General features: G+C 71.1%; 106 protein-coding genes, 1 pseudogene and 1 riboswitch (2 of these 108 running past the window's edge). Of the genes and pseudogenes, 53 read left to right on the top strand and 54 right to left on the bottom strand.

Translation table 11 applies throughout. The annotated features are described in order from the left end of the window. Positions 1–1139 carry the 5' portion of a PucR family transcriptional regulator ligand-binding domain-containing protein gene (locus ACFFR3_RS25435; protein WP_379483962.1) on the bottom strand. It extends 463 nt beyond the left edge of the window, so the window shows 1139 of its 1602 coding nt (coding positions 1–1139); its start codon is at positions 1137–1139; its stop codon lies beyond the left edge, outside the window. Between the two features lie 130 nt (positions 1140–1269). Between ACFFR3_RS25435 and ACFFR3_RS25440 the strand changes: the two genes are divergently transcribed. The 8 genes from ACFFR3_RS25440 (at position 1270) to ACFFR3_RS25475 (ending at position 11371) form a co-directional block, all read left to right on the top strand. Next, positions 1270–2124: an oxamate carbamoyltransferase subunit AllH family protein gene (locus tag ACFFR3_RS25440; RefSeq protein WP_379483963.1), complete on the top strand. Its 855-nt coding sequence runs from the start codon at positions 1270–1272 to the stop codon at positions 2122–2124. After that, positions 2121–3464 (top strand): AllF/FdrA family protein, encoded by a 1344-nt coding sequence (locus ACFFR3_RS25445; RefSeq protein WP_379483964.1) that lies wholly within the window; start codon positions 2121–2123, stop codon positions 3462–3464. Before ACFFR3_RS25440 ends, ACFFR3_RS25445 begins: the two co-directional genes overlap by 4 nt. A 55-nt stretch (positions 3465–3519) precedes the next feature. After that, complete coding sequence (locus tag ACFFR3_RS25450) at positions 3520–4920, top strand: YlbE family protein (protein ID WP_345387188.1); 1401 nt, start codon at positions 3520–3522, stop codon at positions 4918–4920. A gap of 256 nt (positions 4921–5176) precedes the next feature. After that, positions 5177–7261, top strand: a complete 2085-nt coding sequence (locus ACFFR3_RS25455) for a serine/threonine-protein kinase (RefSeq protein ID WP_379483965.1) — start codon at positions 5177–5179, stop codon at positions 7259–7261. A 40-nt stretch (positions 7262–7301) separates the two neighbouring features. Beyond that, on the top strand, positions 7302–7874 hold the full coding sequence (locus tag ACFFR3_RS25460) for a TetR/AcrR family transcriptional regulator (RefSeq protein ID WP_364363930.1): 573 nt from the start codon (positions 7302–7304) through the stop codon (positions 7872–7874). 52 nt (positions 7875–7926) lie between these two features. Next, positions 7927–9123 (top strand): Cmx/CmrA family chloramphenicol efflux MFS transporter, encoded by a 1197-nt coding sequence (locus ACFFR3_RS25465; protein WP_345387192.1) that lies wholly within the window; start codon positions 7927–7929, stop codon positions 9121–9123. Next, positions 9120–9938: an MOSC domain-containing protein gene (locus ACFFR3_RS25470; RefSeq protein WP_379483966.1), complete on the top strand. Its 819-nt coding sequence runs from the start codon at positions 9120–9122 to the stop codon at positions 9936–9938. The genes ACFFR3_RS25465 and ACFFR3_RS25470 overlap by 4 nt, the downstream gene beginning before the upstream one ends. 149 nt (positions 9939–10087) lie before the next feature. Then, the gene (locus ACFFR3_RS25475; RefSeq protein WP_364363924.1) at positions 10088–11371 is read left to right on the top strand and encodes an MFS transporter; all 1284 of its coding nucleotides are present in this window, start codon (positions 10088–10090) and stop codon (positions 11369–11371) included. Here ACFFR3_RS25475 and ACFFR3_RS25480 read toward each other — a convergent pair. The 3 genes from ACFFR3_RS25480 to ACFFR3_RS25490 all read right to left on the bottom strand — a co-directional run bounded on the left by ACFFR3_RS25480 (position 11328) and on the right by ACFFR3_RS25490 (position 15953). Next, entirely contained in the window at positions 11328–12749 is a 1422-nt protein-coding gene (locus ACFFR3_RS25480) for a serine hydrolase domain-containing protein (RefSeq protein WP_364363921.1), read from the bottom strand. The two genes, ACFFR3_RS25475 and ACFFR3_RS25480, sit on opposite strands and share 44 nt — an antisense overlap. Positions 12750–12848: 99 nt before the next feature. After that, positions 12849–14417 (bottom strand): bifunctional 3'-5' exonuclease/DNA polymerase, encoded by a 1569-nt coding sequence (locus ACFFR3_RS25485; RefSeq protein WP_379483967.1) that lies wholly within the window; start codon positions 14415–14417, stop codon positions 12849–12851. A 30-nt stretch (positions 14418–14447) separates the two neighbouring features. Further along, positions 14448–15953: a metallophosphoesterase family protein gene (locus ACFFR3_RS25490; protein ID WP_345387204.1), complete on the bottom strand. Its 1506-nt coding sequence runs from the start codon at positions 15951–15953 to the stop codon at positions 14448–14450. Positions 15954–16150: 197 nt separating this feature from the next. Here ACFFR3_RS25490 and ACFFR3_RS25495 point away from each other — a divergent pair, with 197 nt between their 5' ends. After that, on the top strand, positions 16151–16501 hold the full coding sequence (locus ACFFR3_RS25495; RefSeq protein WP_345387206.1) for a hypothetical protein: 351 nt from the start codon (positions 16151–16153) through the stop codon (positions 16499–16501). Positions 16502–16517: 16 nt separating this feature from the next. Here the strand turns inward: ACFFR3_RS25495 and ACFFR3_RS25500 are convergent, their stop codons facing one another. Then, complete coding sequence (locus tag ACFFR3_RS25500) at positions 16518–18092, bottom strand: FAD-binding oxidoreductase (RefSeq protein WP_379484088.1); 1575 nt, start codon at positions 18090–18092, stop codon at positions 16518–16520. A gap of 31 nt (positions 18093–18123) precedes the next feature. On the opposite strand from ACFFR3_RS25500, the gene ACFFR3_RS25505 reads away from it, so the two are divergent. The 5 genes from ACFFR3_RS25505 (at position 18124) to ACFFR3_RS25525 (ending at position 22580) form a co-directional block, all read left to right on the top strand. After that, positions 18124–18633, top strand: coding sequence for a TetR/AcrR family transcriptional regulator (locus ACFFR3_RS25505; RefSeq protein WP_364363914.1), 510 nt, complete (start codon positions 18124–18126; stop codon positions 18631–18633). Beyond that, positions 18626–20125, top strand: coding sequence for a glycerol-3-phosphate dehydrogenase/oxidase (locus ACFFR3_RS25510; RefSeq protein ID WP_379483968.1), 1500 nt, complete (start codon positions 18626–18628; stop codon positions 20123–20125). Before ACFFR3_RS25505 ends, ACFFR3_RS25510 begins: the two co-directional genes overlap by 8 nt. 125 nt (positions 20126–20250) lie before the next feature. Beyond that, positions 20251–21096, top strand: a complete 846-nt coding sequence (locus ACFFR3_RS25515) for a sucrase ferredoxin (RefSeq protein ID WP_364363908.1) — start codon at positions 20251–20253, stop codon at positions 21094–21096. Positions 21097–21196: 100 nt separating this feature from the next. Further along, positions 21197–21508: a WhiB family transcriptional regulator gene (locus tag ACFFR3_RS25520; RefSeq protein WP_080036407.1), complete on the top strand. Its 312-nt coding sequence runs from the start codon at positions 21197–21199 to the stop codon at positions 21506–21508. 418 nt (positions 21509–21926) lie between these two features. Then, entirely contained in the window at positions 21927–22580 is a 654-nt protein-coding gene (locus tag ACFFR3_RS25525) for a hypothetical protein (RefSeq protein ID WP_345387212.1), read from the top strand. Positions 22581–22609: 29 nt separating this feature from the next. On the opposite strand, the gene ACFFR3_RS25530 is transcribed toward ACFFR3_RS25525, so the two are convergent. Together ACFFR3_RS25530 and ACFFR3_RS25535 are read right to left on the bottom strand one after the other, a co-directional pair. Then, entirely contained in the window at positions 22610–22843 is a 234-nt protein-coding gene (locus ACFFR3_RS25530; RefSeq protein ID WP_345387214.1) for a DUF397 domain-containing protein, read from the bottom strand. A 133-nt stretch (positions 22844–22976) separates the two neighbouring features. After that, positions 22977–23801 carry a Sco1979 family transcriptional regulator gene (locus tag ACFFR3_RS25535; protein WP_345387216.1) on the bottom strand — a complete coding sequence of 275 codons (825 nt, stop codon included), beginning with the start codon at positions 23799–23801 and terminating at the stop codon, positions 22977–22979. Positions 23802–23989: 188 nt separating this feature from the next. Here ACFFR3_RS25535 and ACFFR3_RS25540 point away from each other — a divergent pair, with 188 nt between their 5' ends. Beyond that, on the top strand, positions 23990–24463 hold the full coding sequence (locus ACFFR3_RS25540) for an ATP-binding protein (protein ID WP_345387218.1): 474 nt from the start codon (positions 23990–23992) through the stop codon (positions 24461–24463). Here ACFFR3_RS25540 and ACFFR3_RS25545 read toward each other — a convergent pair. Together ACFFR3_RS25545 and rsgA are read right to left on the bottom strand one after the other, a co-directional pair. Further along, a complete protein-coding gene (locus ACFFR3_RS25545; protein ID WP_345387220.1) occupies positions 24428–25084 on the bottom strand; it encodes a phosphoribosyltransferase in 657 nt (218 codons plus the stop codon). The genes ACFFR3_RS25540 and ACFFR3_RS25545 overlap by 36 nt on opposite strands. A gap of 142 nt (positions 25085–25226) precedes the next feature. Beyond that, entirely contained in the window at positions 25227–26324 is a 1098-nt protein-coding gene (gene rsgA, locus ACFFR3_RS25550) for a ribosome small subunit-dependent GTPase A (protein WP_345387222.1), read from the bottom strand. A 244-nt stretch (positions 26325–26568) separates the two neighbouring features. Here rsgA and ACFFR3_RS25555 point away from each other — a divergent pair, with 244 nt between their 5' ends. Together ACFFR3_RS25555 and ACFFR3_RS25560 are read left to right on the top strand one after the other, a co-directional pair. Next, a complete protein-coding gene (locus ACFFR3_RS25555) occupies positions 26569–27165 on the top strand; it encodes a sigma-70 family RNA polymerase sigma factor (protein ID WP_446686056.1) in 597 nt (198 codons plus the stop codon). Continuing rightward, the gene (locus ACFFR3_RS25560; RefSeq protein ID WP_364363895.1) at positions 27162–27893 is read left to right on the top strand and encodes an anti-sigma factor family protein; all 732 of its coding nucleotides are present in this window, start codon (positions 27162–27164) and stop codon (positions 27891–27893) included. The genes ACFFR3_RS25555 and ACFFR3_RS25560 overlap by 4 nt, the downstream gene beginning before the upstream one ends. A 125-nt stretch (positions 27894–28018) precedes the next feature. Here the strand turns inward: ACFFR3_RS25560 and glyA are convergent, their stop codons facing one another. The 5 genes from glyA to ACFFR3_RS25585 form a co-directional block, all read right to left on the bottom strand. Further along, complete coding sequence (gene glyA / locus ACFFR3_RS25565) at positions 28019–29269, bottom strand: serine hydroxymethyltransferase (protein ID WP_364363893.1); 1251 nt, start codon at positions 29267–29269, stop codon at positions 28019–28021. Between the two features lie 24 nt (positions 29270–29293). Next, positions 29294–29376, bottom strand: a riboswitch (ZMP/ZTP riboswitch). A gap of 208 nt (positions 29377–29584) precedes the next feature. Next, positions 29585–30964 (bottom strand): serine/threonine-protein kinase, encoded by a 1380-nt coding sequence (locus ACFFR3_RS25570; RefSeq protein WP_345387228.1) that lies wholly within the window; start codon positions 30962–30964, stop codon positions 29585–29587. 39 nt (positions 30965–31003) lie between these two features. Continuing rightward, positions 31004–31936, bottom strand: coding sequence for a YihY/virulence factor BrkB family protein (locus ACFFR3_RS25575; RefSeq protein ID WP_345387230.1), 933 nt, complete (start codon positions 31934–31936; stop codon positions 31004–31006). A gap of 91 nt (positions 31937–32027) precedes the next feature. Beyond that, positions 32028–32402, bottom strand: a complete 375-nt coding sequence (locus ACFFR3_RS25580) for a YccF domain-containing protein (RefSeq protein ID WP_364363888.1) — start codon at positions 32400–32402, stop codon at positions 32028–32030. A gap of 52 nt (positions 32403–32454) precedes the next feature. Next, positions 32455–33216 (bottom strand): TIGR03084 family metal-binding protein, encoded by a 762-nt coding sequence (locus tag ACFFR3_RS25585; RefSeq protein WP_345387234.1) that lies wholly within the window; start codon positions 33214–33216, stop codon positions 32455–32457. Positions 33217–33234: 18 nt separating this feature from the next. Between ACFFR3_RS25585 and ACFFR3_RS25590 the strand changes: the two genes are divergently transcribed. From ACFFR3_RS25590 to ACFFR3_RS25610, 5 genes are all read left to right on the top strand, one after another. Further along, positions 33235–33396 (top strand): hypothetical protein, encoded by a 162-nt coding sequence (locus ACFFR3_RS25590; RefSeq protein ID WP_345387236.1) that lies wholly within the window; start codon positions 33235–33237, stop codon positions 33394–33396. Between the two features lie 96 nt (positions 33397–33492). Continuing rightward, positions 33493–33576 carry a putative leader peptide gene (locus ACFFR3_RS25595; RefSeq protein ID WP_311132608.1) on the top strand — a complete coding sequence of 28 codons (84 nt, stop codon included), beginning with the start codon at positions 33493–33495 and terminating at the stop codon, positions 33574–33576. Positions 33577–33685: 109 nt separating this feature from the next. Next, positions 33686–35374, top strand: coding sequence for a nitrite/sulfite reductase (locus ACFFR3_RS25600; RefSeq protein WP_364363879.1), 1689 nt, complete (start codon positions 33686–33688; stop codon positions 35372–35374). A 205-nt stretch (positions 35375–35579) separates the two neighbouring features. Then, the gene (locus ACFFR3_RS25605; protein ID WP_345387240.1) at positions 35580–36308 is read left to right on the top strand and encodes a phosphoadenylyl-sulfate reductase; all 729 of its coding nucleotides are present in this window, start codon (positions 35580–35582) and stop codon (positions 36306–36308) included. 23 nt (positions 36309–36331) lie between these two features. Then, positions 36332–37066, top strand: coding sequence for a sirohydrochlorin chelatase (locus ACFFR3_RS25610; protein WP_379483969.1), 735 nt, complete (start codon positions 36332–36334; stop codon positions 37064–37066). A 296-nt stretch (positions 37067–37362) separates the two neighbouring features. Here ACFFR3_RS25610 and ACFFR3_RS25615 read toward each other — a convergent pair whose 3' ends face one another. After that, positions 37363–38079: a DUF1707 domain-containing protein gene (locus tag ACFFR3_RS25615; RefSeq protein ID WP_345387242.1), complete on the bottom strand. Its 717-nt coding sequence runs from the start codon at positions 38077–38079 to the stop codon at positions 37363–37365. Between the two features lie 183 nt (positions 38080–38262). On the opposite strand from ACFFR3_RS25615, the gene ACFFR3_RS25620 reads away from it, so the two are divergent. Next, positions 38263–39603: an ankyrin repeat domain-containing protein gene (locus tag ACFFR3_RS25620; RefSeq protein WP_345387244.1), complete on the top strand. Its 1341-nt coding sequence runs from the start codon at positions 38263–38265 to the stop codon at positions 39601–39603. Between the two features lie 114 nt (positions 39604–39717). Here the strand turns inward: ACFFR3_RS25620 and ACFFR3_RS25625 are convergent, their stop codons facing one another. The 5 genes from ACFFR3_RS25625 to ACFFR3_RS25645 all read right to left on the bottom strand — a co-directional run bounded on the left by ACFFR3_RS25625 (position 39718) and on the right by ACFFR3_RS25645 (position 42987). Beyond that, the gene (locus tag ACFFR3_RS25625) at positions 39718–40296 is read right to left on the bottom strand and encodes an HD domain-containing protein (protein WP_355427713.1); all 579 of its coding nucleotides are present in this window, start codon (positions 40294–40296) and stop codon (positions 39718–39720) included. A 192-nt stretch (positions 40297–40488) separates the two neighbouring features. After that, positions 40489–41025, bottom strand: a complete 537-nt coding sequence (locus tag ACFFR3_RS25630; protein WP_379483970.1) for a hypothetical protein — start codon at positions 41023–41025, stop codon at positions 40489–40491. 359 nt (positions 41026–41384) lie between these two features. Next, a complete protein-coding gene (locus ACFFR3_RS25635; protein WP_379483971.1) occupies positions 41385–42275 on the bottom strand; it encodes a maleylpyruvate isomerase family mycothiol-dependent enzyme in 891 nt (296 codons plus the stop codon). Beyond that, complete coding sequence (locus tag ACFFR3_RS25640; protein ID WP_345387248.1) at positions 42275–42430, bottom strand: hypothetical protein; 156 nt, start codon at positions 42428–42430, stop codon at positions 42275–42277. Before ACFFR3_RS25640 ends, ACFFR3_RS25635 begins: the two co-directional genes overlap by 1 nt. Further along, a complete protein-coding gene (locus ACFFR3_RS25645; RefSeq protein WP_345387250.1) occupies positions 42430–42987 on the bottom strand; it encodes a sigma-70 family RNA polymerase sigma factor in 558 nt (185 codons plus the stop codon). The genes ACFFR3_RS25640 and ACFFR3_RS25645 overlap by 1 nt, the downstream gene beginning before the upstream one ends. Before the next feature lie 174 nt (positions 42988–43161). Here ACFFR3_RS25645 and ACFFR3_RS25650 point away from each other — a divergent pair, with 174 nt between their 5' ends. Together ACFFR3_RS25650 and glgX are read left to right on the top strand one after the other, a co-directional pair. After that, entirely contained in the window at positions 43162–43587 is a 426-nt protein-coding gene (locus tag ACFFR3_RS25650) for an OsmC family protein (protein WP_345387252.1), read from the top strand. 77 nt (positions 43588–43664) lie between these two features. Further along, positions 43665–45797: a glycogen debranching protein GlgX gene (gene glgX, locus ACFFR3_RS25655; RefSeq protein ID WP_364363860.1), complete on the top strand. Its 2133-nt coding sequence runs from the start codon at positions 43665–43667 to the stop codon at positions 45795–45797. Positions 45798–45851: 54 nt separating this feature from the next. Here the strand turns inward: glgX and ACFFR3_RS25660 are convergent, their stop codons facing one another. After that, the gene (locus ACFFR3_RS25660) at positions 45852–46247 is read right to left on the bottom strand and encodes a hypothetical protein (protein ID WP_345387254.1); all 396 of its coding nucleotides are present in this window, start codon (positions 46245–46247) and stop codon (positions 45852–45854) included. Between the two features lie 136 nt (positions 46248–46383). Between ACFFR3_RS25660 and ACFFR3_RS25665 the strand changes: the two genes are divergently transcribed. From ACFFR3_RS25665 to ACFFR3_RS25675, 3 genes are read left to right on the top strand one after another with little or no spacing between them, the layout of a single operon-like run. After that, on the top strand, positions 46384–47109 hold the full coding sequence (locus ACFFR3_RS25665; RefSeq protein ID WP_345387256.1) for a pyrimidine reductase family protein: 726 nt from the start codon (positions 46384–46386) through the stop codon (positions 47107–47109). Further along, the gene (locus ACFFR3_RS25670; protein WP_345387258.1) at positions 47102–48460 is read left to right on the top strand and encodes an ATP-dependent DNA ligase; all 1359 of its coding nucleotides are present in this window, start codon (positions 47102–47104) and stop codon (positions 48458–48460) included. Before ACFFR3_RS25665 ends, ACFFR3_RS25670 begins: the two co-directional genes overlap by 8 nt. Positions 48461–48485: 25 nt before the next feature. Further along, on the top strand, positions 48486–48845 hold the full coding sequence (locus tag ACFFR3_RS25675; protein ID WP_379483972.1) for a hypothetical protein: 360 nt from the start codon (positions 48486–48488) through the stop codon (positions 48843–48845). Between the two features lie 446 nt (positions 48846–49291). Here ACFFR3_RS25675 and pgeF read toward each other — a convergent pair whose 3' ends face one another. Further along, positions 49292–49999, bottom strand: a complete 708-nt coding sequence (gene pgeF / locus ACFFR3_RS25680; protein ID WP_364363850.1) for a peptidoglycan editing factor PgeF — start codon at positions 49997–49999, stop codon at positions 49292–49294. Positions 50000–50082: 83 nt separating this feature from the next. Here pgeF and ACFFR3_RS25685 point away from each other — a divergent pair, with 83 nt between their 5' ends. Continuing rightward, positions 50083–51486 carry an MFS transporter gene (locus ACFFR3_RS25685; protein WP_364363847.1) on the top strand — a complete coding sequence of 468 codons (1404 nt, stop codon included), beginning with the start codon at positions 50083–50085 and terminating at the stop codon, positions 51484–51486. On the opposite strand, the gene ACFFR3_RS25690 is transcribed toward ACFFR3_RS25685, so the two are convergent. Next, positions 51476–52549, bottom strand: coding sequence for a class I SAM-dependent methyltransferase (locus ACFFR3_RS25690; protein WP_379483973.1), 1074 nt, complete (start codon positions 52547–52549; stop codon positions 51476–51478). The genes ACFFR3_RS25685 and ACFFR3_RS25690 overlap by 11 nt on opposite strands. Positions 52550–52675: 126 nt before the next feature. Between ACFFR3_RS25690 and ACFFR3_RS25695 the strand changes: the two genes are divergently transcribed. Continuing rightward, on the top strand, positions 52676–54109 hold the full coding sequence (locus tag ACFFR3_RS25695) for an aldehyde dehydrogenase family protein (RefSeq protein ID WP_379483974.1): 1434 nt from the start codon (positions 52676–52678) through the stop codon (positions 54107–54109). A gap of 19 nt (positions 54110–54128) precedes the next feature. Next, positions 54129–55004 (top strand): tetratricopeptide repeat protein, encoded by an 876-nt coding sequence (locus ACFFR3_RS25700; protein WP_379483975.1) that lies wholly within the window; start codon positions 54129–54131, stop codon positions 55002–55004. Between the two features lie 46 nt (positions 55005–55050). Here the strand turns inward: ACFFR3_RS25700 and ACFFR3_RS25705 are convergent, their stop codons facing one another. After that, positions 55051–55452, bottom strand: a complete 402-nt coding sequence (locus ACFFR3_RS25705; RefSeq protein ID WP_345387270.1) for an RNHCP domain-containing protein — start codon at positions 55450–55452, stop codon at positions 55051–55053. Between the two features lies 1 nt (position 55453). Further along, positions 55454–55792 (bottom strand): RNHCP domain-containing protein, encoded by a 339-nt coding sequence (locus ACFFR3_RS25710; protein ID WP_364363835.1) that lies wholly within the window; start codon positions 55790–55792, stop codon positions 55454–55456. A 349-nt stretch (positions 55793–56141) separates the two neighbouring features. Between ACFFR3_RS25710 and ACFFR3_RS25715 the strand changes: the two genes are divergently transcribed. Together ACFFR3_RS25715 and ACFFR3_RS25720 are read left to right on the top strand one after the other, a co-directional pair. Beyond that, positions 56142–56327, top strand: coding sequence for a hypothetical protein (locus ACFFR3_RS25715; RefSeq protein WP_345387274.1), 186 nt, complete (start codon positions 56142–56144; stop codon positions 56325–56327). Between the two features lie 6 nt (positions 56328–56333). Then, positions 56334–57146 (top strand): MBL fold metallo-hydrolase, encoded by an 813-nt coding sequence (locus tag ACFFR3_RS25720; protein WP_345387276.1) that lies wholly within the window; start codon positions 56334–56336, stop codon positions 57144–57146. 25 nt (positions 57147–57171) lie between these two features. Here the strand turns inward: ACFFR3_RS25720 and ligD are convergent, their stop codons facing one another. Together ligD and ACFFR3_RS25730 are read right to left on the bottom strand one after the other, a co-directional pair. Further along, positions 57172–58173 (bottom strand): non-homologous end-joining DNA ligase, encoded by a 1002-nt coding sequence (ligD, locus tag ACFFR3_RS25725; RefSeq protein ID WP_379483976.1) that lies wholly within the window; start codon positions 58171–58173, stop codon positions 57172–57174. Positions 58174–58322: 149 nt separating this feature from the next. Beyond that, positions 58323–58648, bottom strand: a pseudogene (locus ACFFR3_RS25730) (sigma factor-like helix-turn-helix DNA-binding protein); the annotation flags it as partial. Between the two features lie 376 nt (positions 58649–59024). Here ACFFR3_RS25730 and msrB point away from each other — a divergent pair. Beyond that, positions 59025–59426 carry a peptide-methionine (R)-S-oxide reductase MsrB gene (gene msrB / locus ACFFR3_RS25735; protein WP_345387280.1) on the top strand — a complete coding sequence of 134 codons (402 nt, stop codon included), beginning with the start codon at positions 59025–59027 and terminating at the stop codon, positions 59424–59426. Positions 59427–59607: 181 nt separating this feature from the next. On the opposite strand, the gene ACFFR3_RS25740 is transcribed toward msrB, so the two are convergent. The 4 genes from ACFFR3_RS25740 to hemE form a co-directional block, all read right to left on the bottom strand. Further along, positions 59608–60396: a hypothetical protein gene (locus tag ACFFR3_RS25740; RefSeq protein WP_379483977.1), complete on the bottom strand. Its 789-nt coding sequence runs from the start codon at positions 60394–60396 to the stop codon at positions 59608–59610. Between the two features lie 180 nt (positions 60397–60576). Further along, complete coding sequence (hemQ, locus tag ACFFR3_RS25745) at positions 60577–61278, bottom strand: hydrogen peroxide-dependent heme synthase (RefSeq protein ID WP_355427777.1); 702 nt, start codon at positions 61276–61278, stop codon at positions 60577–60579. 5 nt (positions 61279–61283) lie between these two features. Continuing rightward, entirely contained in the window at positions 61284–62687 is a 1404-nt protein-coding gene (hemG, locus tag ACFFR3_RS25750; protein WP_345409291.1) for a protoporphyrinogen oxidase, read from the bottom strand. A gap of 109 nt (positions 62688–62796) precedes the next feature. Continuing rightward, entirely contained in the window at positions 62797–63816 is a 1020-nt protein-coding gene (hemE, locus tag ACFFR3_RS25755; protein ID WP_364363823.1) for a uroporphyrinogen decarboxylase, read from the bottom strand. A 598-nt stretch (positions 63817–64414) separates the two neighbouring features. Here hemE and ACFFR3_RS25760 point away from each other — a divergent pair. From ACFFR3_RS25760 to ACFFR3_RS25780, 5 genes are all read left to right on the top strand, one after another. Continuing rightward, positions 64415–65011: a DUF3000 domain-containing protein gene (locus ACFFR3_RS25760; protein WP_345387286.1), complete on the top strand. Its 597-nt coding sequence runs from the start codon at positions 64415–64417 to the stop codon at positions 65009–65011. A 45-nt stretch (positions 65012–65056) separates the two neighbouring features. After that, on the top strand, positions 65057–66283 hold the full coding sequence (locus ACFFR3_RS25765) for an HRDC domain-containing protein (RefSeq protein WP_345387288.1): 1227 nt from the start codon (positions 65057–65059) through the stop codon (positions 66281–66283). Positions 66284–66423: 140 nt separating this feature from the next. Then, entirely contained in the window at positions 66424–67569 is a 1146-nt protein-coding gene (locus ACFFR3_RS25770; protein WP_345387290.1) for a Gfo/Idh/MocA family protein, read from the top strand. Further along, positions 67566–68732 carry a dihydrodipicolinate synthase family protein gene (locus ACFFR3_RS25775; RefSeq protein ID WP_345387292.1) on the top strand — a complete coding sequence of 389 codons (1167 nt, stop codon included), beginning with the start codon at positions 67566–67568 and terminating at the stop codon, positions 68730–68732. The genes ACFFR3_RS25770 and ACFFR3_RS25775 overlap by 4 nt, the downstream gene beginning before the upstream one ends. Continuing rightward, positions 68729–69592 (top strand): sugar phosphate isomerase/epimerase family protein, encoded by an 864-nt coding sequence (locus ACFFR3_RS25780; RefSeq protein WP_345387294.1) that lies wholly within the window; start codon positions 68729–68731, stop codon positions 69590–69592. The genes ACFFR3_RS25775 and ACFFR3_RS25780 overlap by 4 nt, the downstream gene beginning before the upstream one ends. A gap of 3 nt (positions 69593–69595) precedes the next feature. Here the strand turns inward: ACFFR3_RS25780 and ACFFR3_RS25785 are convergent, their stop codons facing one another. The 6 genes from ACFFR3_RS25785 to ACFFR3_RS25810 form a co-directional block, all read right to left on the bottom strand. Beyond that, complete coding sequence (locus ACFFR3_RS25785; protein ID WP_364363817.1) at positions 69596–72163, bottom strand: PEP/pyruvate-binding domain-containing protein; 2568 nt, start codon at positions 72161–72163, stop codon at positions 69596–69598. 75 nt (positions 72164–72238) lie between these two features. Next, positions 72239–73159 carry an alkaline phosphatase family protein gene (locus ACFFR3_RS25790; protein WP_359531133.1) on the bottom strand — a complete coding sequence of 307 codons (921 nt, stop codon included), beginning with the start codon at positions 73157–73159 and terminating at the stop codon, positions 72239–72241. Between the two features lie 49 nt (positions 73160–73208). Beyond that, a complete protein-coding gene (locus tag ACFFR3_RS25795) occupies positions 73209–73982 on the bottom strand; it encodes a sugar phosphate isomerase/epimerase family protein (RefSeq protein WP_359531130.1) in 774 nt (257 codons plus the stop codon). Further along, the gene (locus ACFFR3_RS25800) at positions 73979–74971 is read right to left on the bottom strand and encodes a LacI family DNA-binding transcriptional regulator (protein ID WP_364363811.1); all 993 of its coding nucleotides are present in this window, start codon (positions 74969–74971) and stop codon (positions 73979–73981) included. Before ACFFR3_RS25800 ends, ACFFR3_RS25795 begins: the two co-directional genes overlap by 4 nt. Before the next feature lie 164 nt (positions 74972–75135). Next, entirely contained in the window at positions 75136–76431 is a 1296-nt protein-coding gene (locus ACFFR3_RS25805) for a hypothetical protein (protein WP_364363808.1), read from the bottom strand. Positions 76432–76672: 241 nt separating this feature from the next. Continuing rightward, positions 76673–78058, bottom strand: a complete 1386-nt coding sequence (locus ACFFR3_RS25810; protein ID WP_379483978.1) for an LCP family protein — start codon at positions 78056–78058, stop codon at positions 76673–76675. Between the two features lie 355 nt (positions 78059–78413). On the opposite strand from ACFFR3_RS25810, the gene ACFFR3_RS25815 reads away from it, so the two are divergent. The 4 genes from ACFFR3_RS25815 (at position 78414) to ACFFR3_RS25830 (ending at position 82933) form a co-directional block, all read left to right on the top strand. Further along, complete coding sequence (locus tag ACFFR3_RS25815; RefSeq protein WP_345387306.1) at positions 78414–79142, top strand: hypothetical protein; 729 nt, start codon at positions 78414–78416, stop codon at positions 79140–79142. 62 nt (positions 79143–79204) lie between these two features. After that, the gene (locus ACFFR3_RS25820) at positions 79205–80368 is read left to right on the top strand and encodes a thiolase family protein (RefSeq protein ID WP_345409294.1); all 1164 of its coding nucleotides are present in this window, start codon (positions 79205–79207) and stop codon (positions 80366–80368) included. Next, a complete protein-coding gene (locus ACFFR3_RS25825; protein ID WP_364363799.1) occupies positions 80365–82458 on the top strand; it encodes a 3-hydroxyacyl-CoA dehydrogenase NAD-binding domain-containing protein in 2094 nt (697 codons plus the stop codon). Before ACFFR3_RS25820 ends, ACFFR3_RS25825 begins: the two co-directional genes overlap by 4 nt. 91 nt (positions 82459–82549) lie before the next feature. Beyond that, a complete protein-coding gene (locus ACFFR3_RS25830; RefSeq protein ID WP_364363796.1) occupies positions 82550–82933 on the top strand; it encodes an SSI family serine proteinase inhibitor in 384 nt (127 codons plus the stop codon). 25 nt (positions 82934–82958) lie between these two features. Here the strand turns inward: ACFFR3_RS25830 and ACFFR3_RS25835 are convergent, their stop codons facing one another. Then, positions 82959–84434, bottom strand: a complete 1476-nt coding sequence (locus ACFFR3_RS25835; RefSeq protein WP_379483979.1) for an amino acid permease — start codon at positions 84432–84434, stop codon at positions 82959–82961. Positions 84435–84577: 143 nt separating this feature from the next. After that, a complete protein-coding gene (dxs, locus tag ACFFR3_RS25840; protein ID WP_345409296.1) occupies positions 84578–86458 on the bottom strand; it encodes a 1-deoxy-D-xylulose-5-phosphate synthase in 1881 nt (626 codons plus the stop codon). A 132-nt stretch (positions 86459–86590) separates the two neighbouring features. Between dxs and ACFFR3_RS25845 the strand changes: the two genes are divergently transcribed. From ACFFR3_RS25845 to ACFFR3_RS25855, 3 genes are read left to right on the top strand one after another with little or no spacing between them, the layout of a single operon-like run. Further along, complete coding sequence (locus ACFFR3_RS25845; RefSeq protein WP_364363790.1) at positions 86591–87481, top strand: neutral zinc metallopeptidase; 891 nt, start codon at positions 86591–86593, stop codon at positions 87479–87481. A gap of 52 nt (positions 87482–87533) precedes the next feature. Then, on the top strand, positions 87534–88343 hold the full coding sequence (locus tag ACFFR3_RS25850; protein ID WP_364363787.1) for a neutral zinc metallopeptidase: 810 nt from the start codon (positions 87534–87536) through the stop codon (positions 88341–88343). A 31-nt stretch (positions 88344–88374) separates the two neighbouring features. Next, complete coding sequence (locus ACFFR3_RS25855) at positions 88375–89124, top strand: neutral zinc metallopeptidase (RefSeq protein ID WP_379483980.1); 750 nt, start codon at positions 88375–88377, stop codon at positions 89122–89124. A 442-nt stretch (positions 89125–89566) separates the two neighbouring features. On the opposite strand, the gene ACFFR3_RS25860 is transcribed toward ACFFR3_RS25855, so the two are convergent. From ACFFR3_RS25860 to ACFFR3_RS25875, 4 genes are read right to left on the bottom strand one after another with little or no spacing between them, the layout of a single operon-like run. After that, a complete protein-coding gene (locus ACFFR3_RS25860; RefSeq protein WP_345387317.1) occupies positions 89567–90772 on the bottom strand; it encodes an ROK family transcriptional regulator in 1206 nt (401 codons plus the stop codon). Between the two features lie 35 nt (positions 90773–90807). Further along, positions 90808–92070 (bottom strand): sugar ABC transporter permease, encoded by a 1263-nt coding sequence (locus ACFFR3_RS25865; protein WP_345387319.1) that lies wholly within the window; start codon positions 92068–92070, stop codon positions 90808–90810. Continuing rightward, positions 92067–92831 (bottom strand): ATP-binding cassette domain-containing protein, encoded by a 765-nt coding sequence (locus tag ACFFR3_RS25870; RefSeq protein ID WP_355422023.1) that lies wholly within the window; start codon positions 92829–92831, stop codon positions 92067–92069. Before ACFFR3_RS25870 ends, ACFFR3_RS25865 begins: the two co-directional genes overlap by 4 nt. A gap of 57 nt (positions 92832–92888) precedes the next feature. Then, entirely contained in the window at positions 92889–94007 is a 1119-nt protein-coding gene (locus ACFFR3_RS25875; protein ID WP_364363779.1) for a sugar ABC transporter substrate-binding protein, read from the bottom strand. Positions 94008–94300: 293 nt separating this feature from the next. Here ACFFR3_RS25875 and ACFFR3_RS25880 point away from each other — a divergent pair, with 293 nt between their 5' ends. Continuing rightward, entirely contained in the window at positions 94301–95344 is a 1044-nt protein-coding gene (locus tag ACFFR3_RS25880) for a DUF8094 domain-containing protein (RefSeq protein ID WP_345387323.1), read from the top strand. An 86-nt stretch (positions 95345–95430) separates the two neighbouring features. Here ACFFR3_RS25880 and ACFFR3_RS25885 read toward each other — a convergent pair whose 3' ends face one another. Continuing rightward, entirely contained in the window at positions 95431–96150 is a 720-nt protein-coding gene (locus ACFFR3_RS25885; RefSeq protein ID WP_364363776.1) for a sulfite exporter TauE/SafE family protein, read from the bottom strand. Between the two features lie 208 nt (positions 96151–96358). Between ACFFR3_RS25885 and ACFFR3_RS25890 the strand changes: the two genes are divergently transcribed. The 3 genes from ACFFR3_RS25890 to ACFFR3_RS25900 all read left to right on the top strand — a co-directional run bounded on the left by ACFFR3_RS25890 (position 96359) and on the right by ACFFR3_RS25900 (position 97733). Next, positions 96359–96604 carry a hypothetical protein gene (locus ACFFR3_RS25890; RefSeq protein WP_355422033.1) on the top strand — a complete coding sequence of 82 codons (246 nt, stop codon included), beginning with the start codon at positions 96359–96361 and terminating at the stop codon, positions 96602–96604. Further along, positions 96576–96899, top strand: a complete 324-nt coding sequence (locus ACFFR3_RS25895; RefSeq protein WP_345387327.1) for a type II toxin-antitoxin system PemK/MazF family toxin — start codon at positions 96576–96578, stop codon at positions 96897–96899. The genes ACFFR3_RS25890 and ACFFR3_RS25895 overlap by 29 nt, the downstream gene beginning before the upstream one ends. 96 nt (positions 96900–96995) lie before the next feature. Continuing rightward, complete coding sequence (locus ACFFR3_RS25900) at positions 96996–97733, top strand: neutral zinc metallopeptidase (protein WP_379483981.1); 738 nt, start codon at positions 96996–96998, stop codon at positions 97731–97733. Positions 97734–98195: 462 nt separating this feature from the next. On the opposite strand, the gene acnA is transcribed toward ACFFR3_RS25900, so the two are convergent. Next, positions 98196–100928 (bottom strand): aconitate hydratase AcnA, encoded by a 2733-nt coding sequence (gene acnA / locus ACFFR3_RS25905; protein ID WP_364363769.1) that lies wholly within the window; start codon positions 100926–100928, stop codon positions 98196–98198. 143 nt (positions 100929–101071) lie between these two features. Then, the gene (locus ACFFR3_RS25910; RefSeq protein WP_364363766.1) at positions 101072–101800 is read right to left on the bottom strand and encodes a metal-dependent hydrolase; all 729 of its coding nucleotides are present in this window, start codon (positions 101798–101800) and stop codon (positions 101072–101074) included. Between the two features lie 410 nt (positions 101801–102210). Here ACFFR3_RS25910 and ACFFR3_RS25915 point away from each other — a divergent pair, with 410 nt between their 5' ends. From ACFFR3_RS25915 to ACFFR3_RS25925, 3 genes are all read left to right on the top strand, one after another. Beyond that, positions 102211–102954: a PadR family transcriptional regulator gene (locus ACFFR3_RS25915; protein ID WP_379483982.1), complete on the top strand. Its 744-nt coding sequence runs from the start codon at positions 102211–102213 to the stop codon at positions 102952–102954. A 4-nt stretch (positions 102955–102958) separates the two neighbouring features. Next, positions 102959–103519, top strand: coding sequence for a DUF1707 SHOCT-like domain-containing protein (locus ACFFR3_RS25920; RefSeq protein ID WP_345387337.1), 561 nt, complete (start codon positions 102959–102961; stop codon positions 103517–103519). An 89-nt stretch (positions 103520–103608) separates the two neighbouring features. After that, complete coding sequence (locus ACFFR3_RS25925; RefSeq protein WP_364556806.1) at positions 103609–104289, top strand: DUF6879 family protein; 681 nt, start codon at positions 103609–103611, stop codon at positions 104287–104289. On the opposite strand, the gene ACFFR3_RS25930 is transcribed toward ACFFR3_RS25925, so the two are convergent. From ACFFR3_RS25930 to ACFFR3_RS25965, 8 genes are all read right to left on the bottom strand, one after another. Beyond that, positions 104286–105170 (bottom strand): ABC transporter ATP-binding protein, encoded by an 885-nt coding sequence (locus ACFFR3_RS25930; RefSeq protein ID WP_364363757.1) that lies wholly within the window; start codon positions 105168–105170, stop codon positions 104286–104288. The two genes, ACFFR3_RS25925 and ACFFR3_RS25930, sit on opposite strands and share 4 nt — an antisense overlap. Beyond that, positions 105170–106111 (bottom strand): ABC transporter ATP-binding protein, encoded by a 942-nt coding sequence (locus ACFFR3_RS25935; protein ID WP_345387341.1) that lies wholly within the window; start codon positions 106109–106111, stop codon positions 105170–105172. The genes ACFFR3_RS25930 and ACFFR3_RS25935 overlap by 1 nt, the downstream gene beginning before the upstream one ends. Next, positions 106108–106992 carry an ABC transporter permease gene (locus ACFFR3_RS25940; RefSeq protein ID WP_379483983.1) on the bottom strand — a complete coding sequence of 295 codons (885 nt, stop codon included), beginning with the start codon at positions 106990–106992 and terminating at the stop codon, positions 106108–106110. Before ACFFR3_RS25940 ends, ACFFR3_RS25935 begins: the two co-directional genes overlap by 4 nt. Beyond that, complete coding sequence (locus tag ACFFR3_RS25945) at positions 106989–107984, bottom strand: ABC transporter permease (protein ID WP_364363749.1); 996 nt, start codon at positions 107982–107984, stop codon at positions 106989–106991. Before ACFFR3_RS25945 ends, ACFFR3_RS25940 begins: the two co-directional genes overlap by 4 nt. Positions 107985–108067: 83 nt before the next feature. Further along, positions 108068–109825 (bottom strand): ABC transporter substrate-binding protein, encoded by a 1758-nt coding sequence (locus tag ACFFR3_RS25950; RefSeq protein WP_364363746.1) that lies wholly within the window; start codon positions 109823–109825, stop codon positions 108068–108070. 465 nt (positions 109826–110290) lie between these two features. Beyond that, the gene (locus ACFFR3_RS25955; RefSeq protein ID WP_345387349.1) at positions 110291–110890 is read right to left on the bottom strand and encodes a response regulator transcription factor; all 600 of its coding nucleotides are present in this window, start codon (positions 110888–110890) and stop codon (positions 110291–110293) included. Then, positions 110887–111999 (bottom strand): sensor histidine kinase, encoded by a 1113-nt coding sequence (locus ACFFR3_RS25960; protein ID WP_364363743.1) that lies wholly within the window; start codon positions 111997–111999, stop codon positions 110887–110889. Before ACFFR3_RS25960 ends, ACFFR3_RS25955 begins: the two co-directional genes overlap by 4 nt. Continuing rightward, positions 111996–113048, bottom strand: partial view of a sensor histidine kinase gene (locus ACFFR3_RS25965; RefSeq protein WP_345387353.1) — the 3' portion only. It continues 63 nt past the right edge of the window; the window shows 1053 of its 1116 coding nt (coding positions 64–1116); the start codon falls outside the window, past its right edge — the gene reads right to left on this strand; its stop codon occupies positions 111996–111998. The genes ACFFR3_RS25960 and ACFFR3_RS25965 overlap by 4 nt, the downstream gene beginning before the upstream one ends.

The raw sequence follows: 113048 nt of genomic DNA on the forward strand, positions 1-113048 counted from the left end.
GCGGAGGCGGCGTCCTTGGCGACTCGGGCGGCGTCGAGCGAGGCGTCCACGACGGCCACGACCTCGTGGGAGAACCCGGCGACCGCGCCCTGCGGGTCGTGCCGCCTGATGGCGGCGGTCCAGCAGGCGACGAGCCGGTCCTGGGCGCTGCGCTCGTCGCCGTCGGGGTCGAGCTCGGCGACGAGCACGGTGACGGGCCTGGCGAGGTTCCAGCCGAAGGCGCGCGCCCTTGAGGTGACCCGCTCGGCGGTGCCGGCCCGTCCGGTGAGCACGTCGCGCAGGAAGTCGGCGCGGTATTTGCTCTCGACGGCGTTGACCGCCTCCTGCCGGGTGACGACGAGCGCGGCGACGGTGGCGGCGCGTTCGAGTATGCCGACGTCGCTGTCCCTGATCGCGCCCGACGGGCTGTAGGCCACGATACGGCCGTGGTGGTGCCCGCCGGCCAGCACGGGCACGGCCGCGAACGAGCGCACCAGGCCGGGCGAAGGTGATGCGGGCGGGCCCTCGTGGGCGATCGACTCGCGCAGGACGGCCACGTGCTCGGCCGGCCCGGCGGTGGCGAGGACGCGGCCCGTGCCGTCGACGGCCGCCACCGACACGTCGAGCAGCTGGGCCACCTCGGCGGTGACCTCGTTGAGCCCGCCCCCGGCCAGCACGACCTGGACGAGCGCCCGGTGCGCCTCCTCGGCGCGGGCGAGCACGGCGGCCTGCCGGTTGAGTATGTCGGTCAGCACCTGGTTGAGGATGTCGTCGAAGCCGACGTCGTTGGGCAGCAGGATGAGCGGGAAGCCGAGCCGGTCGGCCTGCTCGACCATCTCGTCGGGCAGCTCGTCGACGTAGCGGCCGAGCTTGATGGCCAGCGCGGCCAGCCCCCGCTCGTCGAGGTCGGCGACCAGCCGGCCGAGCGACTGGGGCGTGTTGCGCAGCGGGTAGCCGGTGGTCAGCAGCAGCTCGTGCGGTTTGACCCAGGCGAGGATGTCGGGCACTTCCATGACGTTGAGCCGCTGCACGATGCGGCCGAGCCCGCTCTCCCCCGCGATCAGCCGCGCGCCGGCGAGGGTGGACACGCCGAGCACCTCTCCGACGGACACGCCGTGGATGATCGTGCCGGTGCTGGCGAGACGGACGGGGGGCTCCATAGAGCGATTGTGACCCCGGCGACCGTCTGTCAGGAAGAGCCAACCATCGCGCTGACTGTTGGCAAATTTACCCGTACGGAGGGTTCGTCGGCCGTTCTACGGTCAGGTCCAAGGTCGGTTGGGAGGTCCGGTGACCGTCAGTACTCATGCGCGGCGTACCCGCGTGCACGTCACGGGTGCGGCCAGCACGGCGGTGCGCGCGTTGCTGGAGGCACAGCGGCGTCCGGCGCGGGTGCTCGCGGCGTTCCCTCAGGGCGTGTATCTGGAGGTCAGGACCGAGGTGGAGCCGTCGGTGATCGCGGTGATCACCGGCGAGGCCACCCGGCTGCCCAACTCCGTGCTACTGGCCGCCCCGCTGCCGCACCTCACGGTGGGTGACGACGCGGCGGTGGGTGACCGGGCGATCGAGCTGGGCCCGCTGAGCCTGACCGTACGCCGGTGGTGGGATCCCGCGCCGCCGCTCGGCGCGGTGGACAGGGACCTGCTGGCGCGGGCCGTGGACGAGCTGACCGAGCCGCCCGGCGCTGGGCTGTCCGGTGACGCCTCGGTGGAGTTGCTCGCGGACAGTTGCGCGAAGGGGTGGCTGCTGGGCGCCGTGACGGCGGCCGAGCGGCTGGTCGGGCTGGGCCCAGGGCTCACGCCGAGCGGGGACGACGTGCTGGCTGGGCTGCTGGTGGCGCTGCGGCATCTCGGCAGGGCCGCCGGCGCGGGGCGGGCCGTGTGGCTGGCCGACTGGCTGGCGGCGACCGTGACGTACGACGCCCGCACCCGGACGACGCCGATCTCCGCGACCCTCCTGCACTGCGCGGCCAGGGGCGAGGCCAGCCCCGAGGTGCTCGGCGTGCTGCGCGGCCTGGCCGGGCGCCAGGCGCTGGCCCCGGCGCTGCGCCGCCTGCACCGGCTCGGCCACACCTCGGGCAGCGACCTCGCCCAGGGCGTCGCGATCGGCGCGCGTACGGTCCTGTCGCTGGGGGCGGCCGGATGAGCGAGCCGCTGGTGCTGGCGCGGCGGGGGGCGTACCACGACTCGGTGACGCTCATGCGGGTCAGCCGGGCGCTGTCGGAGCTGCCCGGCGTGACGGCCGCGATGGTCGCGATGGGCACCGATCTCAACGTCTCGATCCTGCGCGACATGGGTTTCGACGTGCCGGCGGCGGGGCCGTCCGACCTGCTGATCGCGGTACGCGCCGCGGACGCGGACGCGGCTGTGGCGGAGGCTGATCGGCTGCTCGCGGGCACGCACGGGGCCGAGTCCTCGGCGGCGGAGCAGCCGCCGCTGACCACCCGTTCGGCCGCCGCCCGCGACGCGGCGAACCTGGTGCTGGTCTCGACGCCCGGCGAGTACGCCTTCTTCGAGGCCCTGGACGCCGTCGAGGCCGGCCTGCCCGTCATGATCTTCAGCGACGGCGTCACGGTCGCGCAGGAGCGGCGGCTGAAGGAGCTGGCCGAGGCGAAGGACGTGCTGGTCATGGGCCCCGACTGCGGCACCGCCGCGATCGGCGGCGCCGGGCTCGGCTTCGCGAACGTGCTGTCGCCCGGCCCGGTCGGCGTGGTGGCCGCGTCGGGCACGGGGGCGCAGCAGGTGACGTCGCTGCTCGACTGGGCGGGCGTGGGGGTCAGCCACGTGCTCGGGGTGGGCGGAAGGGACCTGTCGGCCGAGGTGGGCGGCCTGTCCACGCGGCGCGCCCTGCGCATGCTGGACGACGACCCGGCCAGCGAGCTGATCGTGCTGGTCTCCAAGCCGCCGTCCCCCGGGGTGGCGCGCGAGGTGGCGGCAGAACGCCTGCGCACCCCCGTGGTGCACGCCCTGCTCGGCACGTCCGGCGGCGATCTGACCACGGCGGCCGAGCAGGTGCTGCGGGTGCTCGGCAGGGCCGTCCCCGAGTGGCCGTCCTGGCCGGCCGCGCCCGGCTCGCGTCCGGCCGCCAAAGCGCTCAAGGGCCTGTACGCCGGCGGCACGCTGTGCGCCGAGTCCGCCCTGCTGGCCGGTTCAGGCGACTTCGTGGACTTCGGCGACGACACCTACACCAGGGGCCGCGCCCACCCGATGATCGACCCGGCCCTGCGCGTCGAGGCCCTGTCCCGGGCCGTGGAGACGGACGTGGTGCTCATGGACGTCGTGCTCGGCCACGGCGCCGACCCCGACCCGGCCGCCGCGCTGGCCCCCGCGATCGCCCGTACGCCGGCCACGGTGGTCGTCGCCCTGGTCGGCACCGAGGGCGACCCGCAGGACCTGCACCGGCAGGCCGCCGCGTTCCGCGAGGCGGGCGCGTCGGTCTTCGTCTCCAACGCCCAGGCCGCCCGCCACGCCAGGAGCCTGATGTGACCGGGCGGGAGTTCGCTCTGATCGCCCAGGCCGTTCGCCCTGCCAGGAGCCCGATGTGACCGCTCAGCCCGAGACCGTGCCCGGCCTGCTCGACGGGCCGCCCCGCGTGATCACCGTCGGGGCCGGGCTGCTCGACGAGGCGCTGCGGGAGCAGGCCGTGGCGACGGTCCCGGTCGCCTGGCGCCCGCCGCTGCCCGGCACCGAGCAGGCGCTGGCCCGGGTGCTGGCCGATCCGCGCAGGCAGGAGGCCAACGCGGTGGCCGTCGGCCGGCTGACGGCGGCCAGGCCGCACCTGGCAGGCGTGCGGCGGGCCTCGGAGATCCTCGAACCCGGCGTGTTCCTGCACGCGGGCCCGCCCATCACGTGGGAGCGGGCGTCGGGCCCGATGCGCGGCGCGCTGATCGGCGCGATGCTGCTGGAGAGCCTGGCCGCCGACGAGGAGGACGCCGCCGACCGGCTGGCGGCGGGCGCGGTCGAGCTGCGCCCCTGCCACGAGCACGGGGCGGTGGGCCCGATGGCGGGCGTGGTGAGCCCGTCGATGTGGCTGTTCGAGGTGCACGACGCCGAGCACGGCGGCACCGCGTACTGCTCGCTGAACGAGGGCCTGGGCAAGGTGCTGCGGTACGGCGCGTACGGGCCCGAGGTGCTCGACCGGCTGCGCTGGATGGACCAGGTGCTCGGCCCGGCGCTGGCGGGGGCGCTGGAGCGTACGGGGCCGATCGACCTGCGCGCGCTGATCGCGCAGGCCCTGCAGATGGGCGACGAGCTGCACAACCGCAACCGCGCGGCCACCTCGCTGCTGCTGCGCGAGCTGGCTCCCGCGATCGTGGAGGCGGCGCCGGGCGACGCGGCGCAGGTGCTGCGCTTCATCAACGGCAACGACCACTTCTTCCTGAACGCGGGCATGGCCGCGGCCAAGGTCAGCACCGACGCGGCGCGCGACGTGCCTGGCTCGTCGCTGGTGGTGGCGATGGCGCGCAACGGCACCGATTTCGGGGTGCAGGTGTCGGGGCTGGGCGGGCGCTGGTTCACCGGGCCCGCCGGGGTGCCGCACGGGCTCTATCTGGGCGCGTACGGGCCGGACGACGCGAACCCGGACATCGGCGACTCGACGATCACGGAGACGTCGGGGCTCGGCGGTTTCGCGATGGCGGCGGCGCCGGCGATCGTGCGGTTCGTGGGCGGCGAGGTGGCGGACGCGGTGCGGGCCACCCGGTCGATGTACGAGATCACGCTGGCCGAGCATCCCGCCTACCAGATTCCCGGCCTCGGCTTCCGCGGCACGCCGGTGGGGATCGATGTGGCGCTGGTGGCGCGGACGGGGCTGCTGCCGGTGGTCAACACGGGGATCGCGGGCCGGGTCGCGGGCACCGGTCAGGTCGGTGCCGGCCTGGTGGAGCCGCCGGTGGAGGCGTTCACGAGCGCCCTCCAAGCCCTGTCCGTTTTGGGTAAGTGATCCATTTTAATCCCTATATATCTGCACGTCAGGATTGTTGTCAGACAATGTCACCTTCCCTTGTGCATTCCCCGCCGATATCGTGACGATCCTCCATAATCTGCAAGTAGCGTGAGAACGCACGTGACGGATGAGGCGAGATGGGGGCGGGAACATGGCAGCCGACCGCTTGCTCAGCGGACCCGGCCCAGAGGGGGGTGCCGCGGGGGGCTCTTCGCAGAGCCAGGGGCGCCTGATCGGCAGACGCTACCGGCTGATGTCGCCCGTGGGCAGGGGCGGCATGGGCATGGTGTGGCACGCGCACGACGTGCTGCTCGACCGTGACGTGGCGGTCAAGGAGCTGATCCTGCCGTACGGGCTGGACGACGCGGGCAAGCAGGTGGCGCACCGGCGCATGCTGCGCGAGGCCAGGTCTGCCGGGCGGCTGACACACCCGGGCATCGTGACCGTGCACGACGTGGTCGAGGAGGACGGCCGGCCCTGGATCGTGATGGAGCTGGTCCGCGCGTGGTCGCTGGAGCAGGCCGTACGCCAGAGCGGCCCGCTGCCGGTGGTCCAGGCGGCCGAGATCGGCATCCGCGTGCTCGACGCGCTCAGGCACGCGCACGCGCACGGCATCCTGCACCGCGACATCAAGCCCGGCAACGTGCTGCTGACCTCGGACCGAGTGGTGCTGACCGACTTCGGCATCGCCGCCATAGAGGGCGACGTGACGATCACGCAGACCGGGCTGCTGATGGGCTCGCCGGCGTACATCCCGCCCGAGCGCCTGTCCGGCCAGCTGATCGGGCAGGCCGCCGACCTGTGGTCGTTCGGCGCCACCCTGTACGCCGCCGTCGAGGGGCGGCCCCCGTACGAGGGGCCCGACCCGGTGGCGGTGCTCGGCTCGGTGCTGACCCAGGAGCCGATCAGGCCGCAGCGGGCCGGCTCGCTGCTGCCGGTGATCGAGGGCCTGCTGCACAAGAACCCGAACGAGCGGCTGACCTCCGAGCAGGTCATGGAGATGCTGGAGGCGGTGCTGCGGGCGCACGGCGCGCCCAGGCCGCGCACCCCCGAGACGCTGCCGAGCCCGACCGACTCGACGCCCGCCAACCTGCTGCCGCCGCTGGAGCCGCCGTCGGGGCCGATGCCGTCGCGCATCGTGGAGACGCCGTCGGGGCCGGTGCGGGTGCCGTACGACCCGATCACGAGCCCGTCGGGCGGCCATTCGATGCCGTACGAGGGCATGTCGAGCCCTTCGGGCAGCCACCGCACCGACCAGCTGCCCCCACTCCCCCGCGCCGACGAACCGGCCGGCGGCGCCTCTGGCCCGTACGACTCGCTGGCGAGCACCTCGGGCCCGTACGACTCGTTCGCGAGTTCGTCAGGCCCGTACGACTCCCTGGCCGGTTCGTCCGGCCCCTACGACTCCCTGGCCAGCTCGTCGAACCCGTACGACGCGCTGCGCAGCTCGTCCGGCCCGCAGCCGCCCTTCGGCGCGCCGCCTCCCGGCCGCGGCATCGACGACGACCTGGACACCGGCACGGGCCCCAGGCCGCAGCCGATCCTCCCCCTCACCACCGACAGCCGCACCTCGGCCGCCACCCCGTGGCCCCTGGCCACCCCCGACGACCTGCGCGAGCAGTCGCGCAGCCTGTCCAGGGACGTCGGCAGGGGCAGCCTGACCTCGCTGCCTCCTGCGGGGCCGCGTACCGGGAAGAGCCGGCGCAGGCCGGAGGAGGACGAGGGGCCGTGGGTGCGCGGCGGCCGCCCGACGCCGCTGACGATCGTCAGCGCGCTGGTGGCGGTGGCCGTCGTGGCGGGCGCGGTGGTGCTCATCCTGACCAGCGGCTCAGGCGAGACGCCGCCGGCCGCCGCGCCGTCACCGGCGAGCGCCGCGGCCGAGCAGGCGAGCGAGCCTTCGCCGGTGCCGAGCGGGTTCGAGGAGCTGACGGGGCCCGGGTTCACCGCCGCCCTGCCGAAGGGCTGGAAGCTCGCGGTCGCGGGCGACGTGGCGACGTTCAACGGGCCGAAGGACTCGAACATGCGGATCGTGGTCGAGAAGGCCGCACCGCAGGACGACGGCGGGCTGGCCGAGCTGGGCGAGCAGGAGGCCCAGGGCGGCAGGGAGAACTACATCCAGGTACGGCTGCAGGCCGTGAAGTACCGGGGCACGCAGGCGGCCGACTGGGAGTACACCTACACCACGCCCAACGGCATCCCCATGCACGCCCTGACCAGGTACGCCGCGCTCGGCGGCACGTCCGCGTACAAGATCGTCTTCGACCTGCCCGACCTGCACTGGGACGACCAGGCGGAGACGAGGAAGGTGTTCCTGGACACGTTCCAGCCGAACGCCTGACGTATTGCATCGGTCGTTCCAAAACGGTAGCGTGCCGGTCATGGCACGGCCGAGGAAGTTCGAGGAGGACAGGGCGGTCGAGGCGGCCATGCGCGCGTTCTGGGACGCGGGCTACGAGGCCACCTCGACGCAGGACCTGTGCGCCGCGACCGGCCTCGGCCGCAGCAGCATCTACAACACGTTCGCGAGCAAGCACGACCTGTTCGAGCGGGCGCTGCGCCACTACATGGACGTGCACAACGGCTCGCTCGCCGAGCTGATGGACGCCGACCTGCCCATCAAGGAGAAGGTCAGGACCGTCCTGTGGTGGGCGGTCGAGCCCGATCCTGAAGAACCGGCCGGCTGCATGGTGGTCAACGCCAGCATCGAGCTGGCGCCCCACGACTCGGTGATCGCCGAGGTGCTCCGCCGCGACGAGGCGAAACGCATCGAGCTGCTGAGGACCGGCATCGAGGCCGCGCGCATCCGGGGCGAGCTCGGCCCTGAGCACGACCCGCTGGCCCTGGCCAGGTTCGTCGCCGCCACGGTCAACGGCCTGCGGGTGGCCGAGCGAGGCGGCGCGGACCGGGGGGCGCTCGAGTCGATCGCGAACGTCGCGCTGACCGTCTTCTGATCTCTTCATGCCCGCATTTTGTACTGATCAATCTAAAACAAGGAGGCCCGCCATGCCCTTGGCGGTCTACATCCTCGGCCTGTCGATCTTCGCGCAGGGCACGTCGGAGCTGATGCTGGCCGGGCTGCTGCCCGGCATGGCCGCCGACCTCGGCGTGTCCATCCCCGACGCGGGCCTGCTGATCTCCGCGTTCGCCCTGGGCATGCTGGTGGGCGCGCCCCTGCTGGCCGTCGCGACGATCCGGCTGCCCCGGCGTACGGTGTTGCTGTCGTTCCTGGCGATCTTCGCGTTGTCGCACGTGGCGGGCGCGCTGACGGCCGACTATGCCGTGTTGTTCGCCACCCGCGTGGTGGGCGCCTTCGTGTACGCGGGCTTCTGGGCCGTGGCCGCCGCCACCGCGATCGGCCTGGTGCCCGTCAACGCCCGCGCCAAGGCGATGAGCGTGCTGGCGGGCGGTCTCACCGTGGCCACCATCCTCGGCCTGGCCGCCGGCACGGTGATCGGCCAGCACCTGGGCTGGCGGGCGGCGTTCTGGGCGGTCGCCGGGCTGTCGGCGCTGTCGGCGATCGGCGTGCTCGCCACCATCCCCGGCGGCCGTCCCAAGACGGAGGGCGCGCCGAGCGTGACCACCGAGCTGCGGGCGATCGCCAGGCCGCGGCTGTGGCTCGCGTACGGCGTCACCGCGCTGACCACGGGCGCGCTGCTCGCCACCTTCAGCTACCTGAGCCCGCTGCTGACCGGCGTCACCGGCATCGACGAGCCCTGGGTGCCCGCCGTCCTCGCCCTGTACGGCGCCGGCTCCCTCATCGGCATCACCATCGGCGGCAGGATCGGCGACGCCCGGCCGTTCCCGCTGCTGTTCACCGGCGTCGTCGGTCTCGTGCTGACCTCGGCCGCCCTCGCCCTGTCGGCCGAGGTCGCCGTGCTGGCCATCCCGCTGATCTTCCTGCTCGGCGCGTTCGGCTTCGGCACCAACCCGGCGCTGAACGCCCGCCCCTTCGCCCTCGCCAAGAACGCCCCGACGCTGGCCGCCGCCTTCAACGTGGCCGCCTTCAACGTCGGCATCACGGTCGGCCCCTGGGTGGGCGGCCTGATGATCAGTGCCGATCTCGGCTACGCCTCCGTGGCCTGGACCGGCGTCGCGATCGGGGTCGTCGCGCTGGCCGCCGCTGCGCTGTCGGCGGCCCTGGAGCGCGGCGGAAATCCCCTTCGGAAAACCCACGAAGTGGAGATACGGTCTGCCGCATGAAGCTGGCGAGCATCTCGTACTATCCGGTCAAATCCACCACTGGCCATGAGGTGAGCGAGGCCGACGTGCTGCCGTGGGGGCTGGCCGGCGACCGCCGCTACCTCGTGGCCGACGAGCAGGGCCGCACCTTGACCGCCCGCGTCGAGCCCCGGCTGCTGGCCGTCGTCCCCATGCTCGACGGCGACGCGCTGACGCTGACCGGCCCGCACGCCGAGCCGCTGCGGGTGGCCCCCTCCGCCCGGCTGTCCCCCGTCACCTTGTGGGGCAGCGACATCGAGCTCACCGACTGCGGCGACGCCGCCGCCGCGTGGCTGACCTCGCTGGTGGGGCGGCCGGTGCGGCTGAAGTGGCTGGACGACCCCAGGCGGCGGCCCGTCGATCCCGCGTACGGGCGGCCTGCCGACCGGGTCAGCCTGGCCGACGGCTACCCGCTGCTGCTGACCTCGGCGGCCTCGCTCGCCCGGCTCAACGACTGGATCGCCGAGGACGCGCTCGAACGCGGCGCCGAACCGCCCGCGCCGCTGCCCATGCGCAGGTTCCGGCCGAACGTGGTGGTCGACGGCGTGCCGTCGGAGCCGTTCGCCGAGGACGGGTGGAAGCGGCTGCGGATCGGTGAGGTGGAGTTCAGGGTCGCCAAGGGGTGCGCGCGGTGCGTGCTGACGACCATCGACCCCGACACGTACGAGAAGGGCAAGGAGCCCATCAGGACGCTGTCGCGCTACCGCAAGCGCGAGGGGAAGACCTGGTTCGGCGTCAACCTCATCCCCGACGCCCCCGGCCGCATCGCCGTGGGCGACCGCGTCGCCATCCTCTGACCCCGGCTCACCCCGCAAGAGACGCGTGGCCCCCATCCCCGACGGCCCCATCCCCGACGGCCCTGGACGCGACCGCCGTCGGGGATCGGCCCGATCAAGGCGCAGTGTCCTCTATGGGGTGTTGTTAGGGGTTATGCGAGACTTCACGGGTGACCAGTGCCCCCACACAGTCCGCCTCGTCCCCTCCTGACCGGATCGCCCGCGTCCAGCGCCGTACGCTCGCGGTGCTGTCCGCGGCGCAGATCGTGGGCGGCGTGGGCGTCGCCGTCGGGCTGGCGCTCAGCTCCGTCGTCGTGGACGAGCTGTCCAAGTCGACGGTGATCAGCGGCTTCGCCGGCACGGCCACGGTGCTCGGCGCGGCGCTGCTCGCACTGCCCACCGCCAGGGCAGCGGGCCGCGGCGGGCGGCGGGCCGGCCTGTCGCTGGCGTACGTCGCCGCCCTGGCCGGCTGCCTGGTCTCCGTGCTGGCGATCAGCCTGGGCACGTGGCCGCTGCTGCTGGCCGGGCTCGTCCTGGTCGGCGGCGGCAGCGCGGGCAGCCTGGCGGCCCGCTACTCGGCCACCGACCTGTCGCCGCGCGACCGCTCGGCCCGGCACCTGTCGCTCGTCGTGTGGGCCTCCACGATCGGCTCCGTCGCGGGCCCCAACCTCGCCAAACCCGCCGACCAGATCGGCATGCGGCTCGGGCTGGTGGAGAAGGCGGGGCCGTTCGCGTTCGCGGCGCTCGCCTTCGGCCTGGCGCTGCTCGTCATCCTCGTCCTGCTGCGGCCCGACCCGCTCGTACTGGCCCGCGAGGTGCACGGCACCCGCGAGGAGAGCAGGGGACGCCGGGGCACGATCCGCACCGCCCTGCAGACCCTGCGCACCACCCCGATGGCCCGCCACGCCCTCGTCATGATCGCGGTCAGCCACACGGCCATGGTGTCGGTCATGTCCATGACCCCGGTCAAGCTGCACCACGACGGCTCGAACCTCGACGTCATCGGCCTGGTCATCAGCCTGCACATCGCCGGCATGTACGTGCTGTCGCCGGTCGTCGGCTGGCTGGCCGACAAGGCGGGCAAACTGCCGGTGCTGGTGCTCGGCATGGGCCTGCTGCTGAGCGCCGCCGCGCTGGCCGGCACCGCGGGGCACCGGGTGTGGCAGGTGACGGCGGCGCTGGTGCTGCTCGGCCTCGGCTGGTCGTGCGGCCTCGTGGCCGGCTCGGCGCTGGTCACCGAGTCGGTGCCGCTGGAGCGGCGGACCGCCGTCCAGGGCCTGTCCGACCTGCTGATGAACGTCTGCGGGGCCACTGGCACCATCATCGCGGGCGCCATCGTCGGCCTGCTCGGCTACGGCGTGCTCGGCCTGGTGGTCGGCATCATGGTCGCGGTGTCCGGCCTCTGGCTGGTCACCGTCTGGCGCCGCTCCACAGGCGAGCGGCGATCACGGTGAGCCCCGCTGCGGCGGCGGTCACCAGCCAGATCATGAACGTCGGGTAGAGGTAGGCGAGCTGGACGAACGCGGCGTCGCGCCCCCGGGCCAGGAAGCGGTGCACCGGCTCCAGCGTCGCGCACAGCACGAGCGGGGCCAGGTAGGGCACCAGCCGCCACCGCTGCCACCCCGTGCGGCGCGCGGCCCAGCGCCGGGCGCGCACGGTGCCGCGTGCCGCCAGCGCGACGGTCGCCAGGGTCAGCAGCGCGAAGAGCGCGTCGGTGACGAGCATCGGCCGGCCGCCGGGCACCCGCGGGGTGCCGCCCTCGACGATGGTGACCAGGCCCCTCATCAGGGTCTCCGCGTCGGAGAAGGCCATGCCGGTGTTGGCCATGACGGCGATGCCGTATCCCGGGCCGGGCATCACCACCTGGTAGGCGGTGGAGGTGAACAGGTCTCCCCCGTGTTCGAGCACGGGGGTGCCTTCGTCCGTCGTGCCGAGCTGCCAGCCGAGCGCGTAGTCCGTGTTCTGCTCGGAGCCCGTACGCATCTCCTCGACGCCCTGCGGGGACAGCAGGCCGGGGAGACCGGCGTTCTGCGCGATCAGCCACCTGGCCATGTCGTCGGCGGTGCTGATGACGCCGCCTGAGCCGTTGCCGAAGGCCGTGGGCTCCGGCAGGGCGACGGCCCGGCCGAGGACGTACAGGTGGCCGCGAGCGGTGCCGGGCAGGCCCCGGTCGGTGTCGATCGTCGTGGTGCGGCGCATGCCGAGGGGCTCGAAGACGTGCGCGGCGAGATGATCCGCGAACGGCCGGCCGCCGACCACTTCCACGAGCCGGGCGGCGACCTGGTAGTTGGTGTTGTGGTAGCTGAAGGCGGTGCCGGGGTCCGCGGCGAGCTTGGCCGTCCTGAGCCGGGCCACCGCGCCTCGCAGGGTGTCCGGCTGGGGCAGGCTCTTCTCGCGGAAGGCCGTGTCGGCCATGCCCGAGGTCTGGTCGAGCAGCATCCGTACGGTGATCTTCCCGGCCCTGGGATCGGCCATCGTGAACTCGGGCAGATAGCGGCGCACCGGCTGGTCGAGGGCCAGCTTGCCCTGCTCGGCCAGCCGCAGGACGGCCAGGGCGGTGAAGGACTTGCTGACCGAGGCCACCGCCATGGGGGTGGCGGCGGTGACGGGCTCGCCCGTGGCGGTCTCCCCGTACCCGGCGGTGTGGACGACCTCGCCCTTCCTGGTGATCGCCACCGCGACGCCAGGCAGGCCGGTGGCCGCCCGGTGACGCTCGACGTAGGCGTCGACCGGCGCTGGGACCGATGCTGGGACCGGCGCTGGGACCGGCGCTGGGACCGAGGTGACGGGGACGAAGGTGAGGCATAGGGCGGCAAGCACGGTTTTGAGCACCTGCCGACGCTACGGAGGCCCCTTGTCCCCCGCCATGGTGAGAAACCGCCGCGTTCGTTACGGGAAACCGTAGCCGTGTCACGGGAAACCGTAGCCGTGCTATTTGGCGTCGGCGTAGCAGCCGACCGCGACCGTCTCCATCGGGAAGCGCACCGGCGTGTGCCCGAACAGCAGCCGGGTCGCCTCGGCCGCCGCGGCGGCGATCGCCGCCGTCACCTCCTCGGCCTGCTCGGCGGGGCAGTGCACCATCACCTCGTCGTGCTGGAAGAACACCAGGCCGGCCGGCTCGGGCAGCCGCCCGCGCAGCACGGCGAGCAGCGCGAGCGCCCACTCGGCGGCCGTGCCCTGCACCACGAAGTTGCGGGTGAAGCGGCCGCGGTCGCGGGCGGCCCGCACGCCCTCGGGCCCGGACACCAGCTCCTTCCACCGCTCGGACGGCGGCGGGCTGGTGCGGCCCAGCCAGGTGCGTACGGTCCGCCCTTCCTCCCCCGCCTTGGCCGCGTCTTCGACGAACTGGTACGCCTTGGGGAAGCGCTGCCGCAGCACGGCCAAGAGGCGCGAGGCGTCGCCGCTGGTGCCGCCGTACATGGCGGACAGCATCGCGATCTTGGCGTTGGCCCGCTCGCCGCCGAACGACCGCGCGAGCGCGGAGTAGAGGTCGATCTCCCCCGCCGCCTCGGCCAGCCGCCCGTCACCGGCCATCGCGGCGAGCACCCGCGGCTCGAGCTGGGCGGCGTCGGCCACGACCAGCACCCACCCGTCGTCGGCCAGCACGGCCTGCCGCATCACCTTCGGGATCTGCAGCGCGCCGCCGCCGTTGGTGGCCCACCGCCCCGACACCACGCCGCCGACCACATATTCGGGACGGAACCGCCCGCCGTGCACCCACTGGTCGGCCCACGCCCACCCGTGGGCGCTGTGCAGCCGCGCCAGCTCCTTGTACGCCAGCAGCGGCGCCACGGCCGGATGCTCGATCTGCTTCAGCTCCCACTGCCGGGTCGTCTTCAGCGACACCCCCGCGCCCTTGAACGCCTTGACGATCTGCTGCGCGGAGTCGGGATTGACCGGATGGCCGAACGCCGCCGCCACCTCGTCGGCCAGCGCCTGCAGCTTGGCCGGCCGCATGCCGTGGACGGGACGCGGCCCGAGCAGCTCGGTCAGCAGCGCGTCGTGCACGTCTTTGCGCCACGGCATGCCCTCGTGCGTCATCTCGGCCGCCACCAGCGCGCCCGCCGACTCGGCCGCCACCAGCAGCCGGAAGCGGCCCGGCTCGGGCAGCGCGGCGATGCGGCGCAGCTGGTCGTCGAGCACCTCGGCGACCAGCTCGGCGGAGGGCGGCTCGGGCGCGAACAGCGTGCCGGGCTCGTTCGGCCGCTCGTCGGGCACCGGCAGGCCGTGCAGCCTGGCGTGGGCGGCCCTGGCCGAGCGCGGCTCGCGGTGGCGGCCCTCGTAGGCGAGCAGCAGGCCCTCGGTCAGCGCGAGGTCGTGGCAGCGCGCGACCCGCACGCCCTCCTCGACCAGCGGAGGGTACGCCTCACGCGTGTCGGCCCACACCCACCGGGGCGCCTGGCCGGCCTCCAGCTCGCGCACCGCCTCCGCCAGGCCGGCCGGACGGCTCGGCGCGCCGCCGACCGGCAGCACCCTCTCGCCCGCGACCACCACGTACACGTGACCAAGGGTGCCAAACGGCTCCGACAATTACCGCGTCAGGTCGATGCGGACCTCGTCCTCGAGCGGCGGGTTCAGCTCCTGGCCCAGGCAGCCGGTGGCGGCGAAGCAGCGCAGCGTCAGCTCCTGCGGCGTCACCGTGGCGTGCAGGAACTGCTTGAAGAACGGCGGCGTGTCCCAGTCGGACAGCTCCGACAGGTAACGGTGGAACACCCGGTCGACCGGCAGCCGCAGCGGCCACGGCCAGGCGCCGAGCAGCCGCGCCGCCCAGCGCATCCGCAGGGTGATGCGCACCGGCCCGGCCGGCGTCCTGACCGGCTCGTTCTTGATGCGCTCCGTCATGATGCAGGCGGCCTCGGCCGGCGTGAGGCAGAGCCAGCGCATGCGCAGCCGCTTGGCGTAGAGCTGGCTGTAGAACGACAGCGAGTCGCCGCGCAGCGGGTAGCACTTGAAGGCGTCCTCGTGCACGCCCTGCACGTCGACCCGCTCGATGGTGTGCGTGGCGTGCATGAACGCGCCGCCGCCGCCCGAGACGACGTACTGGATCACCCGGCCGTCGTCCAGCTCGACCGGGTAGCGCTGGTAGTTGTGCACGTCGCCGCCGATGGCCGCGACGTAGCGGTGCGCCGGGTCGCGCACGATGTCGTCGATCGTGCCGCCCTCCTCCAGCGGCGACGGCTTGTACTCGTTGCCGGTGTAGATGGGTTTGCCGGTCACCAGGATCTTCGGCCGGGGGTCGAGCGAGACGCGGCGCAGCCACGCGGTCTGGTCGCGGTCGATGACGTTCCTGATGCCGGTGTCCACGCCCACGATGAGCAGGCTCTCGCTCTCGATCGCCCAGTAGGGGCCCGGCTGCGCGGCCGGCCCCTTGGCCTGCTGCGACGGCCTGCCGCGCAGCGCGCGAGCCTCGGCCAGGCGGTCCTCGTCGATGGTCTCCGGCCTGCGCCACAGCAGGCCGCGCAGCCCTCGGTCGGGGGTGGGCTTGAGCGGCGGAGCGTCGCAGAAGACCCGCATGAAGCCGCCGAGCCCGTCGTACCAGTCGTGGTTGCCGGGGATCGCGTAGATCGGGGCGTCGTACTCCTGGTACGGGCGGAAGAACTTGTCGCCGTACTCGTTGCCCGATCCGGTGGGATAGATCACGTCACTGGCGATGACGGCGAACGCCGTGCCCTCGCCGAGTTTCAGCATGCCCGGAACAACGGCGTACTGGGACGCGTCCCCCTCACCGGTATCGCCCAGTAACAGGAAACTGAAATTTCCCCCGACAGGCGGCTTGATGCGAAATTCGCGATCAATCCCGCGGGCTTCCTGCGCCTTCACCCACCGCTCGCGGACCTGCCCGGAAGGATCACCGAACAACGTCGCCAGCACCTCGTTACGCGAGCGCCACAACGTCGCCGGATTGAGCCAGCTGAACCCCTTGCGATGGGGTCTGAGCTGGTCGAACGTCCCGATCTGCGCACATGCCCAGCCCGCGCCCTCCTCCGACACCCGTGACGAAAGCTGCTTTCCCCGCTCAGCCGCTACTTCCACCATGACAACATCTTTACCGCGATCTACCTTTCATGCATCCTGAACGCTCCGTACCGTGAGGAACACAGAAGGTTCGCAATGGTGTAGCCTCCTCCCCCAAGCAAGCGGTTGGGATCGCCCGAGGGGAGGCTCCCATGAGCCGTAACGGCCCGGATGACGCGACCCGAAAAGGCACTTCCGAAGTGGGGGCCATCGAGGGTTTGCTGGCATTCGCCCAGACCCGGCCGCGCTGGAGCAGAAGTGCCGCGCTGAACGGTTTCATGGAGGCGATCGCGCGCAGCAGGGTCCTGGCCGAGCGGGCGCCGCGCGAGCACACCGAACTGCTGGCCCGCTGCCTGCGCACGACCGCCAGGCACCTGCTCGCGTGGGGCCGGTCCACGGAGGCGCTGTCCCTGGCCCAGGAGGCGGTGGCGGTCAGCCGGTCGATCGGCGGCGGGTCCCTGGTGGTCTGCCTGCACACGCTCGCCTCCGTCCAGGAGGCCCTGCACCGCTACAGCGACGCCGCGGCCGCCCTGGCCGAGGCCGACGCGGTCCCTCCGGACGAGGACTGACCCCTCGGAGCCGGGCTCAGGGGATCAGCACGCCGGGGTTGAGCACGCCCTCCGGATCGACCGACGCCTTCACCGCGCGCAGGATGCCCACCCCGACGGGGCCGATCTCCCGCCCGTACGCCTCCAGGTGGTCACGCCCGACCCCATGGTGGTGCGTGATCGTGCCGCCGGCCTCGACGACGGCCGCGTTCACCGCCTCCTTGGCCCGCTCCCACTGCGCCACCGGCTCACCGTCCTGCGCGACCACGACGGTGAAGTAGAGGCTGGCGCCGGTCTCGTACACGTGGGAGATGTGGCACAGCACCAGCGGCGAGCCGAGCGCGCCGAGCAGGGCGAGCCTGACGGCGTCATAGAGGCGCGGCAGGTTCGCCCAGAAGCCGGCCGTCTCCAGCGTCTCGACGGTGGCGCCGGCCGCGAGCAGCGAGTCGCGCAGGTACGGCGCCGAGAACCGCCCGTGCTCCCACGCCTGCCCCGGCCCTTCGCCCAGGGGCTCGCCGCCGAGCCGCGCGAGCACGGCGGACGCGTCCGTCCGGCGCGGCTCCACGCGGGCGCCCTCGTACCCGGTGATCATCAGGCAGCCGCCGGGGCCGCCGGATCCGATGGCGCCGGGGTCGGCCAGGCCGATCATCGTCTCGGTCTCGTCCGACAGCCGCAGCACGGCCGGCAGCGGCCCCTCCTGGGCCAGCGCCCGCGCGGCGGCCGACCCGGCCGCGAACGTCGGGAAGCGCCACCCCTCGTAGCGCCGCTCCGCGGGCGCGCGGCGCACCCGCAGCCGCAGCGCGGTGATGACCCCGAACGCGCCCTCCGAGCCGAGCACGAGCTGGCGCAGGTCGGGCCCGGCGGCCGACTTGGGGGCGCGGCCGAGTTCGAGGTCGCCGGCGGGCGTGGCCAGGGTCAGGCCGGCGACCATGTCGTCGAAGCGGCCGTACCCGGCGGAGGCCTGGCCGCTGGAGCGGGCCGCGGCGAAGCCGCCGAGCGTGGCGTACTCGAAGGACTGGGGGAAGTGCCCGAGCGTCAGCCCGTGCGCGGCGAGCAGCCGCTCGGCGTCGGGTGCGCGCACGCCCGGCTCGAACTCGGCGATCATCGACTCGGTGTCCACCGAGCGCAGCCGGTCGAGCCGCCGCAGGTCCAGCGCGACGACGCCGGCGAAGCGGGCCCGGCCGTGCGCGCGGCCGACCGGGGCGAGCCCGCCGACGACGGAGGTGCCGCCGCCGAAGGGCACGACCGCGACGCGTTCGCGTGAGCACAGCCGCAGCAGCTCGGCCACCTCGTCGTGCGAGCCGGGCAGCACGACGGCGTCGGGCGCGTCGGAGCCGTCGCCCGCGCGCATCCGCAGCAGGTCAGGGGTGGACTTGCCGCGCGTGTGGCGGACGCGGTCCTCGTGCCCGGTCAGCACGTGAGCCTCGCCGACCACGCCGGCGAGCGCCGCTCGCAGGGGCGCGGGCAGCGCGACCGGCGGCAGCCGCACCTCGTCAAGAGTGGCGGCGGGGGTGGCGGGGTCGCGGACGCCGAGCAGGTCGTGCAGCAGCTTCCTGACCTGCTCGGGCAGCTCGCGGGCTCGGGCGGGGTCGCCCCAGCCCGACCACAGCATGGGTTCTCCAGTCACGTTTACACTGTGACACATGACGTCGAATCGTCACAATGACGACGTGCTGGATGCGGCCCGCGACTGCGTGCTCGCTTATGGGGTGCGCAGGACGACGCTCACCGACGTGGCACGCCGGGCGGGCGTCTCGCGGATGACGATCTACCGTCGCTGGCCCGACGTGCGCACGCTGGTCGCCGATCTCATGACCAGGGAGTGGGTACGGGTGGTGTCGGAGCTCGACCTGTCCGACCCGGTGCGCGCGGTGGTGTCGGGGGTCAGGGGGCTGCGCGAGCACCCGCTGTGGCGCAAGATCGTGGAAGCGGACCCCGAGCTCCTGCTGCCGTACCTGCTCGACCGGCGCGGCGCCAGCCACGAGGCCGTGCTGGAGGTGCTCGAGCCGGTGGCCGGCGGCCCGCGCAGGGCGCGCGCGGTGCTGCTGGTGGCGCAGTCGTTCCTGCTGTCCGCGCCGACCATGCTCGACCCCGTGACCATGGACGAGCTCGACGCCGAGCTCGCCGCGCTGCTGGAGGCCTACTTTGGATAGCTCGCTGAACGCCGCCAGACGCTCCCGCGAGTTGCGCGAGGTCGCGGAGGAACGGCTGGACGTGCTGGTCGTGGGACTGGGCGCGACGGGCGCGGGCGCCGCGCTGGACGCCGCGTCCCGGGGGTTGAGCGTAGCGGCGATCGACGCGCACGACCTCGCTTTCGGCACCTCCAGGTGGAGCTCCAAGATGGTGCACGGCGGCCTGCGCTACCTGGCCAAGGGGCAGGTGGACGTCGCGTACGAGAGCGCGGTCGAGCGCGGCATCCTGCTCAGGAGGACCGCCCCGCACCTGGCCAGGGCGCACCCGTACGTGCTGCCGCTGACCAAGGACGTCTCCCGCCGGCAGGCCGCGCTGGTGATGACCGGCTACCGGCTCGGCGACGCGCTGCGCGCCGCCGCCCGCACGCCCCGCCGCCTGCTCCCCGGCCCCGCCCGGCTCAGCGCGGCCCGCGCCCACACGCTCGCGCCGGTCCTGCGCGACGACGGCGGGCTGCGCGGCGGCCTGCTGTCGTGGGACGGGCGGCTGCTCGACGACGCCCGCCTGGTCGTGGCCATCGCGCGGACCGCCGCAGGCCACGGGGCGCGCGTGCTGACCCGCTGCCGCGCCCTGCGCCTCACCGGCAGCGGCGCGGAGGTGCGCGACGAGCTGACCGGCGAGGAGTTCACGATCCGCGCGCGGGTGGTGGTCAACGCCACCGGCGTGTGGGCGGGCGGCCTCGACGACCGCGTCCGCCTGCGCCCGTCGCGCGGCACCCACCTCGTGCTCGCGCCCGGCGCCCTGCCTGGCCTGATCGCGGGCCTGCACCTGCCGCTGCCCGGCGAGAGCAACCGGTTCGCGCTGGTGCTCCCCCAGCCCGACGGCCGCACGTACGTCGGGCTCACCGACGAGCCGGTGGACGGGCCGGTGCCCGACGTCCCCGAGGCGCCCGAGGAGGACGTCAGAACGCTGCTGAGCGTGCTCAACGGGGCGCTTGAGACTCCGGTGACCAGAGAGGCGGTCGCGGGCGCGTACGCGGGCCTCAGGCCCCTTCTGGCGGCCGACGGCAGGACGTCCGACCTGTCGCGCCGGCACGCGGTGGTCACCGGCGACGGCGTGGTGACCGTCGTGGGTGGGAAGCTGACGACATATCGGCGGATGGCGGAGGACGCGGTGGATGAGGCGGTCTCGCACGCGAACCTGAAGGCCCGCCGGTGCCGTACGCGGCGGATCCCCCTCGTGGGCGCCGGGGCACGACCGCAGAAGGTGCCGCCCCGGCTGGCCGAGCGGTACGGCGCCGAGGCGGGGGCCGCGTATGAGCTGGTCAAGACGCACCCGGAGGAGGTCGGGCTGGGCCTGACGGCCGGCGACCTGCTCTGGTCGGTGCTGCACGAGGGCGCGCTCGACGAGGGCGACCTGCTCGACCGCCGCACCAGGATCGGCCTCGTGGCACAGGACAGAGAACGGGCACTGCCGACGACACGGGAGATAGCGGACCGGGCCTCCCGCGGATAGCCCCTTCGAACCGTTAGGTTAGTCTTACCTAAGTCGGTTCGGAAGGGGTAGGGAAGTTGGCAAGGGGCTGCGAGCATCCGGCCGGGTGCCACACCGGGGAGGTGCCCACTCTGGCCAGTGCCACGGTGGGCGCCAGACTGTGGCTGCTCGTCGAATACACCGGAACCTGGCCCTCGCGCCTGGAAAACTTCGAACTTCCTCAAGAAATCTCGGAACTCGTCCGCAGAGCGCTCGAACGCGGTATCAGGCCCCAGCTGATCCGCCGCCCCGGGAGGCGGACCCGCCAGCGGGAGCAGGGAATCCGTGTGCTAGTGGGCTACGCCGCAGGCGAGCGCCCATGGCTCGCGTCAGGCGTCATCGCAGGTCCTGACGATCTTGACCTGGACGCGCTGGTGGCCGGAGTGGTCCCCGAGTCCTGCATACTTGAAGACGAGCCGGTATTTCTGGTCTGCACGCACGCCAAGCGCAATGCGTGCTGCGCCCGCATTGGACTACCCCTCGCTCGGTCCCTGGCCGAAAAACTGCCGGACAGAGTGTGGGAAACGTCACACGTTGGCGGCGATCGCTACGCCGCCAACCTCGTGTGCTTGCCACACGGAATTTTCTACGGCAGCATGTCTCAGGCTGCTGCACTGGCAGCGGCTAACGCGTACCGGTCGGGCGAGGTCATCCTCGACCGTTTCCGGGGACGCGCAGGCATCCCTGAGCCATTGCAGGCCGTCGAGCACTTCGCCCGAGCCCATACGGGAGAGCGCTCCGTCGGCGCGGTGGCCGTGGAATCCTCCAGGATGGACGGCGACGTCACTGAAGCCATCGTGCGCTGCGGTGACGTCCGGCTCCAGGTTGTGATCGAACCATCGGCGTTCACCGCGCCGTGTGGTACGGCTTGTGCCGAGACGATCACCACCTACCGGCTGGTTTCGCTGGACAGGCTCACGCCTGTACGGTACGCCACGCTCGCCCTCGCCTGATCAGGGAACATCACGGCCCAAGGTTGCGTTGGAACAGTGACGCCAAAAGCGTCCAATGCGGCTCAAATCCCGAAATACCTCTCACGAAGGTGGTTTTCTCATGTCTCAGGTACGTCGGCAGCTCGCCCGCCCGCGCCCCAGCTGGGGTTGGCAGGATGATGCCGCGTGCCGGGGTGAGGACCTCGTGCTCTTCTTCGGCCCCGATGGGGAGCGGCAGCCCGAGCGTGACGTACGAGAGCGGAAGGCCAAGGCGATCTGCGCCCAGTGCCCTGTCCGCAACGAGTGCCTTGACTACGCGCTGTCCCGGCCCGAGAAGTACGGCACGTGGGGCGGTCTCAACGAAGACGAGCGCGCGAGCGAGCGTCGCCGTCGTATGCGCCGCGCGGCCAGCGCCGGCATCTCCGCCGCCTGACACACACCCGGCAGCCATCATCGCGTGATCACGCAGTTGTCCCGATGAACCGGAGCCTGGCATCCCATGCCCAGGCTCTGGCGAACCCGGTCGGGACAACTGCCTGATCAGGCCACCAGCATCCCTTCGCCATCGGGCGGGGGGATGTCCTCTTTCCTGACCGCGGATGCCAGCCGCGGCAGGAGACGCCTCATGTCCGCCGGTCCCGCCCTGCGCGCAGGAGCGGGGTCTCCGTGGTGCACGGCCCCTGCGGACTCTCATGCGTGTCGGCGCCCCTCTCGTGTCCCTGTCCTCACGGATGGCACGTTAGCCGACGCTTCCGACATTTTTCGTCACTGCCCCAATCCAGCATCTTCCCCCGCATAACCCTGCCTGCTCATGGCATCATCCGCCGTGCGTCACCGATACTCTCGCGGCCATGCCGACTTCGCATAACGCCTCCGCCTGGGCCGACGATCTGCAAGACGTCGTGGCGCAGGCCGTCCATACGCTCGCGCACGCCGACGAGCCCGCCGCCTGGGAGGGCAGAGCGGGCTCGCTCGAATGGACGTGCTGGGAGACGGCCGAGCACCTGGCCGACGATCTGTTCGCCTACGCCGTGCAGCTCGGGCTGACCGTGCCGCCGCTCGACGTCTATGTGCCGTTCACCGGCGAGAGCCGCAGGCCCGGCGGCCCGCGCAACAGCGTGCACGCCGACCGCGCGGCCGGCGTCACCGGGCTGCTTCAGGTGGTGCAGAGCAGCGGCGCGCTGCTCGTCGCGGTGGTGCGCACCGCGCCGCCACAGGCCCGCGCGCATCACATCTTCGGCCCCGCCGACGCTTCGGCGGCGGCCGCGATGGGCTTGGTGGAGACCCTCGTGCACGTGCACGACCTCGCGCAGGGGCTGGGCCTGGCATGGACACCGCCCGCCGATGTCTGCGCGCGCGTTCTCGACCGCCTCTTCCCCGACGCCCCGGCCGGCGGCGACTCCTGGGCCACCCTGCTCTGGGCGACGGGACGCGGCGACCTTCCCGGTCGGCCGCGCCTGACGCGGTGGCGCTGGCACAACGTGCCGCCCTCAGAAACCGCCTGACCGAAAAGCGGCTGTGACGGCCGGAGGTGTCAGACGATCAGGTCGTCGAACTCGCCGTCCTTGGCTCCCAGGACGAACGCGGTGATCTCGGCCGGCGTGTAGACAAGCGCGGGACCGTCGGGAAAGCGCGAGTTGCGCATGGCGATCTCCCCCGTGGGCAGGTTCGCGACCTCGACGCAGTTGCCGTTGGGGTTGCTCCGCCTGCTCTTGCGCCAGACAACGGGAAGGCGGCCGGCGGGCGTTCCGTTCCGGAACTCTTGCATGGGGGCAGCTCCTCGCGATCTTACGGATGCACGTGCATCCGCGTTTGCGAGGTGACAATACGGCAACACGAGAAGCTCCATATAGCGGACGACCAAAAATCCCTATATGGAGTGGATCACAGGGATATGTGAGTCAGTCGGAGAGCAGCCGCTCCAGGAAGCGCCTGGTGGCCCTCGGCTCCTCGGCCTGGATGCTCAGCCGGTCCATGACCTCCATGTAGTGGTCGGAGTCCTGCGGCTTGTCCAGGTAGAGGGCGCTGGTGAGCTGCTCCATGTAGACGACGTCGGGCAGCTCGCGCTCGGGGAAGCGCAGGATGCTGAACGCGCCGCCGGCCGCGGCGTGCCCGCCCCGCTCGAACGGCATCACCTGCACGGTGACGTTGCGCTCGGCGGTGATGTCGAGCAGGTGGGCGATCTGCGCGCACATGACCTCGCGCCCGCCCAGCATGCGGCGCACGACGGCCTCGTCGATCACCGCCCAGAGGGTCAGCCCGCTCTCCAGCCGCTTCTGCCGGGTCATCCGCAGCGTCACCCGGCGGTCGAGCTCGTGCCTCGGCGCCTTCTCGTGCGCCAGCTCGATCACCGCCCTGGCGTACTCGGGGGTCTGCAGCAGGCCGGGGACGAACTGGTTCTCGTAGGTGCGGATGCTGGAGGCGGCGCCCTCCAGGCCGATGTAGACCTCGAACCAGGCGGGCAGCAAGTCGCCGTACTTGTGCCACCAGCCGGGGGCGTTGGCCTGCTTGGCCAGGGCCAGCAGCGGCTCGCGTTCGGCCGGGTCGGTGACGCCGTACAGGGTGAGCAGGTCGGCCACGTCACGCTGCTTGAAACTGACCTGTCCCAGCTCCAATCGGCTGATCTTTGCATGAGATGCGCGAATCGAGTACCCGGCGTCCTCCCGCGAGATACCCTGCTGCGTGCGGAGCCTGCGCAGCTGGGTCCCCAGCAGGATCCGCAGCACCGTAGGGCTTCCCGGCGCATGGCTGAGAAGCTTCCCCTCTGTGCTCTCCGCGCTCACTCCACCGCTCCTCGGACTCTCCTGCACGTGCAGATGCGATTCGCATCCGTAAACTACGAAAAGTCTTGCATCGGTAAGCACTGGCCGTAAAGATGGGTATTGGATCACCAGACCGCGCTTCGGGGGCCAGGATGACGACTTTCGACGCTCGGCCGCAAGCCGCCATCGGTTCCCGGCCGCCGGCATGGCTCTCGTCCATCCTGGTCGAGGGGCGGCCCGGCGCGTGCGACGCCGTCTTCCCCTTTCAGCATCGCTCGGCGGTGGAGCCCGCGTGCGTGGCCACCGCCCGGCGCTTCGTCGACCAGACGCTCGGCACCTGGGGCGCGCTCGAAGCCGCCTTCGACATGCAGCTGGTGGTGTCGGAGCTGGTGACCAACGCGATCCGTCATGGCGGCGGCGCCGCGCAGCTCCGGTTGCTGTCCCACGAGGCCGAGCTCGCCTGCGTCGTCACCGACCACAGCCGTACGGTGCCGGTCGCGGCGGCGCCCGACGTCTTCTCCGAGTACGGGCGAGGGCTTCGGCTCGTCGACGCCCTCTGCTCGGCGTGGGGCTGGTTGTCGGCCGGCGGCTCACGCAAGCTCGTCTGGGCCGTCATCACCAGCTGACGCGGCGTCGAGCAGGTCCAGCACGTCGTCGTCGTCGAGCTGCTCGAAATGCTCGTACCACTGGCCGACCGCGCGGAAGTCGACCGGCGTCGCCAGCACCACCACCTCGTCGGCCTCGCCGCGCATCGACGCCACCGTGTCCGGCGACCCCACCGGGACCGCCAGGGTGACCTTGGCGGGCTTGGCCGCATTGACCGCCCTGAGCGCGGCCCGCGCGGTGCCGCCGGTGGCCAGGCCGTCGTCCACCACGATCACCTCACGGCCCGCCAGCTCGGGCAGCGGCCGGTCGCCCCGGTAGGCGCTTACCCTCCTGGCCAGCTCCCGCCGCTCCCGCTCCACCACGTCCGCGACCGACTCGGGTGTCATGCCGAGCCGCCGCAGCAGCTCGCGGTGGAACACCGGCTCGCCGCCCTCGGCCACCGCGCCCACCCCCAGCTCGGGAGACGGCGGATAGCCGATCTTCCTGGTCACCAGCACGTCGAGCGGCGCACGCAGGCGGCGCGCGATCGGCGCCGCCACGGCCACCCCGCCCCGGGGCAGCGCGAGGATCACGGGATCACGCGCGCCCTGCAGCCGCTCCGCGAGCAGCTCCCCCGCCTGCGCCCGATCTGCGAACACCATGCCCTGCCCCTACCCCCTCCCCGCCACCCCTCCCCTTGAGGAGAGATGACGGGAAGAGACCGCACACGCAGGGGCGGGGGTGCGGCGCGACGCTCCGCCGCCCCAGCCGACGACCAGCGCATGGGCGGCGGGTGTGTTGCGGTCAGGGGCGGTTGCGGCCGGAGCGGCGCATCTCCTTGTGGATGATCTTCCACTTGTTCTGCTGCTCCTTGCGCAGCCGCGCGTCCGTCCTCGACGCCATCCACACCGCCTCGCGCTGCAGTTTGCGCCAGCTCTGCAGGCGGCGTTCCGGCAGGTCGCCGCGTTCCAGGGCGGCCAGGACGGCGCAGCCGGGCTCGCCGTCGTGGCCGCAGTCGCCGAAGCGGCACTCGGCGGCCAGGTCCTCGATGTCGGAGAAGACGCGATCGACGCCCTCCCCGATGTCGTAGAGGCCGACCCGCCGGATGCCCGGCGTGTCGATGACCAGCCCGCCGCCGGGCAGCGGGATCAGCTCGCGGTGGACGGTGGTGTGCCGGCCGCGGCCGTCGGCGGCGCGTACCTGCTGGGTCTCCATGACCCCGTCACCCGCCAGCGCGTTGACGAGCGTGGACTTGCCGGCTCCTGAAGGCCCGAGGATGACGGCGGTGCGCGAGCCTTCGAGGTAACCGCGGGCCAGCTCGACGCCGTCGCCCAGCAGGGAGGACACGGCGTGCACGGCCACCCCCGGCGCGGCCGCCCGGACGTCGGCGACCAGGTCGTCGAGGCCGTCCTCGAACAGGTCGGACTTGGTGACGAGCACGACGGGCGTGCCGCCCGACTCCCACGCCAGCGCGACCAGGCGCTCGATGCGGCCGAGGTCGGCGAAGTCGGTGGAGTGCATGGACGGCTCGGCCACGAAGACGATGTCGACGTTGGCGGCGAGCACCTGGCCCTGACCGTCGCCGGACAGGCCGCCGACGGAGTCGCGGCTGACGCCGCCCCGCACGAACGCGGTCGTGCGCGGCAGCACCTCGTCGAGCTCGTAGCGGCCCTCGGGCAGCCAGGTGAGCGCCACCCAGTCGCCGACGCAGGGCAGCGCGACGGGGTCGGCGGCCGAGGCGCGGCGGACACGGGCGCCGTAGCGGACGTGGTGCTGCCCGTCGGCGGCGATCACCTCGGCGGCGCCGCGGTCGACCCGGGAGACCCGGGCAGGGACGGTGCCGTCAGGCAGATCGGCGGCGCGCAGGTCGGTCCAGCCGAAGGAAGAAAGATCGTAAGACAACGCAGTGAAACCTTTGATCGAGAAGGTGAAAGAGAGAACGGGGCTGCTCAGGCGAGCGCCCGGAGGTGGACTGAAGGCAGGCGGAAGACGGTGACCCGCATAGTCCTCACCTCCTCGATCGGTTGCCGAGCTGACTCTACGCACGTGCTCCCCGGCCATGCAATCGCATTATCTTCCGGCGTTCGTTGAACCGTGTCAGGGCGGCCGGCCGTACCACCTGCCGACGGACTGAGAAAGGGGAAGCATGCGAACCAGCACGTATCCCCCGCCCTCGGCCGAGGGAGCCGCCCCGTTGGGCAAGCCGCGCTTACGCCACTGGATCGGGCGCGTACGCCCGGACGACGAGGTGGTCGTGTCCGCGCTCTACCGGGAATACCACAGGCCGCTGCTGGCCTTCGTGATCCGGCTGACCGCGGGCGATCGGCAGTGGGCGGAAGACGTGGTGCAGGAAACGATGATCAGGGCGTGGCGCAGTGCGGAGCGGCTCGATCCCGACGCGGTCTCGCTGATGCCCTGGCTCGCCACGGTCGCCAGACGTATCGTGATCGATGACCGGCGGCGGAGGGACGCCCGCCCCCAGGAGTCGGGCGCCGCACCGCTGGAGAGCCTGCCCGTGCCCGACGAGATGGAGGGACTGCTGCATCAGGTGGTCGTGTCCGAGGCGCTGAAGGCGTTGTCGCCGGCACATCGCGAGATCCTCAACGAGACGATCCTGCGGGACCGGTCGGTCAACGACGCGGCCGCCGCCCTCGGCATCCCCGTGGGCACCGTGAAGTCCCGCGTCTACTACGCCGTCCGCGCGCTCCGCATCGCACTGGAGGAGAGGGGGGTGACGGCGTGACTTCGAGAGTCGAGCACACCGACGTCGGCGCGTACGCGCTCGGGCTGCTGGACGAGGACGACCGGCTGGCGTTCGAGGCCCACCTGCTGGGCTGCAACTCCTGCCGGTACGAGCTGCACGAGCTGTCCGGCGTGGCGAACGTGCTCAACGGCATCGGCCCCGTCGAGGACCCCTACCCCCCTTCCGGTGACCGCCAGGACGACGTGGTGGGCCTGCTGCGGCGCAAGAAGGCGGCCGACCGGCGGGCGCGCAGGGGGACGTTCCTGATCGGCATGGCGGCGGCGGTCACGCTGGTCGCCGGGGGGCTGACGATCGGCACCCAGCTCGACGCGGGCGACGCGGCGCCGCTCGCGCAGGGCCAGGGCGGTCGCATGGGCACCAACATGGGCCCGGCGGAGCAGTTCTACGCCGAGGGCCGGCCGATGCAGGGCGAGGGGGTCGACGGCGTCACCGGGGGGCTGGTGGTGGAGTCGAAGGGGTGGGGCACGCACGCGGCGCTGAAGCTCGCGGGGGTGAAGGGGCCGCTGCAGTGCGAGCTGGTCTCGGTCGCCAAGTCGGGCGAGCGCAGGGTGATGACCGGGTGGTCCGTACCTCCAGCCGGGTACGGAGTGCCGGGGTCACCGGACCCGCTCTACATGCACGGGGGCAGCGCTACGCAGCTCAAGGACATCGACCACTTCGAGGTGGTCACCTCGGGGGGCAAGCGGTTGCTCACCATCCCGGCCTGAACGGCCGCGCCACAAGCCGTACGTACCACCCATGATCGACGGGGCACTCCGGCCGGCCCCGCTCGCGACAGCGCCCCGCCGCGCACGGAGCCCGTGCGGCGGGGCGCTTCGCCGTCCGGCCGGTCTTACAGGCCGGGGGCGGGGAACTGCGAGGTCAGCTCGGTGACCTCGTGGTGCACGCGGGTGATGACGTCTTCGGCGTCGCCCTTGGCCACGGCCGTGACGACCTCGTCGATCCAGGCGCCGATCTGCCGCATCTCGTGCTCGCCCATGCCGCGCGAGGTGACGGACGGGGTGCCGATGCGGATGCCGGACGGGTCGAACGGCTTGCGCGGGTCGAACGGCACCGTGTTGTAGTTGGTCTCGAGGCCGGCGCGGTCGAGCGCCTGCGCGGCCGGCTTGCCGCCGATGCCCTTGGGCGTCAGGTCGAGCAGGATGAGGTGGTTGTCGGTGCCGCCGGAGACGAGGTCGAAGCCGCGCGAGGACAGCTCTTCCGCGAGCGCCTTGGCGTTGCGCACGATCTGGTGCGCGTAGTCGCGGAAGGCGGGCTGGGCGGCCTCGTGCAGCGCGACCGCGATGGCGGCGGTGGTGTGGTTGTGGGGGCCGCCCTGCAGGCCGGGGAAGACGGCCTTGTTGAGCGCGGTGGCGTGCTCGTCGGTCGTGGCCATGAGCATCGCGCCGCGCGGGCCGCGCAGCGTCTTGTGCGTGGTCGTGGAGATCACGTCGGCGTGGCCGACCGGCGACGGGTGGGCGCCGCCCGCGACCAGGCCCGCGATGTGGGCGATGTCGGCCGCGAGCACGGCGCCGACCTCGCGGGCGATCGAGGCGAAGCCCTCGAAGTCGATGGTGCGCGGGATGGCGGTGCCGCCGCAGAAGATCAGCTTCGGCCGGTGCTCGAGCGCGAGCTGCCGGACCTCGTCGAGGTCGATGCGGCCGGTGTCCTGGCGCACGCCGTAGCGGACCGGGTTGAACCACTTGCCGGTGGCCGAGACCGACCAGCCGTGGGTGAGGTGGCCGCCGAACGGCAGGCCCATGCCCATCACGGTGTCGCCGGGCTGCAGGAAGGCCATGTAGACGGCGAGGTTGGCGGGCGAGCCTGAGTAGGGCTGGACGTTGGCGTGGTTGACGCCGAAGAGCGACTTGGCGCGCTCGATGGCCAGGGTCTCGACCTGGTCGATGACCTGCTGGCCCTCGTAGTAGCGCTTGCCGGCGTAGCCCTCGGAGTATTTGTTGGTCAGCACCGTGCCGGTGGCCTCGAGCACGGCCTTGGACACGTAGTTCTCGGACGCGATCAGCTTGACGGTGTCGGCCTGGCGCCGCTCCTCCGCCTGGATGAGCTGGGCGATCTGCGGGTCGACGCTAGCGAGAGAACCCATGACTCTCCTGTCATCTTGACGATCTGCGAAGACCCAGGCGCACGGCCTCCGCTCCTTTCGCTCCCTGGTGGTCGTTCCCACCTGATGCGCCAGTCGCGTCTCGCCCTAGACGATAGCGGATGTGACGAGGGCTTATTCCTTCGTGATCATCACGTTGGCGTCGTGCCCGAAGGTTCTGCATGTCCAGGTCGGCCGTGGTGGCGGTCTTGGGCACGCTGCGGAAGACGGCGAAGGTGCCCTCCAGGCTGTAGGCGTTGGACTCGGTGAGCTCCCCCACGCCGAGCGCGACCGGATCCCTGACCGCGGAACGCGGGATCATGCCTGCTCGACCGCCACGTCCTTGATGAGGCCGAGCGGCCCCAGGCTGACGTCCACCCGGTCGGCGTCCTCGGGCAGGCCCTCGTAGACGGCCCACAGCTGGAGCCGGTCGCCGCCGTTGAACGGCGCCGTCGGGAGCGAGGCGCACCTGCACGCGCCGCCGTCCACGGCCGGATAGAGCGCGTCGCCGACGCCCGGCGGGATGAGGCTCACCTGCGACACCGTGCGGTCGAGCGCGCCCCTGCCGAACTTGTTGTAGAGGGGCGCGTTCTCCTTCCCCACGTTCCTGACCGTCCACTGCAGGCGGGCGGCGCGGCCCTGGCGCACCAGGGAGTCGATCCTGACCTCGAACGTGGTGCCGAGCGCCTCGACCGTGGTGACCGTCTCCCGGCCGTCAGGGCGCTCCCAGGGACGTACGACGGCGAGCGTGACGGCCGCGCCCAGGACGGCCGCGAGCACGCCCACGGCGACCGTCGCCCAGAGCCGCCTTGAGGCGGCCGGTTCGCGCGGCTGAGGCGGTCCCGCGGGCGGGACGACCACCGGCGTCCAGGTCTCCGACACGGCCTGGGTGGCCGCGGCCACCGGCACCTGCGGGCGGCCGAGCAGCGTGTCGATGAGCTGCTGGGCGGTCGGGCGGCGGGCCGGGTCCTTGGCCAGCGCCCGCTCGACCAGCGGGCGGACCCGCTCGTCGAGCCCGTCCAGCACGGGCGCGTGGTTGATCACCCGGTAGACGACCTCGGGGACGCCGCCGGTGCCGAAGGGCGGCCTGCCGGTGCCCGCGTACGCGACCAGCGAGCCCCAGGAGAACACGTCGCTCGCGGGCGTGACGTGCTCGCCCCTGGCCTGCTCGGGAGACATGTACGCGGGCGTCCCCATCGACCGCGCGACCGTCGCCACCGCGCCCGGCGCGTCGGCGAGCTGCGCGATGCCGAAGTCGATGACCCGCGGCCCGAGCGGGCTGAGCAGCACGTTGGACGGCTTGAGGTCGCGGTGCACGACCCCGGCGGCGTGGATGGCGGCCAGCGCGGTGGCCACGCCCACAGCCAGCGCCTCCAGGTTCGAGCCGGCCAGCGGGGCCCGCGCGACCACGGACGACAGGTCGGGACCCTCGACGTATTCGGTGACCAGGCAGGCGACGCCGTCGTGGAACCCGGCGTCGAGCACGGGCGCGGTGCAGAACCTCGCGACCCGCCGCGCCGCCTCGCTCTCCTTGCCGAACCTGCGCCTGAACTCCTCCTGCCCGGCGAGGTCCGCGCGCATCGTCTTGAGCGCGACAGGACGGCCCGCCGGATCATGGGCGAGGTGCACGACGCCCATGCCGCCCTCGCCGAGCTTCCTGATGAGGGTGTAGGGACCGACCCGCTGTGGCGACTCCATCGAGGGGATTATTCCGGACGGATCAAGGGGAGGGAACGGCTATTTCGCCCGGCCCACGCCCGGCCAGAGCCGGTCGACCTCCGCGTTCAGGATGGCGCCGATGAGCACGGCCAGCGCGGTGATGTAGAGCCACAGCAGCAGCGCGATGGGCGCGGCCAGCGAGCCGTAGACCGAGACGGGCGAGAACCAGGCGGCCAGCACCTCGCGCAGCACGGCCGCGCAGACGATCCACAGGAACAACGCCAGGATGGCCCCGGGCAGCTCGCGGTACCACTTCGTCCGCACCGGCACGCTGACGTGGTAGAGCACGGTCAGGAACAGCACCGAGCCGGCGATGACGACCGGCCAGTAGAGCACGTCGATGAGCACGCCGTAGTCGGCGGGCAGCGCGTCCCTGATGAGGGTCGGGCCGACGACGAGGATCGGCATGACGATGATGCCGATGATGAGGCCCACGACGTAGAGGCCGAACGACATGAGGCGGGTGCGGATGATGCCGCGCTCCTCCCCCAGCCCGTACGCCACCGAGATGAGATCGACGTAGACGTAGAGCGCCCGCGAGCCCGACCACAGCGACAGCAGGAAGCCCAGCGAGATGATCGACACCTTGCCCGCGTCGTCGCTGAGCACGTCGGTGATGAGCGGGTTGATGACCTTTTTGACCGCGTCGTCGGTGAACAGCAGGCCGGCCTGCTGGATCACCCACGCCTTCACCTCGCCCACGACGCCGGGGCCGAGCCACGTGCCGAGCTTGCCCAGCACGCCGATCAGCCCCAGCACGAACGGCGGCAGCGACAGCAGCGCGAAGAACGCGGCCTCGCCCGCCAAGCCGGTGACGCGGTAGGTGACGCCGGCGTTCGTGGCGGCGCGCACGATCGCCCACGACTTGGTGTCGAGCACCCAGCTCAGCCTGGCCCTGGCATGGGTGACGAGCCCTCGTTTGGGCCGGGGAGGGGCTTCGGTGGACGTCATGGCACCCAACGGTATTCGCAGTGACTCTGTGGGACAGCTTACGTCCCCGCCCCTGCTCTAGGCCCCATACACGATGTCCCTGATCGGGCCCCTAGTCGTTGTCGACGATGCGCGCCCCCAGCGGGAGAAGGGAGACCGGGATGAGCTTGATGTTCGCGACGCCCAGCGGGATGCCGATGATGGAGATGAACAGCGGGATCGACGTCACCACGTGACCGATGGCCAGCCAGATGCCCGCGAAGATGAGCCAGATGACGTTGCCGATGGTCGAGAACGCGCCCGCGTCAGGGTCGCGCACGACCGTCCTGCCGAACGGCCACAACGCGTACGCGGCGATCCTGAACGAGGCGATGCCGAACGGGATCGTGACGATGAGGATGCAGCAGATGATCCCGGCCGCGACATAGCCGAGCGCCAGCCAGAGGCCCGCGAACACCAGCCAGATGACGTTCAAGATTGTGCGCATGCTCACAGGATGTCATCGATCATGCGGGTCGCGTATCCGGAATGACCCTGACTCATCCCCTGGGCGCGCGGCCCTTCCCCGGAGATCCCGCGAACGCCTGGGCGATCTCCATCCAGGCCCGCGCCGACTCGCCGGCCAGTTCCAGGCCGGTGTCGGACAGGTGGGCGCGCTGGGTGACGGCCAGGCAGAAGCCGAGCAGCGTCCCGCGTACGGACGAGGGCGCGTCCTCGGGGCCCGCCGTCCAGATGCCGCCGCCTGGCATCGCCAGCTCCACGCGTACGGGCTCGTCGGGCACGGGCAGGCCGCGTACGGCGAAGCTGAACGGCCTGGCGCGGAAGCCCAGCATGGCGACGTGCCGCAGCCGGTCGGTCGGCTCCCTGACGACGCCCAGCGCGTCGGCGACGTCCTGGCCGTGCGCCCACGTCTCCATCAGCCGCGCGGTCACGAACGAGGCGGCCGACATCGGCGGCCCGAACCACGGCACCCGCTCGCGCGCCCCCAGCCCCGCGAACACCTCGAGCGACCGCCCCCTGGCCGCGTCGAACCAGGCCAGCAGCTCGGCGGGCGGCATGCCCCGCGACTCGGCGGCCAGGTCGTCCACCGAGCCGGCGCCCACCGGCAGCGCGGCGAAGGCGCCGGGATCGGTGACGGCCAGCACCGCCGCGTCGTCGAACCACGCCAGGTGGCTCACTTGGTCGCGCACCGCCCACCCCTCCGCGGGGGTGGGCCGCTCCCAGTCCGCGTCGTCAGGCGAGGGCAGCAGCGCGCGCAGCGCGTCGGTCTCGGCACGCAGGTCACCGATCAGCTCGGCCATGAGGTCCATAATGCAAGCGTGATCTGTGACAGCTGCAAGGACAAGCGCCACGGCGACTGCCGGGGCGGCTCCTGGTGCGACTGCCAGCATCGGGTCACGTCCCGCCCTGATCAGGACGCGACGGAGGACCTCGGCGAGAACGCCCCTGAGCCGTCCGTCAACTGGCAGCGGCAGGGATGAGACGGAGGGATGCGACAGGGCGCGGGACGAGGGGACACTATCCCACACTCTGGACCCCGTCTTGGACATCTCGGACAGCGAGAGTACTCTCGAACCATGCCAGCGGACCCCATGCTCGTCGGTCGACGCCACGTCGATCTTCAGCGTGTCCGCAGTGCCATCTGTTGCGACGCCCGCTAACCGACATCTGTATTTTCCGCTGAGCGCGTCGCACTTCTCCTCTCCAGTCCTGCCCTCGCCGACGAGGCAGGAGGAACGTTGCGCGCGCCCATGATCAGAAGGACGCGCAATGAGCACCCCTGCCAGCCGCACTCCTGCCAGCCGGCACCACAAACGCCCGCGCGGCGAAGGCCAGTGGGCCCTCGGTTACCGTGAGCCGCTCAACAAGAACGAAGAGAGCAAGAAGAACGACGACGGGCTCAACGTCCGGCAGCGGATCATCGACATCTACTCCAAGCGGGGCTTCGACTCGATCGACCCGGCCGACCTGCGCGGACGCATGCGCTGGTACGGCCTCTACACCCAGCGCAAGCCCGGCATCGACGGCGGCAAGACCGCCATCCTGGAGCCGGAGGAGCTGGACGACCGCTACTTCATGCTCCGCGTGCGCATCGACGGCGGCCAGCTCGACCTGGCCCAGCTGCGGACGATCGCCGACATCTCCAACGAGTACGCCCGCGGCACCGCCGACATCACCGACCGCCAGAACATCCAGCTGCACTGGGTGGAGATCGAGTCGGTGCCCGACATCTGGGAGCGGCTGGAGGCCGTCGGCCTGTCCACCACCGAGGCGTGCGGCGACACCCCGCGCGTGATCATGGGCTGTCCGCTGGCGGGCATCGACACCGACGAGGTGCTCGACGCCAGCGACCAGATCAAGGAGATCTACGACCGGGTCGTCGGCAACCCGGCCTACTCCAACCTGCCGCGCAAGTTCAAGACCGCGCTCAGCGGCTGCCCGGCCCACTGCACCGTGCACGAGATCAACGACGTGGCGTTCGTCGGCGTGGTCAACGAGCGCGGCGAGGCCGGCTATGACCTGTGGGTCGGCGGCGGCCTGTCCACCAACCCGATGCTGGGCAAGCGGCTCGGCGTGTTCGTCAGCCCCGAGAAGGCGGCCGACGTGCACGAGGGCGTCGTCGGCATCTTCCGCGACTACGGCTACCGGCGGCTACGCCACAGGGCCAGGATCAAGTTCCTGGTCAACGACTGGGGGCCGGAGAAGTTCAGGGAGATCCTGGAGACCGAATACCTCAAAGAGGCGCTGCCCGACGGGCCCGCGCCCGAGCAGCCGCGCGACAGCCGGCGCGACCACGTCGGCGTCTTCCCGCAGAAGGACGGCAACTTCTACGTCGGCTTCGCGCCCAAGGTGGGCCGGGTCGACGGCGACAAGCTGCGGGTCATCGCCGACATCGCCGAGCGCCACGGCTCCGACCGGGTGCGCACCACCGTCGAGCAGAAGATGGTCATCCTCGACGTCGCGCCCGAGCGGGTCGAGTCCGTCGTGGCCGAGCTGGAGGCCAACGACCTGCAGGTCAACCCGTCCACGTTCCGCCGCCAGACGATGGCCTGCACCGGCATCGAATACTGCAAGCTCGCCATCGTCGAGACCAAGGCCACCGCGATGGACCTGATCGACGAGCTGGAGCGGCGCCTGCCCGACTTCGACCAGCCGCTGACCATCAACGTCAACGGCTGCCCCAACTCCTGCGCCCGCATCCAGGTCGCCGACATCGGCCTGAAGGGCCAGCTCGTCGTGGACGAGAACGGCGACCAGGTCGAGGGCTTCCAGATCCACCTGGGGGGCTCGCTCGGCGTCAACGCGGGCTTCGGCAGGAAGGTACGCGGGCTCAAGACCACCGCCAAGGCACTGCCCGACTACGTGACACGCGTCGTGTCCAACTACGACAGCCAGAAGAAGGAAGGCGAGTCGTTCGCCGACTGGGTCCAGCGAGCAGACGAGGCCGACCTGAAATGACCGAACGAGCGGTTCCCTTCCACTGCCCCTACTGCGGTGACGAGGACCTCGAGCCCTATGAGCCCACTGAATCCCACGCGGAATCCCACGCGGAATCCCACGCGGGCGAGCGCGGGGCGTCCGGGGCGGGAACGGGCGGCGGCTGGTACTGCCGCGCCTGCGCTCGTGCCTTCAAGCTCAAATTCCTGGGGATCGGAGTGAAGATATGACGCTCGTCGACATCGAGGTGGGGCTGAGAGATCAGCGCGGCGTGCTCGACCTGCAGGACATCGTCGAGTCCGCCGCCAAGTTCCTCGAAGGCGCACCCGCGCGGGAGATCATCCGGTGGGCGGCGGCGACGTTCGGCGACCGGCTGTGCCTGACCTCTTCGATGAGCGACGCGCTGCTCATCGACCTGGTGAGCAGGGTCAAGCCCGGCGTCGACGTCCTGTTCATCGACACCGGCTACCACTTCGCCGAGACCATCGGCACCCGCGACGCGGTGCGCCAGGTCTACGACGTCAACGTGATCGACATCAAGCCGTCGCGCACGGTCGAGGAGCAGGACCGCGACCTCGGGCCGCGGCTGTTCGGCCGCAACCCCGACCTGTGCTGCTACCTGCGCAAGGTCGAGCCGCTCAACCGGGCGCTCGAGCCGTATCTGGCGTGGATCTCCGGCATCCGCCGCGACGAGTCGCCCAGCAGGACCGGCACCAAGGTCGTGGAGTGGGACGCCAAGCGGCAGATGGTGAAGGTCAACCCGATCGCCGCCTGGACGCAGGAGGACGTCGACAATTACATCGCCGACAACGGGGTGCTGATCAACCCGTTGCACTACGACAACTACCCCTCGATCGGCTGCGCGCCGTGCACGCGGCAGGTCGCGGAGGGAGAGGATCCGCGCAGCGGACGCTGGGCGGGCCTGGGGAAGGTCGAATGCGGCATTCACCTGTGATCCCCAGCGGGGGACCCGTCCCGTTGGCAGGCGGGGCGGCCCCCGGCCGCGTGCCACTGGTGGCGGTGGCCCACGGGTCTCGTGACCCGCGCGCCGCCGCCACCGTGGCCGCGTTGCTCGACCAGGTGCCGCTGGACGTGCGGGTGGCGTACCTCGATCACTGCGCGCCCTCGCTCGGGCAGGCGCTCAGCGGGCTGCGGGCGGCCGTGGTGCTGCCGCTGCTGCTCACCGAGGCGTACCACAGCCGGGTGGACCTGCCCGCGGCGCTCAACGAGGCCCGGGCGCGCGATCCGCTGCTGCGGGTCAGCTACGGGAGCACGCTCGGCCCGCATCCGCTGCTGCTGTCCGCGCTGGAGCGGCGGCTCGGCGAGGCGGGCGTGCCTGCGGGCGACCCCGGGACGGCGGTGGTGCTGGTGTCGGCCGGCTCCAGCGACGCCAGGGCCAACGGCGTGGTGGCGGAGACGGCGCGGGTGTGGCGGCGGTCCGGCTGGTGGACCGTGACACCCGCATACGCCTCCGCGGCGCGCCCCACTCCGGCGCAGGCGGTGACCGCCCTCAGACGGGCCGGCGCCCCGCGCGTGGTCGTGGCCCCGTACCTGCTGGCCCCCGGCTTCTTCGCCGACAAGGTCCGCCACGAAACCCTGAGGGCCGGCGCCGACGCGGTGGCCGACGTCCTGGGCCCAGCCCCGGAACTGGTCGACATCCTCCTCGAACGCTACAAAACCGCCCTAACCCAACCAACCGCCCTGGCCGTCTGACGACAGGTTCAGCAGCCGAGGCCACCCCCTCCCTCGGGCGGGAGTCAGTTACCGAGGCAACCCCCTCCAAAGGACGCCAACCCCCTACGACGGGGAGGTAGCCGGGACGGGGGCCACCCCTCCCTCAAAGGACACCAGCCACCTACCACCGGAACCTGACACAGGTGGGGGCAGTGGCCGAGGCCACCCCTCCCAAAGGACGTCAGCCCCCACGGACGGCTGGGGGCAGCGGCCAAGGTCGCCCCCTCCTCCAAAGGACGTCGGCCAGCTGCCGCCGGAAAGGGACAGGGCAGGGGTCAGTAGCCGGGGTGGCGGTTGTCGTTGCGGAGTTGGCGGCGGAGTTCGCGGCCCTCGGCGCGGACCTGGCGGCTCAGCTCGCGCCAGTCCTCGCCGTGGAGCTGGCGCCAGTGCTCGCGCCAGGCCGAGAAGCCACGCTTGAGCGGCTTGGCCTGCGAGTCGCCGACCACCTTGACGTCGCCCATCACGGCGTACGCCTGCACGCGCACCACGGGGGCGTTCGCCCCGGACAACGCCTGGTCGACCTTGACCTTCTTGTCGCCCATGATGGCCATGCCGTCGAGGTCCACGCTCACGCCGTCGGGGACGATGATCTTCACGTCGCCCATCACCGCGACGGCCATGATCTCGACCTTGTCGGTGCGCACCTCGGCCTCGCGCAGGTCGAGCACGACGTCGCCCATCACCGCGACAGCGCCGAGCTCCTGGTCGATGCGCCAGGTGCCATGCCGCTTGGAGTCGCCCATGACGGCCACGAACCAGCGCCGCTTCCTGCCTTGGGGCTGCACGGGAGCGGGCGCGGGCGCGGCGGTGCCCGACGGCAGATCCTGGGTGAGCAGGGCCAGCTCGGCGTGCGTGGTGGCCGTATAGGCCGCTTCGGTACGGTCGGTCAGCTCGGCGAGGGTGAGACGCCCCTCGACCGAGGCGACGCGCAGCTGCTCGACGACGGCCTCGCGCTCGGCATCGGACGCACGGAGCTCACCGGGATCAGTCATACTCGCAACATATCGCGTCTTGCCCCCGATGCTCCTCCTCCCTGCGGAGGAATACCTTGATACCCCAAAACATGCACATTTCGGATGAGAAGTGAACCGGTCCATGGGTGGGGCACGTATCACGCGATGACACGGACCCCGGTCTGGTCCGGGGCGCGGCCGGACCAGGCTAGGGTCCCTGTCATGCATGAGGAACAGCTCTACCGCGCGGCGTTGAACGGCGAGACCGAGACCGTCGGCAAGCTGCTCGCCAGTGGCGCCGATCCCAACAGGCCCAGCGAGGGCGAGGACGCGGGCCTGCCGCTGTGCGCGGCCGCCGCCTGGGACCGCACCGAGGTGGCCGGCGCGCTGCTGGCGGCCGGCGCCGAGGTCGGCGCCAGGGAGGCGGGCGGCTGGACGGCGCTGCTCTGGGCCGCCGCCAACGGCCACGCCAACGTCGCCAGGATGCTGATCGAGGCAGGCGCCGAGGTCGACGTCACCAACGACGACGGCGACACCCCACTCACCCTGGCCGCCAGGCGCGGCGCGCTGGGCGTCGTGCAGGTGCTGCTGGAGGCGGGCGCCGACCACCGGAAGTACGACGGCGACGGCGACACGCCGCTGGAGATCGCCCTCGACTGGGTCGGCGTGCACCTGGAGAGCGCGCTGCTCGACCAGGTGGAGCAGGAGGGCTGGGAATACGTCGTCGCCCGCCAGTACGCCAAGGACGGCACCGAGCTGGTCACCGTGGCGGGCCGCTCGGCCGACGGCGCCGAGAGCGAGCAGGTGCAGGCCCAGCGCGGCCACGCGGCCATCGCGACCCTGCTGGAGGACGCGGCGGGCGTCGAGACGCCGGTGGATCAGCTGGTGGCGCGGGCGCTGGCGCACCGCGACGTCGACGAGGACGCCGAGACCTGGTGGATCGTGGCCGACACGCTGGGCAAGCGGGCCGACGACGACACCTACGAGGCGCTGGCCAGGCTGTGCGTGAGCGAGGACGCCAGGGAGCGCGAGTTCGGCGTGGACGCCATCGCGCAGTTCGGGTTCTCCGACGGCGACAAGCCGTACCTCGAAAGGACGCTGCCGCTGCTGGAGAAGATGGTCACGACCGAGGGCAACCCGCAGGTGCTGCGCTCGGTGCTGGCCGCGCTCGGCCACCAGGGCGACCCGCGGGCGCTGCCGTACGTGCTGGACGTCATCGGGCGTCCCGATCACAAGCGCACGATCACCGACCCCATCGCGCTGGCCGACGTGCTGCCGCCCGACCACGAGGAAGGGCTGGCGCTGCTCATCTCGATGAGCGAGGACGACGACTCCGAGATCCGCGACTGGGCGACCGCCGGGCTCGCGGGGCTGTCGGCCGACACGCCGCAGATCAGGGAGGCGCTGGCGGCCCGGCTGACCGACGCCGACCTGCGTACGGTGGCCGAGGCCACGCGTGGGCTGGCGGTGCGCGGCGACGAGCGGGCCGCCCAGGGCGCTCAGCGGGTGCTGGCGGAGAGCGACGACGAGTACGCCAGGGATCTCGTCTCCAAGCCCGCCTGAGCCCGCACAGGCCCTCACAGCCCCGCCCGGGCCCCTGGGCCGGGCGGGAACCGCACCTGGGGTGTCGCCCCGGGTGGTCGGCCGCTGTCCATGCAGGAGATGCGGCCGGATCTGTCAGCCGCCGTTGAGCACGCGGGTCACCCAGTCCAGGGTGCCCGTGCTCAGCGCCTCCTCCGCCAGGCGCTTGCCCGTCGTCGTGGTGATGGCCGCGAGCGAGCTGTCGATCCACCCCTGCACGTTCTGGTGTCCCTGCTCGCGGTACTCCACGGCCTGGATGAGGCACTCCAGCTTGTCGGCGTCGCGCGCGCAGACGGCTTCGAGGCTGGCCTTCTCCTCGTACTCGCCCACGGCGTCGCGCAGCATGCCGGCCACCTCGGCGGGCACGTGGCGCACCTGGTCGGCGGTGACCTCCTCGTTGGGGGCCGGCTTGAGGTAGAGCTTGCCGACGTACGGGATGTCGGTGATGCGGGTTTCCTGCGTGTCGTGGAAGAGGCTCATGAAGGCGGCCCGCTCGGGGTTCGCCCCTTCGAGCCTGGCGATCACGGCGGCGAGCACGGCCGCGCGGAACGAGTGCTCGGCGATGCTCTCGGGATCGCGTACGCCCGCGACCAGCCAGCCGGTCCGCTTGTAGCGTTTGAGCAGCCCGAACTCGTACATCAGGTCGGCCAGACCGGTCGTGTCGTCACCCGTCATGGGAGACCCCCTCTCGTCTCGTGCTGCCGTCCGGGGGACGCCGTGACCAGCGGTCACGGCGTCCCCCGGCGACCTGGTCGAGGATTGGCAAGCCTACGTCGCCGCTCCCCGGTTCCTGCGTCGGCCCCGGCGATCAGCCCGGTGATCGGCCCGTTGGTCGGTCCGATGGCCGGTCCGGTGGCCGGTGCGCCGTCAGTCCCAGTCGGAGGCGCGCCAGTCGTTGCCGTAGTCGCTCTTCAGGCCGTTGCGCCAGCTGTCCCACGGCGCCCACTCGCCGCCGCGGTCGTCGTAGCGCGGCTTGAACTTGATGGGCCGCTCCTTGACCGGCTTGTACGGCTTATATGGCTTGTGCGGCTTCTGGTGCTTGTGCGGTGGCCGGTTCGGCGGCTGGTTGGGCGGCTGCTCGGGCTGCTCGGGCTGCTCGGGCTCTTCCGGCTCTTCCGGCTCCTCGACCTCCGGCTCCTCCTGCTCGGGCAGCTCGCGAATGGGCTCGTGGCGCCTGTCGTCGTGGTGGCGGTGGCCACGGAAGTGGTGCTCGTCGTGGAAGTCGTGGTGGTGGTGATGGTGGTGCCCGCCCCACCAGCGGCGGCCCCACCAGTACGGGCCGCAGCGGCGGTGACCGCATCCCAGCACCGGCTTCTCGCCGGAGGTGTAGGCGACGGCGGCGGGGACGGCGGGCGCGCCTGCGCTCGCGCCGGCGATCCCCTGGCCGACGGGAAGGAGCACCACGCCGGCCGCGGTGGCGGCGAGCGCAAGGCCAGCGATACGCCGGCGCACCGCTGGCCTATGTGGCTTATCGAAATGAACGTGCATCTATTACCGCCCTGGGTAGAACGACCCGAAATCCGAGCCCCCATTTCTCGGAGTACTCGGACAAGGGCAGACGTACCCGCGCACAGAATCCCGTTTACCCGTACTGATCCAAACAACCCGTCAAATCCTTAAGGTTCCGGCGAAGGGGTCGTTGTACCAGAATTTTGGGAGACCGCTGCGCACTTCCCGGGCGCCCGTACGGTAAAAGACGCACGCTCCGCGCCTTTTCCTCTACCGGATAAGTGAGAAGTGCGGAATTAGTCCGATTTCGCGGGTTAAGGGCCGGAAAGAGCGGGGGCGGTGGTGAGCACGTCCCTGGCCAAGGACAGGTCGCCCTCCAGGTCGGCGGGGAAGTCGGCGGGGTCGCCCCGGCCGCCCAGCAGGAAGCAGAAGGCCACGACGTCCGCCGTGATGTGCGCGTCAGGCTCCCCCGGCCCGGCGTCCTCGACGCCCAGTGCGACCCGCCACTCGCCGCCGCCGGGACCCGTCAGCGTCAGCAGCAGCGTGCGGCCGGAGCCGTCCAGCCCCGACAGCAGCATCGTCCACGGCAGCAGGCGCGCGCACAGGTCGGCCGTCGGATGGATGTGCTCGGGGAGGGGGTCGGGCAGGCGCACCCGCGCCGTCCGCGCTGCGTCGGCCGTGTGGATCCACGTCTCCAGGCCCCTGGCCAGGATGTGGTCCCTGACCGCGATCTCCATGCCGTCGAGCGTGGCGGGGGTGGCGGGCGGCAGCTCGGCCAGGTGCCGGCAGAGCGCGTCGGCCTGCGCCCGCCAGTCCCGCCGCGTCTGCTCGGGGCTGCGGGCCCGCTCGTACGCCTGGACGTCGTGCGTACGCCCCAGCGAGTCGGCCGCCTCGATCGGCGGGCCCAGCACGGGAGCGCCCACGGAGGCCGCCACCAGGCCGTCCTTGGCCGCCAGGTGGGCCACGAGCTCCTGCAGCGTCCAGCCCTCGACGATGACGCGCGACCAGTCGTCGTCCACGGCGGAGGCCAGCAGGGCGTCCATGGCGGCCACGCGGGCCGCGTACGGCTGCGCCCAGCCGGCGGTGGGGGCCGCGGGGCGGCGCCGCGCGCGGGCCCCGGCCAGGAGCTGGGGCCGCAACGAGTGGGCCGGCACCGCCGGGTCCTCCATCATCGCGTCCAGATAGAGACGCTCGACGGGGTCCATCACACCTCTTCCTGCGCGTACGCGGCGGCCAGGCCCGTGTGCGGCGGCCCTGGTTCCGGCACGCTTGCTCCATGTCCGCCCGATCTGTGCCGCGACCGGACGTTCATCAGGTCTTCTCCGCTCGCGCCCGACCCGTGCGGGGACCCGGCGCTCATCAGACTTCCTCCTCGGCCAGCGCGTCCGCCAGGCGGCGTAACGCCTGGCGGATGCGGGACTTGGCGGTGCCCTCGGGGACGCCGAGCTCCTCGCCGACCTGCCGGTAGGTGCGCCCGCCGAAGTACGCCAGCTCGACGGCCTGGCGTAACGCCTCGGGCAGGGACGTCACCGCCCTGCGCACCCGGTCGGCCTCGGCGGCGGCCAGCACGGTGTCCTCCAGGCGGGCCGGCTCCCGTTCGAACAGCCGTGGCCCGAGCACCGACACCCGCCTGCGCTCCTCTGCGCGCACGTGGTCCACCGCCCTGCGGTGGGCGATGGTGGCCAGCCAGGCGCGCAGCGTGCCCCGGTCGGGGTCGTAGGCCAGCGGCCGCTCCCAGAAGACCAGGAACACCTCCTGCGTGATGTCCTCGGCGATCACCCGGTCCCTGGTGACCCGCAGGGAGAGACCGAAGATCAGCGAGGAGAGCCGATCGTAGACCTCCCCCAGCGCGGACTCATCGCCGCCGACCACCCGCTGGTGCAGCAGGCGGTCGTCGTACGGTGCCTCCACTGGCACCACACTCCCGTGTAATCCGGACCAAGGCGGCACAGGCGCCGCGACCCGAGCATGACATTATTCGCGGCAAATGTAGAGCGGGATGACCCGCACCGCGAGACTCTTTCGCCCCGCGATAGTGTCGTCTTCAGAAAGCGACGAAGCACACACGGAGGGAACACGGAGGGACCACCCATGGCCACCACCCGCACCGCGACGACCCAGTGGAAAGGCGCCCTGCTCGACGGCTCGGGCACCGTCTCTCTCGACACCTCGGGCGTCGGCACGTTCGAGGTCTCCTGGCCGTCCAGGGCCGAGTCCGCCAACGGCAAGACCTCCCCCGAGGAGCTCATCGCCGCCGCCCACTCCTCCTGCTTCTCCATGGCGCTCTCCCACGGCCTGGCCGGCGCCGGCACCCCGCCCGAGTCGCTGACCACCAGCGCCGACGTGACGTTCCAGCCGGGCGAGGGCATCACCGGCATCGTGCTGACCGTCCAGGGCCGCGTGCCCGGCATCAGCGCCGAGCAGTTCCAGCAGGCGGCCGAGGCCGCCAAGGCCGGCTGCCCGGTCAGCAAGGCGCTCGCGGGCACGACGATCACGCTCAAGGCCGAGCTGCTCTGACGAGCGAACGCCCTTACCGAACGGCGATCGGAGCATTGCGCGACCAAGACCGCTTTCGCGTGCGACAATCGGGTCACATGCGCGAGGTCTGGCCGGGCGAGCCCTATCCACTCGGCGGCACCTGGGACGGCGTTGGCACCAGCTTTGCGGTGTTCTCCGAGGTCGCCGAGCGGGTCGAGCTGTGCCTTTTCCACGATGACGGCTCCGAGGAGCGCGTCGATCTGCCCGAGGTCGACGGCTTCGTCTGGCATGGCTATCTTCCGGGCATCCAGCCGGGGCAACGCTACGGCTATCGCGTGCACGGGCCCTACGACCCGCCGCGGGGCCACCGGTGCAACCCGGCCAAGCTGCTGCTCGACCCCTACGCCAAGGCCATCGACGGCGAGCTGACCTGGAACCAGGCGCTGTTCCCCTACTACTTCACCGACCCGAGCCGGCGCAACACCGAGGACAGCGCCCCCTACATGCCGAAGAACGTGGTGATCAACCCGTTCTTCGAGTGGGGCAACGACCGGCCGCCGCGCATCCCGTACCACGAGACCGTGATCTACGAGGCCCACGTGCGCGGGCTCACGATGCGCCACCCCGACGTGCCGCCCGACCTGCGGGGCACGTACGCGGGGGTCGGGCATCCGGCGATCATCGAGCATCTGCTGTCGCTCGGGGTGACGGCGGTCGAGCTGATGCCGGTGCACCACTACGTCCCCGAGCACTTCCTGGTCGCCCGCGGGCTGACCAACTACTGGGGCTACAACACCATGGCCTACCTCGCCCCGCACGGCGGCTACTCCAGCGCGGGCACGCGGGGGCAGCAGGTGCTGGAGTTCAAGGCCATGGTGCGGGCGCTGCACGAGGCGGGCATCGAGGTCATCCTCGACGTGGTCTACAACCACACCGCCGAGGGCGACCACATGGGGCCGACGCTCGGGTTCAGGGGCATCGACAACGCCGCCTACTACCGCCTGCACGACGGCGACCGGCGCTATTACCTCGACTACACCGGCTGCGGCAACTCGCTCAACGTGCGCTCGCCGCACGCCCTGCAGCTCATCATGGACTCCCTGCGCTACTGGGTGCTCGAGATGCACGTCGACGGGTTCCGCTTCGACCTGGCCTCGGCGCTGGCCAGGGAGCTGCACGACGTCGACCGGCTGAGCGCGTTCTTCGACCTCATCCAGCAGGATCCGGTGATCTCTCAGGTCAAGCTGATCGCGGAGCCGTGGGATGTGGGGCCGGGCGGGTATCAGGTCGGAAATTTCCCGCCTTTGTGGACGGAATGGAACGGGAAATACCGCGATATCGTACGAGATTTCTGGAGGGGCACCCATTCAGCCCTTCCTGAGTTCGCGTCCCGGCTGACCGGCTCCGCCGACCTCTACGAGTCGTCCGGCCGCCGTCCCGTCGCCTCCATCAACTTCGTCACCTGCCACGACGGCTTCACCCTCGCCGACCTCGTCTCCTACGACCACAAGCACAACGAGGCCAACGGCGAGGACAACCGCGACGGCACCAACGACAACCGCTCCTGGAACTGCGGCGCCGAGGGCCCGGTCGAGGACCCCCACATCGTGACCCTGCGCCGCCGCCAGCGCCGCAACTTCCTCGCCACCCTGTTCCTGTCCCAGGGCGTGCCGATGCTGTCCCACGGCGACGAGATCGGGCGCACCCAGCGGGGCAACAACAACGCCTACTGCCAGGACAACGAGCTGGCCTGGATCGACTGGTCCACCGTCCACACCGAGTCCGACCTGCTGGAGTTCGTGCGCGCACTGTCGAAGCTGCGCCGCGAGCACCCCGTCTTCCAGCGGCGCCGCTTCTTCCACGGCCGCCACCCCGACGACGGCCGGCGCGACCTCGTGTGGCTGACGCCGGGCGGGCGCGAGATGACGGCCGGCGACTGGCACATCAGCTACGCCAAGTCGCTCATGGTCTATCTGAACGGCGACGCCATCACCGAGCCCGGCCCCAGGGGCGAGCGCATCGTGGACGACTCGTTCCTGCTGCTCATCAACGCCCACCACGAGAACATGTCGTTCACGCTGCCCGGCGAGGAGTTCGGCAGCGGCTGGCTGCCGGTGCTCGACACCAACCACGACACGATCGAGGACGCGTACGCCGACGAGCGCTGGTCGGCCGGCGATCTCGTCGCGGTCACCGCCCGCTCGCTGCAGGTGCTGCGCCTGCCCCGCCAGGACGTCAGAACGCCCTGAGCCGCGTCACCCCTGAGCCCCGTCAGCCCTGAGCCGCGTCAGCCCTGAGCCGCGTCAGAAGAGCCGGGCGGCGCTCGCGCTCAGGAGGACGAGCGTGAACGCGGTGACGCCGGCCAGGCCGTGCAGGGTGACGGCGAGCGCGGGGAAGCCGCGCGCGGCGGTGGTGGTGTGGCGGCCGGTGCCGAGCCAGCGGGTGAACATCACGAAGCCGAGCAGCGTGGCGGCGGCGAGGCCGGCGAACGCGGCCCAGACCAGCACCCGGTTGCCGGTGATCAGCCCGCCCGCCCAGCAGATCAGCGCCGTCACGGCCAGGGCCGGGTGCGAGACGACGAGCGCGGCGGGGAACCGGGTGATCTTGGTCGGGCGCTTGGCGCCGGTGAGCCAGAACGACAGCAGATAGACGCCGGCGGCTGCGGCGATCGTCCACGCCACGGCGGTGGCCAGGCTCACGGCGGCCCCTCTCCCTGTTATCCCTATCGTCACGTTAAGCAAAGAAACGGTAAGAAGTCCGCCGTTACGCGAAAGTACTATCCGTCCCAAAACCGGGGCGGGACCGATTGTCGGTGCGCTGTGCCAAGGTAGAGGAGTGCGGCGCATCTATCCCGACATTCAGGACAACCCGGACATCGTTCAGGCGTACGCCTACCCCGAAGACCGGCCATGGCTGCGGCTCAACATGGTCGCCAGCGTCGACGGCGCCGCCTGGCTCAACGGGCGCTCGGGGCCGCTGTCCAGCAAGGGTGACCGGCGGGTCTTCCAGACGCTGCGCGGGCTGGCCGACGTGATCCTCGCGGGCGCCGCCACCGTGCGCAAAGAGGGCTACGGCCCGGTCCCGCCGCGCGACTCATGGGCCGAGATCCGCGAGGGCAGGCCCGAGGTGCCGCCCATCGCGGTCGTCACCCGCAGCCTGTCGCTCGACCTCGACGGCGAGCTGTTCACCGATGCGCCGAGCAGGACCATCGTCATCACCTGCGAGTCCGCGCCCCAGGAGCGGCGCAGGCTGGCGGCCAAATACGCCGACCTCGTGGTGGCCGGTGACGACGGCGTCGACATGCCCCTCGCCGTGGCCGCGCTGCGCGAGCGGGGGCTGACCCGGGTGCTGTGCGAGGGCGGGCCGCGCATCAACGCCCAGCTCTCGGCGTGCGGGCAGGTCGACGAGCTGTGCCTGACGATCAGCCCGCTGCTGGTCGGGGGCGGTGCCGCCCGCATCCAGAACGGCACGCCCGCGCAGGTCGGGCTGCGGCTCGGCCACGTGCTGGAGGAGGACGGGGTGCTCTTCTGCAAGTACACGAGGGAGCAGAGCGATGACTGACGACCCGACCACGGGGCCGACCACCGGGCCGACCACCGGGCCGACCACCGGGCCGACCACCGGGCCGACCACCGGGCCGACCACCGGGCCGACCACCGGGCCGACCACCGGGCCGACCACGGAGCCGACCGCTTCGGCGGCCACTTCGCCGGCGACTGATCCGGCCGCGGAGCCCGGCGGGGTGCCCGCCGCGGAGCCCGGCGCGGAGCCCGGCGCGGAGCCGGTGGCCGAGGAGGAGCCGCAGCCGGTGCCCAATCTGCCGGTGCGGCCGCCCGTTCCGCCGATGCTGGCCAAGCCGGTCAAGGCCATGCCGAAGCAGGACGGCACGCTGTTCTACGAGCCGAAATGGGACGGTTTCCGGTGCATCATCTTCCGCGACGGTGACGAGGTCTACCTGGGCAGCCGCAACGAGCGGCCGTTCACGCGCTACTTCCCCGAGCTGGTCGAGGCGGCGCGGGCCGAGCTGCCCGACAAGGTCGTCATCGACGGCGAGATCGTGCTGCCCATGGGCAGCCAGCTCGACTTCGACGCGCTCCAGCAGCGCATCCATCCGGCCAAGTCGCGGGTGACGATGCTGTCCGAGCGCACGCCTGCCCAGTTCGTCGCGTTCGACCTGCTGGCGCTGGGCGACGAGTCGCTCATGGAGGTGCCGTTCGCGCAGCGGCGGGCGCGGCTCGAGACGCTGTTCCCCGAGAAGGGCGGCTCCATCAGGCTCACCCCGGTCACCACTGACCAGGGGCAGGCGGGCGAGTGGTTCGAGATGTTCGAGGGCGCCGGGCTCGACGGCATCATCGTCAAGCCGGGCGACCAGCCTTACGTGCCCGACAAGCGCACGATGTTCAAGGTCAAGCACGAGCGTACGGCCGACGTCGTGGTGTGCGGCTACCGCGAGCACAAGTCGGGGCCGATCGTCGGGTCGCTGCTGCTCGGCCTCTACGGCGACGACGGGCGGCTGCACCACGTGGGGGTGGCGGCGTCGTTCCCGATGAAGCGAAGGGCCGAGCTGGTCGAGGAGATCAAGCCGTACCTCGCCGAGCTGAGCGAGCACCCGTGGGGTCACTGGGCCGAGCAGGCGGCGGCCAACGTCGGCCAGCCGGCGGCCGGGCCGTCCAGGGGCGGGCAGCGGGTGCCCGGCGCGGTGTCGCGGTGGAACGCGAAGAAGGACCTGTCGTTCATCCCGCTCCGGCCTGAGCTGGTGATGGAGGTGGCCTACGACCAGATGGAAGGCGACCGGTTCCGGCACACCGCGCAGTTCCGTCGGTGGCGGCCCGACCGCACTCCTGAGTCATGCACGTACGAGCAGCTCGAACGTCCCGTGCATTACAACCTCGACGACATCCTTGCCCGATAGTCATTGTCCCGATATATCTCGTTCTATGACTACAGGGGATGAGCTCAGAGCCGCCGTGTCCGCACGCCGCGATTTAGGGCCCGACTACGAAGACGCCGTCGTGGACTCGTTCCTCGACAAGATGGGCCAGGAGATCGACCGGCGGGTGGACGAGCGGCTGAGCCACGTCGCACCCAAAGGCCGCCAGGTGGCCCGCCAAGGCCCGCCCGACGGCCAACGCCTGGCCCTCGCCATCGTGTCGGTGGCCCTCGGCACCGTGTCGACCGTCGTGTTCATGGTGCTTGGAGAGGGCCGGTTCTGGCCGATCCTGGCGGTGTGGATGGGCATCATCGCCGTCAACTCCATCTTCAACGGCTCCAACTCCTCCAAAGACAAGAAGGACTAACCCCACCCACCACCGTGACAGTGGCCCTGGGGGCCGTCAGGGGGTTCTGTGGGGGTGTCACATCGGGGGTGCAGGTTGTGGGGGTCGGCGGGAAGGCCGGTGCGGGGCCGCCGGGGGGTCTGCGGCGATGTCGGCGGAGGTCTACGACGGTTGCAACGAAGTGCCCGTGGGGTTCGGCGAGCCGCCGGTGCGAGGCCGCCTATGTGGGGTCTGCGGCAGCGTCGGCGCGGGTCCTGCGAGGACTACAACGAAGTGCCAGTGGGGTCCGCGAGGCCGCCCGCTTGAGCTGTCGGTGCGGGGCAGTGGCCGCCCCGGTGCGGAGCCCGCGGCAACGTCGGCGAAGGCCCTGCGGGCGGTCCAACGAGGCGCCAGTGAGGTGTTCGGGACAACCGCTGGCGAGAGCCCGTGAGGCCGCTGGTGGGGCCTGACGTGGGGCGTTCGGGTGGCTAGGTGAGCCAGATGAGGCCGGCGAAGCGGCCTGTCGGCTGGTCGCGGCGGTGGGAGTAGAGCTCCGCCGACTCGATCGTGCAGCGGGTGTCGTGGCGGATGTCGGGGACGCCTGCTGCTCTCAGCTGTGACGCGATGCCGGCGCGCAGGTCCAGGGCGGGGGTGTTCCAGGACGTGGTGGACCAGGTGGCGGGGACCTTTTCGGCCACCTGGGCGCGGAGGGCGGCGGGGACCTCGTAGCAGCGGCCGCAGGCGCCGGGGCCGATGAGCGCGACCATTCTGCCTGGCTCGGCGCCCTTGGCCGCCATCGCGGTCACCAGGGCGGTGGCGATGCCGGCCTCGGTGCCGGGGCGGCCGGAGTGGGCGGCGCCGACCATGCGGGCCACCGGGTCGGCCACCAGCACGGCCGGGCAGTCGGCGCCGAGCGACGCCAGCGCCAGCCGGGGCTCGGTGGTGAACACGCCGTCGAGCGGCGGCGGGTCGTCGCCGTACGGCTCGCTCACGTACGCCACCTCGGCGCTGTGCACCTGGCGCATGAAGACCACCGCCCGCACCCCCAGCTCGGCCACCAGGCCCGCGCGGTTGGCGCGGACGGTCACCGGGTCGTCACCGACCATGCCGCCGAGGTTGCGCGAACCGTAAGGCGGGGCGCCGACGCCGCCGTCGCGGTCGGTGATGGCCACGTGGACGCCGGGGGCGAGCTGCATGCCCCCGATCCTAGGCGACGCCTGACACCTGCAGCGGGCACCCCGGTATTCGATGGTGATAGAACACTTCCTACAGTTGTTCCATGGCTATCGAACATCGTCGAGGTGTCATCGTACTGGCGCTGGTCGCGTCCTTCATGGTCTTCGTGGACGGGACGATCGTGCACCTCACCCTCGCCCAGCTCGCCTCCCACCTCGGCGCCTCGCGCGCCGAGCTGGAGTGGGCCGTCAACGCCTACACGCTCTCGTTCGCGGCGGTGATGCTGGGCGCGGGCGCGATCACCGACACCTTCGGCGCCAAGCGGGCCTTCGTGGCGGGGCTGCTGGTGTTCACGGTCTCGTCGGCGGCGTGCGCGGCGGCGCCCACGATGGCGGTGCTCAACGGGGCGCGGCTGGTGCAGGGCGCGGGGGCGGCGCTGCTGCTGCCCAGCGCGCTCGTGCTCGCCACCGCCGCGGCCGGTGACGAGCACGCGCGGCACCGGCTGGTCGGCTGGTGGTCCGCGGCCGGCGGTGTCGGGATGGCGGCGGGGCCGCTGCTGGGCGGCGCGCTCGTGGCGGTCGCGGACTGGCGTACCGTGTTCGGCGTCAACGTGCTCATCGGGGTCCCCGCGATGATCTGGAGCGTGCGGTCGATGCCGGCCGTGCCGCGCGGCGAGCGTCGTCTGGACGTCGCCGGCCTGGTCACCGCGACCCTGCTGATCGGCGGCCTGGTCTTCACCCTCGTCGAGACCCCCGTCCAGGGCCTCCTGAGCACGCCGGTCGTCACCGCCATGGTGCTGGGGGTGGCCGGACTCGCCGGTTTCGTCCTGGCCACTCGCGCCGCCTACACCCGCCAGGCACCCGGCGGCCGGGCCAGGCGCATGCCGTTGGTGCCGGCGGCGCTCTACCGGGATCGGGTGTTCGTCGTGACGGCGGCGCAGGGGGCGCTGTTCAATCTCGCCTTCTACGGGCTGCTGTTCGCGATGAGCCTCATGCTCCAGCAAGGGCGCGGGCTGGGAGCGCTGAGCAGTGGGCTGCTGTTCCTGCCGTTGACCGGGCTCATCGCGATCGCCAACCTGTGTGCGGCCCGGCTGGCGCGGCGGTTCGGGCGGCCGGCCGTGGTGGGCACGGCGCAGGCGGTGCTGGCCGGGACGTTCCTGCTGGTGGCGTGGGCGGGCACGGCGGAGGAGCTGTGGCCGCTGGTGCTCGCGCTGGTGCCCGCCGGGTTCAGCTCGGGGCTGCTGGTGCCGTCCATGACCTCGCAGGCGATCGCCGCCGTCGGGCCCGAGCTGCACGGGGCGGCATCGGCGGCGTTCAACACCGCGCGGCAGGTCGGCGGGGCCGTGGGCGTGGCCGCGTTCGGGCCGCTGCTCGGCACCGCGCAGGGGCTGCGGGACGGGTTCGTCGTGTGCGTGCTCGCCTGTGCCGCCGCCGTCGCCGTGGGCCTGCTGCTCACCCCACTCACCCGCGAGCGGGCGCGCGCCACCGTGGCGGCGGCTACGACGTGAGGCGGTGCACGGTGAGCGGGCCGCCGCCGTACCGGCCGATGGCCTCCTCGTCGGCGAAGGCGAGCACCCGCATCATGTTGCCGCCGTCGCTGAGCCGCACGTTCCTGCGCAGCCGGCTGACCAGGCCGGCGGGCAGCCTGGTGGTGCCGGCCTCGATCGTGTCGCCGTAGTGCGGGGCGAACGCGACGCCCGCGAAGCCCGTACGCCGCAGCAGCGTGCGCACGGTCCGGGGCGAGTAGAACATCAGGTGGTTCTTGGTGAAGCCGCTCCACTGCGACCCGTACGCCTTGAGCAGCAGGGAGTTGGCGTTCACGGTGAGGATCAGCAGCACACCGCCCGGCCCCAGCAGGCTCCTGAACAGCCGGAAGTCGTCCAGCGGCCGGGGCAGGTGGGCAAGCACCGACCAGAGCGTGATGACGTCGAAGCCGCCGGCTGCGATCTCGGGCACGTCCTGCGGGGCGCCGAAGAACGTGCGGGCCCGGCTGAGCCGCTCGTTGGCCTGCGCGACCGACTCGGGCGACAGGTCCACGCCGTACGCGTCGAAGCCGCGCTGCTCGGCCAGCTCCAGGAAGAGGCCGACGCCGGAGCCGAAGTCGAGCAGGCGGCGTTCCTTGCCCTCGTCGAAGACCGGGGAGAACGCCCGCATCGTCAGGTCGTAGCGGCGCTGCCGGTTGGCGGCGTACTTGCCGGTCAGGAAATTGCTGTAGCCGGTGGCGTACAGGTCGCCGAGGCGCTCGGGGCGGACGTTCGGGTTGCGGTAGAGGAAGCCGCAGGACGGGCAGCGGACGACGTGGTAGCGCCAGCCCTTGCCGCCGTTCGGCTCGAACAGCGGCTGCTGGCGCGACTCGCCGCACATCATGCAGTCGAGGAACTCCTCGATCTCGCCCAGGGAGCGGGTCCGCTCGTACGCGGCCCGGGACACGATCGGTGCACGCCTGGTGAGCAGGCGCCACTGCGCCTCCCTGGCGAGCCGCTCCCCCGGCCGTACGTAGACCCGCTGCCCCCACGGCACGTCGTCATAGCGCGATCCGTACGCCAGCCGCCCGAGCCATCGCTTCACCATCGCCACCACCCACCCTCGCGACCGGTTGTGCCCCGCGATACCGCGACTATGCGTCCACTTTCGGGCGCTTTACAGGGTCTTTCCGGCCCCTGGTCAGAGATCTTGAGCAAGCATATGCTTGGTCGCGTGCCTGACTACCGCAACCTCATCGGCGGCGAGCTGGTGCCCGCGCCGCGCATGATGGACACGGTCAACCCCGCCACCGGCGAGCCCTGGGCCCGCATCCCCGCGTCGGGCGCCGCAGAGGCCGCCGCCGCGGTCGAGGCCGCCGAGCGCGCGTTCCCCTCCTGGTCGGCACTGCCCGCCCTGGCGAGGGCGGGTTACCTGCGCAAGGTCTCCGAGGTGTTCGGCGAGCACGCCGAGGAGCTGGCCAGGCTGGAGACCCGCGACAACGGTCGCATCCTGCGCGACACGCTCAAGCGGGACCTGCCGGGCATGGCGTACCTGTGGCAGATCGCCGCCGGGCAGTGCCTCGACGCGGTCAGGGGCGACACCGTGCAGCTCGGGCCGGACGCGCTCGGGCTGACCAGGCGCGAGCCGTACGGGGTGGCCGTCTGCATCATCCCGTGGAACTCCCCCATCTCGACCTTCTCCGCGAAGGCCGCGTACGCGCTGGCCGCCGGGAACACGGTCGTCCTCAAGCCCGCCGAGCAGGCGAGCGCGTCGGTGCTGCGGCTGGGCGAGCTGCTGGCCGAGGTGTTCCCGCCCGGCGTGCTCAACATCGTCAGCGGCCTGGGCGAGGAGGTCGGCGACGCGCTCGTCCGGCATCCGGGCGTCGGCAAGGTCAGCCTCACCGGCTCCACCGAGACCGGCCAGGCCATCACCAGGGCCTCGGCGGACGCGCTCAAGCCGATGACGTTCGAGCTGGGCGGCAAGTCGCCGAACATCGTCTTCCCCGACGCCGACCTGGACGCCGCCACCCTCGGCGTCACCGTGAACTCCGTCTACACCGGCAACGCGGGCCAGGTGTGCGTGGCGGGCTCGCGCATCCTCATCCACCGCTCGATCTGGGACGAGATGCTCGGCCGCATCGAGCGCGCCTGCGCGGAGCTGGTGCTGGGCGACCCGCTCGACCTCGCGACGACGATGGGGCCGATCGTGTCGGCGGCCCAGTACGAGCGCGTCACGTCGTACCTGGAACTGGCCGAGAAGGAGGGCGCGCGGCTGGTCTTCGGCGGCCGGGCGGGCGCGGAGGTGGTGCCGGACCTGCCGGGCGGCTACTGGGTGGCGCCCACGCTCTACACGAGCGAGGACAACGGGCTGCGGGTGTGCCAGGAGGAGATCTTCGGCCCGGTCGCGGTGGCCATCCCGTTCGAGACCGACGACGAGGCGCTGACGATCGCGAACGACTCCCGCTACGGGCTGGCGGCCGGCGTGTGGACGCGTGACCTGGGACGGGCGCACCGGTTCGTCCGTGATCTGCGGACCGGCACGGTCTGGGTGAACACCTTCCGCCAGATGCCTCCCGGGCTGCCGTTCGGCGGGGTCAAGGACAGCGGATACGGCCACGACGCGGTCCTCGAGTACACCCGGGAAAAGGCCGCCATCATCAAGATTTAGTCGGATAGATTTACCCCCCATGGACGAGGGGATCATGGACCATTCCGGGCTGTCCGACGCGGCCGCGCAGTCCCGGGCCTCCGTGCTGCGCAGCCGGGCGGAGTCGTACATCGCCCTGTCGCGGCACGACGCCGCGATAGCGGACCTGACCGAGGCGATCGCGCTGGTCCCGGAGAACGCGCGCGCCTGGCGGCTGCGCGGTGAGAGCCATCGGGTGATCGAGCGCTACCAGGCCGCGCTCGACGACTTCGACGAGGCGCTGAAGCTGGAGCCGGACAGCGCGTACGCGCTGGGCTCGCGCGGCCAGACCTACGCCGGGATGGGACGCCTGGAAGAGGCCATGGCGGACTTCGAGCACGCACTCACCCTCACCCCGGACTCGTTGTGGATCCTCGAGGCGAAGGCGGACGCGCTGGTGGACCTGGACCGGCTGGACGAGGCACTGGCGGAGCACACCAAGATCATCTCCTTGAACACGGACCTGGCGTACTCCTGGCTCGCCCGCGGCGAGCTCTACCAGCGCATGAACCTCTACACCGAGGCCATCGACGACTACACCAAGGCCCTTGAGGCGGACCCCGACCACGTACGGGCCCTCAGCCGCCGCGGCGAGGCGCTGCGCATGATCGACCGCTACGACGAGGCGCTCGCCGACCTCAGCCGTGCGCTGGAGCTGGACCCGGGCAACGACCGCGCGCTCGGCAGCCGGGGCGCGGTGCTGAGCGAGCTGGGCGACAACGAGGCCGCGCTGAGGGACCTGGACGCCGCCATCGAGCTGGACCCCGAGTACGTCTGGGCGTTCCGCGTGCGCGGCGAGATCTACCAGGAGCTGGACCGGCACGAGGAGGCCATCGCCGACTTCACCCAGGCCCTGCACCTGGAGTTCGGCGACTGACCAGGCTCGGCGGCCGGGGCCGCGCGAAGCGGTCCCGGCCACCCCGTCACAGCGCGAGCAGGGCGTTGACCGGCAGGCGGGCGTCCGACAGCGGCCGCATGGCGATGCGCAGCAGCGCCAGCGCGTTGTCGTCGCCCGCGATGCGGTTGGCGCTCAGCTCGCCGCACGACTGGCAACTGTGGATGATCAGCCACTCGCCGTCACCCCGGACGGAGACGCTGAGCGCCGCCATCCGGCCCCGGCAGCCCGCCCTGCGGTCACCGGGCACGCGGCGATCGACGTGCAGGCTGGTCAGGCAGTTCGGGCAGTGGTTGCGGTGCGCGGTGCCGGGCGCCGTCATGGGCACGTCGAGCCGGCAGCCGACGCAGCGGAACGCGTCCGCCGGCTCCGCGTGATGGATCTTCTTGCGTTGCTGCGGCCGCCGGCCGCCGGGTTTCCTGCGCGGCATGTCACAGATCACCGAACGCTTCGAGCGGGAACGGAGGCTGCGCCAGCGGCCTGACGGCCATGCGCATGAGGATGAGCTGGTTGTCGTCCCCGCAGATCGGGTTCGAGGTCAGCTCACCGCACCGGGTGCAGCGGTGGATGATCATCCACTCCCCGGTGCGCAGCACGGCGATCGAGATGGGGATCATCCGTGACCGGCACTCGTCCTGCAGGTGCAGCGAGTGCAGGCAGCTCGGGCAGTGGTTGCGCCGGGTGCCGTCGGGGGCGTTCGCGGTGACCGTGAGGCCGCAGCGTACGCAGGCGAAGGTGTTGAGCAGTGGTGAATTGCCGTTGGTGGACAACCTGGGTACTCCTTGCCGGAATGGTCTTCGAAATCACGCAGCAAGGAAGCGCCCAGCGGGCCTCGCGGGGCACGCTGGTCATACGGCCTGTCCGGTTATGAGGTCATCGCTCGGTCAGAGGCGGGATCCGCCGGAGGCACGACTGCGAGGCGCGCTGGGCGCGGTGCCAGGCATCAAACCCTCCCCACGTGTGGCACGAGGCCACGGACACGGCATTTCACGGACGGATGGGAGCGTAACGGGGGGCGCCGCCGGATCGCCAGCCATTTTTCCCGCGCGACCATCGCTGGCGGGTTTGGCTCCGGGCGGCCGTGGCAGAGGACGTACGGAACAAAGGGGGACGAAAGCCATGAGTAACCCGCAACAGCCGGAACTTCGCAGGTCAGGAAGGTCCGGCGCCAACGCGAAAGCGGCCGACGTCATACCCGAGACCAAGAAGCGCTCCGGGCACCCGCACGGCACGGACAAGGGCCGCAAGGGCGGCGGCAAGGGCGGCGGCGTGCCTCCGGAGCAGCGACCACGACACCCGGAGTGATCCGACGTGACAGGCAGCCTGCAGTTCATCGGGAACGCGACCACGCTCATCCGCTACAACGGCTTCACGCTCCTGACGGACCCGAACTTCCTGCACCGGGGCCAGCTCGCCCACCTCGGCTACGGGCTGGCCGCGCGGCGGCTCACGGACCCGGCCCTGCGCGTCGAGGACCTGCCGCCGCTCGACGCGGTCGTGCTCTCCCACATGCACGGTGACCACTGGGACCGCGTCGCCCGCAAGAAGCTCGACCGCGACACCACGATCGTGACCACCCCGTCCGCCGCCCGCGTCCTGCACCGGCAGGGCTTCGGCCAGGCCGTCGGGCTGTCGAACTGGTCGGAGTACCGGCTGCACGGCCCCGGCGGCAGCGTGCGGATCACCGCGCTGCCGGGCAAGCACGCGCCGGGCTTCGCCGAGTCGCTGCTGCCGCCCGTGATGGGCACGATGCTGGAGTTCTGCGGTCAGGACGAACGGGTCCAGCTGCGCCTGCACATCAGCGGCGACACGCTGCTCGACCGGCGGCTCGACGCCATCCCGCGCCGCTTCCCCGACATCGACCTGGCCCTCGTCCACCTGGGCGGCACCAAACTGCTCGGCACGCTCATGGTCACCATGGACGGCGAGCAGGGGGCGTCGTGGGTGGATCTGATCAATCCGCACACCGTCGTACCGATCCACTACGACGACTACACGGTCTTCAGCTCGCCGCTCGACGACTTCAAGCACCACATCGAGCAGGCCGGGCTCGCCGACCGCGTGGTCTACCTGAAGCGGGGCGAGACCCGCGAGCTGGCCCCGCACCGCCTCGTCCGGCAGTGAGCGCGGCAGTGAGCGCGGCAGTGAGTCAGGTGTCGGAGCGCGCCTTGCTCGGCTGGACCCGCTTGGGCTCGCCCGGCATCTTCGGATAGTTCGGCGGATAGGGCAGATCGCCGCGGTCGTCCCCGGCATAGAGGTCGAGCAGCGTCTCGATCGAGTACGCCGCGTCGTCGATGGCCGCGTGCACGTCGCCCACCTTCGCGAACCGGGCCGGCACCGTGCGGATGTCGAAGTCGCGCGGGTCGGCGTCGGCCAGCTCGTCCCAGGTCAGCGGGGTCGAGACGGGCGCGTGCGGCTTCGCCCTGACCGAGTAGGCGCTGGCCACCGTGCGGTCTCTGGCGTTCTGGTTGAAGTCGATGAACACCCGCTCGCCGCGCTCCTCCTTCCACCACGCCGTGGTGACCAGGCTCGGGTCGCGCGCCTCGACGGCCCTGGCCAGGGCGATGCCGGCGTGACGTACTTGGACGAAGTCCCAGCGGGGCTCGATGCGCACGGCGATGTGCACGCCGCGGTTGCCCGAGGTCTTCACGAAGCCGGTCATGCCGAGCTCGGCCAGCACGTCCCTGGTCAGGAACGCCGCCTTGCGCGCCGCGTCGAACTCGAGACCAGGCTGCGGGTCGAGGTCGACGCGCAGCTCGTCGGGGTGCTCGACGTCGGTGGCGCGCACCTGCCACGGGTGGAAGTCGATGGTGCCGAGGTTGGCGCAGTAGGCGATGGCCGCGACCTCGGTGACGCGCAGCGAGTGGGCCTTCCTGCCGCTCGGGAACGTCACCTCCACCGACTGCAGCCACTCGGGATGCTTCGGGGGCATGCGCTTCTGGTAGATCGCCTCGGTCTGCACGCCGTCGGGGTGGCGCTTGAGGTTGGTCGGGCGGTCCTTGAGCGCCCGCAGGGCGCCCTCACCCACGCTCACGTAGTATTCGACCAGCTCGCGCTTGGTGGCGCCGATCTCCGGAAAGTAGACCTTGTCGGGATTGGTGACCTTGACGGTCCGCTCCCCCACCTCGAGCTCGATAAACGGCGATGCCATGCCCCCGAACCTACCCCTTGCCGTCGAAGAGGGGCCTCAGGTGCCCTCACAGGTTTCTCCCGGCCGCTGGACGCAGCCCTCGGGCAGCCGGGGCCCTTCGCCGGTCCACCCGATCGCCTCGACCACCCGTGCGTACCACGGGTCGCCGTGACCGTTCCACGGCTGACGCCCATCGCCTGAGCGATCTCCGCCTCCGACGACTCGAGGTAGTAGCGCAGCACCAGCACCTCACGCTGGCGTCGCGGCAGCCCCCGCACGGCCAGGAACACCTGCCTGCGGGGTCGCGCTCGGACAGCGCGCCCCACCGGCGATGGACCGCGGCGAACGCGTCCTGGACCACGTCCTCGGCGCTCTCCCGGTCGCCGAGCAGCAGGAACGCCAGCCGCACCAGCGACAGGCGGTGCACCTCGAACAAGGCCGCCACGGTCGCGCCGCCCGCTTCCGTGGGCGGCGGATGGATGATCTCGGATTGCATGTCTTCTCCATGCGCGAGGCCCCGGGGAGGTTGCTTCGCGCCGGCGATCGCTTAAGGGCGTCCCGGGCAGTATGGCGGTGGGACGGGGTGGGCCCGTCCCGGAGCCTCCTCGGTGGCGGGACCGAGGGCTCGACGGGACGGGCCGCCAGATCACCCTCCGCCGTTCCGGGCGCTGGCGCGCCACCCGGCCGGCCGTTCCGATCCCCAGCGGCGCCAGCACGGGCGTGGGCTGTGCCGCTCGGCGGGATCTGCGGATGATCTCACCCCTTGGCAGGGGGTGATGACACCCCCTTGCCGAGAAAGACGCGAAATTCCCTGAGAACGGATGCTTCAGCCTGCGGAGATCTCTTTTTGCCGCATCTCGTACTCTGGAGGTATGGACAAGGTGGTCAAGAGCGAGGCCGAATGGCGGACCCAGCTATCTCCTGAGGAGTTCCGTGTCCTCAGGGAGGCCGGGACCGAGCGCCCGTTCACGGGGGAATACGTCGACACCAAGACCGAGGGGGTCTACTCGTGCCGCGCCTGCGGGGCCGAGTTGTTCCGCTCGGACACGAAGTTCGAGTCGCACTGCGGGTGGCCGAGCTTCTTCGAGCCGTCCGAGAGCGAGGCGGTCCGGCTCATCGAGGATCGCAGCCTCGGCATGGTCCGCACGGAGGTCCGCTGCGCGCGCTGCGACTCCCACCTCGGGCACGTCTTCCACGGGGAGGGCTACCCGACGCCGACGGACGACCGCTACTGCATCAACTCGATCTCCCTGCGGCTCGAACCCAAGGGGTGATCAGGTAACGACAGGGCGTATCGATCGCCGGCCACGGGTACGAGCACCGCGTGCGGTTTGTCCATCTTCGCCACCGGTGGGTGACGGTTGAGACCATCGGGCGGGTGGTCACTCAGCGCTGCGAGGTGTGCTCGAAGACACGGGTCCGGGTCCGCTGACCCGGGCCCCCTCCTTCCGCTGGTCAGCGGGGGTTCGGGTAGGTGACGCGGCAGCTGCGGTCGGAGGGGCCGAGGATGTTGGCGAGCACCGGGTTGCCGTTCTCGCCGAACTCGGAGTGCACGAACACCACGGGGTTCTGGACGCCCTGCTCATGGAGGTAGGCCAGGCCGCGCTCACACAGCTTGATCGCGGTGAGGGAGTTGTCCGCGCTCTCCGGCAGGTCGGTGTAGATGCGCAGGTAGCCGCCCACCGTGCGGACATCTTTCAGGCGTTTGAACGCTTTGTCCTTCACGCCCCAGTTCGTGCGGAAGTACTCGGCCGCCAGGACGTCGGTGTGCCGGGAGGGGCCGTCCGCCTTGTAGTCCTTGCCGTCCTCAGCGGCCGGGCCCTCGGCCAGCACGTCATCCGGGGTCGTGACGCCAGGCACCAGCCCGGAACTCCTGCTCGGGGCCTGCTGCCGTGGCTTGGGCGGCTCCAGCCGGCGCTCTCCCCTGCTCACCGCCTCCGCTCCCTTCGCCCCCGGTGGTCTCGGGCCCGGTCGCGCCGCGCCGGTCCTGCCCTCATGTGGCTCGCCACCGTCCGCGGGCGGGCTCGCGGCGGGGGCGACGATCGTGCCGAGCAGCCCGTACGTGGCCGGCGCGCCGAACATCCCGTTCACCGCCAGCGCCACCACCGCGCCGCCCACGACCACGCCGGCCGCGGCTGCCGTCCGGCCCCTGGCCGCGCGCTTGAGCAGCCCCCGCCGCCACCCGGAGCGCCCCGCATGACGTCCTGCCGCGTGCCGCCCCCGCCGCCTTCCGGACCTGTCCACCAGCCCTCCAAGCCCCACCGCTGGAACGTGCCACCCCGGTCACGCCCCGCCGAGCGGAGATCTCCCTGATTGTGACAAAGGGGATAGAGCACTGCAGCGAGATCGCCGATTTGGGTCTGGTTCTCGTCCCAGAGCCTGTGGAGGGTGGGCGCTGGGAAGAGCCCGCGCCCACCCGCCGGACTACGGCAGAGCGGCGACGAGCTCCTGCACCGGCTTGCGGGCGCCGGTGTAGAAGGGAATCTCGACGCGGGTGTGGCGGCGGGCCTGGGCGCCGCGCAGCGTCCGCATGAGGTCGACGATCCTGTGCAGCTCGTCGGCCTCGAACGCCAGCATCCACTCGTAGTCGTTGAGCGAGAAGCAGGCCACCGTGTTGGCCCGCACGTCGGGGTAGTCGCGCGCCATCCTGCCGTGCTCGGCCAGCATCGCCCGCCGCTCGGAGTCGTCGAGGAGATACCACTCGTAGGAGCGTACGAACGGATAGACGCTCACGTAGGCACGCGGCTCCTCCTCGGCGAGGAACGCCGGGATGTGCGACTTGTTGAACTCGGCCGGCCGGTGCAGCGCCATCGCCGACCAGACGGGCCTGCTGTGCCGGCCCAGCCGGGTGCGGCGGAACCTGGCGTAGACGTCCTGGAGGTCCTCGGGGGTGGGAGCGTGCCACCAGAACATGAAGTCGGCGTCGGCCCTGAACCCGGCGACGTCGTAGACCCCCCTGGTCACGACGTCCTTGCCGGCCGCCTGGTCGAGCAGCTCCTGCACCTCGGCCGCCAGGCCGTCGCGGTCGCCTGGGCACGGCTCGGTCGCCTGGAAGACCGACCACATCGTGTAACGGATCACCTGGTTGAGATCGCGGGCTTTGAGCCGCGGAGCGCCCTCTGTCATGCTGCCTATTCTGCTCTCAGGGACAGGTGGTCCAGAATCCGGGCGGCGGCCGTGCGGGCGGTGCCGATGCAGGCGGGAATGCCGATGCCGTCGTAAGCCGCCCCGCACACCGCGAGACCCGGCTCCATCGCGACGGCCGCCCGCACCCTGGCCACCCGGTCGAGGTGGCCCACGTTGTACTGCGGCAGCCCGCCGCCCCAGCGCGTCACCCTGCTGTCCACGGGCAGGCCGCGGGCGCCCATCACGTCGGCCATCTCGGCGGTGGCCAGCGCGACCAGCTCCACGTCGTCGCGCTGCAGCAGGTGCTCCTCACCGACCCGGCCGATCGAGCAGCGCAGGATCACCAGGTCCTTCGACAGGTGCGGCCACTTCACCGAGCTGAACGTCACCGCCTTCACCGCCCGCCGCTCCACGGGCGGCACCAGGTAGCCGCTGGTGGCGGGCGGCTCTGGGAAGGCGTCGATCGGGTAGGCCAGCGTGACGACGGCCATGCTGGCGTATTGGATGCGGGCCAGCTCGGCCGCCGCCTTGGGCGCCTCGGCCTTGAGCAGCCGGCTCGCCGCCGGGCCGGGCGTGGCCACGATGACCGCGTCCACCTCCAGCGTCTCGGGGCGCGGCACGGGGCCGGCCACCAGACGCCAGCCGGACTCGGTGCGGTGCAGCTCCCGTACGGTGACGCCGGTCCTGATGTCGGCCTCCGACGCCTTCGCCACCGCCTCGGGCAGGCCGCCGACGCCGTTGCGCAGGGTCGTGAAGACCGGGCCGGCGTCCTTGGGCGCGTCCTCGACGAGGTGGCGGGTGGCGTTGAGCAGCGAACGCTCGGAACGTGCCACCGCCGCCACCCGCGGCATCGTCGCCTCCAGCGACAACATGTCGGCGCGGCCCGCGTAGACGCCGCCCAGCAGCGGCTCCACCAGCCGGTCGACCACCTCGGCGCCCATCCTGGCGCGGATGTAGGAGGCCACGGAGACGTCGGTGCGGACGAGCGTCGGGGGCAGGATCTGGTCGAGCGGCACGCGCAGCAGCCCGCCGGGCGAGACGATGCCGGACTTCGCCAGCTCGGCCAGATCGGCGGGCACGCCCATGACCTGGCCCTTCGGCAGGTGGCGGATGGCGCCGCGGCTGTAGACGGCGGAGCGGGTGGTGCCGGGGAAGACCAGGTCGTCGCCGAGGCCGACCGCTCTGGCCAGCTCCTTGCCCTCGGGACGGCGGGCCAGCATGGCCTCGGCGCCCGCGTCGACGCTCACCCCGGCGACCTCGGAGGCGTAGAGCTTGCCGCCGATGCGGGGCGAACCCTCCAGGACCGTCACCTTGACGCGCTCGCGCGCGCCCTGGCGGAGATACCACGCCGCGGCGAGTCCGGAGATCCCCGCGCCGACGACGACCACGTGCGCCCGTTTCCCTTCCACGCCTCCAGACGCTACCGCCTCATGCCCCCGCTCACTTTCCCGGGGCAGAAGCACCCGGCCCCGGGCAGGGGCTCCCGCTTCCTGCCGCGCGCACGCGCACGCGCATGCGTCAGGCGTGTTCGTGGACCAGGTCTGTGAGGCGCTTGAGCTGGTCGGGGTCGGTGGAGGGGAGGACGCCGTGGCCGAGGTTGAAGACGTGGCCCTCGGCGGAGGCGCCGCGGCGGAGGACCTCGCGGGCCTTCTTCTCCACGACCTCCCACGGCGCGAGCAGGATGGCCGGGTCGAGGTTGCCCTGCAGGGCCTTGCCGGGGCCGACGCGGCGGGCGGCCTCGTCGAGGGGGACGCGCCAGTCGACGCCCACGACGTCGGCCCCCGCCTCGCCGAGCACGCCGAGCAGCTCGCCGGTGCCGACGCCGAAGTGGATGCGGGGCACCCCGGCGACGCCTTCGAAGATGCGCCTGGTGTGGGGCAGGATGAACTCGCGGTAGTCGTCGGGCGCGACGGCCCCCACCCACGAGTCGAACAGCTGCACGGCGGAGGCGCCCGCGGCGATCTGGATGCGCAGGTGCTCCAGCACGATGTCGGTCAGCTTCTCCATGAGCGCGTGCCACAGCTCGGGCGCCCCGTACATCATGGCCTTGGTGCGGTCGTGGTTCTTGGAGGGGCCGCCCTCGATGAGGTAGGAGCCGAGGGTGAAGGGCGCGCCGGCGAATCCGATGAGCGGGGTGGAGCCGAGCTCGGCGGTGAGCGCCTTGATGGCCTCGGTGACGTAGGGGACGTCGCCGGGCTCGAGGGGGCGCAGCGCGCCGAGGCCCTTGGCGTCGCGGATGGGGTCGGCGACGACGGGCCCGACGCCCGGTTTGATGTCGAGGTCGATGCCGATGGCCTTGAGCGGCACGACGATGTCGCTGAAGAAGATGGCCGCGTCGACGCCGTAGCGGCGGACGGGCTGCATGGTGATCTCGACGATCAGCTCGGGGGTGGCGCACGCCGTCAGCATGGGCACGCCCTCGCGGACCTTGTGATACTCCGGCAGCGCACGTCCGGCCTGGCGCATGTACCAGACGGGGGTGTGCGGGACGGGCTGGCGGCGGCAGGCGCGCAGGAAGGCTGACTCGGCGAGGTTCACCTCACCAGGGTGCCATGTGGGGGGCGCGGTCAGGACACGGGTCCGAGGTGTCGGAAAAAGATGCATTGGACACCCCAAATCATGATCAGATAGCCAGATGAAGGTTTACCGGTCTGCTCGGCATCGGCATCCCCCACGGGTCCACCACACCCCATGCCCGCCCAGAGAGCCGGTCTCGACTGGGCCAAATGTTCCCCAAGCCACCGCGCGGCACCGATTCATCGACCACTTTCAGGACACGCCGAGCGCGTTGCGGGGAATTGTCAGCGGCTCATGCCAACGTCGGAGCCACGACCCGAAGAAAGGCCCCGGTTCGATGACTCGTGCGATGACCGCGTTGTGGAGTTCCCCAGAGCGCCGCAGTGAGCGCTGCCCGACCTGCGCCGGTGAGCGGCCGTTCGAGCAGCCGCCGTGCCTCGACGGGCACGAGCCAGGCCAGTGCCCCGAGTGGGCCTGCGTCGAGTGTGGTCACGCCCTCGTCTTCGGCGCCGCTGAGACCATCCGCCCGGTTCGCCAGCTGGTTACGGCAGCCACTTGATCACGAAGGATGAGCACCCCCGTGGTCCCCTTCCGCCCGTCTTCGACCTACGCTTCGGCTATGACGCTCGGTGACCAGCCGCCGCCTCCCGCCGTGTTCGCACGGGCCGCGGAGAGCATGCGGCTGGCCGAGGTGCGGCCGGAGATCGAGCTCGAGGACCTGCCCGCTCCCCAGCGGCTGGCCCCCTACTCGGCGGCCATCGGCGCGTCGGTCTACCGCGACGACGACGAGCTGGCGGTCGGCCGGCTGATCCTGCTCTACGACCCCGACGGCCAGCGCGGCTGGGAGGGGCCGTTCCGGCTGGTGGCCTACGTCAGGGCCGACATGGAGCCGGAGATCACCTCCGACCCGCTGCTCGGGCCGGTCGCGTGGAGCTGGCTGACCGAGGCGCTCGACGCCCACCAAGCCGACTACTCCGCCGCTGGCGGTACCGTGACTAGAGCCGTGTCCGAGGGGTTCGGCAACAAGGCCGACGATCCGGTCACGACCGAGCTGGAGTTGCGGGCGTCCTGGTCACCCGCACAGGAAGATCTGTCCGGCCATGTCGCCGCTTGGTGTGATCTGATGTGTCTGGCTGCGGGCATCCCGCCGCTCCCGCCCGACGTGGCCGCCCTGCCCCGTCGACGTGATGATCCGGAGAGTGACCGAACGAAGTGAGGGCACCAGTCAACACAGCACCTACGTCATGAGGTCGGTGAACTCATGACAGAAGAACGCACCGTGGAGCCACTGCTGGAGCCGCGGGAAGGCATCCCTCCCGTCATCGCCGACGCGGCCGGGCTGGCCGAGGTGGTGGAGAGGTTCGCGGCGGGCAGCGGCCCCGTCGCCGTCGACGCCGAGCGCGCCTCCGGCTACCGCTACGGCAACCGCGCCTACCTCGTGCAGCTGCGCAGGACGGGCGCCGGCACCGCGCTGATCGACCCGATCGGCTGCCCCGACCTGTCCGCGCTCGACGAGGCCGTGTCCGGGGCCGAGATCGTGCTGCACGCCGCCTCGCAGGACCTGCCGTGCCTGCTGGAGGTCGGGTTCAGGCCGCGGACGATGTTCGACACCGAGCTGGCCGGCCGGCTGCTCGGCTATGAACGGGTGGGCCTCGGCACGATGGTCGAGACCGTGCTCGGCCTGCGGCTGGAGAAGGGCCATTCGGCGGCCGACTGGTCCACCAGGCCGCTGCCCGAAGACTGGCTGCGCTACGCCGCGCTCGACGTGGAGGTCCTCGTCGAGCTGCGCGACGTGCTGCACCAGGAGCTGTCCGAGACGGGGAAGCTGGAGTGGGCGCGCGAGGAGTTCTCCGCCGTGCTCAACACCCCGCCGCCGGCGCCGCGCGCCGATCCCTGGCGCCGTACGTCGGGGATTCACAAGGTGCGCAACGTGCGTGCGCTGGCGATCGTGCGCGAGTTGTGGACCATGCGCGACCGCATCGCCCGTGAGGCGGACCTGGCGCCCGGCCGCGTGCTGCCGGACGCGGCGATCGTGACGGCGGCGCTTGAGGGCCCGCGCACCAAGAAGGCATTGACCGAAATTTCGGCATTCACCGGGCGCAGTGCCCGCCGGCACATGAGTGACTGGCTCGCCGCGGTCGCCCGCGCCCGCAACCTGCCCGACAGCCAGCTCCCCCAGCCCAGCACCCCGGGCGACGGCCCGCCGCCGCCCAACCGCTGGGCCGACCGCGACCCGGCCGCCGCCAAGCGGCTGGCCGCCGCCAGGGCCGTGGTCGCCGCGCTGGCCGACGAGCACCACATGCCCACGGAGAACCTGCTGCAGCCCGACGCCGTACGCAGGCTCACGTGGGAGCCGCCCGACGTGATCACCGACGAGAGCGTGACCGAGCGGCTGCGCGGGCTCGGAGCCCGCGAGTGGCAGCTCTCCCTCACCGCCCACCCCATCGCCAAGGCCCTGGCCCGGCTGGACGCCCGCGGCGAGGCGTAACCCCGGCCCCCGGGTGGAAACCCCACCCGGGCCCGAGGCCCGTCACGTGCGCGGCGGGGGCGGGGCTCTTGACGCCTTCGGTGGGACGGCCGTACCGTTCGGGAAAGCGCTTTCCACCCGTTGTGCCTGAAGGGATCCTCATGAGCGTGCGCACCATCGGCGTCGTGATGAACGGCGTCACCGGACGGATGGGCTACCGCCAGCATCTGGTCCGTTCCGTCCTGGCCATCAACGAGCAGGGCGGCGTCACGCTCTCTGACGGCTCCAGGGTCGCCCTCAAGCCCGTCCTGGTCGGCCGTAATGCCGACAAGCTTGCAGATATCGCTACGAAGCACGATATTTCCGATTTCACGACTGACCTCGACGCCGCACTCGCCGACGACGCCAACCTCATCTACTTCGACGCCCAGGTCACCAGCGCCCGCGTCAAGGCCGTGCTGAAGGCCATCGAGGCAGGCAAGCACATCTACGCCGAGAAGCCCACCGCCGAGTCCACCCAGGAGGCGCTCGCGCTGGCCGAGGCCGCCGCCGCCAAGGGCATCAAGAACGGCGTCGTCCAGGACAAGCTCTTCCTTCCCGGCCTGCTCAAGCTGAAGCGGCTGATCGACGGCGGCTTCTTCGGCCGCATCCTGTCGGTGCGGGGCGAGTTCGGCTACTGGGTGTTCGAGGGCGACTGGCAGGAGGCGCAGCGCCCGTCCTGGAACTACCGCTCCGAGGACGGCGGCGGCATCGTGCTCGACATGTTCCCGCACTGGCACTACGTGATGGAGAACCTGTTCGGCCGGGTGCAGTCGGTCTATGCGCGGGCGGTCACGCACATCCCCTCGCGCGTGGACGAGCAGGGCAACGCCTACCAGGCGACCGCCGACGACGCCGCGTACGGGATCTTCGACCTGGAGGGCGGCATCGTCGCCCAGATCAACTCCTCCTGGGCGGTCAGGGTGAACCGGGACGAGCTGGTCGAGTTCCAGGTGGACGGCACGCACGGCAGCGCCGTGGCGGGCCTGCGCAACTGCCGCGTCCAGCACCGCTCGGCCACGCCCAAGCCGGTCTGGAACCCCGACCTGCCCGCCACCGCGCGCTTCCGCGACGGCTGGCAGGAGGTGCCGGACAACGCCGAGTTCGACAACGGGTTCAAGGTGCAGTGGGAGCGGTTCATCCGGCACGTGCTGGAGGACGCGCCCTTCCCGAACGACTTCGCCTCGGGCGCGAGGGGCGTGCAGCTGGCCGAGCTGGGGCTGCGTTCCAACGCCGAGGGCCGCAGGATCGAGGTGCCGCAGCTGTGAGGATCGAACTTCCCGGATTCGGGTCCTATCCCCTGCGCGAGCAGAGGACCTGGCCGGTCGAGAGCGCGCCGGCGCGCGGCCGCATCGCGTACGCCGCCGCGCACGTCGTCGCCGACCCCCTCGGTGACAACACGCCGGGCTCACCGGCCGCCGTCGACTGGGACGCGACCCTGCGCTTCCGCCGCCACCTGTGGTCGCACGGGCTGCGGGTAGCCGACGCCATGGACACCGCGCAGCGCAACATGGGTCTCGACTGGGCTGCCACCCAGCAGCTGATCAGGCGCAGCGCCGCCGAGGCCCGCGCGTTCGGCGACCCGGCCACGCTCGTCTCGTGCGGGGCGGGCACCGACCACGCGCCGGGCGCCGCGGACCTGGACGCGATCACGCAGGCGTATGCCGAGCAGATCGAGACCGTGCAGTCGGCGGGCGCCGGCGTGATCATCATGGCCTCCCGCCAGCTCGCCGCGGCCGCCTCGGGCCCGCAGGACTACCACAGGGTGTACGGCAAGCTGTTCGGCCTGGCCGACCGCCCGGTGATCCTGCACTGGCTGGGCGAGATGTTCGACCCGAACCTGGCCGGCTACTGGGGCTCGCCCGACGTGGACGCGGCCACGAACTCGTTCCTGGAGCTGATCCACGCGCACGCCGCGCAGGTGGACGGCGTGAAGGTGTCGCTGCTGGACGAGGACCACGAGGTGCGGCTGCGCGCCGCGCTGCCCGAGGGCGTCAAGCTCTACACCGGCGACGACTTCAACTACCCGTCGCTGATCAAGAGCGGCTCCCACGCGCTGCTCGGCATCTTCGACGCGATCGCCCCGGCCGCGGCGGCGGCGCTGCGGACCCTGGACGCCGCCGAGTCGGCCGATGACGCGGCCGAGCGGGAGCGGCTGCTGACCGCGTACGACGAGATCCTGGCCCCGACCGTCACCCTGTCGCGCAAGATCTTCGAGGCGCCGACCTACCACTACAAGACCGGCATCGTCTTCCTGGCCTGGCTGAACGGCCACCAGGACGCGTTCGCCATGGTGAACGGAGCCCAGTCGGCGCGCTCGCTGCTGCACCTGTCGGAGGTGTTCCGCCTGGCCGACCAGGCAGGGCTGCTGGCCGACCAGGAGCTGGCCGTGCGCAGGATGCGGGCGCTGCTGGCGGTGAACGGACTGTGAGCCTGTCGCTGAACCAGTGGACGACCCGGCGCTGGTCGCTGGCCGAGGCGGTGGACGGCTGCGTCCGTCACGGCCTGGAGGCGATCGGGCTGTGGCGGGAGAAGGTCGAGGAGCAGGGCCTCGCGCAGAGCGTCAAGCTGGTACGCGCGGCCGGGCTGCGCGTGTCGTCGCTGTGCCGGGGCGGCTTCCTGACCGCGGGCGGCCTGCCCGGCGAGGAGGGCAGGACGGCCTTCGCCCACGCCCTGGACGACAACCGGCGGGCCATCGACGAGGCAGCTGAGCTGGAGGCGGCCTGCCTGGTGATGGTCGTGGGCGGCCTGCCGGGCGTGCGACCCGGTGAGGCGCTGCCCGAGGGATTCACCCGTGACCTGGCGGGCGCCCGGGAACGGGTGGCCGAGGCGCTGGCGGAGCTGGCCCCGTACGCCGGCGAACGCGGGGTCAAGCTGGCGCTGGAGCCGCTGCACCCGATCTACTGCCCCGACCGGGCGGTGCTGTCCACGCTAGGTCAGGCGCTGGAGCTGAGCCTGCCCTACCCCGAGGAGCAGGTCGGGGTGGTCGTGGACACCTTCCACGTGTGGTGGGACCCGCGCCTGGCGGCGGACATCGCGCGGGCGGGCAGCAGGATCGCGAGCTACCAGGTGTGCGACTACCTGCATCCGCTGCCGGCGGACGTGCTGCTCGGGCGGGGGATGATGGGCGACGGCGTGATCGACTTCCCGCCGATCACGCGCGCCGTCCAGGCCGCCGGGTACGCGGGCGACGTCGAGGTCGAGATCTTCAACGCCGACGTCTGGGCCGCCGACCCCGACGAGGTGGTGGCCACGATGAAGGCCCGCTACGAGGAGCTGGTGCTCCTCTAGAAGTCAGGGAAGCGTGACGGTGCCGGCGGCGCCGTTCACGGTGATCTCCTGTCCGCTGCCGACGCGGTGGGTGGCGTCGGGGACGCCGACGACGGCGGGGATGCCGTACTCCCTGGCCACCACCGCGCCGTGCGACATCGCGCCGCCCATCTCCATCACCAGCCCGCCCGCCGTCAGGAACAGCGGCGTCCAGCCGGGGTCGGTGGAGGGGCAGATGAGGATCTCGCCCGGCTCCAGGTGGGCGCCGTGCGGGTCGAGGACGACGCGGGCGGTGCCGGTGACCGTGCCGGGGGAGGCGGGCGTACCGGTGAGCGCGCCGGGGTCGGCGGTGGCGGCGGCGAGCGCCTCGGGCTCGGTGCCGTCGGAGAGCAGCACCCTGGGCACGTGCCTGCGGCGCCGCTCCCGCTCGTGCGTCGCCCGCCGCTCGGCCACCAGCTCCCGCAGGTCGCCGCCCTTCAGCGCGGCCCTGGTCTCGCGCAGGTCGAGGAAGAACACGTCGTCGGCCCGTTCGAGCACGCCCAGGCCCACGAGGTGCTCCCCCACCGCGAACAGGCTTCGCCGGACCGCCGCGAGCGTCTTGACCAGGTAGAACTTGGGCAGTTCGCGCAGCCCGGCGTAGTGGCGGGTGCGGCCGAGCGCCCACCGCACGAAGGGGGCGCGCCACCGCGCGCGCCGTCCGGCCCGCGCGGCCAGCTCGCCGATCCTCCGCTTCGCCTCCCGCGTGCCCTTCTCGAACAGCTCGCCCGGAGTGAGCCCGCCGTCCATGCGCAGGTAGTTGGCCAGCACGCCGAGGAGGTGGCCTGGCTCCTCGGACCAGCGCGGCACCCCGACATCGATCTCGGCGACGCCGCGATGGCCGTATTTAGCGAGGAACGCGGTGACCTCGCGCTGGGCGACCGGCGGCAGCTCGCCCTCCTGGAAGCGGCGGACCAGCTCGGGCACCGGCAGCTCGCGGAACGGCTCAGGCTCGACGCGGGTGGCGAGGTGCCACAGCTCCAGGTCCATCTCGGTGGTCGGGTTGTGGGGCACGCTGCGCAGGACGTCGCTCATCTCGTCCAGCGGGACGCCCGACAGCCGGGCCGACAGCGCGTAGAGGGCGTAGCCGGTGATCGCGGTCGGCATGATCCTGATGATCAGCGGGAACAGCCGGGCGAGCACGTGCTGGGCGTGGTCGAGGCGCTGGGCGGGGGTGGCGGAGGAGGGCACGTGCAGGCGCCGGTCCAGCTCGGCGCCGATGGCCACGCTGTGGGCCAGGGCCCGGCGCGGGCTGGTCAGCGCCACCCAGAAGCGCACGGGCAGCCGCAGATTGGCGGCGAAGCGCAGGAACCCCCGCAGGAACGGCCGCACGGAGCCGCGTGCGGGCGCCAGGCGCGGGTCCTCGAACAGGCCCTGCATGATGCTCACGGCCCTGGCCTCGCCGAGCGTCAGCGCGCGCGGCAGGATGGCGCGGCCCGGCCTGCTGCGTACGGCGGCGGTGATGTCGAGCCAGGCCCGCTCGCCCGAGACCGCGAAGAACCCCGCGCCGTCGATGGGGTCGGCGGGCGCGTTCCCGGCCAACCCGGCCCCGCCCGCGCTGATCAGCCGGAACGCCGCCACGCCCATCGGCGTCAGCGGCCCCATGACGCCCTGCAGGACGTTGACCGACAGGTAGACCCGCAGCCCAGGCCGCGTGGTCTCGGGCAGGGGGTAGAGCGTGGTGATGGGCCTGGCCTGGGTGAGCCGGAGCGTGCCCGCGGCGTCGATGGCCCACTCGGTGTCCTGGGGCGCGCCGTAGTGGTCCTCGACGCGGGCGCCGAGCTCGGCCAGGCGGCGTACCTCGTCGTCGGTCAGGCACAGCTCGCCCTGAGCGGTCTCGACGCGCTCGGTGCCGCCGCCGGGGACCGCCCTGATGGCCAGCGCCTTGTCCCCTGCGCTGCGTTCGAGGACGCGGCCGTCGCGGAAGCGGAAGCGGTCGGGGTTGACCGCGCCGGAGACCACCGCCTCGCCGAGCCCGGGGCTCGCGTCGATGACGATCTCGCGCCGCCGCCCGGTGACGGGGTTGGCGGTGAACATCACGCCCGCCACGCGGGCGTCCACCATCTCCTGGACGACCACCGCGAGCCGGACGGCGGCGTGGTCGATGCCGTTGGACTCGCGGTAGGAGACCGCGCGGTCGGTCCACAGCGAGGCCCAGCACCGGCGTACGGCCGCTAAGAGCGCCTCCTCCCCCACCACGTTGAGGAAGGTGTCCTGCTGGCCGGCGAAGCTGGCGAACGGCAGGTCCTCGGCGGTGGCGGAGGAGCGCACCGCCACCGGCACGTCGTCCCCGAGCTCCCGGTACGCCCCCACGATCGCCGCCCGCATGTCCTCCGGCATCGGCGCCTCCAGCAGGTGCCGCCTGGCCCGCTCGGCCGGCGCGGGCCCGCCGGTGTCGAGCCCTTCCGCGACCCGCCGGTACGCCTCCGTCGTGAGCACCCACCCGGGCGGCACCGGCAGGCCCGCCCCGGTCAGCTCGCCGAGGTTGGCCGCCTTGCCGCCCACCTCGGCGAGCATCCCCGCGTCGATCTCGGCGAAGCTCAGGATCGTCTTCATCGCGTGTCCCCCTGCCGTCGGGCGTCCTGCCCCCAGTGTCACGCTTCCCGGGGAAGAATTCAACACGCGATGAATCTAGATCTCCAAGGGAGCCCCGTCCAGGTTCCAGGAGGGGTCCACGGGCACGCCCAGCGCGGCCAGCGCCGTTGGGGCCACGTCCACCAGCCGGGGCCCCTCGAGGGCGCGTCCGCCCAGGTCGTGGCCCAGCCGGTGGAGCACCACGAAGACCGTGCGCTCCTCGTCGGAGGTGCCGCCGTGGCCGCCCGAGTCCACGTGACCGTGGTCGGTGGTGACCAGCACCGTCCAGCTCTCGCGGGCGTAGGAGGAGCGGGCGCGGATCGTGTCGAGCAGCCGGCCGAGCTGGGCGTCCTGGGTGTGCAGGGCGGCGGCGTACTCGGGGCAGTGGGGGCCGAGGGCGTGGGCGACCTCGTCGGTGTCGCCGAGGTAGACGAAGACGGCGCCCGGGTCGCCGTCCGCCAGATGGCGTACGGCCGCCGCGGTGACCTGGGCGTCGGCCTCCGACCAGCCGACGGCGTAGCCGTCGAGCACGAAGCGGTGGCCGATGGCGGGGCCGAACGCGCCGTGCTCGGCGAGCGCATCCCAGGAGAAGAAGGCGGCGGTGGCCAGGCCGGGGCGGGCGGTGGCGGCGCGCGTCAAGAAGTCCGGATATTTCAGGAAACGGGGGTCGGTGAACGCGTTGTCCACCACGCCGTGCTTGTCCGGCCAGACGCCGGTGGCGATCGACGACCAGCCCGGCCCCGAGTCCGTACGCGACGCGATCACCCGCCCGGCCTCCCCAGGCTCGGGACTCTTGGGGACGACCTCGCCGGGCGACTCCGTACGCGGCGTGCCGGCCTCGCCGTACGGGAGCTTGCTGGTGCCGTACGCACCGGAGGACATCAGGCCGGCCAGGACGGGGGCGCCGAGCGCGACCAGCCGGTCGTAGCGGAGCCCGTCCATGCCGACGACGAGCACCTTGTTGTTCAGAGCGGACATGCCCCTAACTCAACACCACCGACATGTCCGGCATGCCACCGGAAGGCGGTCAGGAGGAGAAGCGGCGCACCCAGCCCGCCGCGCCCGGCAGGATCTCCTCGACCGGCGCCACCTGCGGATACCAGGTGCGCTCCCACTCCAGCGACACCCATCCGTCGTAGCCGGCCGCGCGCAGCAGCTCGCCCGCCTCCTCCAGCGGCACCGTGCCCGTGCCCATGGGCACCGGAGTCGTGTCCTGCTCGGAGACCGCGTCCTTGACCTGCACGTATGCGAGGTAAGGGCCCAGCTCGGCCAGCGTGCGCGCGGGCGGCTCGCCGTGCCGCCACGGGTGCAGCAGGTCCCAGATCGCGCCGGTCGTGCCGGGGCGGTCCGCCTCGGCGAGCAGCGCGGCCACGGCGGCGCCGGTCGCCATCGCGTCGTGCGTCTCGACCAGCACGCGGCGGCCCAGCTCGGCGGCCGTACCGGAGACCGCCCTGAGCCGGCGGGCGCCCACGGACGGATCGCCGCCGCGCGGGAACACCCGCACGCCGGGCGCTCCGAGGTCGGCGGCGAGGCGCAGGTCGGCGAGGAGCGCCTCGACCACCGGCTGGTCCGGCCCCGGCTCGCAGACGCCCGCATATCCGGCGAGCGCCGAGATTTCCAGCCCGGCCGCCTCGATCCGCTCCCGTACGGACGCCCGCTCCCGCGCGTCCAGCCCCGCGTGCACCCCCGTGTCGGGATGCAGCCGCAGCTCCAGCCCCTGGCACCCATGCCCCGCGGCGAGCTCGATCGCCCTGCCGAGGTCCTCGCCCGGCATGCCCAGCGTGCTGACCGCCAGCCTCACGCCATCCTCCTGACGCTCTCGCGGAGCACGACCTCGCCGGCGACCTCCTCGACCACCACCGGGTCGGTCTCGTTGAGCGCCAGTTCGAGTGCGCGCGCCCCCATGTCCTGCAACGGCAGCCGTACGGTCGACAGCGCGGGCACATGGTCACGCAGTGTCACGATGTCGTCGAACCCGGCCACCGACACGTCCTCAGGCACCCGCACCCCACGCTCCCTGCAGGCCGCGAGCGCGCCCACCGCCATCACGTCGTTGACCGCGAACACGCAGGTGGCGTCGCCGACCTGCTGGGCCGCGGTGTAGCCGCCGTCGCGGTCGAAGGGCCCGTGGATGATCTGCGGCGCGGGCAGCCCCAGCTCGGCGAGCGCCGCGGCGAACCCGGCGCTGCGGTCGGCGGCGGTCACCAGGTGCGGCGGCCCGGCCAGCACCGCGAACCTGGTGTGGCCCAGCCCCGCCAGCGCCCTGGCGAGCTCGGCGGCGCCCTGCCGGTTGGCGGGCGCGACGGTGTCGACGCCGAGGAGGTCCTGTCCGACGCAGGCCGCCCGGCCGCCGCCCGCCTGGTAACGGGCCAGCTCGTCGCGCAGCCGGCCGGTGACGGCGGGGTCGGCGACCCGGGAGCCGACGAGCAGCACGGCGCGCACCCGCTGGGCGTGCAGCGTGGAGAGGTAGGCGATCTCCTGCTCGGGGTCGCGGTGCGTGGTGCCGACCATGACCAGCAGGCCGTGGGTGGCCGCCGCGCGCATCGCGCCGTCGGCCAGGGCCGCGAAGTAGGGGTCGGTCAGGTCGTGCACGACGATGCCGATGACGTTGCTCGCCCCTCTGGCCAGTGTCTGGGCGGCGATGTTGGCCCGGTAGCCGAGCTCGTCCGCGGCCCGCTCGACGCGTGCCCGGAGTGTCGCGCCCACCTGGCGGGTGCTGCCGTTGAGCACCCGCGAGGCGGTCGCGAGCGAGACGCCCGCCTGCTTGGCGACGTCCTCAAGCGTGACCACGAGACCTCCCGGTAAGCGGTTTCCCTAGCTGCCTGGCCGACACCTGGACCCGCATACTGCCATGTCCTGGGCCGGCGGCAACAGGATGCCCCACCGGGAAGGCGGCTCTCCACTCCGGCTCTCCGCTCCGGGCCCGCCCTCCGGGGAGGAGGCGGGCGGACTGGTCAGAACCAGGGGAAGAGGATGTCGAGCAGGCCGCCGCCCTTGTCCTCCTGCACCGGCGCCTCGGTCGCCGTCTCCACCGGGTTGTCGGAGGTCGACTCCTGCGCGTTGTCCTGCTGCTGGGAGCTGGAGTCGTTCCTGTTCGTGGTCGTGTTGTCGTCGATGCGCGACGGGCCGTCGTCCGACTGGCGCTCGGGCTCGCGGGTGGGCCGCTCGGTCTTCTCCTGAGTGTCCTGCTCCCCGCGCTGCGCCCTGGTCGGGGTGGCCGACGGCTCGCGGGTCGGCCGCTCGCGCGACTGCTGCTGGGCGGGCGGGGTGCTCGCGGTGGGCCGGTTCGGCTGGCCGGCCGTGTCGCCCGTGTCGCCGGTGTCACCGGTGTCGGCCGTGTCGCCGGTGTCGTCGGTGGCCTCGTCCGTGGGCTCGGTCTCCTCCTCGGCCGGAGCCTCCTCCTCTTCCTCGGGGGCGGCGGCGTCGGTCGGCGAGGACACCTCGCCGGCGCTGGCGCAGGAGGCGCCCGCGCACGGGTCGTCAGAGGAGGTGCCGGTGAGCATCCAGCCGGCGCCGACGCCGAGCAGCACCACCGCGGCCGCCGCGACCAGCAGCAGCCTGGTACGGCGGCGCACCTCGCCCTCGCCGTCACCGGAGTGCCCGTCGTAGGAGCCGCGCGAGCTCCTGGGCTCGCGGGGCTCGCGGGCGTCGTCGGAGTCGTCGGTCCAGCCGGAGCCGAGGAAGCCGCGCTTGGGCCGGTCGTCGTCGGCGGCGTCGTCGCGCGTGGGGTCGTAGCCGCGGTCGAGCGGCAGGTACGCGTTGTCGTCCTCGATCGCGTGCGGCCCGCTGTAGTCGTCCACGCGGTTGTAGTCGTCCACGCGGTGCGGCCCGCTGTAGTCGTCCACGCGGTGCGGCCCGCTGTAACCGTCGATGGGCTGCGGTCCGCTGTAGTCGTCGGCAGCCAGGTCGTACGGTCCGCTCGGCCCGCCGAAGTCACGCCCGCCGAGCACGTCGTCGGCCGCGCCGTAGCCGGCGTAGTCGCGCGAGCCCGTGTCGCGGCCGTCCTGGTCGTAGCCGCTCAGCACATCGTTGCCCCCGCCGAGCACGTCGTGCCGGTCACCGCCGGAGCCGAGCACGTCGTGCGGGTCGTCCAGCACGTCGCGCGGCGGGTCGTCGAGCACGTCACGCCTGCTCGTGTCCGGCAGGATGTAGGTCTCGTTGCCGCTGACCTGGATGGCGGGCTGCTCGTCGGTGTCATCGGTGCTCCACCGCGGAGACAGCACGTCACCCGTCATCAACTCCGGGTTCAACGACCTACCCTGCCCATCGTCGTACGGCCTGTCGTTCTCGTCGCGCGCCACGGGGAACCTCTCTAGTGCGTATTCGGACCGCGCCCCTTCCTACCACTACTTGTCCGGAAATTTCACTTGTTTCACTAAAACTACTCTCCGTAACATTCGCCCCAAAGGTGTTTTGGCGTCCCACTGCACGGGTATGGCAATCTGATCGTCCGACCAATCCCTGTTGCCCGCCGAGCGTTTTGGAACGAGCTCAAAGGCAGGGATTCGTACTGGTGTCGACGACCTTGTCCTTGAGCGAGTCGGGAATCGCCGACAGCACGCGGACCCCCGGCCAGTCCTTGCCGATGACGAGCTGAATGACCGGCCCCTTCGGCATCTTGGCCGGCGGCGTCTTGGCGGTGTACGGCTGCGAGACCGTCGCCTTGACCTTGCCCTCCACGGGCGTGCGCTTGTCCTTCGAGAGCCGGGCCGCCACCGCTTCACCGTAGGCCGGGCCGTCGGCGGCGTCCTTCTTGGCGTACCTGATGGCGGTGGTCGGGGTGGGGGTGGCGTTGCCGACCTGCGTCACCACGAACCCCTGCGCGGCGAGCGCGTCGGCCACCTGCAGCGCCTTACCCTCCTCGCCGGTGGCGTTGAGCACCTGCAGCCGCACCTGCTCGCGCTTGACCGCGGGCGCGCTGGACTTGCCCGGCGTGGGCGCCTTGGTGACCTCGACGTCGTTGCGCACGTTCTCGAAGAAGTCGCGGGCGGCCGGCTGGGCGAACTGCACGCGGTTCTTGTCCTGCGGCCACGGCTCCGTCGGCACGGTGATGCCCTTGAGCTCCTTGGCCGTCATGCCGCGCACGCTGTTGGCGATCTCCAGCATGCGCTCAAGGGTGAGCCCCTCGTCCACGGTCACGGACTTGGTGGCGGCGCGCAGGAAGTCGTTGAGCCCGCCGGGGTCGGTGAGCAGGCCGCCGTCGGTGATCTTCTTCATGACCTGCTGCAGGAACACCTGCTGGCGCTGGATGCGGCTCAGGTCGCTGCCGTCGCCGAGCGCGTAGCGGGTCCGTACGTACCCCAGCGCCTGCTCGCCCTTCACCACGTGCTTGCCGGCGTCGAGCACCAGCTTGGCCTTGGGGTCGTTGACCGGCTTGGGCAGGCAGATCTCGATGCCGCCGATGGCGTCCACGATGCCCTTGAAGCCGGTGAAGTCGACCTTCACGAAGTGATTGATCTTGATGTTGGTGAGGGACTCGAGAGTCCGCGCCGTGCACTCGATGCCGCCCTCGTTGAAGGCCGCGTTGATCTGCTTGATCCCGGCGGGCAGCACGCCGCCGTTGTGTCCCTGACACTCCGGGACGAGCACCATGGAGTCACGCGGGAAGCTGATCATGGTGGCGTTGTCCCGGTTCGGGGAGATGTGCAGCAGCATGATCGTGTCGGTGCGCTCGCCGAGGTGCTGCGACTGGGGACCGTACTTCTTGTTGTCGCCCTCGCGCGAGTCGGAGCCCACCAGCAGCACGTTGAGCGCACCGGTCTCGGGCGGGCGGCTCTTGCCCACGTTGAAGGGCCGGCGGTCGATGCCGCTGTCGAGGTAGCGGTAATAGGCGTAGCCGCCGATCGTGGCGATCACCAGCACGAGGGTCAGCGCCACGCTGACCCAGCCGAGCGGCGTGAGCGGGTTCTTGCGGGGCTGCGACCTGCGCCTCCCGCCCGATGGCTGAGGCGGCGGCGGGGGTGGCGGTTGCGGGGGCGGCGGAGCGACCCGCCGACCCAGAACCGCTTCGTCGTGCCGGTCCCTCATGCGGTTCACCCCTCGCGCCATGATCGCGAAGCATAGTCACAAATGCCGAGCGACGAGTATGACTCCTCGCATCATGTCAAGGTTCGTACGCCGCCATGGGGAAGAGTGTGACCCGAAGGCCAGTCCTGCGTTACCTCAGCGAGGGCTCCATCCAAAGCTCCCGAACACCGGGCGGCACCACGCACGGTGACGCCATCATGACGTCATGCTTCTGACCGAGATGGCTCCTCCTCCCGGCGCCCAGGAGCTGGCCGGGCTGCGTGCCCGTGCCAGATCCGCGCGGCGCGGCGCCCTCGTGGCGCTCACCGCCTCGATCGCGCTGCTCACCACCGCCCAGCTGCTCGCCGACCGGGCCGCGACGCGAGAGCAGACGCTCCCGCTCGCGGTGCTGTCGCTCGCCGTCTTCGCCGCCGCCCTGCCCGCGATGGCGATCACCCAGTACGTCTGGGGCTCCCGCGCCCGCCGGGTCCGCGAGCGCGAGCACGAGCTGTACGCCGCCGTCTTCTCCGGCCGCGCCCGCCCGCTGGCCCGGCTGGCGGTGGCCGGCTGCTGGGCGGTGACGCTGTTACTCGGCTGGACCGTTCCCCGGCTGTTCGGCCAGGCCGCCCAGTACGGCCTGGCCGACGCGCTGAGCGCCGCCACCGACGCGATGGCCTGGGCCTCGATCGGCGCCGGCGCGCTGTTCCTGCTGTGGTGGGCCCGCGACGCCGCCCTGACGGTGACCCGCGCCCTGCGGGCGGGCGGATCGCCCGGCGACCCCTGGGACCCCGGACGGAGCGCCCGCCGGCGCGAGGGCGCGATGCTCTGGACGGGCGCGGCCGTGGCGATCGCCGCCCTGCTCGGAGCCCGCGCCCACCTCTGGGAGCCGGCCACGGGCATCGTCTACGGCCTGCTCACCACCGCCCTCGTCTGCGGCGTGGTTACTGACGAGTAGCATAAGGCACGGAACCCCTGCTAACTACGAGGAGCGAATCCGTGCCTTCCTCTCGTGACGTCGTGTTCGTCGACGGCGTGCGCACGCCTTTCGGCAGGTCAGGGCCGAAAGGCCTGTACGCGGAGACCCGCGCCGACGACCTGGTCGTCCGCGTCATCCGCGAGCTGATCCGGCGTAACCCCGGCCTGCCGCCCGAGCGCGTGGACGAGGTCGCCATCGCCGCGACCACCCAGACCGGCGACCAGGGCCTGACCATCGGCCGCTCGGCCGCCGTGCTGGCCGGCCTGCCCAAGAGCGTGCCGGGCTACGCGATCGACCGCATGTGCGCGGGCGCGATGACCGCGGTGACCACGGTCGCCGGCGGCATCGCGTTCGGCGCGTACGACGTCGCGATCGCCGGCGGCGTCGAGCACATGGGCCGCCACCCGATGGGCGAGGGCGTCGATCCCAACCCGCGGTTCCTGTCGGAGCGGCTGGTCGACCCGAGCGCCCTGGTCATGGGCATGACCGCGGAGAACCTGCACGACCGTTACCCCTCCATCTCCAAGGAGCGCGCCGACGCGTACGCGGTGCTCTCGCAGGAGAAGGCGGCCAAGGCGTACGCCGACGGCAAGATCCAGCCCGACCTCGTGCCGACCGCGATCAGAACCGCCGAGAAGGGCTGGGGCCTGGCCGTCGAGGACGAGGCGCCCCGCCCCGGCACCACCATGGAGGGGCTGAGCGGGCTCAAGACGCCGTTCAGGCCGCACGGGCACGTCACGGCGGGCAACTCCTCCGGCATCAACGACGGCGCCACCGGGTGCGTGGTCGCCGCCCGCGAGGTCGCCGAGGAGCTGGGGCTGACGCCGAAGATGCGGCTGGTGTCGTACGCGTTCGCGGGCGTCGACCCCGAGGTCATGGGCGTCGGACCGATCCCGTCCACCGAGCGGGCGCTGCGCCTGGCGGGGCTGGACATCTCCGACATCGGGCTGTTCGAGATCAATGAGGCGTTCGCCGTCCAGGTGCTGGCCTTCCTCGAGCACTTCGGCATCGCCGACGACGATCCGCGCGTCAACCCGTACGGCGGCGCGATCGCCTACGGCCACCCGCTCGCCTCCTCGGGCGTGCGGCTGATGACGCAGCTCGCCCGGCAGTTCGGCGAGCGTCCCGACGTGCGTTACGGCATCACCACCATGTGCGTCGGCATGGGCATGGGCGGCACCGTGATCTGGGAGAACCTGGCATGAGCGAGTTCGAGACCTGGCGGTCGCTGCTGAGCGAGCGCAACACCGACGAAGTCGTCACCAAGGCGCTGGTCCGCGACGTGCGGCTGCCGTACGGCGCGGGCACGATGGCGCTGATCACCCTCGACAACGGCTTCGACCACACCAAGCCCAACACCTTCGGCCCGCACGGCCTGTTCGCGCTCAACGGCGCCCTGTCGGAGATCGCCGCGCGCACCGACCTGGTGGCCGTGGGCGTGACGGGCAAGCCGTTCATCTTCGCCGTCGGCGCCGACCTCAAGGGCGCCGCCTCGGTGACCTCCCGCGAGGAGGCCAAGGCCATCGGCGCGCTCGGCCACCACGTGTTCCGGCGGCTCGGCGAGCTGGGCATCCCGTCGTTCGCGTTCGTCAACGGCGCGGCCATGGGCGGCGGCCTGGAGATCGCGCTGCACTGCTCCTACCGGACGATCTCCGCGGGCGTGCCCGCGGTGGCGCTGCCGGAGTGCTTCCTCGGGCTGGTGCCGGGCTGGGGCGGCACGCAGCTGCTGCCCCGCCTCATCGGGCCGCAGAAGGCGGTCAAGCTCATCATCGAGAACCCGCTGTCCAACAACCGCATGATCAAGGGCAGGGAGGCGTACGAGCTGGGCGTCGCCGACGCGATGTTCGAGCCCGCCGACTTCCTGGAGGAGTCGCTGCGCTGGGCCGCCCGCGTCGTCAAGGGCGAGGTGACGGTGCAGCGGCCGGCCCACGACGGCTGGGAGAAGGCCGTGGCCGACGCGCGGTTCCTGGTGGACATGAAGCTGCGGGGCGCCGCGCCCGCGCCGTACCGGGCGCTCGACCTGATCGCGCTGGCCGAGACCGCCTCCAGGGACGAAGGCTTCGCCGCCGAGGACGAGGCGCTGGCCGACCTGCTCATGAGCGACGAGCTGCGGGCCGGGCTCTACTCCTTCGACCTCGTGCAGCGCCGCGCCAAGCGGCCTGCGGGCGCGCCCGACCCGTCGCTGGCCCGCAAGGTCACCAAGGTCGGCGTGGTCGGCGCGGGGCTGATGGCCTCGCAGATGGCGCTGCTGTTCGCCCGCCGCCTGGAGGTGCCGGTCGTGCTGACCGACCTCGACCAGGCCCGCCTGGACAAGGGCGTGGGCTACGTGCACGGCGAGGTGGACAAACTGCTCGCCAAGGGCCGCGTCTCGGCCGACCAGGCCAACCGCCTCAAGGCGCTGGTCAGCGGCTCGCTCACCAAGGACGCCTTCGCCGACGCCGACTTCGTCATCGAGGCCGTCTTCGAGGACCTGGCGGTCAAGAAGCAGGTGTTCGCCGAGGTCGAGGCCGTCGTCCCAGCGGAGTGCGTGCTGGCCACCAACACCTCGTCGCTGTCGCTGACCGCCATGGGCGCCGACCTCAAGCACCCCGAGCGGCTGGTCGGCTTCCACTTCTTCAACCCGGTCGCCGTCATGCCGCTGCTGGAGATCATCAGGGGCGCGGCCACCGACGACGCCACGCTGGCCACCGCCTTCGCCGTCGGCAAGACGCTGAAGAAGTCGTCGGTGCTGGTCAAGGACGCCCCGGCGTTCGTGGTCAACCGGCTGCTCACCTGCTTCATGGGAGAGGTCGTCGCGGCCGTGGACGAGGGCACGCCGCTGGAGACCGCCGAGCACGCGCTCGACGGCCTCGGGCTGCCGATGACGCCGTTCGCGCTGCTGCAGCTCGTCGGCCCGGCCGTCGGCCTGCACGTGGCCGAGACGCTGCACGAGGCGTTCCCCGACCGGTTCGGCGTCTCGGAGAACATGGCCAAGCTCGTCGAGTCGGGCAAGCCGGGCGTCTACCTGCCCGACTTCACGCTCGACCCCGAGGCGGTCGCGCTGTTCGCCGGCGGCGCCTCGCCGTCCACCGCCGAGCAGGTGCGCGAGCGGGTACTGGCCGCGCTGGCCCGCGAGATCCGCATCATGCTGGACGAAGGCGTGGTGGCCGCGCCGCAGGACATCGACCTGTGCATGATCCTCGGCGCGGGCTGGCCGTTCCACCTCGGCGGCATCACGCCGTATCTCGACCGCACCGGCGTCGCGAAGCCCCGTTTCCTCGCGCCGGGCGTGGCGTCCGTACCGGCCCGATTTTAAGCTCGCTTGAGGAGGTCCGTACGCGGACCTCCTCTCCTCTTCACCGGATCCGTCGTAGCGTTTGGTGCCGTCCTACGAACGGAGAGTAACCATGATGAGAGCAGCAGGCACCCTCATGCTCTGCGCCGCCCTCCTGGCCACGTCGTCCTCCCCCGTGCTGGCCGCGGCAGCCCCCAAGGCTCGTCTCAAGGTCGTCTACGGGGTCAAGGGCGGCGGCGCCAAGTCGGCCTACCTCAACTGCGCCCCCACCGGCGGCACCCACCCCAACGCGCGGGCCGCCTGCCGCCTGCTCAAGCAGGCCGGCGGCGACCCCGCCAAGCTCAACGTCAAGCCCGACGCCGCCTGCACCCGCGAGTTCCAGCCGCACGCCGCCGTGATCGTCGGCACCTGGTACGGCAAGAACGTGCGCTGGGGCAAGGTCTACGTCAACGGCTGCCACATGCGCGCGGCCACCGGAGCGGTCCTCGCGCTCTGACCACCCTTGGCCCTCTGGCCGCTCCTCACTCACCCGAGGAGCGCCAGGGGGCCGCCGCGGTCCTGCTGTGCCGGTAGCCGTAGGCGAAGTAGAGCACGATCCCGATGGCCATCCAGACCAGGAACCGCAGCCACGTCTGCACCGGCAGGTTGAGCATCAGGTAGAGGCAGGCCAGCACCGACAGGATCGGCAGCCAGGGCACCAGCGGCGCGCGGAAGGCCCGCGGCAGGTCGGGTCGCGTCCGCCGCAGGATGATCACCCCCAGCGAGACGACCACGAACGCGAACAGCGTGCCGATGTTGACCAGCTCGGCCAGCTCCCCGAACGAGACGAACCCGGCCAGCGCCATCGTGACGAGCCCGATGATGATCGTCAGCCGCGCCGGGGTGCCGAACGTGGGGTGCACCACCGCCAGGGAGCGCGGCAGCAGCCCGTCGCGGCACATCGCGAACAGCACCCGGGTCTGGCCCAGCAGCAGCACCAGCACCACGGTCGTCAGGCCGGCGATCGCGCCCACGCTGATGATCGTGGCCAGCCACGGCTGGCCCACCGAGATGAACGCGTCCGACAGCGGCGCCGCCTCGCTCAACTGGCTGTACTTCTGCATGCCGACGACGACGAGCGAGACCGCGACGTACAGGACCGTGCAGATGGCCAGCGAGCCGATGATGCCGCGCGGCACGTCGTGCTGCGGCTCGATGGTCTCCTCCGCGGCGGTGGCGACGATGTCGAAGCCGATGAAGGCGAAGAACACGATCGCCGCGGCCGAGAAGATGCCGATCACGCCGAACGCCACCGGCTCGATGCCGAACAGCACCTGCACGAGCGGCGCCTGCAGCCCCTCCACGCGCGGCGTGGAGATCGGATCGGGGATGAACGGCGTGTAGTTCGCGCCGTTGACGAAGAACAGGCCCGCCACGATCACCAGCAGCACCACCGCGATCTTGGTGATCACCAGGATGAGGTTGACCCGTGAGGACAGCTTGATCCCGGCCACCAGCACCGCCGTGAGGATGAGCACGATCAGCACGGCCGGCACGTTGACCACCGGATCGGCACCCGCGATCGAGGCCGGCAGCTCCAGGCCGAGCGAGGCCAGCAGCGAGGCGAAATAGCCCGACCAGCCGACCGACACCACGGCGGCGGCCAGCGCCAGCTCCAGGATCAGGTCCCACCCGATCACCCAGGCGGGGAACTCGCCCAGGGTCGCGAAGGAGAAGGTGTAGGCCGACCCGGCGACCGGGATGGTGGAGGCGAACTCCGCGTAGCACAGCGCGGCGAGCCCGCACACGATGCCCGCGACGACGAACGAGACCGCCACGGCGGGGCCCGCCACGTCTCTGGCGACCTGTCCGGTCAGCACGAAGATCCCGGTGCCGACGATCACGCCGATGCCGAAGACGGTGAGGTCCGTGGCGGTCAGGCGCTTGCGCAGCTGGTGCTCGGGGGCTTCGGTGTCGCGGATCGACTGTTCGACGCTCTTCGTGCGAAAGATGTCCACCGGGTGATCCTTCCCCCACCCAGAGTGATCATTCTCGAGAACGCCTGCTCCGCTGGAGCTCCTGATGCGCGGCGGTGATCGCGCCCGATCACCGCCACGACAGGCGTTCCAGCGGCCGGCTGAGCGTCGAACTCAGCAGGTTCTCAGCGGCGGGCCGGCTCGGCGGCCGAGGTGCGGCGCGCGACCGCCTCGGTGATCTGGCGGGCGAGGTCCTGCCCGGTCAGGCCGATCTTGCCGAGGATGGCGGCCCGCTTGGCGTGGTCGAGGAAGCGCTGCGGGATGCCGTAGGTGCGTACGGGCACGTCGACGTCGGCGTCGCGCAGCAGCCGCGCCACCGCGTCGCCCACGGCGCCGACCCGGCCGTTGTCCTCGACGACGGCCACCAGCTTGTGCGCGGCGGCGGCCGTCACGAGCGCCTCGTCGAGCGGCTTGACCCAGCGCGGGTCGACCACGGTCGCGGCGATGCCCTGCGCGTCGAGCAGCTTGGCGGCGTCCATGCAGACCTGCGTCATCGGGCCCACACCCACCAGCAGCACGTCGGGCTCGCTCTCGGGAGCGCGCAGCAGGTCCATCTCGCCCAGCTTGCCGACCGCCTCCAGCGACTCGGCGACCGGGCCCTTGGGGAAGCGCAGCACGGTGGGGCCGTCGGAGACCTCGACGGCCTCGCGCAACAGCTCGGTCAGGCGGTCGCCGTCGCGCGGCACCGCGACCTTGAGCCCGGGGACGACCTGGAGGATCGACAGGTCCCACATGCCGTTGTGGCTGGCGCCGTCGTCGCCCGTGACGCCCGCCCGGTCGAGCACCACGGTGACCGGCAGGCGGTGCAGGGCGACGTCCATGAGGAGCTGGTCGAAGGCGCGGTTGAGGAACGTGGCGTAGACGGCCACCACCGGGTGCATGCCGCCGAGCGCGAGCCCGGCCGCGCTGGTGAGCGCGTGCTGCTCGGCGATGCCGACGTCGTAGATGCGCTCGGGGAAGGCCTCGGCGAAGGCGTTGAGGCCGGTCGGGTGGAGCATGGCGGCGGTGATCGCGACCAGGTCGTCGCGCTCCTTGCCGAGCCTGACCAGCTCTTCGCTGAAGACGTTGGTCCAGATGCGGCCCTTGGGCTTCTCCGCGCCGGTGGCCCGGTCGAAGGCGCCCGGCGAGTGGAACTGGTCCTCGTCGTGGTTCTCCGCCGGGCTGTAGCCGCGGCCCTTCTGGGTGACGGCGTGCACGATGACGGGGCCGCGGAAGTCGCGGGCCTTGCGCAGGGCCGCCTCCATGGCCTGCTCGTCGTGGCCGTCGATGGGGCCGAGGTATTTGAGCCCGAGGTCCTCGAACATCACCTGCGGCGCCAGGACGTCTTTCACGCCCTTCTTGAAGCCGTGCAGAGCGTCGTAGAGGACCGGGACGTTGCCCAGCTTGTCCTTCACGTATTCGAGCATGTCCTCGTAGCGGCGGTTGACCCGCAGCGAGGACAGGTGGGAGGCCAGGCCGCCGATCGTCGGCGAGTAGGAGCGCCCGTTGTCGTTGACCACGATCACGACCGGCAGGTCCTTGAACGCCGCGATGTTGTTGAGCGCCTCCCAGGCCATGCCGCCGGTCAGCGCGCCGTCGCCGATGATCGCGACCACCGTGCGGTCGCGCGCGCCGCGCAGCTTGAACGCCTTGGCCAGGCCGTCGGCGTAGGACAGCGCGGTGGAGGCGTGGGAGTTCTCGACGAAGTCGTGCTCGGACTCGGTCTGGCTCGGATAGCCGGACAGGCCGCCCTCCTGCTTGAGCGCCTCGAAGCCGGCCGCCCGGCCGGTGAGGAGCTTGTGCACGTACGCCTGGTGGCCGGTGTCCCAGATGACCGGGTCGTTCGGGGAGTCGAAGACGCGGTGGACGGCGATGGTCAGCTCGACCACGCCCAGGTTGGGCCCAAGGTGACCGCCGAACCTGGCGCAGGAGTCGACGAGCAGGTCGCGGATCTCTCCGGCGAGCTGCGGCAGCTCCTCGACGGCAAGCCGTTTGACGTCGTGCGGTCCCTCGATCGAGCCCAGCAACCCGCTCACGGATGCGACTCCCCTCTGCTCTTTTGCGCCGATCCCCAGAGTCTAGTTCGCAAAGGCGTCACTGACTCCATCAAGTCAAATGCACCCACAAATGTCCGATCTTGACCTAGTCTTGCGGACCATATGAACTCCGTCCCCGCCGGCCGGCTCGTGGCGCTCGTCGCGGCAGGCGTGGCCCTCGCGCTGGCCGCCGCCGCCTTGACGCTGGTGCTCGCGGACGTGGCCACGACTTCGACCGACCCCGCGTACGGGGGACGGCAGCCCGCAGCGCCGTCCGGCAGCGCGGGCCAGAGCAGGCACGGCGGCGCCGCGGTCGCCGGACGGGCGACGGCCACCGCGAACCCCCTCTACAAGACCGGCCGGCTCACGGACGTGAACTGCCGGCCGGGCAGCCTGCCCGCGGGGAGCATGCCCGCCTACCGCCGCTTCCTGACCCGCGTGACGGCCTGCCTGAACAAGGCGTGGGCGGCGCAGTTCCGCAAGGCCGGGATGCCGTTCGCCAAGCCGCGGCTGCGCATCATCACCCGCAAGGTCAAGACGCCCTGCGGCTCGTGGAACACCGGCGCCGACGGCGTCTACTGCTCCACCGACCGCACGATGTACCTGATGATCAGCAAGGACCAGCTGCGCAACCCTTTCCCGCTCGGCATCACCCGGCTGATCGCCCACGAGTACGGCCACCACGTGCAGCAGGTCTCCGGCATCTGGAATTACTACTGGGCGGCGCGCACGGTCGCGGGCAAGGCCAAGAGGTTGCAGCTGTCGCGTAATTCCGAGTTGCAGGCCGAGTGTTTCTCGGCCGTGTTCATGAGCACGATGAAGGGCACGTCGCTGGTCACCGACGCCGACTGGGCGTACACGGTGGGCTGGTTCAGGAAGAACGGCGCCAAGGGGTGGCCGCAGAACGACCACGGCAAGGGGCCGACGCAGGCCGCGTGGATGACGCGGGGGTTCAATCGCGGATCGCCGGGAGCCTGCAATACCTGGGCCGCCAATCCGCGGAATGTCACCTGATAGTGCGTTATTTCTTCGCCTGGAGCTCCTTTTTTCACTAGGGTGCCGTCTCATGCGTATCCCCTTCTTAGCGCTCATGGCGGGCGCCCTGGCCGGTGTGCTGTTCGCCGGAACCGCGCACGCGGCCTCCTCATCGGCCGCTCCCTACTCGTCCGTCCTGACGAAGAACAAGCTCTACAAGGCGGGCAAGCCCGGCGTACGGACCTGCGAGGAGCCCGAGGTCCGCACCGGCAGCGTGGAGGAGGCCGAGCTGTACTTCGAGGCCGTGAAGGACTGCCTCGACCGCGCCTGGGCCCCCGTCGTCAAGAAGGCAGGACACCGCTTCACCAAGCCGAAGTTCTCGATCGTCACCAAGGTCGGCGCGAAGACCAGGTGCGGGCGCTTCCCCGGGGGCGCGCAGGCCCTCTACTGCCAGAAGGACCGCTCCATCACCTTCCTGCTCAGCCCGAACATCGTCGAGGAGCCCACCGACCTGGCGCTGATGCAGGTGCTCGCCCACGAGTACGGCCACCACGTGCAGCAGCTCACCGGCATCATGAAGGCCGGCGACCGGATCATCGACGGGCGTGACGAGGATCGCGCGTACGCCGCGCTGCGCCGTCTTGAGCTGCAGGCCCAGTGCCTGTCCGGCGTCTTCGTCGGCCGCGTCTGGGACTCGCTCGGCCGGCCCGACTCCGACTGGAACATCCTGGCCAAGGGCACCCACAACCCCATCGCCCTCGACGCCATCGGCGTGCGCAGCGGGGCCGACGACACGCACGGCAGCGACAAGAGCAACACCTTCTGGCTGCAGCGCGGCTTCACGTCCCAGTCCACCGGGGTCTGCAACACCTGGACGAGCTCCAACGCCAGGGTGCGGTAAATCACTCTTCCAAGGCTTATGATCCGCGATCATGCGCCTTTTCCTTTTAGCGCTGGCGGCGTGCGCGGTCGCGGGACCCCTCACGCCGCCACCCGCGAGCGCCGCCGCCCAGGTGCCCTCGTCCGGGCTGCTCGGCGCGATGAGCGGGGACGTCATCCCGCACCGCTGCCCGATCCCCCGGATCGAGCCGGGCAGCGTGGCCTCGCTCAAGGCCTTCCACCGGGCGATGGCGGCCTGCGCCGACGGCTTCTGGGCGGCCCGCTTCGCCGCCTCCGGGCTGGCGTACACGCCGCCCTCGGTCAGCGTCACCACCGGGCGGGACTCCGTGTGCGGGACGATCGCCGGCAGCGGGGCGCAGTACTGCCCTGAGCAGAGCACCATCGTCATCCGCATCACGAAGAGCGACCTGCGTGACCCGTTCAGGATGAACATCGCCCACTCCGTCGCTCATGAGTGGGGTCACCACGTCCAGCACCTCATCGGTGTCCTCGACGCCCAGGCCGCCCTGTACGCCCCCGCCTCCGCCAAGGCCAGGAAACTGCTCAGCCACCGCCTGGAGATGCAGGCCGAATGCTTCGCCGGCGTTTTCTACAGCGCCACCCTGAAAAGCATCCGCCCGGGAATCTCATGGAGAGACTGGGTCGCCGCCGTCCGCCGCGCCGACGAAAGCGACATTCACGGCAAGCCCCGCAACTTAGCCTGGTGGCAAGACCGCGGCTACCGAGGCGGCACCACGGGCTTCTGCAACACCTGGACCGCCACCACCAACCGAGTAACCTGACCTCCCACCCCCGAGCTTCCGTCCTTCCGGAGAGAAGAGGGATCGCGCGAGGCCCGCTCCCCCGCCGTCGAGCTTCTGTCCCTTGGGGAGGAGATGGCTGCGGACCGCCCGCCACTCCCCCACCGCCGGACTGCTGTCCTTTGAGGGAGGAGGAAGTGTCAGGCTTCCGTCCCTTGGAGAGGAGATGGGTGCGCGCCGCCCGCCACTCCCCCACCGCCGGACTACTGTCCTTTGAGGGAGGAGGAAGTGTCAGGCTTCCGTCCCTTGGAGAGGAGATGGGTGCGCGCCGCCCGCCACTCCCCCACCGCCGGACTACTGTCCCTTGAGGGCGGAGGAAGTGTCGTGCTTTGTCCCTTGGAGAGGGGACGGAGGGTGGGCGGGGCTCGCCGCTTTCGCGCCGTTGTGGTGCTGGTTCTTGGGAGGGCGGGCGTTTCCGTCGCCGTCAGGCGTTGGCGCGGGCCAATACTTCCAAGGGGTCGGAGAGGACGTGGGCGAAGGCCAGTTCGGCGGCGCCGACCAGAGGGGCCGCGTCGCCCAAGGCCGAGGTGCGCAGGCGCAGGCGTTCGCGCTGGTGGGCCATGGCGTGCAGGGCGAGCTGCGAGCGGACCTGGGCGGCGGAGCCGAGGTAGATCTCGCGCAGGACACCACCGAAGATGACCAGCTCGGGGTTGAAGATGTTGACGAGGTTGGCGACGCCGAGCCCGAGCCAGTCGCCGACCCGGCTGAGCGCCTCCTGGGCCACGATGTCGCCACGGTCGGCCGCCTCGACGACCCCGCGCACGGCGTCGCGCCCCTGCCGCCCGTCCGAGACCCGCCCGGCCGACTCCAGCAGGGTGCGCTCCCCCACCTCGGCCTCCAGGCACCCGTGCGACCCGCAGCCGCACGCCCGCCCGCCCGGATTGACCACCATGTGGCCGACCTCGCCGCCGTAGCCGTCGTGCCCGCCGATCAGGTGGCCGCCGGAGATGATGCCGCCCCCGATGCCGACGTCGCCGTGCAGATAGATGAGGTCACGTACGGCGACGCCGACACCGCGGCTGTGCTCGGCGAGCGCGGCCAGGTTGGCGTCGTTGCCCACGCTGACGGGCAGGCCGAGGCCGAGCCGGCGCGCCAGCTCCTCGCCGAACGGCACCTCCTCGGCCTTGAGGTTGGGCCCGAAGCTGACGACGCCGTCGGCCTTGCGCACGCCGCCCGACACGGCGGCCGCGGCGCCGACGCAGACGGTGTCGTCTCTGGTCTTGCGCCGCATCTGGCGGGCGAACCCGGACAGCACCCCGGTCAGCTCGTCGAGCTCGAACCGGTCGCGGTCGCGTACGGCCTCGCGCCGGTCGAGGATGACCCCGCCCAGCCCGACGCGCGCCACGGCGAGCCGGTCGGGGCCGACGTCGAAGGCGAAGACGTAGACCCGCGCCGACTCGGGCCGCACCACGAGCGAGGGCCGCCCGGCCCTGCCGGTCTCGCGCGGCAGCTCCTCGCGTACCAGCCCCGCGGCGGTGAGGTCGGAGGTCAACGCCATGATCGTGCTGCGATTGAGCCCCATCTTCGAGGTCAGCTCGGCCCGCGAGATCGGCCCGCCCAGATGGACATGGCGGAGCAGCGCGCCGAGGTTGTGGCGCCTGATGTCCTCTTGGGAGGGGCCGGCACGCATGGTCTGGGGTTCCTTCAGGGGCTGCGGATCGCTGATCACCTTAAACCAGCGGCAGCCGCCCGCTTGCGCGCCAGAGCGTCGACACCCGCCGCGAGCAGCAGGACCGACCCCGTGACCAGGTATTTGACGCTGGAACCGTACCCCATGAGGCCCATGCCGTTCTCGATCACCGCGACCACCGCGCCGCCCATCACGGCGTCGAGCACCCGGCCCTTGCCGCCGAAGAGGCTGGTGCCGCCGATGACGGCGGCGCCGACCGCGTACAGCAGGACGGAGCTGCCGCCCGTGTTGGGGTCGACGGAGCTGGCTCTGGAGGCGGCCACGATGCCGCCGATGGCGGCCATCGAGGAGCAGATGACGAACGCGCTGATCTTGATCCGGTCGACCGGGATGCCGGCCCGGCGGGCGGCCTCGGTGTTGCCGCCGACCGCGTACAGGTGCCGGCCGAACGAGGTGCGGCGCAGCACCACCGTCCAGACGATCAGCAGCACGAGGATGACCGGCACCACGATCGGCACGCCGGTGAGCGAGACCAGCGCGGGGTTGCGGCTGCGCTCGAGGTTGAGCGCGGCGACCGCGAGCCCGGCGAACAGCGCCAGCAGGCCGACGCGGAAGGCGATCAGCGAGATCGGGTCGGCGGCGAGGCCGCGCTTGGTGCGGTTCCTGGCCCGGCGCAGCTGCACGGCCGCGAAGACCGCCACGCACACCAGGTAGAGCGCCCAGCCGAGCCACGGCGGCAGGTTCTTGTTCGCGATGGCGACGACCACGCTGTCGCGGATGGAGATGTTGGTGCCCTCGTCGACCAGCACCAGGACCAGGCCCTGGAAGGCGAGGAAGGCGGCCAGCGTCACCACGAACGACGGGATGCCGACCTTGGCGACCAGGCTGCCGAGCACGGTGCCGATGATGACGCCGGTGAGGATGGCGGCCAGCATGCAGACGTACCAGGGCAGGCCCGCGTTGGTCAGTGTGACGGCGAGCACGGCCGCGCAGACGCCGCTGGCGAACCCGGCCGACAGGTCGATCTCGCCGAGCAGCAGCACGAACACCAGGCCCATCGCGATGAGCGTGACGGCCGCGCCCTGCGTGAACAGGTTGGCGAAGTTGATCGCGGTGACGAAGGACGGCCGGGCCACGGCGAAGACCGTGCAGAGCACGACCAGGCCCAGCACGGCGGGCAGCGCGCCCATGTCGCCGCCGCGCACCCGCTGGATGTAGGCGAGGAAGCTGTTCCTGATCGACGGAGTCTGCGCGGCCGCGACGATGGCCTCTCCGGGTAGTTCTTTGACCTTGTTCATGATGTGACCCCGTTCTTGAGGCCCAGATCGCCGCTGCGGCCTGAAGTGATCAGTTCGACGACCTGCGCGTGCGTCACATCGGAGGTCTTGACCTGGGCGGCCATCCTGCCGAGGTAGAGCGCCGCGATCCGGTCGGAGACGGCGAACACGTCGTTCATGTTGTGGGAGATGAGCACGACGGCCAGGCCGGTGTCGGCGAGCCTGCGCACCAGCTCCAGCACCTGCGCGGTCTGGGCCACGCCCAGCGCCGCGGTCGGCTCGTCGAGGATGACGACCTTGCTGTTCCACAGCACGGCCTTGGCGATGGCGACGGTCTGCCGCTGCCCGCCGGACAGGCTGGAGACCTGCTGCCTGATGGACTTGACGGTACGGACGGACAGGCCGCTGAGGGTGCGCTCGGCCAGCTCCTCCATGCTGTCCTCGTCCAGCAGGACGCCGTTCTTGCGCTCACGGCCGAGGAACATGTTCTGGACGATGTCGAGGTTGTCGCACAGGGCGAGGTCCTGGTAGACGATCTCGATGCCCAGCTCGCCCGCGTCGCGCGGGCTGTGCACGTGCACCTCTTTGCCGTCGAAGAGCAGCGTGCCCGCGTCGATGGGGTAGATGCCGCCGATGCACTTGACCAGGGTGGACTTGCCGGCGCCGTTGTCGCCGACGAGCGCTGTGACCTCGCCGGCGTACGCGGCGAACTCGACCTCGTGCAGGACCTTCACCGGGCCGAAGCTCTTGTCGATCCCGCGCACTTCAAGGAGGGGGGTCATGGATCTCCCTAAACGGGGGTACGGCCGCGCTCGTGGCGCGGGCCGTACCCCGCCGCGTTACTGAATGCCTGCCTCGGTGCACTTCTCGGCGAAGTCACCCTTGCACAGTTCCTCCTTGGTGACGTAACCGTCGGCCACGACGTCCTTGACGTTGTCGAAGTAGATGGCCTGCGGCTCCATCAGCTCGGAAGGCACGTCCTGACCGGTCTCCGGGTCCTTGACGCTGCTGGTCGCCGCGGGCTTCTCGCCCTTGGCCAGCGCGACCGCGAGCTTGGCCGCGGCGTCGGCCTCCTTCTTGACGGCCTTGTACACGGTCATGCACTGGTCGCCAGAGAGGATGTTCTGCAGGCCCTGGACGGTGGCGTCCTGGCCGGTCACCGGCACCTTGCCGTTGAGGTTGTTCTTCTTCAGCACGGTGATGGCGGCGTTGCCGAGACCGTCGTTGGCGGCCAGCACCCCGGCGATCTTCGGCTCCTGGGTCAGCATCTGCTCGAAGATCGTCCCGGCCTGGGTGTTGTCCCAGTCGGGCACGGCCTGGTCGGGGCCCTTGACGTACTCGCCCGCGTCGAACTTGGGCTTGAGCACGCCGTCGTAGCCGTCCTTGAACAGGGTCGCGTTGTTGTCGGTCGGCGAGCCGTTCAGATAGGCGACGATGGGCTTGTCGGCCTTCTTGTCGGTCAGGCACTTCACCAGGCCCTCGCCCTGGAGCTGGCCGACCTTGGTGTTGTCGAAGCTGACGTAGTAGGCGGCGCCGCCGCCCAGTGTCAGCCGGTCGTAGTCGATGGTGGCCACGCCCTGGGACTTGGCCTTCTCGATGACGGTCTTGCCGGTGCCGCTGTCCAGGTTGACGATCATCAGGACGGTGGCGCCGTTGGTGATCATCTGGTCGGCGATGGTCTGGAACTGGGTCTTGTCGTTCTGGGCGTTCTGGATGTCGTACTCGACACCCGCGGCCTTGAAAGCCTCTTCCAGATACTTGCGGTCCGCCGTCTCCCACCGGGCGGAGGACTTGCTGTCCGGCAGGATGACGCCGATCTTGCCGGCCTTGGCCGCTTCTGACGCGGTGGCCGATTCAGAGGTCGACGTCGTGGTCTGACCGCTGTCGCCCCCGCAGGCGGTGAGACCGAGGGCGAGCGCTGCTGCCGTGGCGGTCAGGCTGAGGATCCCCTTGCGCATGGTGCAGGGTCCTTTCTTCCGGAGGGGCCCGGATGAATGTTGTTTGCGGCAACGTATTCCGGGACGAACCGGTTGTGAAGGGGGTTGGAGAGGTGGATTTGTTGTTTCGGGTAACAATCCAGAAACGTCACATCAACCTTCCCGACGCTCGCCCGTACCGGGATGTGAGGCCGTGCGGCACCGGTCACGTGAGGTAGCCGACAGGCCCTGATCACGCCATTTCGGGTCACTCACTGTGTGGTTATTGGTAGGTTTGGGCCGCTTTGAGGAGACTCTCGGAAAGGTGAGTGACGGTGCGGCGGTACGGACGCGTGGCCGGTGGCGTGCTGGCCGGGTGCCTGGTGGCGGGCTGCTCGGGGCTGCCCGGGATGGACCCGGCGGCGTGGCAGGGCGCGGAGACGCCCTCGGCCACTCCCTCCCCCACGACATCTGGCACGCAGAAGACGCCGGAGCCCTCGGCGTCCGCCCCGGCGCTGACGGCGGAGTCGGTGATCAAGGAGTACATCGAGCGCAACAACAAGGCCAACAAGGCGCTCGACGAGAAGCTGCTCGCCACCTACGAGGGCGGGTCGAGCCTGGCCATCGACAAGGCCGGCTACACCTCCCAGCGCAAACTCGGCGGGCGCGACTCCTACACGCCGTTCGAGTACGTCAAGCCGACGTTCGTGGCGCCGGCCTCCAAGCGGTGGTTCCTCGCGACGGCGTACTGGAAGAACAAGAAGAAGTCCGCCAAGACGCCCACCTTCCTGCTGTTCGCCCACGACCAGGGCGCCTGGAAGCAGGTCTACTCCCCCGACGTCTCCGACACGATCGACGCCGACGAACTGCCGAAGATCCAGACGGACGCCTCCGGTGCGGCCACCGAGGTGGACAGCGCCGACGGCGACGGCCTGCTGATGTCACCGGCCGACTTCGCCAAGAACTACGCCGCCCACATGACCGGCAAGGGCTCGAAGGCCGCCAAGAGCCGGTTCGCCTCCGACCAGTTCACCACCGGCGCGGCCAAGAACCGCATCAAGATGCGGCAGTTCGCCAAGATCACCGAGCACGCGGCGCCGGCGAAGGAGTATCCGTCGTACGCGCTGCGCACGGCCGACGGCGGCGCGCTCGTCTTCACCACGTTCGCGCGGACCAAGGTGTACGACGTGATCCAGAGCCCGAAGCGCTACTACGTCTTCCAGGAGAACAACGGCCTGCTGCCGGACAAGTACTACAAGTTCCTGAAGGTGGGCGACCTGGTGCAGGTGGCCGCGCACATCCCGCCGAAGACCGCCTCGCCCGCGCAGGTCCAGGTGCTCGGCACGTACAGCGGCATCGTGGCCGGCCGCGGCGCGTGACGCCCGGCCTGCGGGCGCGTGCTCAAGACAGAACCTGACTCTGCGGGCGCGTCCTCAGGCCAGGACCTGACTCTACGGACGCGTCCTCAGGCCAGGACCTGGCTCAGGACGTTCTGCACGATCAGCCCCGCCGCCGAGGCCACCGCCACGACCAGGACGGCCGTCCGCACCTTGCCGCCGTCGAGGTAGCGCCGCAGCGGCCCCGACACCAGGAACCCGAGCAGCATCGGCACGATCAGCGCCCCGCCCACCATCAGCGCCGCGGACGGCAGCTCGTCCACGAGGGCGAGGATGGCCAGCGACTGGACGGCGCTGAGGAAGAAGAACATCGCCAGCGTGGCCCGGATCTGCGGGCCCTTGGCGTGCTGGTAGACCAGCGCGATGGGCGGGCCACCGATGCCGGTCGCGGTGCCGGTGACGCCTGACACGAACCCGGCCGAGGTGATGGTGACCGCGTTGCGCGGCACGCTCAGCGCCCGCGCCGTCAACGCCACCGCGACGAGCACCATGACCGCCACGAAGACGCCACGCATGTATACGGAAACGTAGACAACGATGACTGCGCCGAGCGCACTGCCGGGCAGTCTCCCGAGGACCGCGAACCCGAGCCCGCCCCAGTCCACCCGCCGCCACTCCATGGCCAGCGTGAACAGCGGCAACGTCATGTTGACCACCTGAACGGCGCCCGGCATGAGGTCGGGCGCGAGCAACGTGAGCAGCGGCGCCGCCACCAGCCCCAGCCCGAACCCCACGGCCCCCTGGACGATCGCCCCCACGAATACCGCCAGACCACCAACAATCAGCACCAACGCCACATTCGCCATGCACGCGAGTCAACCACCTTTACTCTCCGTTGCCATAACGGCCCCGAGAGTGACCACAGGAGGTAGTGTTTTCCGCGTACGCCTACGTAAGCTCAGAAGTATGGCCGCGAAGCCGAAAGCCACGAGCATACGTGTCAGCGTGAAGACCAGAGATCGCATCGCTGCTTTGGCGAAGAAGAGAGGTGAACCCATGACCGCGATCATCGACCACGCCATCCGCGAGATGGAGAAAAAAGAACGCTGGCAGCGCGTCGCGGAGCAGATGGAGCAGACCAAGAGAGAAGATCCACAAGCCTGGGCGGACTATGTCGCCGAATCCGAGCTGGTGCAAGGTCCGCGACCGCGCACTTCCCGCATCGCACCCGAGTGGGAAGGGCTCATCACGTTTCCCGAGGAGAGAGATGAGGGTGATTCAGGGCGAGATCTGGCTCGCTAATCTGGGCGACACCGTGGGCCGCGAACCGGCTCACGGGCGCCCGGTGCTGGTGGTCAGCAATGACACGTTCAACGCCAGCACACCGGTCAAGATCGTTGTTCCGCTGACCACGACCGATCGGGGCTGGGACAACCACGTTCCCATCCCGACCGAGGGCACCGGCCTCGACAAGCCCAGCTTCGCCATGATCGAGCATGTGCGCAGCATGTCGCCCCTGAGGTTCACGCGGCGGATCGGGATCGCCCCTGACGAGGTCGTTCACGAGGTCGCCGACTGGATCGGTGACGCGCTCTAGCGGCTCAGGAGATGGGTGATGCCGCCCGGCGAATTAGAGGTTCGCCGGGTGGCGTCACCCACTCTGCCACACCTGCCGCTGCTTTAGGCTGCCGCCGTGCCGTTCTCGTTTCTTGCGCCCGCTGTCGCCGTCCTCGTCGCTGTCACCGGGCCCCAGCCTGCTGCGGCCTTTCCTGCCAAGGGTGGGAAGCTGGCCACGGCGTCCTGTCCTGAGACGGCGCTCTCCGACGGTGGGATTCCGCGGGGGCGGGAGTACCTCGCTACGGTTGTGAAATGTCTGGATAAGTCGTGGCGGGGTTACTTCAAGCGGGCCAAGCTGCGGTTCGGCCCGCCTGACGTTCGCTACGTCGACGATCCCCACGACACCCAGTGCGGGATGCCCCTCGACGGTGTCGACGCGCTCTACTGTCACCCCACGCACACGATCGTCTTCACTCTGACGGGGCGCTGGATCGAGGGGCGTACCGACCTCTATCCCTTCAAGGTCGCCGCCCACGAGTACGCCCACCACCTGCAGACCCTCACCGGTGTGCGCCGCGCCTACGAGGCCCGGCATCGCGCCGAGCCTCGCCGCAGGGCCGAGTTGCGGCGGAGGTTCGAGTTGCAGGCCGACTGCCTGGCCGGGGTGTTCATGGGCAGCGTGTACGGCTCCCTCGCGCGTACCGGCGCGGACTGGGCGGCCCTCAAGGACGCCGTACGGGCGAGCGGTGACGAGGACGGGCACTCCAGCCACGGAAAGGGCGCCACCCGCGTGAGCTGGCTGGAGCGCGGCCGGCGCACCCTCACCCCCTCCGCCTGCGACACCTGGTCGGCCAAGGCGAGCAAGGTGACCTGAGCCCACGCAGGAAAGGCGACTGTCCTCGGGGGTTGTCCCTTAGGAAAGCCCTTGAGGACTGTCCCGTAGGAGAGGACGACAACCGCCCGGCGGGGGCCGTCCCCCAAAAAGGCAAGAGCCGCCCGGCGGGGGTTGTCCCGCGGGGCGGCTCTTGAGGTGTTCGGGTGGTTCCCCCGATGCGGGCGCGTGAGGATCGCGCCCAACCCCCGGCACGACGGCCAAGGGCCCCCGCCCCCCGACCCGGCTCATGACCGGGACGGGAACACGGGAAGCTGTCACATCCGGACGAGGCAGCGCCCCACCCGGCGTCACCACCGAGCGAAGCCGCGCCTCGCCCGTCATCTCCACCGAGCGAAGCCAAGCCTCGCCCGGCGTCACCACCGGACGAAGCCCCGCCTCCCCCAGCGTCACCGCAGAGCGAGGCGGTGCCTCTCGTGGGCCTCTCGTGGGCCTCTCCTGGCGTTACTTGGCGAGCAGGGAGCGCAGGACGTACTGCATGATGCCGCCGTGCCGGTAGTAGTCGGCCTCGCCCGGCGTGTCGATGCGGACGACCGCGTCGAACTCGACGTCGCCGGCCTTGACGTGCACCGTCTGCGGGATGCCGCCCTTGTTGAGTTCCTCGACGCCGGTGATGTCGAACGTCTCCTCGCCGGTCAGCCCCAGCGAGGCGGCCGAGGCGCCCTCGGGGAACTGCAGCGGCAGCACGCCCATGCCGATGAGGTTGGAGCGGTGGATGCGCTCGTAGGACTCGGCGATGACGGCGCGCACGCCGAGCAGCGCGGTGCCCTTGGCCGCCCAGTCGCGCGAGGAGCCGGAGCCGTATTCCTTGCCGGCCAGGACGACCAGCGGGGTGCCGGCGGCGGCGTAGTTGACGGAGGCGTCGTAGATGAACGACACGGGCCCGTCGGACTGGGTGAAGTCGCGGGTGTAGCCGCCCTCGGTGCCCGGCGCGATCTGGTTGCGCAGGCGGATGTTGGCGAACGTGCCGCGGATCATCACCTCGTGGTTGCCGCGCCGCGAGCCGTAGGAGTTGAAGTCCTTGACCTCGACGCCGTTGGCCTGCAGGTATTGCGCGGCGGGCGTGCCGACCTTGATGGAGCCGGCCGGCGAGATGTGGTCGGTGGTGACGGAGTCGCCGACCTTGACCAGCACCCGGGCGCCGTGGATGTCGGTGACGGGCTGCGGCTTCTCCGGCATGCCGTCGAAGTAGGGGGCCTTGCGGACATAGGTGGAGTCGGCGTCCCACTCGAACGTGTCACCGGTCGGGATGGGCAGCGAGCGCCAGTGGTCGTCGCCCTTGAAGACGTCGGCGTAGTCGCGCTCGAACATGTCGCGGCCGATGGAGGAGTTGACCACGGCGGCGATCTCCTCCGGCGCCGGCCAGATGTCGCGCAGGTAGACGGGCTCGCCGTCGCTGCCGACGCCGAGCGGCTCGGTGTCGAGGTCGATGTCCATCGTGCCGGCCAGCGCGTACGCCACGACGAGCGGCGGCGAGGCCAGGTAGTTCATCTTGACGTCGGGGTTGATGCGGCCCTCGAAGTTGCGGTTGCCCGACAGCACGGCGGTGACGGCCAGGTCGTTGGCCTGGATGGCCTCGCTGATCTCGGGAAGCAGCGGCCCGGAGTTGCCGATGCAGGTGGTGCAGCCGTAGCCGACGAGGTGGAAGCCGATCTTGTCGAGGTAGGGCTGCAGGCCCGAGCGCTCGAAGTAGCCGGTGACGACCTGCGAGCCGGGCGCGAGCGACGTCTTGACCCAGGGCTTGCGGTTGAGGCCCTTGTCGACGGCGTTGCGGGCGAGCAGGGCCGCGCCGAGCATGACGTACGGGTTGGAGGTGTTGGTGCACGAGGTGATCGCGGCGATGGAGACGATGCCGTGGTCGATCTCGAACGTCGTGCCGTCGGCCAGGGTGACGGGCACCGGGTGGTGCGGCCGGCGGCCGCCGTTGGCGGTGGCGTTGGAGGCGGGCGAGTCGGAGGCCGGGAAGCTCTCCTCGACGGCCTCGTCCACGCCGTCGCTGACGTAGTTCTGGACGTCGTGGCGCCAGGTCTCCTTGGCCGCCGACAGCACGATGCGGTCCTGCGGGCGCTTGGGGCCGGCGATGGACGGCACGACGGTGGCCAGGTCGAGCTCGATGTACTCGGAGAAGACCGGCTCGGGCGCCGACGGGTCGAGCCAGAGGCCCTGGGCCTTGGCGTACGTCTCGACGAGCGCGATCTGCTCCTCGGAGCGGCCGGTCAGGCGCAGGTAGTCGACGGTCTGGCCGTCGATCGGGAAGATGGCGCAGGTGGAGCCGAACTCAGGGCTCATGTTGCCGATGGTGGCGCGGTCGGCCAGCGGCACCGAGGAGACGCCCTCGCCGTAGAACTCGACGAACTTGCCGACGACGCCGTGCTTGCGCAGGATCTCGGTGATCGTCAGCACGAGGTCGGTGGCGGTGGCGCCGGCCGGCAGCTTGCCGCTGAGCTTGAAGCCCACGACGCGCGGGATGAGCATGGAGATCGGCTGGCCGAGCATGGCGGCCTCGGCCTCGATGCCGCCGACGCCCCAGCCGAGCACGCCGATGCCGTTCTCCATCGTGGTGTGGGAGTCGGTGCCGACGCAGGTGTCGGGGTAGGCCTTGCCGTCGCGGGTCATGACGACGCGCGCGAGGTGCTCGATGTTGACCTGGTGGACGATGCCGGTGCCGGGCGGCACGACCTTGAACTCGTCGAAGGCGGTCTGGCCCCAGCGCAGGAACTGGTAGCGCTCACGGTTGCGCTCGTACTCGCGCTCGACGTTGCGCTGGAAGGCGTCGGGGTGACCGAAGTAGTCGACGATCACGGAGTGGTCGATGACCATCTCGGCGGGCGCGAGCGGGTTGATGCGCGCGGGGTCGCCGCCGAGGTCGCGTACGGCCTCGCGCATGGTGGCCAGGTCGACCACGCAGGGCACGCCGGTGAAGTCCTGCATGATGACGCGCGCGGGCGTGAACTGGATCTCCACGCTCGGCGCCGCGGTCGGGTCCCACTCGCCCAGCGCACGGATGTGGTCGGCGGTGATGTTGGCGCCGTCCTCGGTGCGGAGGAGGTTCTCCAGCAGGATCTTCAGGCTGTACGGGAGACGTGCGGCGCCCTCGACGGCATCCAGCCGGAAGATCTCATACGACGCGTCACCGACGCGGAGCGTGTCACGGCTGCCGAAGCTGTTCGCGGACACGATGATTCGCCTCCTCCATAGACAGGTGTTCAGACAGAATCCTGCCGCACTGCGGAACCGGACGGCACCTTAGGTGTGCCTAACTCGCAGGCCGCGGCGGATGTCTCGATATCAAGATATCCACAGAGTATCTCGACATCAAGTTAAACGGGCGCCAGTCGCCAGAACAGCAGGCCGACGATGGCCACCGACAGGATCGGCGCCAGGATCTTCTGCTCGAACTTCCTGCCCGTCTTGATGCCGATCTTCCACGGCAGCACGAACTTCGCCCCCAGCGGCCAGAGCACCGGGCAGCCCCGCTCGGTCATGCAGTCGCCCACCACGTGGATGAAGCAGCCGACGCCGACCGCGAGACCGAGCCAGGCGTAGCCCACGTCGAGGGAGAGGAAGACCGCGTACAGGCCGGCGGTCATGCCGATGTTGATCATCGCGGAGCCGAGCTTGTTGCCCGGGATGCCGACGCCGATGGCCCGTAGCGAGAGCCCGATGAGCAGCACGACCATGATGTCGCGCCCGATCGGATACGTGCCGGCCAGCCAGTGCGCCCCGAACCCGAGCGCCACCGCGAACAGCAGCGAGTGGGTGGCCCCCCGATGGCCGCCGCTGATCCAGGAGACGAACTTGGCGAGTGCCCACGTGATCGGCCCGAATGTCTGCGCGATGGTCGCGCTGGGATGGTCGAGGTCGGGCAGCATGGCCGCGCCCGCGCAGATGATCGCGCCGGCGATGAGCTCGGCCGGGCTGAGCGCGGTGGCCATGATGCCGGTCTCGACGAACCGGGAGGACTCGTTCAGCAGCGGGAGTGCGGCGAGCGGCGGCGCCAGCCCCAGCCAGGCGATGGCCCCCGTCATCGCATGCGTGTGCCCCATCATGATCGGGACTGTACGGCAAAGAGCCCGTTTACGCGCTTGTCCATGCCGTGCGGGAAGAAGAGCGTGCCCAGATCGCGGCGGGCAAAGCGTCAGTAAAGCGCTCCGAACCGGTCGTGAGCCGCGCCCGTATCCCTTCCCGGAGACATTGGCATCTTCTCCAGGAGGTCGAGGACCCACTCGGAAAGGCCCGCAAACGCAGACGAGGTCGTCTCCGCGGCGACAGCACCCCCCAGCCCTGCCGACGCGGAACGACCTCGTCTGCTGTGTTCAACGACGCCTCCCCGGATCCTGTTCCCGGCATTCCGCAACTTTTTCGTGATCTGGCTCACTCCTGTCCGTGACTTGTCTTTCGACATGTTTCCGATATATCGTTGACGCATCGAGAGTGAATCACGATATAGGAGGACAACATGACGCACCACATCACCGCAGGCGGGCCCTGGAGCGGGGCGCACGACTACAAGCGCGCGGCCCGCGAGGCGTTCCAGGCCATGGCCGACGCCTTCGAGCAGTTCGGCGGCCGCAGGGGCGGCCCGCACCGTGGGGGTCATCACCACGGCGGCCACCACGGCGGCCCGCACGAGCACCGCGGCAGGGGCCGCGGACCCGGCGGACCGTTCCCGTTCGACTTCGGGCGCGGCCCTTGGGGCCCCGGCCCGTGGGGCGGGCGCGGCGGCTGGGGCGGCCGCAGCCGCAAGGCCAAGCGCGGCGACGTGCGCGCCGCGATCCTCGCCCTGCTCGCCGAGGAGCCGCGTAACGGCTACCAGATCATCCAGGAGATCGCCGAACGCAGCGAGGGCGGCTGGAAGCCCAGCCCCGGCGCCGTCTACCCGGCGCTGCAGCAGCTCACCGACGAGGGCCTGGTGATCTCGGAGGAGAACGAGGGCCGCAAGACCTTCAAGCTCACCCAGGAGGGCCTCGACTACATCGAGGCGCACGCCGACGAGGTCCGCGCGCCGTGGGACGACATGCGTCCCGATATCGATGACAACACCGCTGATCTCTGGCATATCGCCCGACAGTCGGCATTCGCCATGATGCAGGTTCTTCAGACCGGAAACGACGCACAAATCCGCGAAGCGCGTAAGACTTTGGTGGAGACCCGGCGCAAGCTCTACCAGATCCTGGCCGACGGCGACCCGGGCGAGGAGTGAGACGATGCCCGTTGCCGCACCGGGCAGCCGGTACGGAGAGAGCGAGGACACCGCCATGGACCACCCCGATCTCCGCATCGGCGACGCCGAACGCGAGCAGACCATGGCCGCCCTGCGTGAGCACTTCGCGCAGGGCCGCCTCACCCACGAGGAGCTCGACGAGCGCCTCGACCGCACGCTGGCCGCCAAGACCGCCCGTGACCTGGCCCAGGTGACGGCCGACCTGCCCGGCCCGCGCCCCGCCTACCAGGAGCCGCCCGCGAGCCCGTACGACATGGGCGACTGGCGCGCGGCCATGCACGCCCACCGGCAGCAGATGCAGGCCGTGCGGCACGCCCAGCGGGAGATGCGCCACCAGATGCGCCACCAGATGCGCGGCCAGGGCTGGCACGGCCACATGCGGCGCCACCACCGCGGGCCCCACCCGCTGGTGCCGATCCTCACCGTGTTCCTGGTGCTCAGCCTGATCTTCGGCGGCTTCGGCATCTTCAAGGTGCTGTTCGTGATCTGGGCGGCCGCGCTGGTCTTCAGCCTGGTGCACCGGCGCTTCCACCGCCGCCGCTGAGCGGGCCCGCCCGGCGCGTTTTGGGCCTTGACCGGCCCTGAGGCGCACCTGATGATCTGGGCGGGCCGCACAGCGAAGGGGAAAGCCGCATGACCGAGCAGGGCACTCCCGACCGCCGCACGAACCCGTTCACCGCCGTTCCCGGCGCGGACGGCCTCGTCATGGACGTGCCGGCGTACCAGGCCGGGTTCGACCGCGACCACGAGGGGTGCACGGAGCCCATGTGGAAGCTGGAGCGGGCGCAGACCTTCTACGAGCCCGACGTGGCGAGCTGGCGGGCCATGATGGACGGCGATTGGGAACGTTCCCTGGCCCTGCTCGCCCGCATCGCCGAGCCGCTGGCCGACTACTTCAGCCGCCGCCAGCCGGTCAGGCGGGTGCGGGTGGTCGAGCTGCCCGTGACGCCGTACCTGCAGTGGGAGCTGCACGTGCTGGCGGTGCGCGCCGCGGCGGGCTCGCCCTGCCGGGTGGTGCGGGCCGGCCGCGTGGCGGCCCTCGACCCGCTGCCGGAGCTGGTGATCTTCTCTCCATCCCTGATGTACGAGGTGCTGTACGACGAGTACGGCGGGGGCAGGGGCGGCCGGCGGATCACCGACCCCGGCGTCGTCGGGCCCTGCCTGCGGGCCGTGCGGGAGCTGTTCGCGGCGGGCGAGGACGTGCGCGACTTCCACGAGCGGGAGATCGTGCCGCTGCCCCCGCCCGCCGTCACCGACGAGATGCGGGCCGCGCTGCCCGCCTACGCCCACCGCACGGAGGAGTTCCGCGTCTAGCCGCCGGGGCAGGACGCGAGTCCCGCGCAGGACACGAAGTGGCCGGGCGTGACCTCCAGCAGGCCGCCCGTGCCGCCGCCCTCGTGGTAGGCGCACGTCTCGACCGGCACCGCGTCGTCCCAGGCCTCGTGCAGCCGCGGCACGGCCGACAGCAGCTCCCGCGTGTACGGGTGCAGCGGCCCGCCGAACACGTCGTCGGTCGGGCCCATCTCGGCCACCCTGCCCTGGCGCAGCACCACGGTCCGCTCGGCCAGGTAGGTGCCGAGCGACAGGTCATGCGTGATGTAGAGCACGCCGAGCCCCCTGGTCTTGAGCTCGGCCAGCAGGTTGAGCACGTCGATGCGGGTGGAGGCGTCGAGCATGCTGGTGATCTCGTCGGCGACCAGCAGCTTGATGTCGAGCAGCAGCGCACGGGCGATGAGCAGCCGCTGGAGCTGCCCGCCGCTCAGCTGGTGGGGGTATCTCCCGAGCACCTGGCCGGGGTTGAGCCGCACGTCGCGCAGCGACGTCTCGACCCGCTCGCCCCACTCGGCGGCCGGCACGCCCGGATAGTACGCCTCCTTGATCATCGCGAACACCCGGTCCGCCTTGAACACCGGGTTGAACGAGCTGAACGGGTCCTGGAAGATGCCCTGGACGTGCCGGTAGTACTCCTTGCCCGCCCGCACCGGCAGCCCGTCGAAGGTGATGGAGCCGCTCGTGGCGGAGTTGAGGCCGAGGATCATCCGGCCGATCGTGCTCTTGCCGCTGCCGCTCTCCCCGATCAGGGAGACGACCTCGCCCGGCACGACGTCGAAGCTCACGCCCTTGACTGCGGCGACGCTCTTGCCGCCGAAAGCGCCGATCCTGAATTCCTTGGTGACCTCGCGCAGTGTCAGCATCAGGCCTTCCAGCAGGCTACGTGGTGGTCGGGAGCCGGCTCCGCCACCGGCGGGTCCTCGGCGCACTCCTCGCCCGCGATCGGGCAGCGGTCGCGGAAGCGGCAGCCGGTGGGCGGGTTCAGCAGCGACGGCGGAGCTCCGGCGATGCCCTCCAGCCTGCGGTCGGCGTAGCGCACGCCGACCTCGGGCAGGGAGTCGAGCAGCAGCCGCGTGTACGGGTGCCGCGGCGCCTTGACGATCACGTCGGCGGGGGCCTTCTCGGCGAGGCGGCCGGCGTACATGACCATGATCGTGTCGGCGAGGTGGTGGGTGAGCGCGAGGTCGTGCGTGACGAAGATCATGCTCTTGACGTAGCCGCTCTCCCTGAAGCCGAGCAGTGCCCGGGCCACGGCCTTCTGCGTGGAGACGTCGAGCGCGGAGGTGACCTCGTCGGCGATCAGCAGGGACGGGTCGAGCAGCGTCGAGATGACCATGACCATGCGCTGCTTCATGCCGCCCGACAGCTCGATCGGGTAGCGGTCGAGCACGTCGCGGGGCAGCCCTACCTGGTCCATGCGGCGTTCCAGCTCGGGCAGGTCGAGGGTGGCGCCGCGGGAGGCGAGCAGCTCGGTGACCATCTTGCGGATCTTGCGGGTGGGGTTGAGCGCGCTCATGGCGTACTGCGGGATGAGGGAGACCTCGTGGAAGCGGAACGCGTTCATGGCGCGGTCGTCGTCGATGGGCAGCTCCTGGCCGTCGAGCACGACCGCGCCGCCGACGCGGCGCATGCGGCCGTCCATGCGGATGAGCGACTTGCCCAGCGTGCTCTTGCCGCAGCCCGACTCGCCGACCAGGCCGAGTATCTCGCCGTCGCGCAGCTCGAAGGACATGCCGTCGAGGGCCCGCACGTCGCCCCTGAGCGTCCTGTAGTACACCTTCAGCTCGCTGACCTGCAGGCTCATGTCTCCCTCAGTTTCGGGTTGAAGACCTCGTCGAGGCCGACGTTGGCCACGTACAGGGCGCCGACGATGGCGGTGATGGCCGCTCCCGGCGGCACGAACCACCACCACATGCCGAGTTGCAGCGCGCTCCACTGGTGGGCGTTCTGCAGCATCAGGCCGAGCGAGACGCCCTCTGTGGGGCCGAGCCCGATGAAGTCGAGCGAGGAGCCGATCAGCACAGAGCCGCCGAACAGCAGGATGAACGTCATGAACAGGTAGGAGCTCATGTTCGGCGCGATCTCCCTGGCGATGATCCGCCAGGTGCCCGCGCCGCTCATCCTGGCCAGGTCCACGAACTCCCTGGTACGCAGCGAGAACGTCTGCGCCCTGATCGCCCGCGCCGCCCACGGCCACTGCGTCAGCCCGATGAACAGGCCCTGCACGGCCACGCTGCGGATGCCCAGGTAGGCGTTGATGATGAGCAGCACGGCGAGGGTGGGGATGACCAGCACGACGTTGGTCAGCATGTTGAGCACCTCGTCCACGATGCCGCCGCGGTAGCCGGCCACGAACCCGATGGCCATGCCGATGACCGCGGCGATGCCGCCGCCGATCACCCCCACCACGAAGGTGGCCCGCAGCCCGTGCACGAACTGCAGGAACACGTCCTGGCCGAAGGTGGTGGTGCCGAGCCAGTGCGCGCCGCCGGGCGGGCTCATCGGCCGCGGGCCGTAGTCGTTGGGGTTGCCGCTCACCAGCAGCGGCCCGAACAGGCCGAGCAGGAGCAGCACGACCACGATGCCGAAGCCGACCATGAGCTTGGCGTTGCGCACCGCGAAGTGCAGCGCCTCGCGCCGCACGCCGGCCGGCTCGTGCGGCGCGACGTCCTGGATCACGCTCATGCCTGGGCACCCGCCATTCCCGCCCTGGTCCGCGGGTCGACCACGACGTAGACGATGTCGATGATGAAGTTGGCGATCAGCACGCCGAGCACGATGAACAGGAACGTGCCCTGCAGCAGGAAGAAGTCCTTGTTCTGGATGGCCTTGAGAATGAGGCTGCCGAGGCCCGGATAGGCGAAGACGATCTCGGTGACCAGCGCGCCCGCCACCAGCACGCCCAGTTGCAGGGCCAGGCCGGTGATCTGGGGCAGCACCGCGTTGCGGAAGGCGTAGCGGCGGATGAGCCTGCTGGGGGCGCCGAGCGCCGACAGGTAGTTGGAGTAGTCCGACTCCAGCTCGTAGATGATCATGTTCCGCATGCCGATGGCCCAGCCGCCGAGCGCCACCAGGAACAGTGACAGGAACGGCAGCGTCCAGTGGTGCAGCAGGTCGAGCACGAACGTCCAGGACCAGGTGGGCCGCAGCGAGAAGCTGTAGCCGCCGGCCACCGGGAACCAGCCGAGCAGCACGCCGAACGCCCAGGCCAGCAGCACGGCCAGCCACATGTACGGCATCGCGGTCAGCACGTAACCGACGGGGAGCACGGTGTTGTCGAGGAGCTTGCGGCGGGCGGCGTACGCGCCGAACTGGTTGCCCACCACCCAGCTGAGCAGCACGGAGGGGACGATCAGCGCCAGCGTGTACGGCACCGCCTGGGTGATCACGTCGGCGACCGGGGTCGGGAAGAGCCAGATGCTGACCCCGAAGTCCCCGCGCAGCAACGCGCCCCAGAAGTTGAGGTACTGCTGCCAGAGTGGCTGGTCGAGCCCGAACAGGCCGGTGTAGTACGCCCGCATGGCCTCGACGGCCTCGGGCTTGGTGACGTTGGCCCGCGCGACCATGCTGGCGACCGGGTCGCCCGGCATGAAGCGCGGGATCATCCAGTTGACCGTGACGGCGACGAAGAAGGTCAGTCCGTAGATGAGCAGTTTCCTGCTGAAGTAACGACGCACAGGTTTGTGTCTCCAGAGCGGCCCCTCCGCCTCCCTGGGAGGTGCGGAGGCGGAGGAGCGGGGGCGTTCGTCCGGTCAGGTGGTCACGAGCCCGCGGGCTGGAGCTGGGTGAGCGTCTCGAAGCCGCCGAGTTCGAGCCAGTTGCGCCACATCACGGCGCCGGTCTTGGGCGCGCTGCCCTGCGACGACGGCCAGTTCTTCCACACGCTGGTGCTGGACTGCGCCCACAGGCCGTTGTACCAGAGCGGGATGACCGGCATGTCGGTCAGATGGATCTCCTGGAGCTGGGAGGTGATCTTCTGCATGCCGGCGACGTCGTCGGTCTTGACCTGGTCGAGCTGCTGGACGAGGTCCCAGGCCTTCTTGTTCTCGTAGCGGGCGAAGTTGACGGTGTTCTGCTGCTTCTGGACCGGCAGCTGGAACAGGTACTCGTAGTAGGTGTAGGGGCTGTTGGACAGCTGCCGCTCGTTGTTGATCAGCAGGTCGAAGTCGCCCTTGGCGCGCTGCTCGACCAGCGCGTTGAAGTCGGGGAACTCCGGCGTGATCTGAATGCCCGCGCTCTTGGCGCTGGCGGCGATCGACCTGGCCGCCTCCATCCAGTCGGTCCAGCCGGACGGCACGATGATGGTCAGGCTGATCTTGGAGCCGTCCTTGTTCTCGACGTACCCGTCGCCGTCGCCGTCCTTGTAGCCGGCGTCGGCGAGCATCTGCTTGGCCTTGCCCGCGTCGAAGGTGAAGCCCGACTTCGCCACCACGTCCTGGTCGACGAACGCCTCCCACTGCGGCAGCAGGCCGGTGGGGCTGGCGGCCTTGACGAGGTTGCCGTAGACGCCCTCGACGATCTTCTTGACGTCGACGGAGGTGGCCAGCGCCTTGCGGAAGGCGGGGTCGTCCATCGGCTTCCTGGTGGTGTTGGGCACCAGCCACGCGGTGTTGGCCGACAGCATGTACGGCGGCTCGTTGTAGTAAGTGGTCAGCCCGAAGTTGCCCTTGACCAGGTTGGCCACGCCGGGCAGGAAGTTGTTGCTGAGGTCGAGCCCCTGCTGCAGCAGCATGCCCATCGCGACCTCGTTGCTGGGGGTGGCGATGTCCACGATGTAGCGCGGCTTGGGCTCCATGTTGAGCACCGACTTGCCCCACCAGTCGTCGCGCCGCTGCAGCACCACGCGGTCCTGGTCCCTGCTCATGAACGTGTACGCGCCCGTGCCGACCGGGTTCTCGTTGACCCCGTCGAGCACCTCCTCCTCAGAGCGGTCCTTCCACAGGTGCTCGGGGACCATGGACCGGCTGTAGAGCATGTAGTCCCACTGCTGGTAGTTGGCCTTGGAGAAGGTGAACTTCACGGTCTGGTCGTCCACCGCCTCGGCCGACTCCAGCCAGTCCCACAGCTGGTGGTAGGGGATGGTCTCCATCTTGCCGAGCTCGAAGGAGAAGGCGACGTCCTTGGCGGTGAACGGCTGCCCGTCGGACCACTTGATCCCTTGCCTGATCTTGAGCTCGTAGGTGCTGTCGTCGGTCCAGGAGCCGCTCTCGGCCAGCCAGGGGGTGAGCTTGGCGGCGTTGGTGTCGTAGTGGAAGAGGGTCTCGTAGACCAGGCCCTTGGTGCCGACCGCGGAGTCCCACTCCCTGATCGGGTTGTAGTTGCCCGGAGGCCCCCACTGCGTGCCCGTGGTGTACAGGGTCTCGTTGCGCGGGAGCTGGTCGGGGTTGGCGCTGGCCGCCGCGCCCTGGCTCTGCGGCGCGGAGGCCGAGGGGGCGGGCGTGCCTCCGCCTCCGGTGCAGGCCGCGGCGAGCAGACCCGCGGCTAGAAGCGGGATCATCATCCGAGCCCGGTTACGCATCGTCTCTCTCCTTACTCCGCGCGGCGGCGCGGAGGTACGCACGTCCTGTCAGAGACCCCGAGTCGCCCGTCAGGAGACGCTGTCTGGGAGCGCTCCCAATACGGGTGCGAATATCGCCCCCGTCCAGGAGCCCGGGGGCGATGCGCTCTTCAGTAGAAGCGGCCCCGCAAAGGAGCTGCTGAACCGGATAAGTACCGCGAACGTAAATTCCGCGTGTCCGTGCCGTCAAGAGGCGTGACGGTTTCGAGATGTGGGTGTGGAAACGCTTTCACGGCAGGGGATGCCGCCTCACCAGGCTCGACGCGACCCCTCAGGTTGACCGGTTCAACCGTGCCGACCGGCGGCGCCGGTACGTGTGGAACAACGACCAGGACACCGCGCACCTGCGCGACCCCGAGGGCCGGCAGGCCGGCTCCTGCTCGTACGAGGCGGGCAGCGGCTCCGCCTCCGTCACCGGTCGAAGCTCTAGAGCCAGCCCATGCGCTGGGCCGTACGGATGGCCTCCAGCCGGTTCTGGGCGTTGAGCTTCGTCATCGCGCTGGACAGGTAGTTGCGCACGGTGCCCTCGGTCAGGTGCAGCTCGGCGGCGATGCGCGCGATCGTGGCGCCGTCGCCCGCCAGCCGCAGCGCGTCGCGCTCCCGCTCGGTCAGCGGGCTGTCGCCCGCGGCCATCGCGGCGGCGGCCAGCTCGGCGTCGAGGTAGCGGCCGCCCGACTGCACCTTGCGGATGGCCATCGCGAGTTCCTCGGCCGAGGCGTCCTTGCCGAGGAAGCCGCTCACCCCGGCGGCCATCGCCCTGCGCAGGTAGCCGGGGCGGCCCAGGCTGGTCAGAATGACGATCTTGCACTGGGAGCTGATCCGCTCGGCGGCGCTCAGTCCGTCCATGCCGGGCATCTCGATGTCGAGCACCGCCACGTCGGGGCGGTGCTCGGCGACCGCCGCCACCACCTCGTCGCCCCTGCCGACCTGCGCCACCACCTCGATGCCGTCCTCCAGGTCGAGCAGGGCCGCGATGGCGCCGCGGATCAGGTGCTCGTCGTCGGCGAGCAGCACGCGCGTGGTCATGCCGGCACCGCCGCCCGCAGCAGGTAGCGGCCGCCCTCACCGGGCGCGGCCTCCAGGGTGCCGCCCACCGCGCGCAGCCGCTGCGCGAGCCCGGCCAGGCCGTTGGGCGCGTGCTCGCCCACCGGTCCCGTCACGCCGTCGTTGGACATCTCCAGCACCCCGTCTTCTATCGTGATCGTGCAACGTTCGGCCTTGCTGTGCTTGAGCACGTTCGTCGCGCCCTCGCGCACGACGGTGGCCAGCAGCGTCCTGGCCTCGGGCGTCAGCGCCTCGGTCTCCGCCCGCACGGTGCAGCGCACGTCGGCCGCCTCCAGCACCGCGCGCACGCTGGCCAGCACCTCGTCCAGGTCGACGGCCCGGTAGTTCTGCACGACCGTACGCACCTCACGCAGCGACCGCCTGGCCAGGTCGCGCACCGCGAACATCTCGGCCGCCGCGGCCTCCTCGTCCTCGCGCAGCGTCCGCTCGGCGTGCTCGGTCATGGTGGCCACGTCGGTGAGGCTCTGGCCGAGCAGGTCGTTGAGGTCGCGGGCGAAGCGCAGCCGCTCCTCAGAGACCGCCAGCCTGGCCATCGCCTCCTGCCCCTCGTACGCCTCCTGGGTCAGCCGCCACAGCCAGAGGTTCGCCCAGACCGCGCCCACCGAGATCACCGTGAAGACGACCTGGACCACCGACAGCAGCGGCACGATCATGTCGGTGGCCAGCCAGACCCACACGGCGCTCAGCACCAGCGAGACCCCGGCCAGGACGAGCACCATGCGTCTGCTGATGAACGGCGTCATCAGCGCCAGCCATGTGGGGATCGCCCAGATCTGCCCGAAACCCAGCAGCATGCCGACCGCGATCACCCCGGTCACGACGAGGATGACGGTGGGCCGGGGCCTGCCCGTGACGGCGATCCGGAACGGGCGCGTGCTGAGCACCATGAACACCAGCAGCGCCGCCGAGCCGAGCGCGATCGGCGGCCACTCCGCCCCCGCCTGCCACATCAGGTAGAAGGCGTAGTAGCCGAAGAAGGGGAAGAGCAGGATGAGGTCGGTGCAGTAGACGATCAGCCAGCGGACCTTGGTCAGCCGGTCGGCGCCGCGGACGCGGTCGATGAGGTTCACGCCGGCACCGCCGCCCGCAGCAGGAACTCGCCGCTCGCCGTGGGCTGGGCGGAGAACGAGCCGCCCGCCGCCACCAGCCGCTCCGACAGGCCGCGCAGGCCGCTGCCCGCTTCGGCGGGCGCCTGCGCGACCCCGTCGTTGACCATCTCCAGGACGCCCGCGTCGATCCTGATCGCGCAGCGGCTGGCGGTGCTGTGCTTGAGGATGTTCGTGCCGCCCTCGCGGACGGCCCAGGCCAGCAGCGTGCGCGCGGACGGCGACAGGTCGTCGGTCCTGGCCTCGATGACGCAGGTGGTGCCGGCCGCCTCCAGCGCGGCGCGCACCCCGGCCAGCTCCTCGTCCAGGTCGAGCGCCTGGTAACCGTGCACCGCCTGCTGCACCTCGAACAGCGATTCGCCGGCCAGCGTGCGTACCTCGGCCATCTCGTTCGCGGCCCTGGCGGCGTCCTTGGTGGCGAGCTTGGCGGCCAGCTCGCTCTTCAGCGTGATGACGGACAGGCTGTGGCCGAGCAGGTCGTGCAGGTCGCGGGCGAAGCGCAGGCGCTCCTCCGCCACCGCCAGCCTGGCCCTGGCCTCCCTGCCCCGGTTGGCGTCCCTGATCACCCACCACAGCCAGCGCCACACCAGCATGGCCGCGATCTCCGCCGCGCCGCTGCCCGACATGGCGAACAGCACGACGGGCCAGGACCTGTCGGTGAGCTCGACCACGTACGCGGCGCCCAGCACGATCACCGCCAGCGACAGCCACAGCAGGGTGCGCGGGCGGAAGTAGAGCGAGGCCAGTGACAGCCAGAGCGTCGCGGTGTCGAGCCACACGTTGCCGATCGCGCCGCCATGGGGCATCAGCAGGAACACCACGACGGCCAGCGCCCCGGCCACCCACAGCTTGCGCGTAGGGGGGCGCCGGTCCTCGTAGCCGTCGCGCATGACGAAGGGGAGCAGCCCGAAGTACGGGACCATCAGCACCAGGGCCGCCACCGCGTTGCCGGTCGGGATCTCGCCCTTCGCCATGGCGGCCACCGTGTAGGCCACGAAGGTGAGGCCCACCAG

It is taken from the genome of Nonomuraea salmonea (genome assembly GCF_042428605.1).
GTDB lineage: Bacteria > Actinomycetota > Actinomycetes > Streptosporangiales > Streptosporangiaceae > Nonomuraea > Nonomuraea salmonea.

Excerpts from the sequence above, each read along its gene's own strand:
- ACFFR3_RS25715 (WP_345387274.1), top strand. The coding sequence starts at position 56,142 with ATGAGTAACCCGCAACAGCCGGAACTTCGCAGGTCAGGAAGGTCCGGC.
- glgX (WP_364363860.1), top strand. The coding sequence starts at position 43,665 with ATGCGCGAGGTCTGGCCGGGCGAGCCCTATCCACTCGGCGGCACCTGG.
- ACFFR3_RS25585 (WP_345387234.1), bottom strand. The coding sequence starts at position 33,216 with ATGGCCGAGCTGATCGGTGACCTGCGTGCCGAGACCGACGCGCTGCGC.
- ACFFR3_RS25875 (WP_364363779.1), bottom strand. The coding sequence starts at position 94,007 with ATGCGCAAGGGGATCCTCAGCCTGACCGCCACGGCAGCAGCGCTCGCC.
- ACFFR3_RS25505 (WP_364363914.1), top strand. The coding sequence starts at position 18,124 with ATGACGTCGAATCGTCACAATGACGACGTGCTGGATGCGGCCCGCGAC.
- ACFFR3_RS25955 (WP_345387349.1), bottom strand. The coding sequence starts at position 110,890 with ATGACCACGCGCGTGCTGCTCGCCGACGACGAGCACCTGATCCGCGGC.
- ACFFR3_RS25705 (WP_345387270.1), bottom strand. The coding sequence starts at position 55,452 with ATGCCGCGCAGGAAACCCGGCGGCCGGCGGCCGCAGCAACGCAAGAAG.
- ACFFR3_RS25925 (WP_364556806.1), top strand. The coding sequence starts at position 103,609 with ATGACCGAGCAGGGCACTCCCGACCGCCGCACGAACCCGTTCACCGCC.
- ACFFR3_RS25915 (WP_379483982.1), top strand. The coding sequence starts at position 102,211 with ATGACGCACCACATCACCGCAGGCGGGCCCTGGAGCGGGGCGCACGAC.
- hemQ (WP_355427777.1), bottom strand. The coding sequence starts at position 61,278 with ATGACAGAGGGCGCTCCGCGGCTCAAAGCCCGCGATCTCAACCAGGTG.
- ACFFR3_RS25465 (WP_345387192.1), top strand. The coding sequence starts at position 7,927 with ATGCCCTTGGCGGTCTACATCCTCGGCCTGTCGATCTTCGCGCAGGGC.
- ACFFR3_RS25950 (WP_364363746.1), bottom strand. The coding sequence starts at position 109,825 with ATGCGTAACCGGGCTCGGATGATGATCCCGCTTCTAGCCGCGGGTCTG.
- ACFFR3_RS25635 (WP_379483971.1), bottom strand. The coding sequence starts at position 42,275 with ATGGACCCCGTCGAGCGTCTCTATCTGGACGCGATGATGGAGGACCCG.
- ACFFR3_RS25685 (WP_364363847.1), top strand. The coding sequence starts at position 50,083 with ATGGCTATCGAACATCGTCGAGGTGTCATCGTACTGGCGCTGGTCGCG.
- ACFFR3_RS25870 (WP_355422023.1), bottom strand. The coding sequence starts at position 92,831 with ATGACCCCCCTCCTTGAAGTGCGCGGGATCGACAAGAGCTTCGGCCCG.
- ACFFR3_RS25595 (WP_311132608.1), top strand. The coding sequence starts at position 33,493 with ATGCCAGCGGACCCCATGCTCGTCGGTCGACGCCACGTCGATCTTCAG.
- ACFFR3_RS25545 (WP_345387220.1), bottom strand. The coding sequence starts at position 25,084 with ATGGTGTTCGCAGATCGGGCGCAGGCGGGGGAGCTGCTCGCGGAGCGG.
- ACFFR3_RS25540 (WP_345387218.1), top strand. The coding sequence starts at position 23,990 with ATGACGACTTTCGACGCTCGGCCGCAAGCCGCCATCGGTTCCCGGCCG.
- ACFFR3_RS25575 (WP_345387230.1), bottom strand. The coding sequence starts at position 31,936 with ATGACGTCCACCGAAGCCCCTCCCCGGCCCAAACGAGGGCTCGTCACC.
- ACFFR3_RS25940 (WP_379483983.1), bottom strand. The coding sequence starts at position 106,992 with ATGAGCGTGATCCAGGACGTCGCGCCGCACGAGCCGGCCGGCGTGCGG.
- ACFFR3_RS25500 (WP_379484088.1), bottom strand. The coding sequence starts at position 18,092 with ATGCTGTGGTCGGGCTGGGGCGACCCCGCCCGAGCCCGCGAGCTGCCC.
- pgeF (WP_364363850.1), bottom strand. The coding sequence starts at position 49,999 with ATGCAGCTCGCCCCCGGCGTCCACGTGGCCATCACCGACCGCGACGGC.
- ACFFR3_RS25615 (WP_345387242.1), bottom strand. The coding sequence starts at position 38,079 with ATGACTGATCCCGGTGAGCTCCGTGCGTCCGATGCCGAGCGCGAGGCC.
- ACFFR3_RS25525 (WP_345387212.1), top strand. The coding sequence starts at position 21,927 with ATGCCGACTTCGCATAACGCCTCCGCCTGGGCCGACGATCTGCAAGAC.
- ACFFR3_RS25910 (WP_364363766.1), bottom strand. The coding sequence starts at position 101,800 with ATGATGGGGCACACGCATGCGATGACGGGGGCCATCGCCTGGCTGGGG.
- ACFFR3_RS25825 (WP_364363799.1), top strand. The coding sequence starts at position 80,365 with ATGAGCGAGTTCGAGACCTGGCGGTCGCTGCTGAGCGAGCGCAACACC.
- ACFFR3_RS25530 (WP_345387214.1), bottom strand. The coding sequence starts at position 22,843 with ATGCAAGAGTTCCGGAACGGAACGCCCGCCGGCCGCCTTCCCGTTGTC.
- msrB (WP_345387280.1), top strand. The coding sequence starts at position 59,025 with ATGGACAAGGTGGTCAAGAGCGAGGCCGAATGGCGGACCCAGCTATCT.
- ACFFR3_RS25670 (WP_345387258.1), top strand. The coding sequence starts at position 47,102 with ATGACTGACGACCCGACCACGGGGCCGACCACCGGGCCGACCACCGGG.
- ACFFR3_RS25770 (WP_345387290.1), top strand. The coding sequence starts at position 66,424 with ATGAGCGTGCGCACCATCGGCGTCGTGATGAACGGCGTCACCGGACGG.
- ACFFR3_RS25490 (WP_345387204.1), bottom strand. The coding sequence starts at position 15,953 with ATGGTGGAAGTAGCGGCTGAGCGGGGAAAGCAGCTTTCGTCACGGGTG.
- ACFFR3_RS25555 (WP_446686056.1), top strand. The coding sequence starts at position 26,569 with ATGCGAACCAGCACGTATCCCCCGCCCTCGGCCGAGGGAGCCGCCCCG.
- ACFFR3_RS25830 (WP_364363796.1), top strand. The coding sequence starts at position 82,550 with ATGATGAGAGCAGCAGGCACCCTCATGCTCTGCGCCGCCCTCCTGGCC.
- ACFFR3_RS25845 (WP_364363790.1), top strand. The coding sequence starts at position 86,591 with ATGAACTCCGTCCCCGCCGGCCGGCTCGTGGCGCTCGTCGCGGCAGGC.
- ACFFR3_RS25920 (WP_345387337.1), top strand. The coding sequence starts at position 102,959 with ATGCCCGTTGCCGCACCGGGCAGCCGGTACGGAGAGAGCGAGGACACC.
- ACFFR3_RS25675 (WP_379483972.1), top strand. The coding sequence starts at position 48,486 with ATGACTACAGGGGATGAGCTCAGAGCCGCCGTGTCCGCACGCCGCGAT.
- ACFFR3_RS25600 (WP_364363879.1), top strand. The coding sequence starts at position 33,686 with ATGAGCACCCCTGCCAGCCGCACTCCTGCCAGCCGGCACCACAAACGC.
- ACFFR3_RS25625 (WP_355427713.1), bottom strand. The coding sequence starts at position 40,296 with ATGACGGGTGACGACACGACCGGTCTGGCCGACCTGATGTACGAGTTC.
- ACFFR3_RS25445 (WP_379483964.1), top strand. The coding sequence starts at position 2,121 with ATGAGCGAGCCGCTGGTGCTGGCGCGGCGGGGGGCGTACCACGACTCG.
- ACFFR3_RS25890 (WP_355422033.1), top strand. The coding sequence starts at position 96,359 with ATGACCGCGATCATCGACCACGCCATCCGCGAGATGGAGAAAAAAGAA.
- ACFFR3_RS25935 (WP_345387341.1), bottom strand. The coding sequence starts at position 106,111 with ATGAGCCTGCAGGTCAGCGAGCTGAAGGTGTACTACAGGACGCTCAGG.
- ACFFR3_RS25580 (WP_364363888.1), bottom strand. The coding sequence starts at position 32,402 with ATGCGCACAATCTTGAACGTCATCTGGCTGGTGTTCGCGGGCCTCTGG.
- glyA (WP_364363893.1), bottom strand. The coding sequence starts at position 29,269 with ATGGGTTCTCTCGCTAGCGTCGACCCGCAGATCGCCCAGCTCATCCAG.
- ACFFR3_RS25455 (WP_379483965.1), top strand. The coding sequence starts at position 5,177 with ATGTCGCCCGTGGGCAGGGGCGGCATGGGCATGGTGTGGCACGCGCAC.
- ACFFR3_RS25620 (WP_345387244.1), top strand. The coding sequence starts at position 38,263 with ATGCATGAGGAACAGCTCTACCGCGCGGCGTTGAACGGCGAGACCGAG.
- ACFFR3_RS25815 (WP_345387306.1), top strand. The coding sequence starts at position 78,414 with ATGCTTCTGACCGAGATGGCTCCTCCTCCCGGCGCCCAGGAGCTGGCC.
- ACFFR3_RS25860 (WP_345387317.1), bottom strand. The coding sequence starts at position 90,772 with ATGCGTGCCGGCCCCTCCCAAGAGGACATCAGGCGCCACAACCTCGGC.
- ACFFR3_RS25785 (WP_364363817.1), bottom strand. The coding sequence starts at position 72,163 with ATGAAGACGATCCTGAGCTTCGCCGAGATCGACGCGGGGATGCTCGCC.
- ACFFR3_RS25605 (WP_345387240.1), top strand. The coding sequence starts at position 35,580 with ATGACGCTCGTCGACATCGAGGTGGGGCTGAGAGATCAGCGCGGCGTG.
- ligD (WP_379483976.1), bottom strand. The coding sequence starts at position 58,173 with ATGGCATCGCCGTTTATCGAGCTCGAGGTGGGGGAGCGGACCGTCAAG.
- ACFFR3_RS25690 (WP_379483973.1), bottom strand. The coding sequence starts at position 52,549 with ATGGTGAAGCGATGGCTCGGGCGGCTGGCGTACGGATCGCGCTATGAC.
- ACFFR3_RS25470 (WP_379483966.1), top strand. The coding sequence starts at position 9,120 with ATGAAGCTGGCGAGCATCTCGTACTATCCGGTCAAATCCACCACTGGC.
- ACFFR3_RS25700 (WP_379483975.1), top strand. The coding sequence starts at position 54,129 with ATGGACGAGGGGATCATGGACCATTCCGGGCTGTCCGACGCGGCCGCG.
- ACFFR3_RS25850 (WP_364363787.1), top strand. The coding sequence starts at position 87,534 with ATGCGTATCCCCTTCTTAGCGCTCATGGCGGGCGCCCTGGCCGGTGTG.
- ACFFR3_RS25650 (WP_345387252.1), top strand. The coding sequence starts at position 43,162 with ATGGCCACCACCCGCACCGCGACGACCCAGTGGAAAGGCGCCCTGCTC.
- ACFFR3_RS25790 (WP_359531133.1), bottom strand. The coding sequence starts at position 73,159 with ATGTCCGCTCTGAACAACAAGGTGCTCGTCGTCGGCATGGACGGGCTC.
- ACFFR3_RS25570 (WP_345387228.1), bottom strand. The coding sequence starts at position 30,964 with ATGGAGTCGCCACAGCGGGTCGGTCCCTACACCCTCATCAGGAAGCTC.
- ACFFR3_RS25640 (WP_345387248.1), bottom strand. The coding sequence starts at position 42,430 with ATGAGCGCCGGGTCCCCGCACGGGTCGGGCGCGAGCGGAGAAGACCTG.
- ACFFR3_RS25760 (WP_345387286.1), top strand. The coding sequence starts at position 64,415 with ATGACGCTCGGTGACCAGCCGCCGCCTCCCGCCGTGTTCGCACGGGCC.
- ACFFR3_RS25865 (WP_345387319.1), bottom strand. The coding sequence starts at position 92,070 with ATGAACAAGGTCAAAGAACTACCCGGAGAGGCCATCGTCGCGGCCGCG.
- ACFFR3_RS25520 (WP_080036407.1), top strand. The coding sequence starts at position 21,197 with ATGTCTCAGGTACGTCGGCAGCTCGCCCGCCCGCGCCCCAGCTGGGGT.
- ACFFR3_RS25930 (WP_364363757.1), bottom strand. The coding sequence starts at position 105,170 with ATGCTGACACTGCGCGAGGTCACCAAGGAATTCAGGATCGGCGCTTTC.
- ACFFR3_RS25765 (WP_345387288.1), top strand. The coding sequence starts at position 65,057 with ATGACAGAAGAACGCACCGTGGAGCCACTGCTGGAGCCGCGGGAAGGC.
- ACFFR3_RS25855 (WP_379483980.1), top strand. The coding sequence starts at position 88,375 with ATGCGCCTTTTCCTTTTAGCGCTGGCGGCGTGCGCGGTCGCGGGACCC.
- ACFFR3_RS25460 (WP_364363930.1), top strand. The coding sequence starts at position 7,302 with ATGGCACGGCCGAGGAAGTTCGAGGAGGACAGGGCGGTCGAGGCGGCC.